Origin of the sequence: Colwellia sp. Arc7-D, from assembly GCF_003061515.1 — a bacterium.
In the GTDB taxonomy this organism is placed as follows: domain Bacteria; phylum Pseudomonadota; class Gammaproteobacteria; order Enterobacterales; family Alteromonadaceae; genus Cognaticolwellia.
Genome location: NZ_CP028924.1, coordinates 1,326,442 through 1,441,784, shown reverse-complemented (window position 1 = coordinate 1,441,784; position 115,343 = coordinate 1,326,442). Strand labels below are relative to the sequence as shown.

At 37.9% G+C, this 115,343-nt stretch carries 95 protein-coding genes, 9 tRNA genes and 5 pseudogenes (2 of these 109 only partly in view); 50 read left to right on the top strand and 59 right to left on the bottom strand.

Features of this window, described 5'->3' with window-relative positions; genetic code table 11:
• The 4 genes from dptF to DBO93_RS06280 all read right to left on the bottom strand — a co-directional run.
• Positions 1-1,574: the 5' portion of a DNA phosphorothioation-dependent restriction protein DptF gene (gene dptF / locus DBO93_RS06295; RefSeq protein ID WP_108455551.1), read on the bottom strand. The gene continues 31 nt to the left of window position 1, outside the view; only the first 1,574 of its 1,605 coding nucleotides appear in the window; it begins with the start codon at positions 1,572-1,574; its stop codon lies off the left edge, out of view.
• A gap of 1,163 nt (positions 1,575-2,737) precedes the next feature.
• Positions 2,738-2,902 (bottom strand): hypothetical protein, encoded by a 165-nt coding sequence (locus tag DBO93_RS18690; protein ID WP_162533735.1) that lies wholly within the window; start codon positions 2,900-2,902, stop codon positions 2,738-2,740.
• 17 nt (positions 2,903-2,919) lie between these two features.
• The gene (locus DBO93_RS06285) at positions 2,920-3,858 is read right to left on the bottom strand and encodes a hypothetical protein (RefSeq protein ID WP_108455550.1); all 939 of its coding nucleotides are present in this window, start codon (positions 3,856-3,858) and stop codon (positions 2,920-2,922) included.
• Position 3,859: 1 nt separating this feature from the next.
• Entirely contained in the window at positions 3,860-4,201 is a 342-nt protein-coding gene (locus DBO93_RS06280; protein ID WP_108455549.1) for a hypothetical protein, read from the bottom strand.
• A 372-nt stretch (positions 4,202-4,573) separates the two neighbouring features.
• Between DBO93_RS06280 and DBO93_RS06275 the strand changes: the two genes are divergently transcribed.
• Both DBO93_RS06275 and sbcB read left to right on the top strand, forming a co-directional pair.
• On the top strand, positions 4,574-5,134 hold the full coding sequence (locus DBO93_RS06275) for a cold shock domain-containing protein (RefSeq protein ID WP_108455548.1): 561 nt from the start codon (positions 4,574-4,576) through the stop codon (positions 5,132-5,134).
• A 136-nt stretch (positions 5,135-5,270) separates the two neighbouring features.
• Positions 5,271-6,736, top strand: a pseudogene (gene sbcB, locus DBO93_RS06270) (exodeoxyribonuclease I).
• A gap of 97 nt (positions 6,737-6,833) precedes the next feature.
• Here the strand turns inward: sbcB and DBO93_RS06265 are convergent.
• Positions 6,834-7,712 carry an NAD(P)-dependent oxidoreductase gene (locus tag DBO93_RS06265; protein WP_343215951.1) on the bottom strand — a complete coding sequence of 293 codons (879 nt, stop codon included), beginning with the start codon at positions 7,710-7,712 and terminating at the stop codon, positions 6,834-6,836.
• A 69-nt stretch (positions 7,713-7,781) separates the two neighbouring features.
• Positions 7,782-8,147 carry a HopJ type III effector protein gene (locus tag DBO93_RS06260; RefSeq protein WP_108455546.1) on the bottom strand — a complete coding sequence of 122 codons (366 nt, stop codon included), beginning with the start codon at positions 8,145-8,147 and terminating at the stop codon, positions 7,782-7,784.
• 530 nt (positions 8,148-8,677) lie between these two features.
• On the opposite strand from DBO93_RS06260, the gene DBO93_RS06255 reads away from it, so the two are divergent.
• Positions 8,678-9,160, top strand: coding sequence for a glutathione peroxidase (locus DBO93_RS06255; RefSeq protein ID WP_108455545.1), 483 nt, complete (start codon positions 8,678-8,680; stop codon positions 9,158-9,160).
• Positions 9,161-9,349: 189 nt separating this feature from the next.
• Here the strand turns inward: DBO93_RS06255 and uvrB are convergent, their stop codons facing one another.
• Both uvrB and DBO93_RS06245 read right to left on the bottom strand, forming a co-directional pair.
• A complete protein-coding gene (uvrB, locus tag DBO93_RS06250) occupies positions 9,350-11,350 on the bottom strand; it encodes an excinuclease ABC subunit UvrB (RefSeq protein ID WP_108455544.1) in 2,001 nt (666 codons plus the stop codon).
• Positions 11,350-12,723, bottom strand: a complete 1,374-nt coding sequence (locus DBO93_RS06245; protein ID WP_108457771.1) for an MATE family efflux transporter — start codon at positions 12,721-12,723, stop codon at positions 11,350-11,352. The genes uvrB and DBO93_RS06245 overlap by 1 nt, the downstream gene beginning before the upstream one ends.
• A 558-nt stretch (positions 12,724-13,281) precedes the next feature.
• Here DBO93_RS06245 and DBO93_RS06240 point away from each other — a divergent pair.
• The 3 genes from DBO93_RS06240 (at position 13,282) to DBO93_RS06230 (ending at position 13,625) form a co-directional block, all read left to right on the top strand.
• Positions 13,282-13,357, top strand: a tRNA-Asn gene (locus DBO93_RS06240).
• 59 nt (positions 13,358-13,416) lie between these two features.
• Positions 13,417-13,492, top strand: a tRNA-Asn gene (locus tag DBO93_RS06235).
• A gap of 57 nt (positions 13,493-13,549) precedes the next feature.
• Positions 13,550-13,625 (top strand) — tRNA-Asn (locus DBO93_RS06230).
• Positions 13,626-13,803: 178 nt separating this feature from the next.
• Here DBO93_RS06230 and DBO93_RS06225 read toward each other — a convergent pair.
• Together DBO93_RS06225 and DBO93_RS06220 are read right to left on the bottom strand one after the other, a co-directional pair.
• Entirely contained in the window at positions 13,804-14,517 is a 714-nt protein-coding gene (locus DBO93_RS06225; RefSeq protein WP_108455543.1) for a transposase, read from the bottom strand.
• A gap of 194 nt (positions 14,518-14,711) precedes the next feature.
• Positions 14,712-16,349 (bottom strand): M28 family metallopeptidase, encoded by a 1,638-nt coding sequence (locus DBO93_RS06220; protein WP_108455542.1) that lies wholly within the window; start codon positions 16,347-16,349, stop codon positions 14,712-14,714.
• Between the two features lie 301 nt (positions 16,350-16,650).
• On the opposite strand from DBO93_RS06220, the gene DBO93_RS06215 reads away from it, so the two are divergent.
• Complete coding sequence (locus DBO93_RS06215; protein ID WP_108455541.1) at positions 16,651-17,766, top strand: DUF3083 family protein; 1,116 nt, start codon at positions 16,651-16,653, stop codon at positions 17,764-17,766.
• A gap of 180 nt (positions 17,767-17,946) precedes the next feature.
• Here the strand turns inward: DBO93_RS06215 and DBO93_RS06210 are convergent, their stop codons facing one another.
• The 3 genes and pseudogenes from DBO93_RS06210 to DBO93_RS06200 form a co-directional block, all read right to left on the bottom strand.
• On the bottom strand, positions 17,947-18,849 hold the full coding sequence (locus DBO93_RS06210) for an FAD:protein FMN transferase (RefSeq protein ID WP_239059130.1): 903 nt from the start codon (positions 18,847-18,849) through the stop codon (positions 17,947-17,949).
• Positions 18,850-18,901: 52 nt separating this feature from the next.
• A complete protein-coding gene (locus tag DBO93_RS06205; RefSeq protein WP_108455540.1) occupies positions 18,902-20,245 on the bottom strand; it encodes a DUF3570 domain-containing protein in 1,344 nt (447 codons plus the stop codon).
• Positions 20,236-20,438 (bottom strand): annotated as a pseudogene (locus DBO93_RS06200) (DUF4266 domain-containing protein). The gene DBO93_RS06205 and the pseudogene DBO93_RS06200 overlap by 10 nt, the downstream one beginning before the upstream one ends.
• A 231-nt stretch (positions 20,439-20,669) precedes the next feature.
• Here DBO93_RS06200 and DBO93_RS06195 point away from each other — a divergent pair.
• The gene (locus DBO93_RS06195; protein ID WP_108455539.1) at positions 20,670-21,290 is read left to right on the top strand and encodes a LysE family translocator; all 621 of its coding nucleotides are present in this window, start codon (positions 20,670-20,672) and stop codon (positions 21,288-21,290) included.
• A 148-nt stretch (positions 21,291-21,438) separates the two neighbouring features.
• Here the strand turns inward: DBO93_RS06195 and DBO93_RS06190 are convergent, their stop codons facing one another.
• A complete protein-coding gene (locus DBO93_RS06190) occupies positions 21,439-22,014 on the bottom strand; it encodes a hypothetical protein (protein WP_108455538.1) in 576 nt (191 codons plus the stop codon).
• A gap of 538 nt (positions 22,015-22,552) precedes the next feature.
• Here DBO93_RS06190 and ccoN point away from each other — a divergent pair.
• The 12 genes from ccoN (at position 22,553) to ttcA (ending at position 33,814) form a co-directional block, all read left to right on the top strand.
• A complete protein-coding gene (gene ccoN, locus DBO93_RS06185) occupies positions 22,553-23,974 on the top strand; it encodes a cytochrome-c oxidase, cbb3-type subunit I (RefSeq protein ID WP_108455537.1) in 1,422 nt (473 codons plus the stop codon).
• Between the two features lie 10 nt (positions 23,975-23,984).
• Positions 23,985-24,629: a cytochrome-c oxidase, cbb3-type subunit II gene (gene ccoO, locus DBO93_RS06180; RefSeq protein ID WP_108455536.1), complete on the top strand. Its 645-nt coding sequence runs from the start codon at positions 23,985-23,987 to the stop codon at positions 24,627-24,629.
• A 4-nt stretch (positions 24,630-24,633) separates the two neighbouring features.
• Entirely contained in the window at positions 24,634-24,828 is a 195-nt protein-coding gene (locus DBO93_RS06175; protein WP_108457769.1) for a cbb3-type cytochrome c oxidase subunit 3, read from the top strand.
• Entirely contained in the window at positions 24,821-25,801 is a 981-nt protein-coding gene (ccoP, locus tag DBO93_RS06170; protein WP_108455535.1) for a cytochrome-c oxidase, cbb3-type subunit III, read from the top strand. The genes DBO93_RS06175 and ccoP overlap by 8 nt, the downstream gene beginning before the upstream one ends.
• 306 nt (positions 25,802-26,107) lie before the next feature.
• On the top strand, positions 26,108-26,608 hold the full coding sequence (locus tag DBO93_RS06165; protein ID WP_108455534.1) for a FixH family protein: 501 nt from the start codon (positions 26,108-26,110) through the stop codon (positions 26,606-26,608).
• A gap of 29 nt (positions 26,609-26,637) precedes the next feature.
• Complete coding sequence (locus DBO93_RS06160; RefSeq protein ID WP_108455533.1) at positions 26,638-29,037, top strand: heavy metal translocating P-type ATPase; 2,400 nt, start codon at positions 26,638-26,640, stop codon at positions 29,035-29,037.
• Positions 29,034-29,282, top strand: a complete 249-nt coding sequence (gene ccoS, locus DBO93_RS06155) for a cbb3-type cytochrome oxidase assembly protein CcoS (protein WP_108455532.1) — start codon at positions 29,034-29,036, stop codon at positions 29,280-29,282. The genes DBO93_RS06160 and ccoS overlap by 4 nt, the downstream gene beginning before the upstream one ends.
• Positions 29,272-29,934, top strand: coding sequence for a sulfite exporter TauE/SafE family protein (locus DBO93_RS06150; RefSeq protein WP_108455531.1), 663 nt, complete (start codon positions 29,272-29,274; stop codon positions 29,932-29,934). The genes ccoS and DBO93_RS06150 overlap by 11 nt, the downstream gene beginning before the upstream one ends.
• Before the next feature lie 44 nt (positions 29,935-29,978).
• The gene (gene fnr, locus DBO93_RS06145) at positions 29,979-30,698 is read left to right on the top strand and encodes a fumarate/nitrate reduction transcriptional regulator Fnr (RefSeq protein WP_108455530.1); all 720 of its coding nucleotides are present in this window, start codon (positions 29,979-29,981) and stop codon (positions 30,696-30,698) included.
• A gap of 203 nt (positions 30,699-30,901) precedes the next feature.
• Complete coding sequence (gene uspE / locus DBO93_RS06140) at positions 30,902-31,834, top strand: universal stress protein UspE (RefSeq protein WP_108455529.1); 933 nt, start codon at positions 30,902-30,904, stop codon at positions 31,832-31,834.
• A gap of 331 nt (positions 31,835-32,165) precedes the next feature.
• A complete protein-coding gene (locus tag DBO93_RS06135; RefSeq protein ID WP_108455528.1) occupies positions 32,166-32,795 on the top strand; it encodes an SGNH/GDSL hydrolase family protein in 630 nt (209 codons plus the stop codon).
• 86 nt (positions 32,796-32,881) lie between these two features.
• Positions 32,882-33,814 carry a tRNA 2-thiocytidine(32) synthetase TtcA gene (gene ttcA, locus DBO93_RS06130; protein ID WP_108455527.1) on the top strand — a complete coding sequence of 311 codons (933 nt, stop codon included), beginning with the start codon at positions 32,882-32,884 and terminating at the stop codon, positions 33,812-33,814.
• A 212-nt stretch (positions 33,815-34,026) separates the two neighbouring features.
• Here ttcA and DBO93_RS06125 read toward each other — a convergent pair whose 3' ends face one another.
• From DBO93_RS06125 to DBO93_RS06110, 4 genes are all read right to left on the bottom strand, one after another.
• Complete coding sequence (locus tag DBO93_RS06125) at positions 34,027-34,875, bottom strand: glucosaminidase domain-containing protein (protein ID WP_239059129.1); 849 nt, start codon at positions 34,873-34,875, stop codon at positions 34,027-34,029.
• A gap of 67 nt (positions 34,876-34,942) precedes the next feature.
• Positions 34,943-35,731: a hypothetical protein gene (locus DBO93_RS06120; RefSeq protein WP_108455525.1), complete on the bottom strand. Its 789-nt coding sequence runs from the start codon at positions 35,729-35,731 to the stop codon at positions 34,943-34,945.
• 124 nt (positions 35,732-35,855) lie between these two features.
• Positions 35,856-36,401: a DUF1415 domain-containing protein gene (locus DBO93_RS06115; protein WP_108455524.1), complete on the bottom strand. Its 546-nt coding sequence runs from the start codon at positions 36,399-36,401 to the stop codon at positions 35,856-35,858.
• Positions 36,402-36,475: 74 nt separating this feature from the next.
• Positions 36,476-38,263: an ABC transporter ATP-binding protein/permease gene (locus tag DBO93_RS06110; protein WP_108455523.1), complete on the bottom strand. Its 1,788-nt coding sequence runs from the start codon at positions 38,261-38,263 to the stop codon at positions 36,476-36,478.
• 182 nt (positions 38,264-38,445) lie between these two features.
• Here DBO93_RS06110 and DBO93_RS06105 point away from each other — a divergent pair, with 182 nt between their 5' ends.
• Positions 38,446-38,970 (top strand): DUF2937 family protein, encoded by a 525-nt coding sequence (locus DBO93_RS06105; protein ID WP_108455522.1) that lies wholly within the window; start codon positions 38,446-38,448, stop codon positions 38,968-38,970.
• Between the two features lie 88 nt (positions 38,971-39,058).
• On the opposite strand, the gene DBO93_RS06100 is transcribed toward DBO93_RS06105, so the two are convergent.
• The 10 genes and pseudogenes from DBO93_RS06100 to thrS form a co-directional block, all read right to left on the bottom strand.
• Positions 39,059-39,352: an integration host factor subunit alpha gene (locus DBO93_RS06100; RefSeq protein ID WP_081149676.1), complete on the bottom strand. Its 294-nt coding sequence runs from the start codon at positions 39,350-39,352 to the stop codon at positions 39,059-39,061.
• 3 nt (positions 39,353-39,355) lie between these two features.
• On the bottom strand, positions 39,356-41,767 hold the full coding sequence (pheT, locus tag DBO93_RS06095) for a phenylalanine--tRNA ligase subunit beta (protein WP_108455521.1): 2,412 nt from the start codon (positions 41,765-41,767) through the stop codon (positions 39,356-39,358).
• Between the two features lie 12 nt (positions 41,768-41,779).
• Positions 41,780-42,760, bottom strand: coding sequence for a phenylalanine--tRNA ligase subunit alpha (pheS, locus tag DBO93_RS06090; RefSeq protein WP_077284683.1), 981 nt, complete (start codon positions 42,758-42,760; stop codon positions 41,780-41,782).
• A gap of 337 nt (positions 42,761-43,097) precedes the next feature.
• Positions 43,098-44,390, bottom strand: coding sequence for an ammonium transporter (locus tag DBO93_RS06085; RefSeq protein WP_108455520.1), 1,293 nt, complete (start codon positions 44,388-44,390; stop codon positions 43,098-43,100).
• An 85-nt stretch (positions 44,391-44,475) separates the two neighbouring features.
• Complete coding sequence (locus DBO93_RS06080) at positions 44,476-44,814, bottom strand: P-II family nitrogen regulator (RefSeq protein ID WP_108455519.1); 339 nt, start codon at positions 44,812-44,814, stop codon at positions 44,476-44,478.
• Between the two features lie 585 nt (positions 44,815-45,399).
• Positions 45,400-46,503: a phosphoribosylaminoimidazolesuccinocarboxamide synthase gene (locus tag DBO93_RS06075; protein WP_108455518.1), complete on the bottom strand. Its 1,104-nt coding sequence runs from the start codon at positions 46,501-46,503 to the stop codon at positions 45,400-45,402.
• Positions 46,504-46,697: 194 nt separating this feature from the next.
• A complete protein-coding gene (gene rplT, locus DBO93_RS06070; RefSeq protein ID WP_077284679.1) occupies positions 46,698-47,054 on the bottom strand; it encodes a 50S ribosomal protein L20 in 357 nt (118 codons plus the stop codon).
• Positions 47,055-47,069: 15 nt separating this feature from the next.
• Positions 47,070-47,264, bottom strand: coding sequence for a 50S ribosomal protein L35 (rpmI, locus tag DBO93_RS06065; protein ID WP_081149668.1), 195 nt, complete (start codon positions 47,262-47,264; stop codon positions 47,070-47,072).
• A 180-nt stretch (positions 47,265-47,444) separates the two neighbouring features.
• Positions 47,445-47,999, bottom strand: a complete 555-nt coding sequence (gene infC / locus DBO93_RS06060) for a translation initiation factor IF-3 (protein WP_108455517.1) — start codon at positions 47,997-47,999, stop codon at positions 47,445-47,447.
• 92 nt (positions 48,000-48,091) lie between these two features.
• Positions 48,092-50,003: pseudogene (gene thrS, locus DBO93_RS06055) on the bottom strand (threonine--tRNA ligase).
• Between the two features lie 297 nt (positions 50,004-50,300).
• Between thrS and DBO93_RS06050 the strand changes: the two are divergent.
• The gene (locus tag DBO93_RS06050) at positions 50,301-50,972 is read left to right on the top strand and encodes an START domain-containing protein (protein WP_204100658.1); all 672 of its coding nucleotides are present in this window, start codon (positions 50,301-50,303) and stop codon (positions 50,970-50,972) included.
• A gap of 111 nt (positions 50,973-51,083) precedes the next feature.
• Here the strand turns inward: DBO93_RS06050 and DBO93_RS06045 are convergent, their stop codons facing one another.
• Positions 51,084-52,730, bottom strand: a complete 1,647-nt coding sequence (locus DBO93_RS06045) for an NAD(P)/FAD-dependent oxidoreductase (RefSeq protein WP_108455515.1) — start codon at positions 52,728-52,730, stop codon at positions 51,084-51,086.
• A gap of 182 nt (positions 52,731-52,912) precedes the next feature.
• Between DBO93_RS06045 and fdxA the strand changes: the two genes are divergently transcribed.
• Both fdxA and DBO93_RS06035 read left to right on the top strand, forming a co-directional pair.
• Positions 52,913-53,245 (top strand): ferredoxin FdxA, encoded by a 333-nt coding sequence (gene fdxA, locus DBO93_RS06040; protein WP_108455514.1) that lies wholly within the window; start codon positions 52,913-52,915, stop codon positions 53,243-53,245.
• 166 nt (positions 53,246-53,411) lie between these two features.
• Positions 53,412-53,618: a CPXCG motif-containing cysteine-rich protein gene (locus DBO93_RS06035; RefSeq protein ID WP_108455513.1), complete on the top strand. Its 207-nt coding sequence runs from the start codon at positions 53,412-53,414 to the stop codon at positions 53,616-53,618.
• Between the two features lie 58 nt (positions 53,619-53,676).
• Here DBO93_RS06035 and DBO93_RS06030 read toward each other — a convergent pair whose 3' ends face one another.
• Positions 53,677-54,303 (bottom strand): riboflavin synthase subunit alpha, encoded by a 627-nt coding sequence (locus tag DBO93_RS06030; RefSeq protein ID WP_108455512.1) that lies wholly within the window; start codon positions 54,301-54,303, stop codon positions 53,677-53,679.
• A gap of 108 nt (positions 54,304-54,411) precedes the next feature.
• On the opposite strand from DBO93_RS06030, the gene DBO93_RS18910 reads away from it, so the two are divergent.
• The 7 genes from DBO93_RS18910 (at position 54,412) to DBO93_RS06000 (ending at position 61,151) form a co-directional block, all read left to right on the top strand.
• Positions 54,412-55,161: an MATE family efflux transporter gene (locus DBO93_RS18910; protein WP_239059128.1), complete on the top strand. Its 750-nt coding sequence runs from the start codon at positions 54,412-54,414 to the stop codon at positions 55,159-55,161.
• Positions 55,092-55,745: an MATE family efflux transporter gene (locus tag DBO93_RS18905; RefSeq protein ID WP_343215950.1), complete on the top strand. Its 654-nt coding sequence runs from the start codon at positions 55,092-55,094 to the stop codon at positions 55,743-55,745. Before DBO93_RS18910 ends, DBO93_RS18905 begins: the two co-directional genes overlap by 70 nt.
• 164 nt (positions 55,746-55,909) lie before the next feature.
• Positions 55,910-55,986, top strand: a tRNA-Val gene (locus DBO93_RS06020).
• A gap of 125 nt (positions 55,987-56,111) precedes the next feature.
• Positions 56,112-57,305, top strand: coding sequence for a leucine-rich repeat-containing protein kinase family protein (locus tag DBO93_RS06015; protein ID WP_108455511.1), 1,194 nt, complete (start codon positions 56,112-56,114; stop codon positions 57,303-57,305).
• A gap of 215 nt (positions 57,306-57,520) precedes the next feature.
• The gene (locus DBO93_RS06010; RefSeq protein WP_108455510.1) at positions 57,521-58,132 is read left to right on the top strand and encodes a glutathione S-transferase family protein; all 612 of its coding nucleotides are present in this window, start codon (positions 57,521-57,523) and stop codon (positions 58,130-58,132) included.
• 420 nt (positions 58,133-58,552) lie between these two features.
• Entirely contained in the window at positions 58,553-60,481 is a 1,929-nt protein-coding gene (locus DBO93_RS06005) for a prolyl oligopeptidase family serine peptidase (RefSeq protein WP_108455509.1), read from the top strand.
• 193 nt (positions 60,482-60,674) lie between these two features.
• Positions 60,675-61,151 carry a DUF2947 family protein gene (locus DBO93_RS06000; RefSeq protein WP_108455508.1) on the top strand — a complete coding sequence of 159 codons (477 nt, stop codon included), beginning with the start codon at positions 60,675-60,677 and terminating at the stop codon, positions 61,149-61,151.
• Positions 61,152-61,311: 160 nt separating this feature from the next.
• On the opposite strand, the pseudogene DBO93_RS05995 reads toward DBO93_RS06000, so the two are convergent.
• The 5 genes and pseudogenes from DBO93_RS05995 to DBO93_RS05975 form a co-directional block, all read right to left on the bottom strand.
• Positions 61,312-62,648: pseudogene (locus DBO93_RS05995) on the bottom strand (Na+/H+ antiporter family protein).
• A gap of 160 nt (positions 62,649-62,808) precedes the next feature.
• Positions 62,809-63,582 carry a 2OG-Fe(II) oxygenase gene (locus tag DBO93_RS05990; protein ID WP_108455507.1) on the bottom strand — a complete coding sequence of 258 codons (774 nt, stop codon included), beginning with the start codon at positions 63,580-63,582 and terminating at the stop codon, positions 62,809-62,811.
• Positions 63,583-63,884: 302 nt separating this feature from the next.
• A complete protein-coding gene (locus tag DBO93_RS05985) occupies positions 63,885-64,919 on the bottom strand; it encodes an AI-2E family transporter (protein WP_108455506.1) in 1,035 nt (344 codons plus the stop codon).
• A 95-nt stretch (positions 64,920-65,014) separates the two neighbouring features.
• The gene (locus DBO93_RS05980; protein WP_239059127.1) at positions 65,015-67,597 is read right to left on the bottom strand and encodes an FtsX-like permease family protein; all 2,583 of its coding nucleotides are present in this window, start codon (positions 67,595-67,597) and stop codon (positions 65,015-65,017) included.
• 2 nt (positions 67,598-67,599) lie between these two features.
• Complete coding sequence (locus DBO93_RS05975) at positions 67,600-68,373, bottom strand: ABC transporter ATP-binding protein (protein WP_108455505.1); 774 nt, start codon at positions 68,371-68,373, stop codon at positions 67,600-67,602.
• Between DBO93_RS05975 and DBO93_RS05970 the strand changes: the two genes are divergently transcribed.
• Positions 68,372-69,046, top strand: a complete 675-nt coding sequence (locus DBO93_RS05970) for an arylesterase (protein ID WP_108455504.1) — start codon at positions 68,372-68,374, stop codon at positions 69,044-69,046. The two genes, DBO93_RS05975 and DBO93_RS05970, sit on opposite strands and share 2 nt — an antisense overlap.
• Before the next feature lie 6 nt (positions 69,047-69,052).
• Positions 69,053-70,621, top strand: coding sequence for a cation:proton antiporter family protein (locus tag DBO93_RS05965; protein WP_108455503.1), 1,569 nt, complete (start codon positions 69,053-69,055; stop codon positions 70,619-70,621).
• Between the two features lie 449 nt (positions 70,622-71,070).
• Here the strand turns inward: DBO93_RS05965 and DBO93_RS05960 are convergent.
• The 5 genes from DBO93_RS05960 to DBO93_RS05940 all read right to left on the bottom strand — a co-directional run bounded on the left by DBO93_RS05960 (position 71,071) and on the right by DBO93_RS05940 (position 71,959).
• Positions 71,071-71,146: transfer RNA gene (locus tag DBO93_RS05960), tRNA-Glu, on the bottom strand.
• Between the two features lie 94 nt (positions 71,147-71,240).
• Positions 71,241-71,315: transfer RNA gene (locus tag DBO93_RS05955), tRNA-Glu, on the bottom strand.
• Positions 71,316-71,451: 136 nt separating this feature from the next.
• A tRNA-Glu gene (locus tag DBO93_RS05950) sits at positions 71,452-71,527 on the bottom strand.
• A 145-nt stretch (positions 71,528-71,672) separates the two neighbouring features.
• A tRNA-Glu gene (locus tag DBO93_RS05945) sits at positions 71,673-71,748 on the bottom strand.
• 135 nt (positions 71,749-71,883) lie between these two features.
• Positions 71,884-71,959: transfer RNA gene (locus DBO93_RS05940), tRNA-Ala, on the bottom strand.
• A gap of 420 nt (positions 71,960-72,379) precedes the next feature.
• Between DBO93_RS05940 and yvcK the strand changes: the two genes are divergently transcribed.
• Complete coding sequence (gene yvcK / locus DBO93_RS05935; protein ID WP_108455502.1) at positions 72,380-73,309, top strand: uridine diphosphate-N-acetylglucosamine-binding protein YvcK; 930 nt, start codon at positions 72,380-72,382, stop codon at positions 73,307-73,309.
• A gap of 78 nt (positions 73,310-73,387) precedes the next feature.
• On the opposite strand, the pseudogene dcd reads toward yvcK, so the two are convergent.
• Together dcd and apbC are read right to left on the bottom strand one after the other, a co-directional pair.
• Positions 73,388-73,980: pseudogene (dcd, locus tag DBO93_RS05930) on the bottom strand (dCTP deaminase).
• Positions 73,981-74,106: 126 nt separating this feature from the next.
• Complete coding sequence (apbC, locus tag DBO93_RS05925; protein WP_108455501.1) at positions 74,107-75,198, bottom strand: iron-sulfur cluster carrier protein ApbC; 1,092 nt, start codon at positions 75,196-75,198, stop codon at positions 74,107-74,109.
• A gap of 120 nt (positions 75,199-75,318) precedes the next feature.
• Here apbC and metG point away from each other — a divergent pair, with 120 nt between their 5' ends.
• From metG to DBO93_RS05900, 5 genes are all read left to right on the top strand, one after another.
• Complete coding sequence (gene metG / locus DBO93_RS05920) at positions 75,319-77,445, top strand: methionine--tRNA ligase (RefSeq protein ID WP_108455500.1); 2,127 nt, start codon at positions 75,319-75,321, stop codon at positions 77,443-77,445.
• Between the two features lie 174 nt (positions 77,446-77,619).
• On the top strand, positions 77,620-79,752 hold the full coding sequence (locus DBO93_RS05915) for a cation:dicarboxylase symporter family transporter (RefSeq protein WP_108455499.1): 2,133 nt from the start codon (positions 77,620-77,622) through the stop codon (positions 79,750-79,752).
• Between the two features lie 56 nt (positions 79,753-79,808).
• Positions 79,809-80,231 carry an Rcs stress response system protein RcsF gene (gene rcsF, locus DBO93_RS05910; RefSeq protein ID WP_108455498.1) on the top strand — a complete coding sequence of 141 codons (423 nt, stop codon included), beginning with the start codon at positions 79,809-79,811 and terminating at the stop codon, positions 80,229-80,231.
• A complete protein-coding gene (tsaA, locus tag DBO93_RS05905; protein WP_108455497.1) occupies positions 80,231-80,989 on the top strand; it encodes a tRNA (N6-threonylcarbamoyladenosine(37)-N6)-methyltransferase TrmO in 759 nt (252 codons plus the stop codon). Before rcsF ends, tsaA begins: the two co-directional genes overlap by 1 nt.
• A 168-nt stretch (positions 80,990-81,157) precedes the next feature.
• Positions 81,158-81,997: a DMT family transporter gene (locus DBO93_RS05900; protein ID WP_108455496.1), complete on the top strand. Its 840-nt coding sequence runs from the start codon at positions 81,158-81,160 to the stop codon at positions 81,995-81,997.
• Between the two features lie 100 nt (positions 81,998-82,097).
• Here the strand turns inward: DBO93_RS05900 and DBO93_RS05895 are convergent, their stop codons facing one another.
• From DBO93_RS05895 to DBO93_RS05880, 4 genes are all read right to left on the bottom strand, one after another.
• Positions 82,098-83,402: an amidohydrolase family protein gene (locus tag DBO93_RS05895; protein ID WP_108455495.1), complete on the bottom strand. Its 1,305-nt coding sequence runs from the start codon at positions 83,400-83,402 to the stop codon at positions 82,098-82,100.
• Between the two features lie 247 nt (positions 83,403-83,649).
• Positions 83,650-85,989, bottom strand: coding sequence for a DUF1566 domain-containing protein (locus DBO93_RS18770; RefSeq protein ID WP_204100657.1), 2,340 nt, complete (start codon positions 85,987-85,989; stop codon positions 83,650-83,652).
• A 415-nt stretch (positions 85,990-86,404) separates the two neighbouring features.
• Positions 86,405-86,899, bottom strand: a complete 495-nt coding sequence (locus tag DBO93_RS05885; protein ID WP_108455494.1) for a peptidylprolyl isomerase — start codon at positions 86,897-86,899, stop codon at positions 86,405-86,407.
• A gap of 257 nt (positions 86,900-87,156) precedes the next feature.
• A complete protein-coding gene (locus DBO93_RS05880) occupies positions 87,157-88,044 on the bottom strand; it encodes a DMT family transporter (RefSeq protein ID WP_108455493.1) in 888 nt (295 codons plus the stop codon).
• Positions 88,045-88,284: 240 nt separating this feature from the next.
• Between DBO93_RS05880 and DBO93_RS05875 the strand changes: the two genes are divergently transcribed.
• Complete coding sequence (locus tag DBO93_RS05875) at positions 88,285-89,034, top strand: MBL fold metallo-hydrolase (protein ID WP_108457766.1); 750 nt, start codon at positions 88,285-88,287, stop codon at positions 89,032-89,034.
• Positions 89,035-89,046: 12 nt separating this feature from the next.
• Here DBO93_RS05875 and DBO93_RS18765 read toward each other — a convergent pair whose 3' ends face one another.
• The gene (locus DBO93_RS18765) at positions 89,047-89,214 is read right to left on the bottom strand and encodes a hypothetical protein (protein ID WP_198946910.1); all 168 of its coding nucleotides are present in this window, start codon (positions 89,212-89,214) and stop codon (positions 89,047-89,049) included.
• 303 nt (positions 89,215-89,517) lie between these two features.
• Positions 89,518-90,357 carry an HDOD domain-containing protein gene (locus DBO93_RS05870; protein WP_108455492.1) on the bottom strand — a complete coding sequence of 280 codons (840 nt, stop codon included), beginning with the start codon at positions 90,355-90,357 and terminating at the stop codon, positions 89,518-89,520.
• 392 nt (positions 90,358-90,749) lie between these two features.
• Here DBO93_RS05870 and DBO93_RS05865 point away from each other — a divergent pair, with 392 nt between their 5' ends.
• A complete protein-coding gene (locus DBO93_RS05865) occupies positions 90,750-91,610 on the top strand; it encodes a transporter substrate-binding domain-containing protein (RefSeq protein ID WP_108455491.1) in 861 nt (286 codons plus the stop codon).
• On the opposite strand, the gene DBO93_RS05860 is transcribed toward DBO93_RS05865, so the two are convergent.
• Together DBO93_RS05860 and sbcD are read right to left on the bottom strand one after the other, a co-directional pair.
• Positions 91,570-95,514, bottom strand: a complete 3,945-nt coding sequence (locus DBO93_RS05860) for an AAA family ATPase (protein ID WP_108455490.1) — start codon at positions 95,512-95,514, stop codon at positions 91,570-91,572. The two genes, DBO93_RS05865 and DBO93_RS05860, sit on opposite strands and share 41 nt — an antisense overlap.
• The gene (sbcD, locus tag DBO93_RS05855; RefSeq protein WP_108455489.1) at positions 95,514-96,863 is read right to left on the bottom strand and encodes an exonuclease subunit SbcD; all 1,350 of its coding nucleotides are present in this window, start codon (positions 96,861-96,863) and stop codon (positions 95,514-95,516) included. The genes DBO93_RS05860 and sbcD overlap by 1 nt, the downstream gene beginning before the upstream one ends.
• A 209-nt stretch (positions 96,864-97,072) precedes the next feature.
• On the opposite strand from sbcD, the gene DBO93_RS05850 reads away from it, so the two are divergent.
• The gene (locus tag DBO93_RS05850) at positions 97,073-97,345 is read left to right on the top strand and encodes a VOC family protein (protein WP_204100656.1); all 273 of its coding nucleotides are present in this window, start codon (positions 97,073-97,075) and stop codon (positions 97,343-97,345) included.
• A gap of 161 nt (positions 97,346-97,506) precedes the next feature.
• Here DBO93_RS05850 and DBO93_RS05845 read toward each other — a convergent pair whose 3' ends face one another.
• Both DBO93_RS05845 and DBO93_RS05840 read right to left on the bottom strand, forming a co-directional pair.
• Positions 97,507-98,427, bottom strand: a complete 921-nt coding sequence (locus tag DBO93_RS05845; protein ID WP_108455488.1) for a pyridoxamine 5'-phosphate oxidase family protein — start codon at positions 98,425-98,427, stop codon at positions 97,507-97,509.
• A 9-nt stretch (positions 98,428-98,436) separates the two neighbouring features.
• Positions 98,437-98,871, bottom strand: a complete 435-nt coding sequence (locus DBO93_RS05840; protein ID WP_108455487.1) for a VOC family protein — start codon at positions 98,869-98,871, stop codon at positions 98,437-98,439.
• 161 nt (positions 98,872-99,032) lie between these two features.
• Between DBO93_RS05840 and DBO93_RS05835 the strand changes: the two genes are divergently transcribed.
• Positions 99,033-99,569 carry a TetR/AcrR family transcriptional regulator gene (locus DBO93_RS05835; RefSeq protein ID WP_162533733.1) on the top strand — a complete coding sequence of 179 codons (537 nt, stop codon included), beginning with the start codon at positions 99,033-99,035 and terminating at the stop codon, positions 99,567-99,569.
• 257 nt (positions 99,570-99,826) lie between these two features.
• Here DBO93_RS05835 and DBO93_RS05830 read toward each other — a convergent pair whose 3' ends face one another.
• The 3 genes from DBO93_RS05830 to DBO93_RS05820 all read right to left on the bottom strand — a co-directional run bounded on the left by DBO93_RS05830 (position 99,827) and on the right by DBO93_RS05820 (position 104,655).
• The gene (locus DBO93_RS05830) at positions 99,827-101,254 is read right to left on the bottom strand and encodes an FGGY-family carbohydrate kinase (protein ID WP_343215946.1); all 1,428 of its coding nucleotides are present in this window, start codon (positions 101,252-101,254) and stop codon (positions 99,827-99,829) included.
• On the bottom strand, positions 101,251-102,996 hold the full coding sequence (locus DBO93_RS05825; protein ID WP_204100655.1) for a glycerol-3-phosphate dehydrogenase/oxidase: 1,746 nt from the start codon (positions 102,994-102,996) through the stop codon (positions 101,251-101,253). The genes DBO93_RS05830 and DBO93_RS05825 overlap by 4 nt, the downstream gene beginning before the upstream one ends.
• Positions 102,997-103,062: 66 nt before the next feature.
• Positions 103,063-104,655 (bottom strand): FAD-binding oxidoreductase, encoded by a 1,593-nt coding sequence (locus DBO93_RS05820; protein ID WP_108455485.1) that lies wholly within the window; start codon positions 104,653-104,655, stop codon positions 103,063-103,065.
• A gap of 118 nt (positions 104,656-104,773) precedes the next feature.
• Here DBO93_RS05820 and DBO93_RS05815 point away from each other — a divergent pair, with 118 nt between their 5' ends.
• The 4 genes from DBO93_RS05815 to DBO93_RS05800 all read left to right on the top strand — a co-directional run bounded on the left by DBO93_RS05815 (position 104,774) and on the right by DBO93_RS05800 (position 107,264).
• A complete protein-coding gene (locus DBO93_RS05815) occupies positions 104,774-105,862 on the top strand; it encodes an AraC family transcriptional regulator (RefSeq protein ID WP_108455484.1) in 1,089 nt (362 codons plus the stop codon).
• A 193-nt stretch (positions 105,863-106,055) separates the two neighbouring features.
• On the top strand, positions 106,056-106,469 hold the full coding sequence (locus tag DBO93_RS05810; protein ID WP_108455483.1) for a hypothetical protein: 414 nt from the start codon (positions 106,056-106,058) through the stop codon (positions 106,467-106,469).
• On the top strand, positions 106,466-106,660 hold the full coding sequence (locus DBO93_RS05805) for a helix-turn-helix transcriptional regulator (protein WP_108455482.1): 195 nt from the start codon (positions 106,466-106,468) through the stop codon (positions 106,658-106,660). Before DBO93_RS05810 ends, DBO93_RS05805 begins: the two co-directional genes overlap by 4 nt.
• Before the next feature lie 184 nt (positions 106,661-106,844).
• The gene (locus tag DBO93_RS05800; protein ID WP_108455481.1) at positions 106,845-107,264 is read left to right on the top strand and encodes a Replicative DNA helicase; all 420 of its coding nucleotides are present in this window, start codon (positions 106,845-106,847) and stop codon (positions 107,262-107,264) included.
• A gap of 132 nt (positions 107,265-107,396) precedes the next feature.
• Here the strand turns inward: DBO93_RS05800 and DBO93_RS05795 are convergent, their stop codons facing one another.
• Both DBO93_RS05795 and DBO93_RS05790 read right to left on the bottom strand, forming a co-directional pair.
• Complete coding sequence (locus tag DBO93_RS05795; protein ID WP_108455480.1) at positions 107,397-107,852, bottom strand: hypothetical protein; 456 nt, start codon at positions 107,850-107,852, stop codon at positions 107,397-107,399.
• Positions 107,853-108,269: 417 nt separating this feature from the next.
• The gene (locus DBO93_RS05790) at positions 108,270-108,833 is read right to left on the bottom strand and encodes a DUF2780 domain-containing protein (RefSeq protein WP_108455479.1); all 564 of its coding nucleotides are present in this window, start codon (positions 108,831-108,833) and stop codon (positions 108,270-108,272) included.
• 176 nt (positions 108,834-109,009) lie between these two features.
• Between DBO93_RS05790 and DBO93_RS05785 the strand changes: the two genes are divergently transcribed.
• Positions 109,010-109,543 carry a VF530 family protein gene (locus DBO93_RS05785; protein WP_108455478.1) on the top strand — a complete coding sequence of 178 codons (534 nt, stop codon included), beginning with the start codon at positions 109,010-109,012 and terminating at the stop codon, positions 109,541-109,543.
• A 113-nt stretch (positions 109,544-109,656) separates the two neighbouring features.
• On the opposite strand, the gene DBO93_RS05780 is transcribed toward DBO93_RS05785, so the two are convergent.
• Complete coding sequence (locus DBO93_RS05780; RefSeq protein WP_108455477.1) at positions 109,657-111,690, bottom strand: methyl-accepting chemotaxis protein; 2,034 nt, start codon at positions 111,688-111,690, stop codon at positions 109,657-109,659.
• 364 nt (positions 111,691-112,054) lie between these two features.
• Between DBO93_RS05780 and DBO93_RS05775 the strand changes: the two genes are divergently transcribed.
• Positions 112,055-113,107, top strand: a complete 1,053-nt coding sequence (locus tag DBO93_RS05775; RefSeq protein WP_108455476.1) for a hypothetical protein — start codon at positions 112,055-112,057, stop codon at positions 113,105-113,107.
• Positions 113,108-113,222: 115 nt separating this feature from the next.
• Entirely contained in the window at positions 113,223-114,278 is a 1,056-nt protein-coding gene (locus DBO93_RS05770) for a hypothetical protein (RefSeq protein ID WP_108455475.1), read from the top strand.
• A gap of 14 nt (positions 114,279-114,292) precedes the next feature.
• Here DBO93_RS05770 and DBO93_RS05765 read toward each other — a convergent pair whose 3' ends face one another.
• A protein-coding gene (locus tag DBO93_RS05765; protein WP_108455474.1) for an MFS transporter crosses the window boundary here: on the bottom strand, positions 114,293-115,343 show its 3' portion. 470 nt of this gene lie beyond the right edge of the window; only the last 1,051 of its 1,521 coding nucleotides appear in the window; the start codon falls outside the window, past its right edge; the stop codon is at positions 114,293-114,295.

The following is a 115,343-nucleotide window of genomic DNA, read 5'->3' as shown; positions in this document are numbered from 1 at the left end:
TCAACGTTTTTGACTGTAATTTGATGGTGTTCTTTGAAGATATGTAAGGTTTTTGAATGATTTGCAACTTGAGCAATATCCTCAAGCAATTCATCTAAAAGCACGACTGTATTTTTATCATGTTTATTTGGTCTGTACCCATCAACGATTTTTGTCATCAAGTTTAATAGGTTGATGTTTATTGGTATTGTCAAACTATGGTCTTCAACTTTTAAACAAGCAGTAAAACTTGAAGATGATTTTGCTGGATAATTTAGAATATTTTTTAAATCCGCTTTGATTTCTAACTTAGCTACTAGCTGAAAACCATTTAACTCTGATATCAAATAATGACTTTTATCTAAATTAGGTGCATTACGGTTGTTATATTTACGAATCGCTGCACGTAATATATTGTTATAAAACTCTTTAATTCGCTTCTTTTGCTCTATGCTATTGTCAAAATCACGATGTAACTGGAAAATATCTACATAACGTTCAATTAGTGATTCATTAAAGTCTTTAACAAATTTTTGGTGATAATTATTAGCAAACTCACCATTTTTAAGAATGTAAAACAATCGCAAGTAGGATTGACTATTTAACTGATTCACAATTCCAATTGATGTTAAATAGCTTTTAAACTCTTGAAAGTCTTCATCAGGAAGTAACAAATCATTAGATAAAATAAAACGATCTATTTTTTTAGTTCTCAAATGTGCTGGATCAAATTCAATGATTTTGTTCGCAAGTTCGTTATCACCACCAGCAAATAAGTTATCAAACAAATAATTAGGCCCCGCAACTAATGTAAGAATAAAGTCTAACAGCGAACGTGCAGTTAAAAATTGATCTCGCATTAAACGAGCTTTGAATAATAGTTCAATAATAGTCTTTTGAACCAAAGGAAGGCATAACAACTCATAATTAGCATGGAGTTTTTTACTTTCTTCATCTAAATTATTTAATTTATCTTTATCATAAATTTGTCTGATCAAATTCCCTGAAACTGCAGTTAGGCGTTCTAAAAGTAATTGAACAAATTCTGATGTGTAACCAACTTCATCAATATCAAACTTCGGATAGTCTTCAAAGTTAATAAATGTCACATTTGCTGTGTCTTCAACATTGTCTAAGTAGTTTTTTATTACCTTTCTGAAAAATTCGTTACTACCTTCTTCCGCATAATTACCTAACATGCCCGTATTAATACCGACAACAAGCGGTCTTGATTGATTTTCAAATTCATTAAAAAGATTATCTAACGTTTGAATTGCATTTTCTTGTGGATCAAAACTATGGGTAGCGTCTAAATGAAAATTAACTCGTTGACCATATTTTACTTTTGCTCTAGTTAATAACTCAGACTTACCGTCTCCGCTGCTCCCACATAAAAATAATACTTTTTTCTCGTTAGCACCAAATGAGGAAATAGTTTCATTTACCGCTGTCTCAATTGGCATTTGAATATAGAGATAAGATTTTATTTCATCAAGTAAGGACTGACTAGTGCTATTCCGCTCTGTCGATACAGCATAAGGAGATGCCTTCGAAAGTACTGAAAGTACTTCTCTTAAGTTTAATGCTTCTTGCATAATTTATTCACCAATGGGTGTTTATTGTATGAAGTTTTTTGCTTAAAAATAAAGATTATTGCCGCAGGTACGACTGACTTGAATGTAATTTTTTTCAGATTTGAAAATATGTACAAGATGTTTTCCTTAACATTGAGCTTATCAGCTCTCTATATTACGAAAACAAAGATGAAGTAGTTGTTACAAAATGTCAACAAATTCTATTAAATCAACACGTTTCTAGTTTAATCTGAATAGTATTTACTCAGAAATCATGTTTTCTGGGTTCTATCGTCGAGTAAACAGAAAAACTGTATATAAACATATATCGATAGTTTTTCTGAACTTGCAATCAGTAAGATAGGTTTTTGAACTCTACGTGAAGGTTTAGCGCTATAAACGCCTTTTTATACTTTCAATGAATTTAAAATGACACTCATTCTAACTAGATATTATTGATATTTAAATATTTGCCTGCTGTTATGAACAAATAACGATATTTGATATCTGTAATAGAAAATCAGCAATTTATCCTCCCAACTTATTATAAAACATAAATTTTATGGCAAGTATTACTCTTAAGCAACGACAGTTATGCTTGTAGATTTTTTGAATAGTAAGTCGTGTGTTTACGCAAAGAGTTCATTGCAGAAGCTTAAGTTTTGACGTCGTTTAAACTGCTGATAAAAGCAGTAATCACTAAGCGCATCTTCACCACATAAAAAGGCGCAACGTACACAACGCGCCACACAATGGTAATACGGGGTTTCTACTAAACTGATTTGTTGTTTCCTTGGCGTAGCCATAACTCACCTGAGATAAAGTAGTGGATTATTTTAGTTTAGTTTAGTGCAGTATTTAAGGTTTTCAATTTGGGAGAGTGTCCATTAAATTCAATTTAAAGATGAAGTAAAAACGCTATCATTTTCGAGGGAGAAACTTCGAATTACTCATTTAGAAACACCTGATAATTATTAAAAAACTACATTATTTTAACTAACATCAACAAAAAATTATATTTTCAATTTTTAAGCTCTTATAAAATATGCTAAAAAAAACACAGTGTTATTATAGAAATTTATTAGCGATAGCTTTCTCTATAATATCTGATTAATAACATCTCTTACCATGATATTGAGACTGTTCAACAATTTGACGTTTAGATTTTATTCCTACCAGCCACTTTAAGCTTTATTTTCATAAAAATTAAACATCCATCCATTCGTATCGCCATCTACTCTAGTTATGTTAATGATTTTTTTATCTCGAACACTTGTTCTTAACAACTCAGATAAACGCCTATTTTTATCTTTGTCGTTTGCATACACTTTATCATCTTCAATAAACATAATTATTCCTTATTGTTTTATTCTGATTCCAAAAGCACATCGTTGTATACATAATTAATCATTTCTAATACATCTCGATTTGAAGAAATTATGTTTGATCCTTTTTCATATTTCCTTGGATATTGCTCAATAGCATCAAGCATAGTTTTTCTAGATGCATCCGTTAATGCAACACCATTATCATCTGTAATTCCTTTTTTTAAGATTGCTTCTTTTACTATTTTAAATGAACTATTTAAACCTTGTAAATAAGTATAAGTATTATCAAAAGAATGTACTCCAGTTTTAACATCCCATTTCCCACTGTATAATATGGTTTTAGCTCCATCAACCCAATAATATTCTATAAACTCATCTTTAAATAAACCTTTGTCAATCTGATCTATATTTACTTTTATTTCCCTTGATCTATCTGTATTTGCCAATGTTAGTAGCTGGTATATACCATCTAGGTGTGCGCTTATTGTATTATTGATCTTGGCATTAATATTCAACTTCTGACTGACGTTATTTTGTGGGTCGCCTGATAGTGCACCTGTAATACCATCAGATGCTGCTAATAATTCAGAAGCCTTCCCTGTAGCAAAAAACTGAGCAGCAGAAGCATCAGTACCTCCTCCAGTTGCCCCGAAGTTCATTTTTGCTAAAACAGAATGAGCTCTAGTTAATGAGCCTTTAGGAATTGCAGTGCCATTGGGGGTTAACACTATATTAGTTCCACCATTTGTCGGCTCTGTAATTCCTGCATTTTTATCTTTAGACATTATATAATCAGGGATTAAAGGATCAATAACACCTTCTTGACGTTTATAACCTAAAATAAATTTGGCAGGAGTACCATTAGCAGGCTCAGAACCAACTTCTAGTCCTATGGTTGTATTAGTAAAAAACACCAAGTGATGATTAGATGCGCAACCAGTTAACATTAAGGTAAAAGTTAATATAAATATTTTCATATCATTTCCCTATATTTGGATCAATTTTATTATCTATATTCGAATCGAGCATAACTTGGACTGTAGCGATATCACTTTCGCAAACTCCTTCATCAATATTAACGTAGAGCTTATTGTGGTTAAAATAACCTAGGCTAAAGGTCAAAAAAGCTAATTTAATTCCAACACCTTCAACAGAAGAAAAAACACATTGTTCAATCGTAACTTTCTTATTTTTAAATCCCCCTAAATACAAACTAGAATCATGTACAACTACAGGCTTTATGCCACATGAAGAAACTGAAAGTATAATTATTGACACATAAGCACATTTTATTAATAAGCTAAAATTATGAAAAAACACATAGCATTCCATTCCCTTTGTATTTTAGGTAAGAGTAGTATTCTATTTTAATAATATCAAACAGGTGATACATCTTTAATATCAATTAATCAAGAATGCTAAAATCAATTTTAATTAAAAAGTCATGTCTCTAAGGTGCTCTGGTGGTTTTAGCGCCCTAAAAGTAATGCGCTAGCTTGTTTTATTTCGATAAATATTAATGTCTGTTTTAGGTGAAAAATGTAAATGTATGGGCGACAATGCTACATAGTAAATTGCATTTAAAAACATAATGACTAATAATATTTTTCAATAAAATCTAGGCATCGGTTCTGATTTAATATTGATTGTTATATGAGAAATTTTTAAAACGACATCGACAATGGAGCTGTCATGCATAAAGGACAATTAACAAGCTGGATTCATGATAAAGGCTTTGGGTTTATTAAATCGGCTGAGCTTAAACAAGATACCTTTATTCATATTTCTGCCTTAAAAGAAATGAGTAGAAATCCCAAGGTGGGTGATTTCATCTATTTTGAGGTAGAGCAACAAGCCAATGGTAAAAGCAGAGCCACTAATTGTCGTATTGAAGGGGTTGCTTCTAAAGCTTTAAAAAACAATAAGCCACGAGTGTCGAGAAATTCTTCAGTACCCAAAAGCAAACTTGTCATATTATTGTCCGTGTTGGCTATTTGCGCTTTTGCTTACCAGCGTTTCACCACAAAACCAGTGCATATTCCTGCACCAAAACTAACGGTTCCAGAGGTGAAATCATTACCCGCTCGCACTGTGATTAAGTCTCTAGAGCACTTTTCCTGTGATGGCCGCCAGCACTGTAGCCAAATGGCATCTTTTGAAGAAGCAGTCTACTTTCTTCAAAATTGCCCCAATACTAAAATGGATGGTGACAGAGACGGTATTCCATGCGAAAGACAATTTAACAGCTTTTAACTACCGCCCTTTTTGTAGGATTTTATCCCTTGCCTGTGCTAAAGTCAGAGCCATAACGTGGCTTAGCATTTTTAGCTTAGCAATAGCTTGAAATCTATAGCGATATTAAAACTACAAGTTGTTTTACATGGATAAAATGAACCAGAACTCTTCATCTCAACACTCTCAAGAACAAGCAACTATTCTCTGGCACGACTACGAGACATGGGAATATCACCAAAGTTCGATAAGCCTTCGCAGTTTGCCGGTATTCGCACTGATCTTGATTTAAACATTATTGGTGAGCCTGAGATGTTTTATTGTCAGCCGCCACAAGATTATTTGCCGCAACCTGAGGCGTGTTTAGTTACCGGTATTACGCCGCAAAAAGCCTTGCGTGAAGGATTAACTGAAGCTGAGTTTGCTGATCGTATTCATGGCTTATTTACCCAACCTAATACTTGTGTTGCAGGTTATAACAGCATTCGATTTGATGATGAAGTGACTCGCTACTTGCTCTATCGTAATTTTTACGACCCTTATGCGCGTGAGTGGCAAAATGGTAATAGTCGTTGGGATATTATTGATATGGTGCGTGCTTGCTATGCCTTGCGCCCTGAAGGTATTGAATGGCCAACGGTTGAGCGCGATGGTGAGCAAGTGGTGAGTTTTCGTTTAGAGTTACTGACACAAGCTAATGGTATTAGTCATGAAGCGGCACATGACGCCATGAGTGATGTTTATGCCACTATCGCGATGGCAAAACTGATTAAAGAAAAGCAGCCTAAGTTATATGAGTTTATTTTTAATTTAAAAAATAAGAAGCAAGTAGCTGAGCTAATTGATGTATATAACATGACGCCTATTGTGCACACCTCTAGCAAGGTGTCTTCAGTTCACGGTTGCACGAGTTGGTTTGCACCCGTTTGTTATCATCCGATTAATAAAAATGCGGTTATCGCTGTCGATTTAGCACGAGATCCATCGCCGTTATTTGAGCTGACTAGCGAAGAGATTAAAGCGCGTTTATATACCCGTTATGATGAATTAGACGAAGGCGAATTACCAATTCCAATTAAGTTAATTCACTTAAATAAGTGCCCTATTGTCGCGCCAGCAAAAACGCTGTTACCTGAAAATGCTGAGCGCTTGGCCATTCCGCGTGACCTCTGTTTAGATAACCTAAAAAGGCTTAAACTATATACTGAACTTAGAGATAAGTTGACGGATGTTTTTGCCAAAAGTGATTTTGGTGATGAACCTGTAGAAGCTGAGTTTGCGCTTTATGGTGGCAAGTTTTTCTCGCATAGTGATAAAGCGCAAATGGATATTTTGCATCAATTATCGCCTGAGCAATTAGGAACGCACCCGTTTCAGTTTCAAGATGAGCGTTTAAGTACCTTGTTATTTAGTTATCGTGCGCGTAATTTTCCTTATACTCTTGACGATGGCGAGCAACAAAAATGGCAAGCGCATTGTCAAAATCGTCTTCAGCATGGTAAAAAAGGCTTATTGAGTCTTGATGAATTTATGATAAAAATTGAAGACTTAGCGCACCAACATGAACAGAATCAAAGTAAAATGTCGGTGCTTAAAGCTTTATACGAGTACGTGCAAAATTAACATAATGCCGACTTATATAAATTAAGTCGGCTACTTTTATCGAAGTAGAATACAGCTATTCAGCTACAAAATAACAAAACAATACATCGTTAATGTTTTACTTTTTAAAGCGACTTATTAAGCTTGAAGTATCCCAGCGGTTGCCACCACTTTCTTGAATTTCTTTATAATAACCATCTAGTTTTTTGGTCACGGTTAAATCTGCACCTAATTTATCAGCCTCTGCAAACGCAATAGCAAGGTCTTTTCTTACCCAGTCAACAGCGAAGCCAAAGTCAAATTCTCGTGCACACATTGTTTTACCGCGGTTATCCATTTGCCAAGAGCCAGCAGCGCCTTTACCAATAGTATCTAGCAGCTTATCAATATTTAACCCGGCTTTTTGGGCGAAGTTTAATCCCTCAGCTAAGCCTTGTACGGTATTTACAAAACAAATTTGGTTTACCATTTTAGCTAATTGCCCTGAGCCAACGGGTCCCATTAATTGACTAAATCTAGCGAAAGCGGCCATCACTGGCTCAGCTTTATTAAAAATAGTTTCGTCACCGCCAATCATTACAGTTAGTACACCATTTTCAGCGCCAGCCTGACCACCTGAAACGGGAGCGTCTAAAAAGTATTGCCCTTGGCTTGCGGCAATACTGGCAAGCTCGACAGCAACTTCTGCCGATGCAGTGGTATGATCAACTAAAATACTGCCCTTTGGCATGCCTGCTAATATGCCGTTTTCGCCTAGTACCACTTGACGAAGATCGTCATCATTACCTACGCAGCAAAACACTATTTCACAATCTTTCGCGGCATTTGCCGGTGTTTTAGCACTAGTACCTGAAAATTCAGCCAGCCATTTATCCGCTTTTGCTTGGCTACGGTTAAAAACACAAACCTCATGACCTGCTTTTTGTAAATGCCCTGCCATGGGATATCCCATAACACCTAAACCAATAAATGCGACTTTCATCGAGCGAATCCTTATGTAATACCAAGTTGATTAATACCTGATATTGAGTTGAAGTTAGTTCAGCATAGCTTGCGCTATTAATACTTATTTTAAAGCTGTTAAAGCCACTGATTTAAAATCAATACCTTGCCAGCCAGTTTGCATAAAATTTCGAATATTTTGGTGATCATCACCCTTAGGGTTAGCTAAAACATCTTCTCGATAATAACGTCCAAAACAAGCCAGTGTTTGTTCAGGACTTAAGTTATTTAGCTGAGCAAAGTAAAATATTTTACAAGAGCCTTCATTTGTTCCGCTTTCATTAACAAGCTCACCATTGGTAAACGTTGTAGGTTGATATTGATAGTTATCGGCAATAACTTTCATGACTTGGGTAAACTCTATCGAGTGCTGTTCTTGTTTAATGCTTGCGAGAAAGTCATCTAAATTACTGTTTTCAATATTGTTCATGTAAATTACACACCTTATTTCAGTTTTGTTTGAACGGTTTTAATTTTGGGAAAGTATACGTTTAATTTTACTATGCTTTTTTAATTTAACTTGCTTGGAATGAGCCTAACTTGAATAATTTAGTTTGGCTTAGTCTAAAGTTGCTCAGAATCACGCGCTAGACCTCTGTATTTTTGACTCTACATACCTGATGAACCAGTGGTAGCCATTGTTATTTTTTTGTTTATAGGCCGTGCGTCAATGAGCTTAATAAATTGTGAAGTCACATTGTTTTATGCGTTCCATATTAATAAAATTAGCCTTATTTTGATAGCTACTATTGTGAAAAATTTGTTTAATACCAAGTCTGTTAAGTAAAATATCACTCAGTGGTAAGAAACTTATTAGAATGGGTATTATTTATTTTTACGAATTTTTTTGAAATTGCTTTTTGCGGATTTATTTTTGCATTTCAGGTAAAAAACACTTACTTTATTTGACATTAAATTGTCGCAAATTTGTGTGCAATTAATATTGCTGTAAGGTTTTTTATGAATAACAACATTTATCAGTTTAGTGCCAATAACAATCTTGGCGAACTTGTGCCGCTATCTACTTATCAAGGTAAGGTAATGCTGTTGGTTAATACCGCTAGTGCTTGTGGTTTCACTCCGCAATATCAAGGTTTACAAGCTTTGTATCAACAGTATCAAGCAAAGGGTTTAGAAATATTAGCCTTTCCTTGTAACCAGTTTGGTAAACAAGAAAAAGGCGACGACAGCGAAATTAAACAATTTTGTGATCTTAACTTTAATATATCGTTCCCGCTTTTTAGTAAAGTTGACGTTAATGGTGAAAATTCCCACCCATTATTTGATTATATGAAGAACGAAGCGCCAGGTTTATTAGGTAGTAAAAGCATTAAGTGGAACTTCACTAAGTTTTTGGTGAATAACCAAGGCAAAGTGGTTAAACGATATAGCCCAACCACCAAGCCAGCAGATATTGCTAGTGATATTGAAGCAATGCTTTAATAAGCTGGGTACTTTAGAGCTTTGATACTTGAAGGGCTAAAGTACAATCTGTATGGCCTATATGTATAGCTTATATTTATAGACCATACATACAAGCCATACTTATAAGCTATAAGCGTCTTTAGCTGGGTATTAAATTTTGCGTGAATGTTGAGGTTACTTTGATTATAAAGTTACTCTATTCACGCTTTAGGTTACTAGCTGTAAATCACGTAATTGTTTGATTTTATCTCGTACTGACGCGGCCAATTCAAACTCTAGATTTTGCGCATGATTAAACATTTGCGTTTCTAGTTCCTGCACTTTCACATCAATCTGTTTAGTGGTTAAGGTTTCATATTCTGACGCTGGCTCTGCCGCTTTTAATGCTGCTGCCGCGCGAGTTTTTCCACCATCAAGATCCATAACATCTGAAATATTACGTCTTACTCCACGTGGAGTTATATTGTTATCAAGGTTGTATTGATGCTGTTTGGCACGGCGTCTGTCAGTTTCGTCAATAGCTTTTCGCATTGAACCAGTAATTTTTGCGGCATATAAAATGGCTCTACCGTTTATATTACGTGCCGCTCGGCCGATGGTTTGTATGAGTGAACGCTCTGAGCGCAAAAAGCCCTCTTTATCAGCATCAAGAATGGCAACAAGCGATACTTCTGGCATGTCTAACCCTTCACGAAGTAAGTTAATACCCACTAAAACGTCAAACTTACCTAAACGAAAATCTCGAATTATTTCTACTCGTTCAACGGTGTCTACATCAGAATGTAAGTAACGCGCCTTTATTTGATGCTCGTCTAAGTAATCGGTTAAATCTTCCGCCATACGTTTAGTTAATGTGGTGGCTAATACCCTTTCATCAATTTTTACGCGTTTGCGAATTTCAGAAAGTAGATCATCAACTTGTGTATCAACGGGGCGCACTTCTATTTGTGGATCAAGTAAGCCCGTTGGGCGCACTACTTGCTCAGCAATTTCACCGGCAGATTTTTCCAGTTCATAATTACTTGGTGTTGCAGAAACATAAATAGTTTGTGGCGATAATGCTTCAAACTCTTCAAATTTCATTGGGCGGTTATCAAGCGCTGAAGGTAATCTGAAACCATATTCAACAAGGTTTTCTTTACGTGAACGGTCACCTTTGTACATAGCGCCAATTTGCGGCACGGTAACATGCGATTCATCAATAATTAATAAGCCATCGCTGGGCAGGTAATCAAATAATGTTGGCGGCGCTTCTCCAGGCCCACGACCAGACAAATAACGAGAATAGTTTTCTATGCCTGAGCAATAGCCAAGCTCTGTCATCATTTCAATATCGAACTGAGTTCGTTGCACTATTCGCTGCTCTTCAACGAGTTTATTGTTTTCTTTTAACTGAGCTGCTCTGTCTTTTAATTCAATTTTGATTTTATCAACAGCGGCTAATATTTTTTCACGTGGGGTAGCATAATGTGTTTTTGGGTAAACGGTAACACGAGCAACGGTACGCTCAACTTCGCCGGTTAGGGGGTCAAATATGCTAATGCGTTCAATTTCTTCATCGAATAACTCAATGCGCAGCGCCATGCGGTCTGACTCAGCAGGAAAAACATCAATTACATCACCACGTACGCGATACGTTGCACGCTGAAACGCTACGTCATTTCGGGTGTATTGCAGCTCAGCTAAGCGTCTTAATATGTCGCGCTGATTAATAATGTCGCCCACACTTACATGCAACATCATTTTTAAATAAGAGTCAGGGTCACCCAAACCATAAATGGCAGACACTGAGGCGATGATAATAACGTCTTTGCGCTCTAACAGTGACTTAGTCGCCGACAAGCGCATTTGCTCGATATGTTCATTTACCGAGGCATCTTTTTCAATAAACGTGTCAGTTGTAGGCACATAGGCTTCTGGCTGATAGTAGTCATAATACGAAACAAAATACTCAACCGCATTATCAGGGAAAAAGTCTTTCATTTCTCCGTATAGTTGCGCTGCTAAGGTTTTGTTTGGTGCTAACATCATGGTTGGACGATTGAGTTTTTCAATTACATTAGCAATGGTATAAGTTTTACCTGAGCCCGTTACGCCCAATAACGTTTGATGCGCTAACCCAGAGTCAATACCATCAAGCAATTTTGCTATCGCCGTTGGTTGGTCGCCGCTAGGGGTATAATCTGAATGTATTTTTAGCGCTTTCATTAAGCAGTAACCTCAACATTTATGCGGTCTTTATCACATTGTTTACTGAACAGGTTATATGAAATAGCCGCCATCACTACGTTGCCGAGTAATGCGCCGATAAAAAAGCCCTCTAAACCAAACCATAAGCTGCCAAGGTATGACAAAGGTACATAGCAAATAAATAAACGAATAACACTTAATACTAATGCAACCATAGGTTTATGTAAGGCATTGAAAGATGAATTTGTTAAAATAATAACGCCCTGTAAACCATAACCTAAGGGTAAAATCCAAATGAATAACTTAATAATATCGGCTACCGCTTGCTCTTTAGAGAACATATCTGCAATTAAGGGAGCAGCTAACACCAGTACAACATAAATGAGCACTTGCCATATAAGCACAAATTTTATCGAGGTTTTATAACCTTCCTCGACACGGCTCATGCTACCGGCACCAAAATTCTGGCTAATAAATGGTGGTAAGGTCATTGAAAGTGCTAAAACGACTAAACAGGCAATAGATTCAATTCTTGAGCCTACGCCAAATGCCGCAACGGCTGATACACCGTATTCAGCCACAATAGCGGTTAACACCGCTGAAGCAATCGGAGTCAACATATTCGCGCCTGCCGCAGGTAAGCCAATACGTAAAATTTCGCGTGACGAGCAAATAAAGTCTTTAAGTGACATTAAATGGCTATGAATTAAGCCACGTTTAGCCGCTAAAATATATAAAACATAACCTAAGCCAAATACCCAAGAGACTAATGTCGCTATTGCGGCGCCTTGAATACCCATGGCAGGTACAGGACCAAAACCAAAAATAAAAATAGGATCTAATACGGCATTTATTAAACCTGCGCTACCCATAATGATACTGGGCGTTTTAGTGTCGCCGTCTGCACGTAAAATAGCGTTACCAATCATCGGGCCAATTAACAAGATACAACCGATAAACCATAAATCCATATATTGATGAATTAAAGGCAAGAGTGCTTCGCTAGCCCCTAAAAGTAAAAATGTTTCATCAATCAGTAAGTAGCCAATTACGGCAAGAATACCGACTATGATTGCTGCTAAGTATAATGAACTGGTGGCTAAACTTTTTGCGGACTCTTTATCGCCTTTGCCTAAAGCTTTGGCAATAACGGCAGACGTACCGATACCCAAACCAATCGTTAAACTAATCACGGTAAAAGTAATAGGAAAAGTAAAGCTAATTGCCGCTAATGGCTGAGTACCTAATAAACCGACAAAAAAGGTATCAACCAAGTTAAAAGTCATCAATAAAATCATGCCGTAAATCATCGGAATGGTCATGGTTTTTAATGTGGGGGCTACGGGATCTTTCAGTAGGTTAATTTGGTGAATATGTTTAGTTTCAGTCATTAATTTTTTCAAAATAAGTGATAGATCGAATGCGTCGACCATTGTAAAAGATCATGATAGGACTCGCTACGTATATATTTTATTTAAGATAGTAATAACAATATTTTCAGAAAAAATAATATCATGGAAATAATTGGCATTACACTATTCTGTAGAGAAATGCACAACAAATGTATAAAAAATAGTGCTTGAACAAAAAACAAACGCACATGGCTATAAAGCCAACATAACGCATGTAACCTATTGTTATAAAACAAAGTAAACTAACAGCGCAATAAAACAACACTTGACTGCAAGCCGCATTCTACCGTTCATATTACGTTAAGTTACACTTTAACTCACATAGTTATCCACAGATTAAGTGGATAACTATATTTTATATTAACAAAATCAACTTCTGATTATTAAATCATCAACAAAAGCAAAAATAAGGCAAACAATGCCTGCTATTTGAGCAAACAACCAATAAAATGATATTTTTGTAATTTTTGTATTGACAGTCTGACATGCGGCCTTTAATATTCCGCCCCGTTAGCCAATAGCGGCTTTCAAAACAATTCCTCAATAGCTCAGTTGGTAGAGCAACGGACTGTTAATCCGTTTGTCCCTGGTTCAAGTCCAGGTTGAGGAGCCAAATTAAAATGTGATGGTTTTTATTTTAAAGTAAAAACGATTATAGTAGTACAGAACAATTCCTCAATAGCTCAGTTGGTAGAGCAACGGACTGTTAATCCGTTTGTCCCTGGTTCAAGTCCAGGTTGAGGAGCCACATTATTAAATAATGGCTTTTAATTTTATTAACAGCGATTATAGTAAAAAGAACAATTCCTCAATAGCTCAGTTGGTAGAGCAACGGACTGTTAATCCGTTTGTCCCTGGTTCAAGTCCAGGTTGAGGAGCCACCTTAAAGAAACCTGCTTATTTAGCAGGTTTTTTTTCGTCTGAAATAAAGCTGGGTCCAAAATAAAGTAGGGTCAGATACACATTTAATAGCCCTGTTGGTACTTTCTAAACGAGCAACATCAAAAAGTATTGAGATCAATATCCTCCTCTTACAATTAGTAAAGCGACTAAAATCAATTAATGTGTATCTGACCCTACTTTTTTACATCTACCTAAAGGTCTGCCTAGTTTCGCTTCTCTGACTCTTCGTCCTGTTGATTGCTCTACTTTAGATTTAAAACATTCGCTGCCCAATGCTAGGCCTTTATTTAATGACGTTCTGATATCTTCAATTAGTAAAGGAGCTATTTGATATTTGAATAAAGACTGATATGTTTTTTGGCGTACAAATGAATCAGCGCCTAGATCCTCGTATGCGGGATGAGGTGTACATAATGGGGATTGTTTTCCTAATGCATTAATTTGATAGCTAGACCAAAGATATTGCGATGGTTCGTCAACCATTCTCGCCCTAACTGGATTTAATTCAATATATTTATATACTTGCAATAAATATGAAACATCTTCTATCAAACAAGATTTGAATCGTCCTTCCCAGAGCGTGCCAGTTCTTCGATATTTATGATTAAAATACTGCACATACCTGCGACCTAAACTTTGCATCAATAAACTAATTGCGTTTGGTATCCGCGGTGTGCAAAGTAAATGTACATGATTGGTCATAAAAACCCACGCGTGTATATCAACACAATATTTAATAGAGTACTCAGTTAGCCAATGAGCGTAAGCAGCAAAATCTTGCTCATCTGTGAAGCAAAAACTGCGATTATTTCCTCGTTGAATAATATGTTGTGGTATGTCTATTAGCTGAATTCTGGGCAGGCGAGCCATAAATAATATCCTTATTATTTAAATTGATCTTAGTATAGAACAAGAATTTTTAAAGTATAATTTGCTCTTTATAATAGAATTGAAAAGATAAATTTTAATGTGTATCTGACCCTACTTTTTTTTAGGTGTTATGTTTCAGAACAAAAAAAGCAGCAATTAACTAATTGCTGCTTTGGTTTTAAGCTATGTGCTTATTAACGTTTAAATTCTGATGTTTTGCTCCACTGCGGCCACACATTTTGATGTGATAATTCATAACCAATTTCAAAGAAAGCTTGGATATCTTCGACAGCACCTGAAAGGTCCCATTGCTCGCTATATTCATCACAAGCATTGTGGTAACACTTGGCTAAAATAGGGTCTAAATGCGCTCGTAGTGCTTTTGTAGCTTCATCAACAGGTTCTTTACCACTCTTAGCATAAAGGGCTGGAATACCAATATTGGCGAATGCAAAGTGATCTGAACGGTAGTAAATACCGGCCGCTGGACGAGGATCGCCTGAAATAACACGATCTTGCTTTTTAGCCGCTACGATTAAGTAATCATCGAGTTCAGATTGCCCTAAACCATAAACTGAAACATCTTTACTGCGACCATTAACATTTAATGCGTCCATATTGATATTAGCCACTGTTTTAGCTGCAGGTATAACAGGGTTTGCCGCATAAAACTTAGAACCCAATAATCCTTGCTCTTCAGCGGTTACTGCCATAATAGTGATTGAACGTTCTGGTGCCACAGGTAGTTTTGAAAATGCTTCTGCTACTTCAATAAGTGCTGCCGTACCTGAGGCATTATCTACCGCGCCATTATAGACTTGGTCGCCCTCTTTACTGGTATCTTTACCTAAATGGTCCCAATGCGCGGTATAAATAATGTGCTCATCTGGTGTTACGCTGCCGGGTAAAGTAGCAATAAAGTTATATGATGTAGACTTTTTAACGGTATTTTTTACCGCAACAGAAGCGGTTAAATCACCCATATCAACATGATAACTGCCCTTAGCAGCTTTTGCTTTTTCTTGCTTAAAGTTTAAACCTGCGTTAGCAAAAAGTTCTTTGGCAACATCACTATTAACCCAACCTTCAACCGCAACACGATCTTTATTTAAATCTTCACGAACAAAACCAAATTGTGGACCTGTCCATGAGTGCTCAACTACTGACCAACCATATGATGCTGGTGCAGTTTCATGAATAATTATTGCGCCTTCAGCACCTTGACGGCTCGCCTCTTCATATTTATATGTCCAACGACCGTAATATGTCATGGCATTACCATTAAATAATGCTGGGTCTTTAGTGGCAAAACCGGGATCGTTGACAAGAATAACAACTGTTTTTCCTTCAACATCAAGCCCTTCGTAATCATTCCATTGGTATTCTGGCGCATTAACACCATAACCAACAAAAACTAGCTCAGAGTCTTTAAGCTGTTCAAAATCACTAATGCGGCTTGAGCCCATAACCATATCATGGCCATATTGATATTCTTTACCACCTATAGATAAAGCCATATCTGATGACGCTTCAATTGATACCATAGGCACAGGTTGTAAAAAGCTATTACCATTACCTGGTTTAAAACCGATAGCGGTGAGTTGCTTGGTTAAGTAATCAAGCGTAAGTTTTTCACCTTTAGTTGATGGTGCACGACCTTCAAATTCATCTGAAGCAAGTGTTTTAATGTGCTCGGTAAGTTGTTCTTTGTTAATACTGTTATAACTTGCGGTTACATCGGCGGCGTTATTAGTTTTTGTAGCAGCATCGCCTGCTCCACAGCCCAAAAATACGGCTGAGGTTAATAAGGTAAAAGCTAAAGATTTTTTCATGTTTTTTATACTTTATTTGAGAAAGACTCTGAGATTATATACAAATCTGCTCTCATTTAGGTAGAGGTAAAGTGCAAAGAAATATTAAAGCCTGCGCTAAATTTTTATGTCTGTATTTATGCTTATATTATAAACAGCTTGAAAGCCCCTATAAACTGAGCCTTCGTCCTTAATATCACTATGTTTACCTACACTTAAAGCGAATCTGTGCAAATAATGATCTGCTCTTTGGTATATATCATATTTGACCACATTTAATGATACTACTATGATGAACTTTTAAATTAATAGGTTAATTGTTATGCCAATCTCTCGTACAAGACGCGTTCAACACAAAGTGCACATTCCTTCCTCTGCACGTGAAAACCAATATTTACTTGCTAAGTTTGCTATTACAGACAGCTTAATCGAGAGAATTTCAGGCCCAGTTGATCACAACAGCGAACAACCATTTTTAGCTTTTTATAAGAAGTTGTCTGAATTATTCTTCAAAATCAACGAAGAATTAGACATTGAAAGTGGCCAATTTGTTGCTAATGACAAATTCACTCGCATTCGATTTAGCCCAGAAAAAATTACCGCTCAAACAGAACAACAAATTCTGTTTTTGTATAACTCACGTTACCACTTCAGTCAGAAGTCCTATTTTGATGCGACAAAGCAAGCCAGTAAAATTCATTTAGTGTTTTTATCTAATGGTGATGAAATACGACATAACTCGGCAATATTTCATCAAAAAGTTGTAAAAGCGATCACCAAATTTACTGAACAAAGTGGTATGGAAACAGAAGAAGTACGCATTTGTGACCACCAGCATCTCACTTATGATTTATTTGCCAAAGATAAAGGCGTACAAGGTAATCAAGTACATAAGTTACGCAGCATCTCAAATCGTTATGCGCCTGATGAGATTTCTATTCCGGCCAATACCGATGAACTAACATATGCCATTGTTGATATGCCAATTAACCGTCGACTAAGCAAACTTGTGAAGCTTGATCATAGCGAAGGTGAAAACTACAACCCACTCTACAATTATATTGCCGATGCGTTTATGAGTGCAGCTAAGAAACACAACTTGAACAATGGTGCACTTATTGCAAATGGATTAGTACCGATTGTACGTCGCAGTGACGATGAAACTACCGTAGCAAAAGGTGAGTTAATGATGATTGGCTATAACCCGAAAAGTGCAAATAGTGGTTATACCTGTAAATGGGCCGCTGAAGAACTTGTTGATAGTGTTCATTTCGTTTTTGTTGCCAGTGAACAAGATAAAACTAGTCATGGTTACGGTAAATTTTTAAATCAAATAGAATCTGTTTTGCATAGCATTGCTCAAAAACTTAAATATAATAATGATAAAGAAGAGTTAATTGTTCGTTTTCATCAACATATTGGTTTTTATCGAGAATAAACTTTTTTCATTTAACCTGCTATCGTTTTAAAATCAGCACATATGCTACTTTTAAAACAACAGATGTTTTGCTGCGTTTGCATGGATGTGAACGCGCAGCCACATTAAACGCCCCTCCTCTTTATATACAAGATTTAAAGCAGAATTAACGCTAAACATACTTAGATATAATTCGAATAATTAACGAATAGCCCAAAACTTAATATTTTGTTCAGTCAAAAAATGTTCGGCTTGTTCGCCCTGCATTAATGCTAATGTCGCTAATATACCGGCCTGAATACACTGTGGAGCCACAACCGTAATAGAACGGGGTGCTTGTACAATTGGCCAGCCAGTTTTCGCATTTAATATGTGACTATAACGAATATTATCTTTTAGTAAGAATCGTTTAGCGTCTCCACTGGTGGCTAGTGCTCCTTGCATTAAGCTGACGACCATTGTTTTATGTTCTACAAACCCTGGGTGTTCAATACCCACCTGCCAAGGCACGTTTATATTACGGGGTTTATTTGCCGCTAAATCACCACCTAAATTGACTAAAACGGGAAGGTTGGTAAATTCGTTAGCAATAATCATCGCTCGATCAACCGCGTATTCTTTGCCAATTCCGCCAAAGTCTACTTCCATATTTGCCGGTAGTGTTATTTGTTGTTCATCGTAGCTCACTTTATCCCAGCCAATATTGACTAAGCTATGTGCTACCTGATCTGAACTTGGGACATTATTACTACCATCGAACTGCCAAACTTGACGTAACACGCCAGAGGTAATATCAAATAAACCTTCGCTGAGCTCATAGCAAGTATCAGCAAAGTTGAGTAATAAGTAGGTTTCTTGATCGATAGCTATAGGGATGCCAATACTATTATTAATAGCTGAGCAAACACTGCTTGGATTATAACGGGAGTATTTATCTTCGATTCGCCATACTTCATTAGCAATACGTTCGCCCAAGTTCAGCGCAAGTTGGTTATCACTATTGGCAATTAGCACTTCACAAGGACTAGCCATAGCGTCAAATGTAACGCTATGACCATCATCAGTTTTCAATAATTGAATACGCCTTTGCGATGATTTGTTCACACTATTTCCTAACGCTTAATCATTTAAAAGTTAACTATACCTACCAAGCACTTTAAAACGAATAGGTTACTTGTGCTATCACCGCATCAACACTTTCATATAAATCAACCTCGGCTAATGCATCGGGCGCTTTATGGCCAGCATCGGTAGGGTCTTGTCGATAATATTCCAACCTAAATGACAAGTCATTTCCGCCATTAAGCTTGGTACCATATTTTAATCCTATGGTGTATGCACTCATTTCGCCGATACGATAATCTGCACTGGCAAATTCAGGTATCGCGTTTGGCTCAATTAAAAACGGTTGGTAAAACTGGGCGGCACTTTGTTGATAAAAACGAAAGTGAGGCTCAATATAGCTAGAGCGAGATAATGGCATGCGAAGTTTTGAATCAATAGTATGCGAGTCAATTTTCCAGTCATCCCACATATAACGATACGACACATCAATAATATTTTTTTCAAAGTGATATTTTGTTTGTGCAAAAAGGCTCTGTTTTAATCGTGAGTCTGGGCGGTTTTCATAAACATAGTCTTGTGCGATGCCTGTATTATCAACCAAACTTAATACTTTAAAAGGGTCGGTTAAGTAGCCGCTAACCTTAGAGTAAGAATAATTAAACTGCGTGATCATTCGACGGTTAATGACTTGTGTAAACCCGATCATAATATCTGCGGTGGTTTTATTGTCGCTATCGGTTCTGCGAGTAAGATCAAAGTCAGCCTTTGTTCCACTATTACTCGCATTTTCGTTATTACCATAAGCCCTTGGCATTGATGCGAATGCTAATGGAATACCGCCCTCGGGCTCAAAAGTATCATGAAAGTAGCTTAATCCAACCGAGAACGTTGAGTTTTTCTGATTAAAGTCATAAGCCAGGTTGCCATTAATACCCAGTGATAAATAATCATACTCTTTCGAAAGGTGAACTCCGGCGCTACCCGTATAATTATCGGCTAAAGGCTGAGTCCATTGGGCATTAAACTGTACACGGGTGTCTTTGAAGGTGTCGTCTAGCGGTGTTTGATTGACTTGTGTTTGATAGCTGCCTTTACCTGATGGTCTAGTAAAAGTTTGAATATTAGGTTGAGCAGCAGCACCATTGGCTGATGCTCCCGTTAACACATCAACGGTAAGTTTAAGATTTAAAATTTCGTCATTTGCAAAGGTTTTTTGACCATTTAAAATAGCTTCGGCTGCTGAAACACGGTCGCTTTCACTATAGATTAAAAGTGCACTTTCAAAATCCCAAGCAGTATCTTGTGATGCTTTTTTGGCTGATGTTGTATTGTCTGCTGCGATAACAGTTTTAGGGATGGTGCCCAACAAAGCCGATGCTGCAAGCGTTAACGCGGCTTTGATATTAATGGGTCGCTTTTTTTTAATTAATTGCATCCACAACCCCCACCACCAAAGCTTTTACCCCACTTGAAGCTTCTTTACTGAAGTAGATATGATCGTCTAAGGCAGAGTCAATCGGTGAAGACGTTAATGCCATTTCACCTTTTGCTAACAAATCGCGTTCCCAAGGCTGTACGCCTAATGACGAGCACCCACTAACTAAAAAAATGTTGACTGCAAAAAGCATACATTTAACAGTATTCGAGGAAAAGCGAGGTAAAGAATCAATATAGCGAGAATTTTTTTCGGTTAGCATATTTATACTCCGACCCAATTAGATCTTAATTTAAGCCCTTTAATCATTATGCGCTTATTCTGAAAAAAACCTATTTTTTTATAAAATTTTATATTTTAATGATTAATCCTCAGCTAAGTTGCGTTATTATCCTTTTCAATCAACCTTCAGGCACTTAATACCTTGATAGATTTCACCTTGCTTAGCATTTTTATTCCTACATTTTTTATCGTGAGTATTACACCAGGTATGTGTATGACTTTAGCTATGAGCTTAGGTATTACTATTGGGGTGAGAAAGACTTTTTGGATGATGTATGGTGAGTTATTGGGTGTAGCAACGGTAGCCATTGCATCTGTTTTAGGTGTGGCAACGATAATGACAGCTGTGCCCCAGTTATTTCAAGGTTTTAAAATTTTAGGAGCGCTATATTTACTCTATGTAGGTATCAATATGTGGCGAGCCAAAGGTAAACTTGCCACTGACCCAAATCAACATCAACAATCAATTAAAAGGCGTAGTTTATTTCAACAAGGTTTTTTAACGGCTATTGCCAACCCTAAAGGTTGGGCGTTTATGATTTCGTTACTTCCCCCTTTTATTAGCCAAACTCTCCCATTAGTTCCCCAGTTGAGTATTTTAGTGGCAGTTATACTGATGTCTGAATTTATTTGTATGACTCTGTATGCCACGGGTGGAAAAACTATCGGCAAAGTATTAACTAAACGTAACAATGTACAATTACTGAATAAAATATCAGGTAGCTTAATGATATTAGTCGCTATTTGGTTAGCCACGAGTTAGTGGGTATTTGCAGTATTCATCAAACTTGAGTCTCGATACCATACCATTTACAAGTAATACTTAATTACCCTGAACAAGATGGTTATATTGATAACTCTACTTAGTAAGTGCGTATATATGATTTCAAATAAGGATGGCCTAAACGGTGTTAAATACGGTAACTCTGCACCGTAAACATTTTAGTTTGCTTTTTGTTTTCTTCAGTAATAAACGTTAACCAAATACGCCACTTCATTTGTGCTGCAGAGCAACTTCCTACCAACACTTCAGTTTGAAAAGCTTGTTTACTATTTTGCTTAATTTTCTCAGGTAACTGTGCTGATTTGCTGATTGCAGAAGTCGAACTTTCAGTTGCTTTATCAGCGATATCATTAGTTGATAACTGAGGTTCAAAAAATAACGGTATTTTCCCCATATACATGTCAACACCTTCAAGGTAGCCAGTAATACTTTTTAACCTGTCTTTGCCTTGATACTTAATCACCATGTTAAATGGCTGCTCCGCGACTATTTTATCAACATCGAATAAAACTTGAGCTTGAGCATCTATTAACTGAAATTCACATTGGCTTTGATCAACAATACATTGGGCAATTTTTGGTGAGGCATTGTCAGCGACTAAATTTGATTTATTCTCAGGACTACAGGCGATAAGTACCAGAGATAAAAATATTGTTATTAGCGTAAATAAAAAACATTGGGGATTTTTTTCAACAATATTCATAGAGGAAATAAAACAAAGGAATTTGTCCGCTATAATACACAATCATAAGGTTTATTTATTCATTTTTTCAGCCGTTGCTTTAGTGATTACAAATTTACGATAATTCTCTTTTGCATTCTTCAGTAACGGGCATTTCGACTAAAAAGCTAGAAACACTTTTAATTCGGTGATTAAAGCAATAACCCTGATGAATTTTGAATATTTATTTAAAAAAAAGTTGTACAAAATTACGCCATGATTTTAACCCGCAATTTCGCTAATTTATGCAAATTTTAACGCTAACCTTTTATAGATACAGCAATTAATCGAAAGTTGGTTTTCAACATACCGAACATTAATAATGAGAATGCAGGTTTTTTGTTGATTTAAATCAAGTTTTACGGTTGATTTATGGCATAGGCGAAAGGTAAAATCACATAGATTCTGAAACAACTCGTTTTTCGAGTGTGACATTTATCATGGCTTCTCAGCATTTTTCGTGAAAAAGACTCTTTTTTATACAAAACTGCAAAATCTAACCTAGTAACGGAACAATAAAATGACAACAACGCTTGATCATCCGTCATATAACTACAATGTGGTGCGTCAATTCACCGTAATGACTGTTATTTGGGGGATCGTTGGTACTCTTGTAGGTGTTCTTATTGCGGCGCAATTAATTTGGCCAGCACTAAATTTTGATACACCTTGGTTAACCTATTCTCGTCTTCGTCCGCTGCATACCAATGCGGTAATTTTTGCTTTTGGTACCAGTGCATTGTTTGCAACTTCGTATTATGTTGTGCAACGTACTTGTAAAACGACGCTTTTTGGTGGCAAATTAGCTGCCTTTACCTTTTGGGGTTGGCAAGCCGTTATTGTACTTGCCGTTATAACTTTACCCATGGGTTATACTTCGAGCAAAGAATACGCTGAATTAGAATGGCCAATTGATATTTTAATCGCCGTGGTCTGGATCTGTTACGCCATTGTGTTTTTTGGTACCTTGATCAAGCGTAAAACCTCTCATATTTATGTGGCAAACTGGTTCTTTGGTGGTTTCATTCTAACCGTTGCGGTATTGCATATTGGCAACAGTATGGTTATTCCAGTGTCTATGATGAAGTCATACTCCATATATCCTGGTGCGATTGATGCCATGATGCAGTGGTGGTATGGACATAATGCCGTAGGCTTTCTATTGACCGCTGGTTTCTTAGGTATGATGTACTATTTCGTACCAAAACAAGCTGAGCGCCCTGTTTACTCTTACCGTTTATCTATTGTTCATTTTTGGGCACTGATTTCATTATACATTTGGGCAGGCCCTCATCACTTACATTACACTGCACTGCCTGATTGGGCACAATCAGTTGGTATGGTTATGTCAATCGTACTATTCTTGCCTTCTTGGGGTGGGATGATCAACGGTATAATGACGCTTTCTGGCGCATGGCATAAGCTGCGTTATGATCCTATTCTTCGTTTCTTAATTGTTTCGTTGTCTTTCTACGGTATGTCGACATTTGAAGGTCCGATGATGGCAATTAAGTCGGTAAATGCTCTTTCGCATTATACTGACTGGACTATTGGTCATGTTCATTCTGGTGCACTAGGTTGGGTTGCTATGGTATCTATTGGTGCTATATACCACTTGATTCCAGTACTCTTTAACCAAGGTCGCATGTTCAGCGTACGTTTAATCAACGTGCATTTCTGGCTACATACATCTGGTGTTGTTTTATATATTGTCGCTATGTGGATTTCTGGCGTAATGCAAGGGTTAATGTGGCGTGCAGTTAATACTGACGGTACGTTAACTTACAGTTTTGTTGAAAGTTTAACGGCTTCTTACCCATTCTACTTTATGCGTTTTGTTGGTGGTGTATTAGTTGTATCAGGCTTCTTACTGATGGCTTACAACATGTTTAAAACAATTTATGCTAAAGACAATAGTCTTGAAGCAGTTAAAGTAGCTTAAGGAGCCAACGATGAAAAATAAACATGAAAAGTTTGAAAAAAATGTTGGCTTGTTTGCAATCTTTACTATCCTCGCCATAAGCGTTGGTGGTTTAGTTGAAATTACGCCACTTTTCTTTCAAAAAGCGACAAATACACCTGTAGATAATCTACGTCCTTATACACCATTAGAAATGGAAGGACGTGATATTTATATCCGTGAAAGTTGTAATGTTTGTCATAGCCAAATGATCCGTCCATTTCGTGCTGAAACAGAACGTTATGGTCATTACTCAGTGGCTGGTGAACAAGTATGGGAACATCCATTTTTATGGGGTTCAAAACGTACTGGCCCTGATTTAGCGCGTGTTGGCGGTCGTTATAGTGATGATTGGCATCGTGCGCATTTACTTGACCCACGTTCAGTGGTGCCAGAGTCAAATATGCCTTCATTTAAGTGGCTAGCTGAAAATACACTTGATGGCGAATTAACCGCTAAAAAGTTATCAACATTCAACTTTTTAACGCGTAATAGAAGCCACAAAGACGAGCAAGGTAATGCTATTCCTCTTTATTCTGAAACTGATATTTCTGGTGCAAAGAAAGCAGTTAAAGGTAAAACAGAAATGGATGCATTAATTGCATATTTACAGTCTCTTGGTCATGCGTTGAAATAATATGATGGATTACGGCACGCTTAGAGGGCTTATTGCCCTATTAATATTGGCATTATTTATAGTTATTGTGGTTTGGTCATATTCAAAAAAACGCAAATCATCTTTTGATGAAGCGGCAAATTCAATTTTTGAAGAAAAAACTGAAACTGAAATAAGCCACACTAACAAAAATAACAAGCAGGAGACTGATAATGTCTAGCTTCTGGACTATTTGGGTATCGGTTCTAACCCTTGGCACATTGATAGGTTGTTACTTACTATTACGCATGTGTTTAAAGAACTTTGCAGATGTTCCTGAAGGTGAGCCTACAGGACATGTTTTCGATGGCATTGAAGAACTAAACAACCCACTACCTAAATGGTGGAGTAATTTCTTTTTGTTAACCATCCTTTGGGGATTTTTCTACATCGCTGTATACGGTTTAGGTGGTTGGAAAGGTTTTTCTGGCTGGGAAAGTTCTAACCAAGGTATTTTGAATTTAGCTGAATCTAAAGAAAAATCGGCTTTAGCTAAAGAAAAAGGCTTGTTAGTACAATACGATCGTGAAGTTGCTGCTGCTGATGAAAAATATGGACCAATTTTTGATGCTTACGCAAAGCGTGAAATAGCCGATTTAGCAACAGCTAACGATGAAGAAGCAACTTCAGCACGTAAAGTTGGGCAACGGTTGTTTATACAAAACTGTTCGCAATGTCATGGCTCTGATGCTCGTGGCGCTACTGGTTTCCCTAACTTAACGGACCAAGACTGGTTATATGGTGGCTCACCAGAAATGATTAAAGCCACACTAATGCACGGTCGTAAAGCTAATGGCATGATGGCTTGGAGCGCAGCATTAGGCGGCGAGCAAGGCGTTAAAGAAGTAGCTGCTTTCGTTTTAAGCTTAAGTGGTCGTGAAGTTGATGCTAAAGCAGCAGAAGCAGGCAAAGTTAAATTTGCTATGTGTGCAGCTTGTCACGGTAGTGAAGGTAAAGGTAGTGATGCAATGGGTATTGCCCTTGGCGCTCCTAACTTAACCGATAATACTTGGCTATATGGCGGTTCTCAGCGTGCTGTTGAATATTCAATAGCTAACGGTCGTGCCGGTATAATGCCAGCGTGGGATAAAATCCTAGGTGAACAAAAAATTCATGTTATCAGTGCCTATGTTTATAGCTTATCGCAAGAGTAGTCGCTAAAAATCTCGTGATACTAAAACCTTGATGTTGCAAAGCACCAAGGTTTTTTTATGTTTATCTTTTCAGGGAAGTTTCTCTAATCACTTGTTATATTTAGAATTATAATTACTAAAAACTGGGTTGTTCCTTTAATAAATGCAATGTAAATAGACTTTGCAAGCTCAAGTTTCCTGCGGGTGAATTAACTTATACTGATGGATATTCATTAAGTTAAAGTTTGTTACATAACAGGTTTTTTAATAGTTACCACATAAGAAAAGTCGTATAATGTTCACTCTTTCAGCAAATAAGAAATTTTCATGAAAACATCTTGGTATCAAGAGCCTTGGGCTTGGTTAGTGTTTATATTACCTTTTACAGCCGTAGTTGCCGGTATTGCGACTTTTATTATAGCTAATAGCGATCCAGACCCTCTGGTTGTTGGCGACTATTATAAAAAAGGTAAAGCGATAAACCTAGAGTTAGGCAAAGTTAGACAAGCACAAAAACTCGGTATGAGTTTTGGTTTGAAACTTGTTGATGACCAATTGACTATTCGCCCGACAGGTATCGAAAAAACATTCCCACTATTGAATGTTAATTTTTATCACCCAACATTAGCCGACCGAGATTTTTATTTAGCATTAACGGCTGATGGCAATGGTGACTTTACGCATTTTTTTGAAGCTGAGCACAATGTTTCTGGTAAATGGCAAGTAACCATTAGTCCTTTTGAGAACCACTGGAAAATTCAAACCGTGCTCACCCTACCTCAATCTGACTTTATTGCGATAAAACCGGACCTGTCAGTAGCAAATTAATTAGCCTGTAGATTAGTGAGCATAAATTAATGAGCAAAGCTTGTTTTCATTGTGACGAACCCGTTCCCAAGGGTATTCATTTAATAACAAACATCGACAACATCGATCAACCTATGTGTTGCATAGGTTGCCAAGCTGTCGCACAAACGATTGTTGATAACAACCTAACCGATTTTTACCGCTTTCGTAGCGCACCAGCGCAAAAAGGTGAAGTATTAATACCTGAAAAACTTCAACGCAATGAAATACTTGACGATGTAAACTTACAAAATGAGTTTACTTATTATCATGATGGCTTCAAAGAAACCATTTTAACCATTGATGGCATAAGCTGCTCGGCTTGTGCATGGTTAATTGAAATGCAAGTGAGCAAGCTCGAAGGCGTTAATAAGATTAATGTGAACGCCACAACGCAACGAGCGACAGTGCAGTGGCAAGAAAGCCAAGTTAAATTAAGCGACATTCTCAGTTTAATCGATAAAATTGGTTATCATGGCTTGCCATTCAAGGCCAGTACCGCTGAAAAATTAAATAACAAACAAGCTAAAAACTTTATCAAACGCTTAGGTATCTCTGGCATTTTAATGATGCAAGTAATGATGATAGCTTTTGGTTTATATTTTGGTGCTTTTTCAGATATGACAGAACACAATGTCATGTATTTGCGTTGGGCAAGCTTTTTCTTAACTCTACCTATTGTCAGCTATGGCGCCTACCCTTTTTATAAAAGCGCATTTTTTGCTTTAAAAGCACGTCAACTCTCAATGGATGTGCCAGTATCTATTGCTATTTTATTGGCCTTTATGGCGAGTTGCTGGGCAACATTTACTCAGCAAGGCGAGGTGTATTTCGAATCTGTTTCTATGTTTACCTTTTTACTGCTTATTGGTAAATTTCTTGAATTTAGAGCCCGTAGTCGCGCCGCTGATGTTTCTGCAAATCTATTAAAATTAATGCCAATGACCGCAACGAAAGTTGAACACGGTATTGAACAATTTATTTCCGCGAATTACTTAAAAGCTGATGACATTATTTTAATAAAGCCAGGGGAAACTATCCCCGCAGATAGTGAAATAATTACCGGAACGAGCCAAATAAACGAAGCAATGTTGTCAGGTGAACAACTGCCCTTACAGAAAAAAGCATTAGACGCTATATTTGCAGGTACCATTAATGGCGATGGAAACCTAACCGCAAAAGTTAAACATAACAACCAAGAGTCTTTTTTAAGCCAATTAATTCGCTTGAGTGAAAATGCTCAAAGCCATAAGCCAAAGTTGGCGAAATTGTCAGATAAAATTGCCCAATACTTTGTTGCACTTATCTTAATGGTTTCAATTGCCACGGCAATATATTGGCTACAACACGCCCCTGAAGAAGCCTTTTGGATTACTTTATCTGTTCTCGTTGTAACTTGCCCTTGCGCATTGGCGTTAGCAACACCAACGGCGCTTACCTGTGCAACAACGAATCTAAATCGTGAAGGTATCATGATTAAATCAGCTCATGTGCTTGAAACCATGCCTGAAGTCGATGCGATATCTTTTGATAAAACAGGCACATTAACTACAGGTGAGTTCACGATTGTTGAAGTAAAAACTTATGGTGATTACTCAACTGATAGTACGTCAGAAGGTAAACAACAGGTGCTTGCTATTGCCGCGGCGCTAGAGGCACACTCAGCTCATCTGTTAGCAAAAGCCTTTAGACCATTTCGTGATTTTAACCAAACAACTACCCAAGTTGTTGTGGCTCCCGGCGCGGGTATCTCAGGTGAAGTAAATCACCAGCACTATCGTATCGGCAAAAGTTCGTGGTTATTAAACGATGACAAACAGGCATGTTTTAGTGCTCAGTGCGTACTAATGCAAGATGAAACATTAATCGCTGAATTTTATTTGCATGATGGCTTACGTGATGACGCGAAGCCTTTAATTGATTTTCTACATCAACAAAGTATTGAAACGAGCATGTTATCCGGCGATCACCTCCAAGGCTGCAATAAATTACAATCAATATTGCAACTAAGTAATGTGCAAGCAAACTTGTCAGCGCAAGATAAAGTTAACGCCATAAAGCATCAACAAGCTTCGAATACTGTTGCTATGGTAGGCGATGGGGTAAACGACAGCCCAGTATTAGGCGCCGCTCATTTATCGATTGCCATGGGCAGTGGTACTGATATTGCTAAAAATGGCGCAGATGTCATATTATTAAACAATAAGCTTAAAGGCGTACAAACATTGCGAGAGGTTGCCATTCGAACAACGCGCGTTATAAAGCAAAATTACCTTTGGGCTTTTGGATACAATGCCGTTGTATTGCCATTAGCCGTAACAGGGCATATAGCGCCTTACATGGCAGTAATTGGCATGTCGGCCAGCTCAATATTAGTCGTAACAAATTCATTAAGGCTGCTAAAAAAATGAGCATAATCTACGTATTAATTCCCATTGCTGTATTACTCACCTCTATTGGCATATATCTGTTTTTTTGGGCAGTAAAAACTGAGCAATTTGATGATTTAGAAAAACAGGGTATGAGCATTTTATTTGATGATGAAAATGACAATATCAGTCGCAATAAAAACAACAATAGTAAATTAAAAGACAGTGAATTAAGCGAAAGCGACGAGCAACCAAAACAAGCAGCAAAATCATCTCATGACGCTTGATTTTTTTTCCGCATTTGTAATTGGTTTACTAGGCTCTGGCCATTGTATTGTAATGTGTGGCGGTATTAGCACCATGTTAACCACGACCATATCTGACCATGCTCGCCATAAAAAAATGGCGATTATATTTGCCTATAATTTTGGCCGAATCGCGTCTTACAGCTTAATTGGCGCCTTGGTAGCATTCACCAGTTCAATGGCGGCTAAAAACATTGGTTTTCCTGTTATTATTTTAAAAACGATTGCAGGTGTGTTTCTAATTCTACTAGGTTTGTATCTAGGACAATGGTTAATGTGGTTAAGCCGCATAGAGTATTTAGGTAAAAACATTTGGCGCTACATCTCACCTTATACTAAAAAATTCATGCCCATTAAAAACATACAGAGTGCATTGGCGTTAGGAGCACTTTGGGGCTGGTTACCCTGTGGCTTAGTTTATTCTACGTTAACGTGGTCATTAGCAAGCGCCGATGTTTTAAATGGCGCTTTGATCATGTTTTTCTTTGGTCTTGGTACTTTACCTGCGCTGCTGTCAGTATCACTCGGCACTTTCAGTGTGAAGTCTTTATTAACTCAGCCCGTTTTTAGAAAACTAGCCGCCATTTTGGTGATTTCATACGGCATTTACTCTATACTAATAGCATATAGCTAACGCATCTAATATGGTGTTCAGCATGGAAGTTTTTATAGGCTGTTATGAATAATAAATCGTGTACCGATCAGCAACATATTCACTGTCAAAACTGTAGCATTAGTGAGTTATGCTTGCCATTTTCGCTTAATAATCAAGAGCTAGAGACTCTAGATAACATTATTGATCGTAAGCTCCCTATTCAAAAAGGAGAGCAGATTTTTAATGATGGTCAGCCTATGCAGGCGCTTTACGCGATTCGTTCAGGCACATTCAAAACCTATACCATCAACAAACAAGGCGAAGAACAAATTACCGGTTTTCATTTAGCAGGTGATTTACTTGGCTTTGATGCCATTGCTAATGCAGAGCACCCAAGTTTTGCTAAAGCATTGGAAACCTCAATGGTTTGTGAAATTCCTTATAATACACTCGATCATTTATCTAACAGCATGCCTAAGTTAAAAAAACAGATTTTGCGCATGATGAGCACTGAAATTCGTGAAGACCATGAAATGCTAATGTTGCTTAATCGTAAAAATGCAGAGCAACGCCTAGCCACGTTTTTTAGTACCTTAAGCAGTCGATATAATGCCCGTGGTTTATCAGCCTCTGAATTTCGCTTATCTATGACGCGCAGCGATATTGGTAACTATATTGGTTTAACGGTTGAAACAATAAGCCGACTCCTTAATCGCTTTGATAAAAATGGTTTAATTGCTGTTAATGGCAAACTGATTACCATTGTAAATATTGAAAAATTAAATGAGTGTGCTGGACTTTAAGATAAATTTTATCAGCCCTTTTTCATACTTTCTTATTCAACAGTTTAACGCTATGATTAATATAAAATAGCTTATATAAAAGATAATAATTTGATTTAAAACAACTATTATTATTACAAAATAAGTTATTGTTATTATATAAAGTAAATAAATTAACTGTTTAGTTTGGCCTAATACCCACAGGCAAAGATAAGGAATTAGCTATGGAAAAGTATCAAAAAATACTCGCTATTGTTGACCCCACAACAGAAGATCAAAAAGCGGTAAAACGAGCATTAGAATTAGCGCGAAAAACTGGCGCAAGTATTACCGCATTTTTGACCATATATGACTTTTCTTATGAGATGACCACTATGCTTTCAGGCGACGAGCGTGAAGCAATGTGTAAATCTGTTATAAATGATCGTACTCAATGGTTGCAGTCTTTACTTGCTGAACTCGATGTAACTGATATCACCATTGATTGTAAAGTTATCTGGCATAATCGTCCTTTCGAGCAAATAATTGCACAAGTTATTGATCATGATTACGACATAGTCATTAAAGGCACACATCAACACGACAAATTTAAATCAGTAATATTTACCCCTACTGATTGGCACATTTTACGCAAATGTCCCTGCCCTGTTTTGCTAGTGAAAGAGCATTTATGGCCAGAAAATGGCAATATTGTTGCTGCATTGAATATTGGCAGCGAAGAAGAAGAGCATAAAGCGCTTAATGATAAAATTACGGCAGAAGCAAAACAGCTAGCTAAAGTTATGAAAGCAAACCTACATTTGGTTAATTCTTTCCCTGGTACGCCGGTAAATATTGCGATAGAAATTCCAGAGTTTGATGCCAATGATTACAACCTCGCCATGTTAAAACATCATGAAGAAGCGATGTTAGAACATGCAACTGCGTTTAATATTACTAAAGAATACACTCATATTAAAGAAGGCTTACCTGAAGATATTATACAAAGTGTCGCCGAAGCCTTAGACGCAGAACTGGTTATTTTAGGCACCATTGGACGTACAGGTTTATCTGCAGCGCTAATTGGCAATACAGCAGAACATGTAATTGATAGACTAAACTGTGATGTACTTGCGTTAAAGCCTGAGGGTTACGTTTCACCCTTGGACGTTAAATAAAATCTTTATTACGTAAAATACAGCTAAAAGAGCGTCACTGATTGATAGAAATATTATTAAGGTGACGCTTTAATAAAACGCTAAAACTTCTCCCTAGCTTAACTACAATAAATTACAGGTAATTACTCAAGCTAATTTCCAACGATCTTCTCTTCACAATTGTTATAAGTTTGTCTTCAAATATTTATTACGCTATACATATCATTTATAGATCATCATCAGGACTTTATCATTGAAGATAAAACAACCGCTTAGACTTATACCTTATTACATTAGCACGGTGATACTCCTGCCCTTATTACTTTTACAAGCGATATGGGTGCGTTTTAGCATGATAAAACTCCCAGAAGCATTAGGTGAACGCTCAGGCTCTACAGGTAATGGCAGTCCAATTAGTTTATTGATAATTGGTGATTCGGCTACAGCAGGTGTTGGTACACACGAACAAAAAAATGCATTGTCAGGCCAGTTATCAAACAACCTTGCTATTAACAATCAAGTAAACTGGCAATTAGTAGCGAGTACGGGCCTAACTTCAACACAGTTAATCAATGAAATTGAAAAGTTAGAAACACAAACGTTTGACTTTATTTTGGTATCTATTGGTGTAAATGATGTAACAGGCCTCACAAAAGAAAGTCTCTGGGTTAGTAATATAGAGGCTATTGTAAGCTTATGTAGCACCAAATTTGGTACTCCAAAAGTGTTGTTGACAGCACTTCCTCCGATGCATTTATTTACCGGCATTATGCAACCATTAAGATGGTGGCTAGGAGTACGCGCAAAAAGACTAAATACCTTAATGATGCAAACCACAGCAAATTATAGCCAATGTTGCGTCCTAACAATTGACATACCTTTTACGTCTGAATATTTAGCTCAAGATGGCTTTCACCCGTCAGCACTTGCTTATGGTGTTTGGGCAGAACAAGCCGCGACGGCATTAAAACTATCAACTTAAAATAGATAAATAAATTCACTAAGTTCAACTTTGTTCATGTAGTTACTTCGGCTATACTACGCGGCAATATTTACTAGGAATTTATTATGAGCGCAGTTTTAAAATCGGCCTTATCTCCAAGCCAAAACACACAATTAGAAAAGCTTGAAAAACGCTTACGACGTCATGTTGGCCAAGCGATTGCCCAATACAATATGATTGAAGACGGCGATAAAATTATGGTGTGTGTTTCTGGTGGCAAAGATAGTTATGCCATGCTCGAAATATTAATGCGCTTAAAAGAATCTGCTCCTATTCACTTTGACTTAATTGCCGTTAACCTTGATCAAAAACAACCCGGTTTTCCAGAGCATATTTTACCAAATTACCTTGAGTCGATAGGTGTCGCTTACCAAATTGTTGAAGAAGACACTTACGCCATTGTTAAAGAAAAAATTCCTGAAGGCAAAACTACATGTAGCTTATGCTCTCGTTTACGCCGAGCATTGTTGTATAAAGCGGCTAAAGCATTAGGAGCAACTAAAGTTGCACTTGGTCATCATCGCGACGACATGGTCGAAACATTGATGCTCAATATGTTTTACGGTGGCAAGCTCAAATCAATGCCCGCAAAACTTGTTTCTGACAATGGCGAGCACGTGGTTATTCGCCCATTAGCATTTTGTAAAGAGCAAGAACTTATTCAGTATGCTGCCCTAAAGCAATTCCCTATTATTCCTTGTAACTTATGTGGTTCACAACCTAACTTACAGCGTCAGAACATTAAGGCAATGCTACAAGATTGGGATAAAAATCACCCAGGGCGTATTGAGTCTATGTTTACGGCGATTAAAAATGTAGTGCCTTCACATTTATGTGACAGCGAACTTTTTGACTTTAAAGGTATTAACGCAAACTCTGGAATTATTGATGGTGGTGATACCGCTTTTGATCAAGAGACATTTGTACAAGCTGCGCCTGAAAGTAACGCTGTTAACATTCATCAAGCCGATTTATTGAAAGTAACAGAGATAAAATAATATTATTGAAATTTTTCAATGAGTAAACTCTATTTAACGTTAGCTTATAAAGTGTAACGTTTTACTGGGCTTATTATTGGCTAGCGGTTCAATGTTGGCGAATTTTTCAGGTTTAGGTTTAGGTTTAGGTTTAGGTTTAGGTTTAGAGTAGATTATTTTGCAGTTTTGCCGTTCAGCCTAGTGTTGACTTAGAACGGCAGAGCCACTAAAGATTATTTATTTGCAAGATCAAAGTATGGTCGATTATGTCTGATCATCTCAGTGAGTTCTAAGACATAATCTGCACCACGTTCAGAGTAAGCGGTTAAGCCTGTCGCTAATATTTCTGGTGCCAAAGGTTGGTTTTGATCCCGTAATTGGCCTCGAATAAGCCTAAATACGTTATAAGCGCGATGCGTATTAATGTTATGTAAATAGCGCTCAACGCCTTGTTTTACAGAACTGTAAGCAGCTACTTCATGATCCGCACCTGAATTACGACTACTTGGCACCATGCCACAGCCCTCGCTATAACACCAAACACCGAAAAAATTCAAACCTATTCGAGCGAACCGAGATGTCCCCCAAGCTGACTCATTTGCCGCTTGCACTAAAACAAGTGCTTGCGGAATAACGTCTACTTTAAGCTGTAATTCATAGAGCTGTTTTAACAGTGAGAATTTTTTACTGACTTTATATTGCGTAATTAACTTTGCAACTAACGCTTCATCTTCGAGACTAAAAGGTTGCTCTAAGGTCAGCTGCTCAATTAAGCGTTCTACTTCAACACGCTTAGCAAGTATCTTTTTATTTTCAGCCGCTACCGCTGGTTTAATAAAAGCAAAAAATTTTCGTTTTTTCTCTTTTACATCTCGAATTTTGGCAAAGTTTGGTAAGTTAACGTCGTGAAGCGGCTGTTCTATCTTTTTAGCCACTTTTTTAAACGTTTTTTTAGATACTGTCTGTTCAACGGTTTCACTAGCTTCTTCTACCTTTAAAAAAGTGAATGGCGCGACTAAACCAATAACTAATAGGGCTAAAAATATAAAGCCGAAAATATTTTGCTTATTAATTTTTCTCAAAATCATGATTCCTTACGCAATATTGATAAGTGCTAAGCATTGTATAAATCTTACCAAACTTTATTCATTAAGCAGAAAATGTGTCATTTATTGTATTACCTTGTTCGGTATTAGCTTGCATTTGCAAACCAAATATTTCCCGATATAAAATTCCTTTTACATTGTAAAAAAGCGGCGCTAAATAAGCCAAACAGAAAAGGAAAAATGCGATTGCAATAAAGCCTAATTCTGAAGCACTAGTAGCGGCAACAGGTAAAGCAGCAACCAAAACTGCTAACGCTAAAATCAAGTAAAGTGAAAATATTTTAAACCATTGAAAGCGAGTAGCTTGAATGCTGACCGAAATCGCTTTTATCGGTGACATTTTCTTTTCTACCACTAAAGGGAGAACTAATGACAGGGCTACAGCTAAAAATATACCCGGTAAATAGAATAATGTTAAACCTATAGTAACTAAAGTCGAGGTAAGCAAAGCACTAACCGCAACCCAGCTACCACGCTTTAAAAAGCCAAAAATCAATTTAGGTTGAGTTTTTAGACCAACTGAATGGAAAACGCCCATCATTTCAACACCGACAATAAAGGGGTATACCACTAGTGTAACGATAATATTAAGTAACGTGGCTGATTGTTGGTCTTGAATGGCTACTTCAATGCCACCAAGCTGGCTGCTGACCAAAATTGAAACGACCATCCCTATGATTAAACAAGTTAATAGCCCTAAATTAATCGACATGCGCGACTTTAAGGTTAATTGCCACCCTTCTTTCAATATAGCCGCTACATCAAGTGAATATTCGCCTTTAACGGCTTCTTCAACACTACCACCAACTTTTACAACAGGAAGTTTTTCCACAAAAAATATACCTAATGAGAAAGCGCATAAAAACGCTTATTTATCTGAATTGCTGCCAGTATATCGTAATTCAAAGCGCTGTGTGAATAAGCAAAGTAAAGTTATTAAAAACTCAGAAGTATTTTTAATCTTGTTTAATTTTTTTTAATAAGCTTTGAAAATAATCAGCGCCTTTTTTTTGCGCTAAGGCGATATTATTATCAGGAATAGCTTCTGGATTTTTATATACACTTAACACTTTTTCCATGCTTTTTTCACGGATTAAATGCAATGTAGGATATGGAGAGCGATTAGTAAAATTGCCTGCATCATCGTATTCAGCGTCAGCAAAGCAATATTCAGGATGAAAAGTCGCTATTTGAAATATGCCTTCAAAACCATGTTCGACAATCAATTCATTGCTATCATCAACCAAATCTAGAAAACGATTGAAATCTCTAAAGCCTTGATTATAAATCAACAAGCTTGTTTCAATTTCAGGGTTATCACTTAAGAAGTGACACTGCGCTAAAAGCTCAACTAAAGCAGGCTTTAACTGAGCTTTATCGCTAGCATGATAATGAATAGTTTGATTAACAAACTCTTTTTTGGCGAATGGGCAGAAATTTAGCCCGATGATCACCTGCTCTAACCATTGCTTGGTTTGTTCAATTTCATCTATCTGGGTCATCGCAATTTACTCTATCTTTTGCTATTTTAATTTTAAGTACAGGAATTAACTGCAAGTTTTGCTATCGAGCATGATCAATGGTTATTACTTTGTTGTAATTGCCACATATTAAAATAATGGCCTTTATTAGCGATTAAAGATTGATGTGTGCCCTGCTCTATAATTTCACCTTGCTGCATCACAATAATATGATTGGCATCAACAATGGTCGATAAACGATGAGCAATGACTAAACTGGTTCTATGCTCGGCGACTTCTTTAATTGCCGTTAATATTGCTTGTTCTGACTGACTATCCAATGATGATGTTGCTTCGTCAAATATTAAAATCTTCGGATTTTTTAAAATAGTACGTGCAATAGCAACCCGTTGTTTTTCACCACCTGAAAGCTTTAAACCGCGTTCTCCGACTATGGTTTCCATGCCATCAGGCAACCTTGAGACAAAATCAGATAAATGTGCCATTTTAAAGGCTTTGTTTACTTTATCTTTGCTGGCTTTTGGTGCTCCGTATTGCACATTTTCAAAAAGCGTATCATTAAACAACACCGTGTCTTGCGGCACTATACCGATATTTTTTCGTAATGAATGTTGTGTAACCTCACGAATATTTTGTGCATCAATGGTTATTTTGCCGCTGTCACAATCGTAAAATCGAAATAATAATTTCACTAATGTCGACTTTCCTGAGCCGCTTTCTCCCACAACCGCCACTTTTTGCCCAGACTTTATCGTGAATGATACATTTTTGATAATAGGTCGCTTAGCGTTATAAGCAAACGAGACATTTTCAAATTTAATTTCTGCTGCAGACAAGTTTAAAATATCGGCATTTTCGCTGTCTTCTACTTTAGGTTTTCTTAGCATCAATTCAAACATTTGTTCAATATTAGCCAATGACCCTTTAATTTCTCGATAGACAAAACCTAAAAAGTTTAGTGGAATAAATAGCTGCATCATAAAGGCATTGATCAAAACGAAATCACCTAAAGTCATTTTCTCATAAGTCACTTGATAAGCCGCTAAAGCTAACATTGCGGTCATAGCGCAAGAAATGATCAGCGCTTGACCACCATTTAAGGCAAATAAAGATAAGCGGTTCTTCATTTTCGCCTGTTCCCAGTCAGCGAGTTGGCTGTCATACGCTTTTGCTTCAAAGTCTTCGTTGGTAAAGTATTTAACGGTCTCATAATTTAATAAGCTGTCGATTGCGCGTGTATTACTTGATGAATCAGCTTTATTTGCTTCTCGTATAAAGCGTGTTCGCCAATCCGTTGCGTAAACAGAGTAAGCGACATAGAGCACAATGGAAGATAACGTGATGAGCGCAAACCAAATGCCGTAGTTGAAGAATAAAATTCCCACCACCATCGTTATTTCGATTAGGGTTGGAATAATATTAAAGATCATAAAACGCATTAAAAAATTAATGCCCGTTGTACCGCGATCAATATCACGTGATAAACCACCCGTTTGGCGATTTAAATGAAAGTCTAAATCTAATTTATGCAGGTGTTGAAACACTTTCAAACCAATTCGTCGAATCGCACGTTCAGTAACGCGACCAAATAAGGTATCGCGGATTTCAGCAAAAAGTACAATCGTTAACCTTACGAGTCCGTATGCTCCAACCAATGCAAAAGGAACGATATAAATACGATTATCTTGCTGTTTATCTAATATATCGACAATATCTTTAAGAATAAAAGGTAGGTAAACACTGGCAACTTTTGTTAATACTAAGCAGGCTAAGGCAAAAAATATACGCGCTTTAAATTCAAATAAATAAGGCAGTAACAATTTAACTACATGCCAATTAAAGGTGGTGACTTCTTGCTCGCTTTGATGAGAGGATCTACGCATTATGTTGGCTAATTTCCAAGTGTACTTAAGTTGAATAAACTGTTTTACATCGCACTATATTAACATCGATAGAGTCGCAATGGTTTAAAACCTGACTGTTGAATTTACATTTTAATAGCAATGAACTTTTTTAGTAGTTGTGCTAACGTGAAGCTATTCTATTAATACGGTAACTCGTCATTATGTTGACTTTAATTAACAATATTATTGATCGTTGCTTTTTTACGGTTACTTTTATTTTGGGCGTACAATTGCCTGAATTTATGCAGCAATACCAACAACGCCTTGGCGGTCATTTAGCAGAAGCTCAGTCACAATTAGCCCAATTTGAGGTAATAGCACAGCAACATTTTGATGGCAGCTTAATCACTATGATTGACCGCTATAAAGAAAATACTGAAGCCTCAATTATCAGTACCGGAGAGTTAATCGAACTGTTATCTTTACGTGTCGATTACTTGGCAAGTCATTTAACGCAAATTTCACAGACCGATTACCTCAACAGTGTATATCAACTTGTTTGGCATTTAGATCAACAAATTGCTTCTGGCACAGCTGAAAACTTTTCAATGGGGATCCCACTTGAATTAAACGCGCTAGCAACCGGAGGAGCGCTTGCTCTAGGTGCATTGTTGCTAAAAGAGTTAACGGTATTTGCCGTTAAACGCCCTTTTAAAGCCAAAAAAATTGACCCTATTCAATCATAATAAGTAATTAACCTTTTCGACCCGCAATAAAAAAGGTTGCCGAAGCAACCTTTATTAAACTCTATCAATGCAAAACTGGCTTGCTAACTTATTCGCTATTACCATCTTCAACGCGACTTTTAAGTTTTTGACCTGGTCGAAAAGTTACTACCTTACGGGCTGAAATTGGAATATCTTCACCTGTTTTAGGGTTACGTCCAGGACGCTCGCTTTTCACGCGTAAGTCAAAATTACCAAATCCAGATAATTTAACTTGCTCGCCTGCTTCTAAAGTTTCACGAACTTCTTCGAAAAACACTTCAACCATATCTTTTGCGTCGCGCTTACTTAGCCCAACTTTTTCAAATAAATGTTCTGCTACTTCTGCTTTTGTTAGCGCCATTATTTAATCCCTCAGAGATGCATTCAGTTCAGTTTTCAATGTATCAACCACTCGGTTAACTACGTCAGTGATATCCTTTTCTTCTAAGGTTTTATTATTATCTTGCAATATCATTGCTATTGCTAAGCTTTTAAAACCAGCTTCAATACCATTACCTTGGTATACATCGAACAAGTTTAGATCAACTAAATAATTTCCGCCAACCTTTTCAATAAGTTGTAGTACTTTATTTGCACTAACTTGTTCATCTACCACTACAGCGATGTCACGTCTGTTTGCCGGAAAGCGAGATATGTCGCGTGCTTGAGGGATATTTTGTGTACAAACTTCGCTCAATAAAAGTTCAAAAACTAATGTGCGACCATTAAGGCCTAATTTCCGTTCTAATTCAGGATGTAAGGCTCCAACATGACCAACCAGTACACCATTTTTATGAATAGCGGCAGTTTGACCAGGATGTAACGCATCAACTTCTGCTTTAGAAAAAACAAATTCACTGACGTTATTTGTTAAACCTAACAAGGCTTCAACATCAGATTTAATATCATAAAAATCGGTTGCTGCTTTTTCGATATCCCAATGTTCTTCACTACGTTGACCACTAAGAACACCTGCGATCATATTGTCTTGGCGAACACCATTTTCCACACTTTCATCAGGAATAAAACGCAAACCAGTTTCAAATAAACGTACACGACCTTGTTGACGGTTTTGATTATAAATTACTGATTGTAATAATCCGGTCCATAAACTTACACGCATCTCTGACATTTCAGATGAAATTGGGTGCGGTAACGTCATGGTTGCTTGACCTGGGTGTAGCTGTATTTGTACTTTCGGGTCAACAAAACTATAAGTGATCGCTTCTTGGTAACCGCGATTAACTAAAACATTACGTAATTTGCTTAACGGTAACTGCGCTTCTTTTTGCTCACGCATTGCCAATGTTGCTTTTGGTGAAACATTTGGAATATTGTTGTAGCCAAAAATTCGTGCAACTTCTTCAATTAAGTCAACTTCAATACTGATATCAAAACGATAAGCAGGAACAACAACTGTCCATACTTTTTCTTCGCTTGTACCATTTTCAGTAACAGCAAAGCCTAAGCGAGTTAATATTTCGCTAACTTTTTCGTCATTGATATGGTGACCAATACGACCATCAAGCTTTGAACGACGCAAGGCTACTGTTTTTTCAGCTGGAATATTTTCTATCGACACAGCTTCAACAATAGGACCTGCCTCACCACCAACGATTTCAAGCAATAATGTTGTCGCTCGTTCCATGGCATCGCGTTGTAGCTGTGGATCAATACCACGCTCATAACGGTGTGATGCATCAGTATGTAAACCGTACTGACGTGCTTTACCTAAAATAGCTAATGGCGCGAAAAAAGCACTTTCTAAAAAGATATCTTTAGATTCAGCAGTAACACCCGACTCTAAACCGCCAAAAATACCAGCCATGGCTAATGCTTTTGCATCGTCGGCAATAACTAAGGTCTGCGTCGAAAGTTTGACTTCATTTTCATCAAGCAATACTAACGTTTCACCTTCATTTGCATAACGTACATTGATAGCACCTTCAATAGCAGCTAAATCAAAAGCATGCATAGGATGACCTTGCTCTAACAGTACATAGTTAGTTACATCGACTACAGGGTCAATTGAACGTGTGCCACAACGACGTAGCTTTTCCACCATCCACAACGGAGTTTGTGCATTGATGTTAATATTTTTAATCACACGCCCTAAATAACGAGGACACGATTTTTCAGCTGATAAGGTAATAGCTACCGTATCGTCAATCGTTGGCGTAACTGCTGTGATAGTTGGCTCTGTAACACTTAAGCTATTAAGTACACCTACTTCACGTGCAAGACCTTTTAAACCAAGACAATCACCACGGTTAGCCGTTAAATCAACGTCGATGGTTACATCATTAAGATCAAGGTATTCTCTTACGCACTTACCAATAGGAGCATCGCTGGCTAATTCCATAATGCCGTCTGAACTATCTGACAAACCGATTTCAGACTCACTACATAACATGCCGTGAGACGGTACGCCGCGTAGTTTGGCTTTTTTAATTTTAAAGTCGCCCGGTAATACCGCACCAACAGTAGCAACGGCAACTTTTAAGCCTAAGCGACAATTTTTAGCACCACAAACAATGTCGACTAACTCGCCGTCATTAAAATCTGGTCCTAAATTGATTTTTGTTACTTGTAATTTGTCTGCATCAGGGTGCGGACCACATTCAACTACTTCACCAATTAATACACCGCTAAACTTTCCTGCAACAGGCTCTACGGCGTCTACTTCAAGACCAGCCATGGTAATTTGATGTGCTAATTCATCTGAAGATATAGCAGGATTAACCCACTCACGTAACCAAGATTCACTAAATTTCATTATATGGCTTTCCTACTTGAACTGTTTTAAGAAGCGAAGATCATTTTCGAAGAATGAACGTAAATCATTTACGCCGTAACGTAACATGGTTAAACGTTCAACCCCCATACCAAAGGCAAAACCGGTATAAACTTCAGGATCAATGCCTACGCTGCGCAATACATTCGGATGCACCATGCCACAACCTAATACTTCTAACCATTTACCGTTTTTACCCATAATGTCGACTTCTGCAGAAGGCTCTGTAAATGGGAAGTATGATGGACGGAAGCGAATTTCTACTTCTTCTTCAAAAAAGTGATGTAAGAAATCATGCAACACACCTTTTAAATGCGTAAAACTAACGTCTTTATCAACCATTAAGCCTTCGACTTGATGGAACATCGGCGTATGAGTTTGATCGTAGTCATTACGATAAACCTTACCCGGAGAGATAATACGTAGCGGTGGTTGCTCTTTTTCCATGGTACGAATTTGTACGCCAGACGTTTGTGTACGTAGTACTAACTTAGGATTAAAGTAAAACGTGTCATGGTCTTGACGTGCTGGGTGATGCTCAGGAATATTTAAGGCATCAAAGTTATGAAAGTCATCTTCAACTTCTGGACCTTGCTTAACTGAAAAGCCTAAATCACCAAAAAAGCTTTCAATACGTTCAATAGTACGTGTTACTGGGTGTAATCCGCCTAGCTCATCACCACGACCTGGCAATGTTACGTCAATAGATTCAGCAGCAAGTTGTTGCTTGATAACTTCGGCGCGTAATAACTCACCACGTTCAGTTAACAGTTTTTGTACCTGCTGTTTAGCGATGTTAATCACTTGACCCGCTTTGGGCTTTTCTTCTTTTGGTAACTTACTTAGGCCTTTCATTTGCTCAGTGAACAAACCTTTTTTGCCTAAAAAGTTAACGCGAACTTGGTCAAGTTCTACAGGATCAGTCGCCGCAGCAATTGCTTGTTCTGCCTGCAATATAATATCGTCTAAATTCATGAGTTCCTCTAAAGCGTGTTTAAAGCGCCCATACTTTTTAATATTTAAATATAGGGCATTAACATCGGCCTAATTTGGCCTTTAGCTAGACTTTTTCGATTAATAAAATGGTGAATGATTTTACACAAAAAATTGTTGTTAGAGTAGAGTAAATCTACGTTTTTCAAGAAAAAAAACACCTAATGGCTGATTACTTTCAAAAACAGAACAAATTATTAACTTAGCTGTCTGCAATTTATCAGCGAACGTAACATAAAAAATAAAACAATGTGTTTATGGACAAAAAAATGGCTTCATAATTTTGAAGCCATTTACGGTTAAACATTAGCGAATAAAATTACATATTATAGCCAACTTCATCGTGTTCAGTTAAATCTAAGCCGGTAGTTTCTTGCTCTTTAGAAACCCTCAAGCCTTTAGTCATCACTGACACTATTTTAAATAGAATGTAAGACACAACAGCCGTATAAAGAATAGTAGAGCCAATACCAATTAGCTGCACTGTTACTTGCCCTAACATGGTAGTAATACCTTCAGCATAACCAAAACCACTAAAGGCTCCAAGCTCAGTTGAGGCGAAGACCCCTGCTAATAAAGTCCCTAATATTCCGCCAATACCATGCACGGGGAAAACATCTAATGAGTCATCAATTTTCAGTTTTTGTTTAATATAAACTGTTGAGTAAAAACAAATAATACCCGCTGAAACGCCAATAATTAATGCGCCACCTGGACCAACAAAACCTGATGCTGGTGTAATAGTACCTAAACCTGCCACCATACCCGTTACCGCACCAAGCACACTTGCCTTACCAAATTTTTTCCACTCGATTGCAGCCCACGTTAATGCTCCTGCTGAGGCTGAAAGATGAGTAACTAACATCGCCATAGCCGCATCTCCATTAGCCGCTAATGCACTACCACCATTAAAGCCAAACCAACCAACCCAAAGCATACCAGCACCTGTAACTGTCATGGTTAAGTTATGAGGTAACATAGGTGTTTTTGGAAAACCATGGCGTGGCCCTAGTACCACTGCAGCAACCAGTGCTGCAACACCCGCGGTAATATGAACAACAATACCACCAGCAAAGTCATAAACGCCCATTTGTGCAAGCCAACCGCCGCCCCAAACCCAATGAGTAACCGGAGCATATACAACTAACAGCCATAAACCTGAGAACAATAATACCGCTGAAAACTTCATTCGTTCAGCATAAGCACCAATAATAAGCGCCGGTGTTATCACAGCAAACGTCATTTGAAATAACATAAACAAGCTTTCAGGAATATCTCCTGCAAGGGTTTCTTTTGTCATGCCAACCATTAACACTTTGCTAAAATCGCCAATCCAAGCATTACCTTCGCCAAAAGCTAAGCTATAACCAACGATAAACCACAAAATAGAAGAAACGCCAGCAATGGCAAAACACTGCATTAAAATTGACAGAATATTTTTTCTGCGCACTAAGCCGCCATAAAACAAGGCTAATCCAGGTAAAGTCATCAATAGCACAAGTGCTGTTGATGTTAAAATCCATGCGGTATTAGCACCATTAAGCGTTGTCTCTGCCGCAAAACTTGGTAGAGAAAAAATTAACATTAGAAGTGTGATTACTATTTTATTCATTTTATACATCCACTATTTAAATCTTGTTTCAGCCCTACTTTGCAGCCGAATTTATTATTACTTTGAGTTACCCGAAAAAGCTCAATTAAATGGCTTCATCGTCTAGTTCACCCGTTCGAATACGAGTAATATTTTCAATATTGGTAACAAATATTTTACCGTCACCAATTTTACCGGTTTGAGCAGAGCTAACGATAGTGTCAATAACACGTTCAGCAAAATCATCTTTAACCGCAATTTCAAACTTAATTTTTGGCAAAAAGTCTACTGAGTACTCAGCACCACGATAAAGTTCGGTATGGCCTTTTTGACGACCAAAGCCTTTTACCTCTGTCACTGTCATACCATCAAGGCCAATTTCGTTTAATGCTTCACGGACATCGTCCATTTTGAAGGGTTTAATAATTGCTGTTATTAATTTCATTCGATCACCTTTAGTGCATTCATAGTCAATTTAAGTTTTCTTATTTGATTACACTAAGCACCATTTGTACCCAAAATGAAAAACATAACTAATACAGACAATTAAATATAAAACTGCACAACAAAGACAACTCACAAGCACCAATATGGTGCACAAATCAAACAAAAAAGAGCATTCTTGGTGCACAGTGATAGCATTGCTTCACAAGTGGGCAAGATCAGTTGAGTTATTGTTATGTGTCGTTATTGAGTTTAAATATGAATATAACGCAGGGGGAAATCGAAGAATAAAAACGCTTATTAAATCTAAATTCACTAAGCTGCTGCAGAATCACTGACTAAGATTCACTGATTAAGGTTCACTGATAATTCAACAGAAAGTTCCACGGAAAAACTGAGCACCGCAGATCTATCACATCGACTACTAGTTATGACACGGTTCTAAGACATTAGAGCAATGCGCGAGGTGTTACATATATGAACTAATACCAAGGTTCTATGTTCATAAGGATGTAAGTCATTAGAGCAATACAGGCGCATAAAAAAGCCCCGCGATTGCGAGGCTGTTTTCAATATTCACTATAACCTAATCAATCAACTGATATTCATCACGTAAAATATCAATAATTTCTTGTTTAGGGTTTTGCGATAGCACGATCTCTTTACCGATAATTTTTTCTGCAATCACAAGGTATGTTGCTGACAAAGTCATTAACACATTAGCAGGTAACTCATTGTCACGAGCAAGCGCTTCACGTTCTGTCATTCGGTCTTTATTCAACAGAATATCAGGATCAGGAAAGTGGTTAAGTAATAATTGACGGAAACCTTCTTTGGAGTTTTCTACAATATTACCTGCGCGATATTGTTCGCCATCCCAAATACGCGATGAATCAGGCGTACCCACTTCATCCATATAAATAAGTTTGTCATTACCGTTACGGTCTTTGACATAACCAAACTCAAACTTTGTATCAACAAAAATTTGATCAATCTTAGCTAATGCCGCTGAAATAACATCAAAGCCTTCCGTTAATAACTTCTCATATAAGGTGATGTCATCAGCAGATTTAAAATTAAAAGCAGCGAAGTTATCTTCAATGTTTTTGCGGGTAATATTGACATCGTCTACGGCAGGCACGCCAGGAATATTTTGCAAAATTCCCTTTGTTGAAGGTGTTTGTAGCAATGTTGGTAATTTACTGTCTTTTTCAAGGTTATCGCTAAGTTCAATACCACAAAACTCTCGTTCGCCTTTAGCATACGAACGCCACATTGAACCGGTAATATACTGTCGACAAATAGCTTCAATCATCACAGGTTTAGCTTTTTGAACAATCCATACAAACGGATGCGGAATATCAAGAATATGACTATCAGCTAAACCTTGTTCTTTAAACAAGTTAAACCAATGATTAGAAATAGCGTTTAAAGCAGCACCTTTACCAGGAACGCCTTTCATACCGCCTTCACCATGCCAAATACAATCAAACGCTGAAATTCGGTCACTGATCACCATAATGGCTAACGGTGTATCTTCGGCAACATCGTAATTTTTCTCTTGAATTAAACGACGACTATCGTCTTCAGTTAACCAATAAACAGAACGCACCTTGCCACTATGAACAGCAACATCAGTACGGATTGGTAAATCGTTATTTACCGATAGAATTTGATCAGCAAGACTCATAATAAGACCTTCACTTCCTATAATTAAATTAAACGTTTAAATAAACAGGCTTGATTATAGATTTGATAAACCAGCTTAGTTAACGGTTCATTTTATATGACTTGGATTATCCTGACTTTTTAGTCAATTTTTCATCTTTTAAAAAAAGAAAAGGACGCCATAGGCGTCCTTATCTCAGAGCTAATATCTCAAACTTATGCTAAAGAAGCTTGCGCTTTTTCAACTAAGAATGTGAAAGCTGCTTTATCGTATACTGCGATGTCAGCTAGGATCTTACGATCGATTTCAATAGAAGCCTTTTTAAGACCATTAATGAAACGGCTGTAAGATAAACCATTTTGACGAGCTGCTGCGTTTATACGAGCAATCCAAAGTTGACGGAATTGACGCTTACGTTGACGACGGTCACGGTATGCGTATTGGCCAGCTTTAGTTACAGCTTGGAAAGCAACGCGATAAACGCGACTACGGGCACCGTAGTAACCTTTAGCTTGCTTTAGAACCTTCTTGTGACGTGCACGTGCTTGTACACCACGTTTTACTCTTGCCATTTTCTATCTCTCCTATTAACCGTGACGTAAAAGTTTTTTAACTGACTTAATGTCAGCTGCGGCGATCATGCATTTAGCACGAAGATGACGCTTAACTTTAGTACGGCGTTTAGTCAAAATATGACGAAGACCGGCTTGTTTAAATTTATAGCCTGTGGCTGTCTGTTTAAAGCGCTTTGCAGCACCTTTATTGGTTTTCATTTTAGGCATGTTAATAACTCCGCATTGTTATGCCAAATATAAAGTAAACGAGGGCGAGAATTTCTCAGCGCTTAACCGTTAAGCTAAGATGTGAATTCTACTTGTAGGCCTTGTCTACCAGCTTAAAGATAATAGCGGTGAGTTAACTATTTCGGAAAATAGTTAACTACTTGTCAAACCGGGTATTATCTATTTTTTAGGGGCTAAGACCATCACCATTTGACGCCCTTCCGCTCTACGAGGGAAAAACTCGACTACGGTCAATTCTTCTAAATCTTTTTTAACACGAGTTAGAATTTCAAGACCGAGTTCTTGGTGGGCCATTTCACGGCCACGGAAACGTAATGTTACCTTGACCTTGTCGCCGCCTTCTAAAAAGCGCTTCAGGTTGCGTAGTTTTACCTGATAATCGCCTTCATCTGTTCCAGGTCGGAATTTAATTTCCTTTACCTGTATTTGTTTCTGGTTTTTACGCTGTTCTTTCTGTTCTTTCGCTTTTTCATAGATAAACTTACCGTAATCCATAACGCGAAGAACAGGAGGTTTTGCTGTTGGGCTGATTTCTACAAGATCGACACCTGCTTCCTCTGCTTGGTCCATAGCTTCATCTAATGTAACTATACCACCTGGTTCGCCGTCATATTTAATTAAACGAACTTCATTGCCCAGAATACCTGTGATTAACTCATTTAAACGATGCGCTGGCTCTTTTTGCCCGCCACGTTGTCCACCTTTAATAGCCATGTTCCTCCAAAGAACGTTGTGACCAAGTAAGCACTATTTTTAGTTTACTTGGGTTAAATAATAATATTACGTGTTTTTTTATTTCAAAGTGCTTATTGACGGTTTTTAACTTCGTCAGATAATTTGGTAATAAAGTCATCTACCGACATTGTACCTAAATCTTCACCACTTCGAGTTCGTACTGCAATTTCGCCAGTTTCCATTTCTTTATCACCGACGACTAACAAATACGGAACACGCTTTAAAGTATGCTCGCGGATTTTAAAGCCTATCTTCTCATTTCTCAAGTCTAGTTTTGCTCTAAATCCACTTTCTTTTAGTTTTTTTACAACTTTTTCACAATATTGACCCTGTTTGTCGGTAATATTCATCACAGTTGCTTGAATTGGCGATAACCAAGTTGGAAATTTGCCAGTGTACTCTTCAATCAAAATTCCGATAAAACGTTCAAGTGAACCTAAAATGGCACGATGGATCATCACCGGAATGTATCTTTCGTTGTCTTCACCAACATAAGTTGCGCCTAAACGCTCTGGTAAAGCAAAATCGAGTTGTACAGTACCACATTGCCAAGCACGTCCCAAACAATCCATTAAAGTGAATTCTATTTTAGGACCGTAAAAAGCGCCTTCGCCAGGTAAGTATTCAAATTTAATATCACTGTCAGTTAACGCTTGAGCTAAGCCGGCTTCCGCTTTATCCCAAATTTCATCACTACCAATGCGATTTTCAGGGCGTGTAGACAATTTAACAACAATATCTTCAAAACCAAATGAGCCATAGACGTCGTATACCATTTCGATACACTTAGTGACTTCGGCTTGCACTTGCGATTCCATACAGAAAATATGTGCGTCATCTTGGGTAAAGCCACGTACGCGCATTAAACCGTGTAAAGACCCAGAAGGTTCATTACGGTGACAACAGCCAAATTCAGCTATACGTAGCGGCAAATCACGGTAAGACTTCAACCCTTGGTTGAATATCTGTACATGACCTGGACAGTTCATTGGTTTTATGGCGTATTCACGCTTTTCAGACTCAGTAGTAAACATGCCATCAGCATATTTGTCCCAGTGACCTGACTTTTCCCAAAGGCTTCTGTCCATCATCATTGGTGCTTTAACTTCGTCGTAATCATATTCGTGTAGTTTTTCACGAATGAATTTTTCTAACTCAGTATAAATAGTCCAACCATCGTTATGCCAAAACACCATTCCAGGTGCTTCTTCTTGCCAATGGAAAAGATCTAACGTTTTACCAATTTTACGGTGATCACGCTTTTCAGCTTCCGCTAATCGTACTATATAAGCTTTTAATTGTTTTTTATCAGCCCATGCTGTGCCGTAAACACGCTGCAGCATTTTGTTGTCTGAATTGCCACGCCAATAAGCGCCAGCAACTTTCATTAGTTTAAAATGATGACAATGACGCATGCTAGGTACATGAGGACCACGACACATATCGATATATTCTTGATGATGATAAAGCGCTGGTGTATCAGACTTATCAATATTTTCATCAAGAATTTGTAATTTATAACTTTCGCCACGTTCAGTAAACGCGTCGTAAGCATCTTGCCATGTACCCGTTTTCTTAACAACTTCATAGCCAGTTCGCGCAAGTTCTGTCATGCGTTTTTCTAGCTTAACTAAATCGTCTTCGGTAATTGACTCTTCTAGGTCAACATCATAATAAAAACCGTTATCGATCGTTGGGGCCAATCGCCATTTTGGTGTTAGGCCATAATTGCTTAATAGCATGACCTAATAGATGCGCACAAGAATGACGAATGATCTCAAGACCTTCGCTATCTTTACTGGTAATAAGTTGCAGAGCCGCATCTTCTTTGATTAATTCACAAGCATCGACCAATTCGCCATTAATTCGACCTGCGATTGTGGCTTTTGCCAAACCAGGGCCGATATCTAAGGCAACGTCCATAACAGAAACTGCTTGTTCAAAAGTGCGTTGACTACCGTCGGGAAGCGTAATTACAGGCATGTATTTTCCTTTGTTCAGTGGCGACACACACTAAGTGCCGCTTGAAATTTATTAATTAATTTTTATAACGTCATTCTCAATGCTTAAGCAATTTAAGGCGCTATATAATGCAAAATTCGATATTATATCGGTGGCTATTAACACGAAGATAGAAATTGCGTTAAAGCGAGCACAGGAATATAGGGTAATTTCCCTTAATTTGCAATGCACAGGACAAGTATATTGAGTAAGCATGTAAATAAATTTATAACATTAAAAGTGCAATTGATTTTCAGTGCTCTACTGAGCTTTTATTCAATGGCAACTTTAGCAGTACAAAACACGGAACTAGAAACCAATATAAACCCTAGTTCAATTCAATCAACACCATGGAAACTATGGCAAGAAGACAATTTTTTCAATGTAAGCTATCGTGTCGATAACAGTACAAATTTAATCGAAATAAGAGCACAAGCTAAGTTTGAGTCTACTCTTGCTGGTTTTCTTTATTTTATTGAAGATTTACCTATGACTCACAATTGGTTAAATAATGCAGAGTCAGCCAAACTTATTAGTACAATATCGCCAAGCGAACATATATTCAAAACTCGTTTTAATGCGATATGGCCGTTTGCAGACCGCGAAGTCATTGTACATTCTCGCTATTGGCAAAATAAAGATTTATCGATTGATATTTTGGTTGAAGATGCAGGTGATACAGTAGCGATTACCGAAGACGTTTTACGTATGCAAGTGATAAGTGCTTTTTGGCAGATAAAGCCAATTCAACCTAAGCAAATCGATGTTACATATCAATTCATGGTTGACCCAAAAGGCAATATTCCAAAGTGGTTGTTAAAACCGATGACACTAAAGGGTATTTGGAATACCCTTCAGAATATGAAAGAGCAGCTTCCTCATAGTAAACACCAACAGCGAACTAAAGAAAATATTCAAGAAATGTTAAACGTTAGCAACGCAAAAATTTGATTAAATCCCCATAGCTGTGATAACGCTCACTTGTTATTTCAAGTTACTACGTTGAGTAACTTGAAATAACTGAAGTTAACTGAAGTTATTATTCAACAGCCTTTAAATCCTTTAAGCGTGATGTTTAAGCATCGAAAGCGCCATCGCTTCAGCCACTTTAATGCCATCAATACCTGCCGATAATATACCTCCGGCATAACCAGCACCTTCACCTGCAGGATATAAACCTTTAGTGTTAACACTTTCAAAACTTTCTTTATCGCGCGTGATGTTAATAGGCGACGAAGTTCGAGTTTCAACTGCGGTTAACGTTGCATCTTTCATAGAGAAGCCTTTAATTTTACGTTCAAAGGCAGGCAATGCTTCACGAATAGCCTCAATCGCATAAGCAGGCAACGTTTCACTTAAGTCACAGTATTTTACCCCCGGCTTATATGAAGGCTCAACAACACCATGTTCACCACTTTTACGCCCGGCCAAAAAGTCTCCAACTAACTGAACAGGCGCATCGTAGTTTTCACCACCGAGTTTAAACGCGATTTCTTCAAGGCGGCGCTGAAATTCAATTCCAGCTAGCACGTTATCTTTACTGCCATTTTCATCATAATCTTCAGGAGATATGCCAACGACTATCGCACTATTCGCGTTTCGTTCATGACGTGAATATTGGCTCATTCCATTAGTCACTAAACGCCCTTCTTCTGATGCTGCCGCTACTACGGTACCACCTGGACACATACAAAAACTGTAAACTGAACGGCCATTTTTACAATGGTGTACAAGTTTATAATCTGCAGCGCCTAAAATAGGGTTACCCGCATTTTCGCCAAAGCGAGCGTCATCAATAACCGATTGTTCATGCTCAATTCTAAAGCCTACTGAAAAAGGCTTAGCTTTAATAAAAACACCTTTTTTATGCAGCATTTCAAAGGTATCACGCGCACTATGCCCAATAGCTAACGCAATATGTTTTGTATGTATGACTTCACCCGTTGCTAATGTTAAGCCTGTAACTTGCATATTGTCGCTGTTATTATCTGCTTTGGTAAAATGAATATCATCAACACGCTGGTCAAAACGTACTTCACCACCAAGGCGATGTATTTCAGCACGCATTTGTTCAACCATAGTCACAAGTTTAAACGTACCGATATGCGGCTTGCTGACAAATAAAATCTCACTGGGCGCGCCAGCATCTACAAACTCATGCAACACTTTACGACTATAATGTTTTGGATCTTTAACTTGGCTGTAGAGTTTACCGTCTGAAAACGTACCCGCACCGCCTTCACCAAACTGAACATTCGATTCCGTATTAAGAATTTTTTTCCGCCAAAAGCCAAAGGTATCTTTAGTGCGCTGTCGTACTTCTTTACCCCGTTCTAAAATAATAGGGTTAAAGCCCATTTGTGCTAGCAGCAAACCTGCGAATAAGCCACACGGTCCCATACCGATAACGACTGGGCGTTCAGTTAAACCTTTAGGTGCTTGACCAACAAATTTGTAACTGGTATCTGGGCTACTTTTAATGTTTTGATTTTTTTCGTGCTTTAGCAACAATTGTTCATTAATTGTTGTGGTCACGTCTAACGTATACATCAAAATGATATTGCTTTTTTTACGAGCGTCGTAACCACGTTTAAAAACAGAAAAATCGGTAAGCTGTTCAGCTGAAATATCTAAAATAGAAAGAATAGCTTGCTCTAACTCTTCAGGTTGATGATTAAGTGGTAATTTGACGTTAGTTAAACGCAACATATTGGATTTCCAAAGCGAGACTAGGGTAAAAATTGGCGCTATTTTACCTGATACTCTTAGCGATACCAAATACAAAGCTAAAACAATAATTGAATTTGTTCGCTAGCAAGGTATGATCCGCATATAAATCGCAGAGATGCAGTAGATTTTAACATCTAACATAATAATTTAAGCAGAGTAAAATGGCGTTTGTAGTAACTGATAACTGTATTCAATGTAAGTACACAGATTGTGTCGCTGTTTGCCCTGCCGACGCGTTTCATCAAGGTCCTAATTTTTTAGTGATTAATCCTGACTCATGTATTGATTGCGATTTATGCCCAGTTGAATGCCCCGCCGATGCTATTTATCAAGAAGATGAAGTGCCTGAAGATCAAAAAGACTTTATCGAACTTAACGCTGAGCTAGCTAAAACATGGCCTGTTATCACAGAGATTATTCCAGCACCTGCTGATGCAGAACAATGGAATGGCGTCAGCAATAAAATAGAAAACTTAATCATCGATATTGATTAATTACTCTGAGCGTAACTAAACCTAAAATCTCCCTTCATTAACTTTGTTAATATTATCGTTATTGGCTTTTCTATAGTTAACTTTTTGGCATGACAAAACTCGCGCTTTCACTAAAAGTGACCATACTTAATAAGAAGGTTCATAAAGTTAACATCGAGGAGGCCTTATGCCCCATGATATTAAAGTGCAACGTATTGAGTGTCCACATTGTGGACATCACATTCGGGTTTCGTTAGACGCCAGTGAAGGTGACCAAGACTATTATGAAGAGTGTCCGGCTTGTTGTATTGAAATGCACTTGAATTTACATATTGACGAATACTATAAAAAAATTCAATTAGCGGTTGCTAGCGATAACGAACAGTACTTTTAAACAAGTAGCCTAAAGTAGCGTTAAGCTTAAATAGATAAAAGCCTAACTAAATAACTCATTATGAATGTGAGTTAAGCTTCATTCGCTCAATAGTTTGTACAATCGTCATGGTTTGCTGGTCAATTTCAATATTCACTTTATCGCCAACACAAGCATATTGTAAATTTGTTCGCGCTAAAGTTTCAGGTATTAAATGCACCGAAAATGAATCTCCTACCTCAGCGCCCAATGTTAAACTAATACCATTAATACTAATAAAGCCTTTAGCAAAAATGTATTTTTGATACTCAGGCGCTATGGTAAAACTAATTGTACAGTTATCTGGGCTATCAACACGGTTAGTAATAATGGCTTGCGCATGAACATGACCACTGAGCATGTGTCCGCCAATTTCGTCACCAATTTTTAACGAACGTTCTACATTAACCTTTGACCCCAGTTCAATATCAGCAAGGTTAGAGACTCGCAACGTTTCATCAATAACATCAAAAATGATAAAGCTACTGCTTGCAGCCAAGTGGCCAAATTCTACAGCAGTTAAACAAACACCATTAATAGCTACACTCGCTCCAACTTCTAGGTTTTCAATTAACGAGTTTTCTAACGAAACCTTTAATCTTATCGCATTATTTTTACTAATTATCGCAATTACTTCAGCTTGCGATTGCACAATACCAGTAAACATATATCATCCAGATAAATACTCTATTTTTTGCTATCTTAGCAAGAATAACCAAATGATATAATTGCCTTGATGAACATTAATCGCTTTTTCTCTAATAGCAAAAATTTAATGAAATTGGCTTATCCAATTTTAATTGCTCAATTGATCCAAAATTTAATGGGCTTTGCTGACACAGTAATGGCAGGTAGAGTGAGCGCAACTGACATGGCCGCAGTTGCTGTTGCCAGTAGTGTTTGGTTACCATTAATTTTAGCCATATCAGGTTTAATAATGGCACTGGCCAGTATTATTTCGCAATTATCTGGTGCAAATCAGTTCGATAATATAGCAAAAGCCAGTTATCAAACCGCTTGGATAGCTGTTTTCTTCTCGATAATCATCATTATTCTCTATTACATCGCAACACCGCTGTTGATAGACTCGATTGCTATGGAGCCTGAGCTTAAACAACTGATGTTCGACTACTTAGGCTATATTGTTTGGGGCGGTCCGGGTTATTGCCTTTATCTTGTATTACGTAATTATTCAGAAGGACTTTCTTTTAGTCGCCCTACTATGATCATCAGCATTTTAGGCTTATTGATTAACATACCAGCCAACTATATTTTTATTTATGGTGAGTTTGGTATGCCAGCCTTGGGCGGAGCAGGTTGTGGTTTAGCAACAGCCATTGTTTATTGGGTCATGTTTGTTGGTATGCTCGCCTACGCATACTATTCAAAGCACCTAAAGCAAGCGCCACTGTTTACTCAGTTTTATTGGCCACAATGGTCAGAAATTAAAGTCATATTAGGCTTGGGTACCCCATCGCATTTTCGTTACTATTTGAAGTCAGCCTTTTTGCTGCTGTTGCTATAATCCTCATACCCTTTGGCGCAAATGTTGTTGCAAGCCATCAAATAGCAATTAACTTTTCGGGCTTAGTTTTTATGGTCCCCTTGAGTTTAGCCATGGCAGTGACTATAAAAGTAGGTTTTGAGGTAGGTAATAAGAACCTTGAAAAAGCAAAAGAACTCTGTCGTTACTCGGTTATATTAGGACTCATTATTGCCGTAGCTACAGCGGCCGCTACCCTGATATTTAAAACACAAATAGCCGCTATTTATACCTCTGACACAGAAGTACTTGAACTCGCGGCTGGCTTAATGTTTTTAGCGGCTTTATTTCAGTTTTCTGATGCGATTCAAGTTATTTCGGCAGGTGCACTTCGCGGCTACAAAGACACTAAATCGATTTTGTACATCACCTTTTTCTCTTATTGGGTTGTTGGTTTATCTTTCGGTTTAATTTTAGGCTTAACCGATTGGATAGCTCCTGCATCGGGCCCTTATGGCTTTTGGATAGGCTTTATTTCTGGGTTAACTGTTGCGGCAGTATTACTAGCTTGGCGCTTAAAGGTAGTACAAAATCGCTTTGATCAACAAGCGGCATTGACCAGCTAAGCATGTTAATGGCAATAGTTGTCGCTTAAATAAGCAAGGATAATAACAACTGCTGAATTAATCAGCAGTTACATCGAGTTTTAAATAAAACTGCTTGCACTTGCCAAAGCAGATCGCTAACATAGCGCCTCGTTGAGTTACTCAACATTTTACTTGAAAATATTGCTCGCTTAGCTCAGTTGGTTAGAGTACTTGCATGACATGCAAGGTGTCACTGGTTCGAGTCCAGTAGCGAGCACCATATTAGGGTTTATTAAACCCAAAAAAGCCCGAAAGTATTTAATTACACTTTTCGGGTTTTTTTATATCTAAAACTTTATATGGCAGTGTTATTTTCACCTACTAAAATAATATTAGGATGAATCAATGCATACGCTGACTCAGTTAATATCTGGCGAACTCATGGGCATTTCGCGCTTGAAGCTAGCTGAACAATTAACTTCATTCCCAATGGAAATTTTGTCATTAGCCGACAGCTTAGAGATTTTAGATTTATCTGATAACCAACTAACCACTCTTCCTAGCGAGTTAACCCAACTCAAAAAACTTAAAATAATTTTTGCCTCAAATAATATTTTTACTGCTTTGCCTGAAGTTTTAGGTCGTTGTGAAAATTTAGAGATGGTCGGCTTTAAGTCGAACCAAATTAAGCATGTAGCTGCTGATGCTTTACCTGCGAAATTACGATGGTTAATATTAACCGATAACTGCATTGAAACTTTGCCTGACAGCTTAGGTGAACGCCCAAGGCTACAGAAACTGGCCTTGGCAGGTAATAAATTGACAACATTACCGTTAACTTTATCTCAGTCAGTTAATCTTGAGTTAGTCCGCATTTCAGCGAATAACCTCACTGAATGCCCTGAACAATTGTTAGGTTTACCCAAGCTTGCATGGTTTGCCTTCTCAGGTAATCCATTTAGTCGTTCTCAACTTAAGGTAGCAACCGTACCATCACTACCCTCATCAAGTTTTTCTTTGCATAATGTGCTTGGGCAAGGCGCGTCAGGCGTTATTTCAAAAGCTACTTGGACAGATAAGCCATTAAACTTTCCAGATGAAGTTGCTATAAAAGTGTTTAAAGGAAAAGTAACTAGCGATGGTTACCCTGAGGATGAATTACAAGCTTGCTTAAAAGTTGGCAATCATAAAAACCTAGTTCGTTCTTTGGCGCAAGTTAATGAAGATAACTATTTAGCGTTAATCATGAACTTAATCCCAAATAACTTTCAAAATTTAGGTTTACCGCCTAACTTCCAAACTTGTACTCGTGACACATTTCCTAAAGGCTTCACCTTAAGCACCGAGCAAATTGAAAAAATAGTGATACAAATGGAAAACGTGTTTGAGCATTTACACGCGAATAAAGTTTGTCATGGTGATTTATATGCCCATAACACTTTGTTTGATGAACAAGCGAATATCATTTTTGGCGACTTTGGAGCTGCCACTATGTACCACATGCTAACTGTCGAGCAGCAAAAATTAGTCGAAAAAATTGAACGTCGCGCTTTAGCCTATTTTATAGAAGACTTATTGAGTGTTTGTCATCAAGGATGATTAACATAGCCTTGAGTTGAAAGTTATCGAAGGTAAACTCACTAATCTTGTAAAAAATATTCACTGAGTGTTTTAACACCCTTGATGATAAAGTAGCTTTTGAGCAAAAACTAAACTTCTTTTTTATCAAAAACATTTTATCTATAATTTAAATGCTTTTAATTTAGTTATTTATACTATCCAGAACGATCGCTGAGCAATTAAGGATAATAAAAATGAAAATATATGAAACAGCAACCGCGCCAAACGCAAGACGTGTAAGAATATTTCTCCATGAGAAAAGCATTGAAGACATCGAATTTGTTCAAATGGATATTCTACGCGGAGATAACTTAACGGAAGAATTCAAACAAAAAAATCCGCTGGCTAAAATTCCAATTTTAGAATTAGATGACGGTACCATTATTAGTGAAAGTGTAGCTATTTGCCGATATTTTGAAGAAATGAAGCCAGAGCATCCATTAATGGGAGCAAATCCGCTTGAGAAAGCGATAATAGAACAATGGCAAAGACGCTTGGAATTATCTTTGCTGATGCCTACAGGCATGTGCTTCCAGCATACAACGGGTTACTTTAAAGACCGAATGAACGTCATTAAGGACTGGGGGACAGAGTGTGGTGAAAATGTGAAAACGTTTTTTACATTTTTAGATAAGCACTTAGCCTCTTCAGAATACATAGCAGGAGACAGTTTCTCTATTGCGGATATTACAGCCCTCATCACAATAGACTTTAATCGCGTTAATCATATTAAAATATTAGATGAGCAAAGCAACTTAAAACGTTGGTACGCTGCAGTTTCTTCAAGACCATCAGCAAAAGCCTAGTAGTTTCAAAAAGTGCCTTAACAAATAACATTGTTAGATTAAATCATCTTTAGCTACCTAGGCTCTAAATACAGTTCTTAATACCTATATTCACGAATATAGGTAAACCTCTTAAATACCGTTGAATCTATATGGAGAAGGTATAGGTTCTATTGTTAATAAATCAAAAGAACTCATGGGCAAAGCGATATGTACAAATGCAGGTGTTAATAATTATTTTCATTTCAATACTTGTAACATAACTTATCTCTCATAAAATTATTTAAGAAAAGCTGGACCTAAATATTGTCCTTGCAGATCTTAGTACTTTTAAACTTAAAAATGGTAAACAAATGCTCTAACGTATTAATTCACTTAAATATTGCTTATTAATTGTACTTATGTAATATATTTATAACTCTATTTAAAGGATTTTTGTTGATGCTTAGAAAGATTATTATTATCGTTTTCAGCTTTAGTATATGTACATTTTCTAATGCAAAAAATAATTTACCTACACTTGATATCTACGCCAACAATCCTGAAATAAGCTTAATGACGCTTTCTCCTGACGGTTCGAGAATAGCTTATCGAACATTTCAAAATGACCGTGAAGTGTTACTCGTTAAAGAAATTGCGACCGGAAAAACCTTAGGTGGCACAGCATTAAGTGGTATTGATGCAAAGTCAGCTTATTTTATCGATAACTTCAGAGTGATATTAAGAGCGTCAGAATACAAGAAACTTCAAGGGTATAAAGGCATGCATAATATAAGTAGCGCCTTTATTTACAACCTTAAAACAAAAGAAGTTAGACAACTGTTGATCCCAGGCTATGGTATTTATAAAGGTCAAACTAGTCTTGGCAGCATTGTAGGTTTATCGCCAGATAAAGAAACCGCTTATATGCCTGCTTATTATAGTAGTGATACTGGGTATAATGTTTATACTTTAATGAAGGTCAACCTTGAAAAGAAGAAGAAACCTAAACAAATATTTATTGGTACACACGACGCGGTAGATTTTTTTGTTGATGAAAGCGGTAAGCCAATTGCCCGAGAAAGGTTTAATGACAAAAATAACACCCATAGAGTGCAAAGCTATATAGATGGCAATTGGGTCGACATTTTTTCTGAAACCACAGCTTATCGCTATCGTTCATTTTCGGGCTTAACGCCTGATAAAAAATCGCTGGTAATGACCACAACTGGCGAAAACGGGCGTCGACAATATTTCACCATGTCTTTAAAAGATGGAACAATATCTGAGCCTATTTTTAACCGAGACGACGCAGATGTAGAACAAGTGCTAACAGATATTCAGCGTGTTGTTTATGGTGTTAGATATTCAGGCTTTAAACCAAGCTATGCTTTTTTTGATGAACAATTAACTCAAAACTTTAAAGTTATTCAATCAGCTATGCCTGAAAGTAGCTTTAGCTTGGTTGACCACACACCAAATTGGTCAAAAATGATTTTTAAATTAGAAGGTGGTGAGCAAGCAGGTGAGTACATAATGTTTGCTAATAATAGCTTCAGTTTTTTAGCAGCAAGTCGCCCGCAAGTTTCCGCTGACATCGTGAATCCTGTGTCTGAGTATAGTTATAAAGCCCGTGACGGTTTAAACATTCCAACATTGTTAACCTACCCCAAAGGCAAAGCTAAGCAAAAACTACCCGCGGTTGTTATGCCACATGGAGGTCCTGAATCTTATGACAGAATACAATTTGATTGGCTTGCGCAATACTTAGCTAGCCGAGGTGTTTTAGTTATTCAACCTCAGTTTAGAGGCTCAAAAGGGTTTGGAATTGATCATTTAGCCAAAGGTCGAGGCGAGTGGGGTAAAAAAATTCAAAACGATATAACAGATGCAGTAACAACGCTTAGTAAAGAAAATATCATTGATCCCAAACGCGTATGTATTTTTGGCTGGAGCTACGGTGGATATGCCGCCTTAGCCGGTGCAACCTTTACGCCTGACTTATATCAATGTGCTATTTCAATCAACGGCATCAGTGATGTAGAAACAATGTTAGACTTTGAAAAACGTGAACATGGCAAACACAGTGAGACATACAGTTACTGGCAAGAAGTGATCAATAAAAATGGTAAAGATGCTGATTTTATTAAAAATATTTCACCAATAAATTATGTTGATAACGTCCAAATCCCAATTCTTCTGATTCATGGTCAACGAGACAAAGTGGTTGATTTTGAACAATCTGATGACTTTTATGACGCCTTAGAAGATGCAGATAAAGATGTAAAATTAATAGAGTTGAAAGGTGAAGGCCATTATTTATTGAAAAATGAATCAAGAATAAAAGCCTTAACGGCGATTGATACATTTTTAACTAAACACCTGTTATAAATATAGATGTATTTACAGATACACCTAAAACGTTAATAAACAGCTGCTAATTTGTACAGATATAGTGCTATAAAATTTATAAAGGCAGATATTTTATCTGCCTTTTTTACTTTATAACCTGCAATTTCAACCGAATTAATGAGATACTAGCTGCCCTTGTTATACTAAAACTAAAGCCATCAATATAACCTTTATGAATTACACCTCAATTGAAGAATTAAAAAATGCTTGGATTTTTAAGCACGCTAGCCTACCAATTAGCGATAGCGACAAAAGCAAAATAAAGCCTATGGTCAGTAATCGTGCCAAAGTACTTTGGGATGGAGCTATTAGTAAACAAGTTGATCATCCTGACTTTTTCAAAAAAGGTGATTGGCCTGAAAATGCTTCATCGTGGTTGGATAATGGTAAATGGGAAACGGTTTGGGAAAGTGAAGAGAGTTTATTACCCGAGATGATTTTAACACATCTAAAGTGGGATAATAATACTGTGGTGTATTATTGCAGCTCGCGAGACAATGTTATTGAAACCACATGGGCAGTATTTCAACGCTGTTGGAAAAACTTTTTGTTTATGGATGATGGTGCTATTTTAATTGGCAAAAAACGAAATGAAGCGGTGCAGTTTCTCTCTACTGGTTATTTTAAGATTGGTCAAAAGCCAAGTTAAGTTAAGTTAAGCCAAAACTCTTCAAGTTGCTTTATAGCGTCTCACATTTAAAGCCCTGCTTATTTTCTCCCTGTGAATTATTTTATTATTCTAGCAGGGAGGAAAATAACGTTAAAAGAAGCTTAAAAGAAATTTAAAGCTCTGTTCAAGTCATTATTTCTTATAAAACCATCGCCGCGATCCAACCAAAAGCTATTAACGGTAAGTTATAGTGAATGAACGTAGGCACTACGCTATCCCAAATATGGTCATGTTGTCCGTCTATATTTAAACCTGCTGTTGGTCCTAATGTTGAGTCAGAGGCTGGTGAACCTGCATCACCAAGGGCTGCCGCGGTACCAACCAAGGCAACAATAGCCAAAGGTGAAAAGTTTAATTGCAACGCAAGCGGAACATAAATAGCAGCAATAATTGGGATGGTAGAGAATGAAGAACCAATACCAATGGTGATAAAAAGCCCGACCAATAACATTAAAATAGCAGCTATCGCTTTACTGTCACCCATGATATCGGCCGATGCGGCAACCAATGAGTTAATATCGCCTGTTGAGCGCAATACTTCTGCAAAACCACCCGCAGCTATCATAATAAAGCCAATCATTGCCATCATACGCATGCCTTGAGTAAAAACATCGTCTGAATCTTGCCACTTTAATGAACCTGACAGTAAGAACATTAGAAAACCTGCCACACCACCATAAATCATCGAATGTGTCAGTATTTGAATAGTAAAGGCTAAGACAATAGCGAATACAGCTATGGCAACTGTTCTGCCGCAATAAGGTGTTTCATGGCCTTCTTCAATGCCCTCAACTTTTTCCAACTTTTCAAGGTCATATTCACGTTTGTTACGATAACTATAAAAAACCGCAATCAGTAAACCCACTAACATCCCAGATGCGGGTATCAACATAGCTACAGCGGCATTAATTCCGTCAGTTTGCATGCCGCTTTGTTGAATATTGGCCAGTAAAATATCATTCAAAAAAATAGCACCAAAACCAACGGGGAAAAACATATAAGGGCTAACTAAACCAAAAGTTAAAATACAAGCGATCAATCTGCGGTCAATGCCCATTTTAGTCATCATAAACAACAATGGAGGTACAAGAATAGGAATAAAAGCAATATGAATTGGGATAATATTTTGTGATGAAAAAGCGGCTAACATTAGAAAGCTTAACACCAAATATTTAATTTTTCGGGTTTGGTTTTCAGTGGAAACGCCATTAAGCTTTTTAGAAATTTTACTGGCAAACATCGCCGGTAAACCTGACTTAGATATAGTGGCAGCAAAAGCCCCAAGTAAAGCATAACTTAATGCGGTTCTCCCCCGGAGCCAATACCTGTGTTAAAAGCTTCTATGGTTTCGGTGATATTAAGACCACCTATAACGCCAGCAAAAATTGCAGACAGCAACAGCGACACCACAACATTTAACCTGAGTAAACTTAAGCTTAACATCAACAAAATAGAGACCAGTACAGCATTAACCATAGCAGAGCCTGAATGCATTGATTCATAAATCATATATGCCGTAGCTATTGATAATATCGAGATAACAACTTTAATCTCTGAACCCATATAATTAGGGCTTTGACGCTTAATTTTTTCCATAGTAATACCTTTAGCTAACGGCCAAGTGACATTTTAATTATTATTTTCCGTAAAAGGTTTTACGTGCTGATGCAGACAATGCAACACCAGGTTTATTGTTATAAGCAAGCACGACCATCATTCGGGTAATATCACCTATGGTTGGTGTGACTCGGTGAATAGCATTGCGGCCTCTAAATAATACTAAGGCGCCTGGTTCAATTGCTAGCATATCGGGTTTAATCTCGCCGGCAAGCACTTTCTCGGCCTCAGAAAAGTTCATTTCACCTTTGTCTGCATCTCTAACATCCCTCACATACTGGAATTCCCCACCCGCCTCAGGTTTTTGTATCATTAAGGTAGTCGCAAAAGAAGAGTTATCAAAATGCCAACCTAGCTCTTGGCCTTCGCTAGCATAATGAAGATTAATTGAAGAGCAATCATCATCATAAGCATAAAGCGCTTGTTCGTTTAAGACTTCTTTTAAAAATGAGCGAAAAGTGTCACTGTCATATAGCGTTCTAAGTACAGACTCTTCAGATATTTGATCATCAGTAATGCAACCTTTACTCGATATTACTCGCTTATTTCTAATATGATCTTCAGAGTAACTTGGGTCAGTATCACTAATATAAATGTTATGCTGTTGATTAGTAAAAAAAGCCAGATGTTTCTTAGCAGCACCTTCAAGCCTAATTTGCTCTAATGCTTGGTCAGTAATAAAATTATTAATAACAATGGCACCATCGCGCTCAAGCGTTGCTTTACATTGCTGTATGTAAGTTGGGTCAGTGACCTGATTCGACATAAGGTTTATAACGTTTTCAAACTTCATTACATTCTCCAAATAAGCGGCTTAAACTCAACACTGAATAGGCTACTGTTTTTGCATACAACTTAAATTGCTTGTTACACCATTATCTGGACTTATTGGTTAAGCACAATACTAGATTATTGTAATTCACTTTTACTGCTCAGTAATAATAGGCGACTAACGAGGTTTATTTAAAAACAGTAATTACATAATGTAGAGTCAGTTTTTATTGCTATATTTTATCGTCAAAAAAAGGGAATTTAATTCCCTTTTTTAATGTTTAACTATCGCCGGCTATCATGCATTTTCTTCATTAGTCCGGGCTAATCTGCACTTTCACTGGATAGTAATACCGCAAACCAACTCCCTTCTGAAGAGTTTTCTAACGCTATTTTTATGATCATGGTTAAAGGAACTGATAACAACATACCAACGGTGCCCAGTAACCAACCCCAAAAAATTAAAGAAATAAACACAACCAAAGTAGATAAGCCAAGTCCTCGGCCTAAATATCGCGGCTCAACCACGTTGCCCATAACGGTATTTATGGTTAAGTAACCTAAACCGATAAAACCTGCAGCCGCTGGCCCTAGTTGTAATACAGCCAACGACATCGCTGGTACGGCTGCGATAATTGAACCAATATTTGGAATGTAGTTAAGTAAAAATGCTAACACGCCCCACAGTAAGAAAAAGTCTAAACCAAATGCCCATAACATAATTGAAACGGTTACACCGGTGGCAATACTCACTAAAGTTTTAATCGCTAAGTAGTTATTTACTGACGCCAAAAACTGATCGATTTGTTTTAAACGGGCTTGTGGATCATCAAGTGCTAAATGTAATTTATGTGGTATTGATGATGCCTCAAACAACATAAAAATTACCGTGATAATAATCAAAAACAAATTCGCCATAACACCGCCCAAACCACTGAGCATTTTTGCAGCTAATCCCATGGCGGCAGCTGGGTCGAAGTATTCAATTAATAACTCTGACGATATTATAATGTTGTAATTGTTTAGCTGTTGCGTAAGCCAAATAAACTGCTCTTGCAGTTGCTCACGATATACCGGAATAAGTTGTGATAACTCGTTTAATGAATTACCGACAAGACCGGCGAGTGAAAGCGCAATAGAGACAAAAATGCCTATGACAAAAATAACCGCTACCGGTTTGGGTATTTTATAACGCGCAGCCATGACCACGAGAGGGTTACAAATAATAGCGATAAATGCCGATAATAAAAATGGCACTAATAAAGTCGCCGCCGTTTTTACCCCTGCAAGCACCACAAACAACGCAGCAGTAACCAGTAAAAATTTCACTGCGCCTTCAGACTTTCCTTGTAAACCCATTTTTTTAACCCATAACTATAAGTACTTAAAACTATACGCGATTTTATACCGAACCCGCTAGTATTAAAGGCAATATAGTTTTATAAAGTGAAAAATCACATCGTGCGTCGAATTAACGTAACGCTCGATAATTTAAGCAAGCGCCAACAACTAAGCATACCAATAGTACCAACAAAAAAAGCGCCAGCGCCAATACCCACTAACCAGTATTGAAAATGAAAACTACCCGTCATGTTAAATACTTGGCTTTGCAAAATATAAACCGCTATTTCCATACCAATACTTGCCATTAAACCTGCAATTGCGCCTAATGCGACAAATTCATACAAAACACTATTACGCAATAAACTGCCTTTAGCGCCAAGGGTTCTTAATATTGCCAGTTCGCGTTCACGTTCTTCCATACTGGCTTGCACTTGTGCAATTAACACTAAGCTACCGGCCAAAACGACTAGAATTAATATCAGTTGGATAGCGACAGTGACTTGCTCAATAATACTATTGAGTTGCGCCATAATAGCGGCAAAATCCATCACAGTAATCGTTGGAAAGTTTGCCAAAAAGCGGTACACAAGATCACGGTCTTTATCTAAAATTGACCAAGCAGAAATTGATGTTGTTGGAAAGTTCTCGAGCACACTTTCATTAAACACCATGATGAAATTTAACTGACGGCTTTGCCAATTAACCTTACGAATACTGGTTACTGGCACCGTAAATTCATCAGAGCCTAGGGTAAAGGTTAATTCATCACCTAAGTTAATTTCTAAGCGTTCGGCTATATTACTTTCAACGGAGACTTGGGGCTTTTCATCACCTACTTGCCACCATTGACCCGAAATAATGTCATTTTCCTCGGGTATTTCATCGCGCCAAGTTAAACCAAGCTCACGCCCCATGCCTTGTCTACTTTCTTGCTGCTTCGGTTTATCAGATTTTTGTTTCTTATCGCTAACCGCTTTTTCATTATTTAGCGCTTGTCTTTCTTCTTTATCTTCATCAACAGTTTTTATACCGTTAATCGCTGACAAACGTCCGCGGTAAACGTGGTAGAACCCTTGGTTAGCGATATTGTTATCTTCAACAAAGGCTTTTAAAGGATCTATTTGATTTTGCGTAATATTGATTAAATAATGATTCGGCGTATCTTCAGGAAATTGCTGTTCCCATTCTGATAATATTGAGCTTTTCATTACCGTTATCAATAACAACAGCTTTATTGCGATAGTAAAGCTGACTAGCTGTACACTGTTTTCGCTGGCTCGACGCTTTAAGTTTGCTAATGCTAAATGCCAAGACTTTCCAGCTTTAGTGCCAACACTGCGCCCTGCACTCATTAATCCACGGCCAAATAACAATAGAATGAACGAGACAACAACACCACCTAATAACAAGGCAGCACTCATCACTATATCTTGGCTGAAAATAAACAGTAATATAAATAAGGCTAATAAAGGTGGTAACTGATGCCAGCCAAAACGTGCAACTTTGTCTTGGCTAAAACCACGAATAACATTTAATGGAGAGCTTTTTACTAGGCTCATAATCGGATGAATAGCAAACGCAATAGCACACAATAATCCGGTAAATATCGCGGTTAAAAAGGGTTCAAAGGTTACCGGTGAATCTGCTAACGATAAATAGCTCGCAATGGCATTAACGCCAAGCAACATCAAACCATAGCCAACCAATAAACCTGTTGCGATACTTAAACAACTGAGTAAAGTCCAGTGCAAACAATAGAGCTTTCTGACATGAGAAATTGACGCACCCAAGGCTTTAAAAATTGAAACGGTTGACTGATGGCGCTGTCCATAACGACGACTAGCGACCGCAACAGCGACCGCGGCTAATACAATACCTAACATGCTGGCCAGTGAAAGAAACTTCTCTGCGGTGTCTAGTATTCTTGATAAACGATTTTGTGCCGCCTTAGCGTCATACCAACGTTGAGATTCATTAATTTGTGGCTTTATCCAAGCTTCAAATGTTTCAATAGCATCGGTTTCACCGGCAAACAAATATTTATATGTTATCCTACTTCCTGGCTGAATTAGCTCAGTTTTTGGCATGTCGGCAATATTTAAGATTACCGTTGGACCTGCAATAAATGCACGATATGAACGATCGGGTATGTCAGTAACGATACCGGCAATGATCAGTGGCGCAACACCTATTTCAATGACGTCGCCAATATTTACATCCAAACGACTTAATACACTTGGCTCAACCCAAACGCTACCGGGTTCGGGAGCATTTACAATCTTACTTTCAACTTGTGTTAGCGAAGTTTTAATACGCAATTCGCCGCGTAATGGATAACTATCAGATACCGCATCAAGCTCGCTCAGTAACATATTGTCGCCAGCAAATGCCATTGACTCAGTTTCAATTTTTCGAGCAGATTTTAACGCAAGTGATTGGCTTTTCTCTATAATACTCAGATCAACTTCTGACGACATACGCAGAACACGATCGGCGCCTATGGTATTGGTACTATTTGAGACAATGGCGTGTTTAATTTGGCCAGAAAAACCGGTGAGTGAAAATACAGTAGCAACGGCAAGCACAATAGCGAGAAATATAATCGTTAACTCACCACGGCGTAGCTCATGATGCAACAAGCGTAACGATTGAGAGAGCCACATGGTTGAGGCTGTAGATTTAGCACTACTCATGACTAACCTTCTTGCGAAACTGAAATTTTCGTTTCAATCTCGATTTCATTTATATTGTTGCTGATCGTTTGGCTTTTGTCTGAAGCTTCAAATGTTGGTTCAGTTAAAACACCACTGTCCATTTCAACTTGTCGCTGACATCTTGCTGCTAACTTAGCATCATGAGTTACCAGTACTAATGTCGTACCTTCTTTAGCGTTGAGATCAAAGATTAGATCAGTAATATGTTTCCCTGTTTTACTGTCAAGATTGCCCGTAGGTTCATCCGCAAATAAAATATCAGGCTTAGCAATAAAAGCGCGAGCAATGGCAACGCGCTGTTGTTCGCCACCAGAAAGCTGAGATGGGTAATGATCAAGCCTGTCTGCCAAACCTACTTGTGCCAGTAAAGCTTCACCCCGTGCTTGGGCGTCAGGCATGTTAGCCAATTCAGCAGGTAACATGACATTTTCCAATGCCGTTAAACTATTAATTAATAAAAACTGTTGAAAAATAAAGCCAACATGTTGTGCTCTAACTTGACTACGCTGCTCTTCATTAAACTGGTGTAATGGCTGGTTTTTAAGATACACTTGTCCGGTACTTGGTAAATCTAATCCAGCTAAAATTGATAATAACGTCGTTTTACCTGAACCAGATGAACCAACAATGGCAATTGACTCGCCCGCCGCTACGGTTAAATTGAGCGGTTGAAGTAAAACTAAGGTTTTATCTTCAACTTGTACTGATTTAGTTAGGTCTTTAACGCTTAGAATACTCTCGGAATTTACATGCATGAAAAATTATCCACTTTATATATTATTTATTAGCTTATTTTTTATCACTACAACGAACGTGACTGCACAAGACAAACAGACCAATACGGTTGATAACAGCATTAGTATCACACCAGTCAGCAATATTTTACTCTTAGGTGATAGTATCAGCGCTAGTTATGGGATGAAACCCACACAAGGCTGGGTACATTTACTCAATAACAAACTTAGTGAGCAAAACCAACCTTACACAATAATAAATGCCAGTGTTAGTGGTGAAACGACGAGTGGCGGATTATCTCGGCTAGCAGGCATTTTATCGAATACAAAAGTTGACCATTTACTGATTGAGCTGGGTGGAAACGATGGTTTAAGAGGCTATTCGCCAAAGCTAATAAAAAATAATTTGTTACAAATGGTTAAAATTGCACAAGATAAAAATATAAAAGTCTCAATGATCAAGATTAAAATCACGCCTAATTACGGCCCAAGATACAATAAAATGTTCGAGCAAGTTTTTGAAGATGTAGCAAAAGAAAGCAATATAACTTTATTACCTTTTTTCATGGAAGCTGTTGCCACCGACAAATCGCTTATGCAAGCTGACGGAATTCATCCAAACGCAGAGGCTCAACCAATTATCGCAGACTATGTTGAGTTACAACTTAACAACTTAATGACTACGGAGCCGTAATTAACCATGGAATTTATTTGGATTGGTTTTGCCTTTATTTGTGGGTTATTAACAAAATTGGTGGCTTTACCGCCGTCAATTGGTTATTTGGCCGCAGGGTTCATTTTACTATTTCTCGGTTACGAAGCAGATAGCATGATCCATGTTTTGGCTGACATTGGTATCACCTTGATGCTTTTTACCATTGGGTTAAAACTGAATGTAAAAGATTTACTCAAAGCTGAAGTTTGGTTGGGTAGCTTAAGCCACAGTGTTATATGGTTACTTTTTGGCCTTGTTATCTTCAAAGGCATCGCATTAATTACTATTCCATTTGTCAGTGATTTAAGCATCACCACATCAGCATTAATCGTATTTGCGCTAAGTTTTAGTAGTACAGTTTGTGTTGTAAAGCTGATGGAAGAGCACGGCGAAATGCGAACACGCCATGGTAAACTCGCCATTGGCATATTGGTTATGCAAGACGTTATCGCCGTTATATTTTTAGTCATAGCTACTGGTAAAGTACCTACCCCTTGGGCTGGCTTATTATTACTTTTTATTCCTTTAAAGCCTATGATTAGTAAAGCTATTAATAAAGCAGGTCATGGTGAGTTAATCCCATTAATGGGGTTTTTTATTGCCTTTGGCGCATACGAGTTATTCGAACTAGTGCATATTAAAGGTGATTTAGGTGCACTCTTAGCTGGTATGTACTTAGCCTCTCATAGCAAAGCGAGTGAAATAACAAAATCTTTATTGAGCTTTAAAGACTTATTTTTGATTGGATTTTTCTTATCCATTGGCTTTACCGCCCTGCCCACTTTAGAAATGCTAGTTATAGCCTCAGTACTTACTTTGTTACTGCCACTTAAGTTTATGTTGTTTTTCTTTATTTTAGTTAAGCTTAAACTTCGTGGAAGAACCGCATTTTTATCCGCCTTAGCCTTAAGTAACTTTAGTGAGTTTGGGTTAATTATTGCTGCATTAAGCACGAAAGAAGGATGGCTGTCTTCTGAGTGGTTGGTCATATTATCATTAGCGGTTGCCCTATCATTTATCATCACGAATGTGCTTTATAACTTTGCCCATGACTACTTTGCAAATCATAAAGAAAAATTTAAACGTTTTGAAAGTCAAAATCGTTTAACAGAAGACAGTTTTGTTCAGCCTTGTGATGCCCCTATTGTTGTAATTGGTATGGGTCGTGTTGGTATCGGTGCTTATAATGCATTGAATGCTCAGGTGGGAGAACAAGTTTGGGGTTTAGACACTGATAAAGCCAAAGTAGAATGGTTAAATGAACAAGGTATTCAAACCTACTTTGGTGATGCTGAAGATGCTGACTTTTGGGAAAGTATAGATCTTAGTAAAATCGAACTCACGCTATTAGCCTTGCCGTCAGTACTCGACATGAAAAATATAACGAGACAAATAAGGCGTACTAATTACCAAGGTAAAATAGCCGCTATTGCTCGTTATGATGATGAACATGTAACGTTAGAAAGCTTCGGTGTAGATAAAGTGTTTAACTTCTATAACGAAGCTGGTGTGGGTTTTGCTGAAGAAAGCATGAGCTTATTGAAGAAGGTATAAACATTCAATATCTGCGGTAATTGCGGGGAATACATATAATTGGGCAGTATAGCTGCTTGCGGTTAATCTCAATTACATTGGTTATTCCCTGCCATTTTCTTCAACTTCCCTTGTGAATAATATTCTTATTTTGGACAAGGAAGAAAGCGCGAGTAAGCAGGCATATGTCGTAATTAACAGCTTGTTTTGATAACGAGTCGAGTAAGCGTTCAATTAACTTAACTTAAACCAAGTTGATTAAATAACGATGATTTATTAACGATAAACAATGACAAGATCAACGATTAACCTTCCTCATAAAACTCTTCATGTACTTAGCACTTAAATCGTAGTACCAGCACCTGTAAGTTCAATGTTCAATAAATTTCAGGCATAAAAAAACCGACATAAGTCGGTTTTTTTATTTCACTTTTAAGCACTGCTTAAATTACTAAAAGTAAAATAATAAGTGGCATCCCTAAGGGGATTCGAACCCCTGTTACCGCCGTGAAAGGGCGGTGTCCTAGGCCTCTAGACGATAGGGACACTAAAACAATATGAATATAGTTAATTAACTACTTCATGTTTTGTATCTAATTGCTAAATATTATAAATAACATTTATCAATCTAAGTTAATGGTGGCATCCCTAAGGGATTCGAACCCCTGTTACCGCCGTGAAAGGGCGGTGTCCTAGGCCTCTAGACGATAGGGACACATTAATACCAATAGAAAACTGAACACATTGTTATCGTAAAAAGCTCTAGCCTAGTGAACTTATAATAACATTGTATATTCTATAGTATGTGTCAAAAAACACTTACCAATAAACTTATCTAACTAAAAAACGAGTGGCATCCCTAAGGGGATTCGAACCCCTGTTACCGCCGTGAAAGGGCGGTGTCCTAGGCCTCTAGACGATAGGGACACATTATAAACTCAAAATACTTAGCATAATAAAATCGTAAAAAGCTCTAGCCTAGTGAACTTATGATTTACATTATATATTTCTTGTTTGTGTCATAAAACACGAACTCATTTTCATTTTACTTCCGAAGAAGCTTCCGAAGAAGTGGCATCCCTAAGGGGATTCGAACCCCTGTTACCGCCGTGAAAGGGCGGTGTCCTAGGCCTCTAGACGATAGGGACACTAAAACGATAAACATCACTATAAAGTGTTGTTTTAGCTACCCGATTTACCGTGCTAAATTAGCTTGGTTTATCCAGTTGCTATTATCTTTTTAACTATCTTTCACTCATGATATCAACACGAGTGAATAATATTGGTGGAGCTATGCGGGATCGAACCGCAGACCTCTTCACTGCCAGCGAAGCGCTCTCCCAGCTGAGCTATAGCCCCACATAGAAATAAAATAAGTGGCCTAATACTTACCTTAATCCTCTCCCAACAAATAATCGAGTTACTCGTTGAAAGCGAGGCGCATTCTAAGCAGCGACCAAGATACTGTCAACCCTTATTTTAGATATTAGGCCATTTTTTTGAAAGATTTTAGTTAACTGATTACTTATAGTACAAGTTGTTTAAATTTTATCTTATTACCGTAAATGTTCAGTTAAAAACGTATGGTCAATCACAGTTAAAACAATCAGGAATAATGCGGATTAAAATTACCGTTTCATTATTGCCTATACCTTAGTCTAAGATTATGTAGTTATTGTTGTTTAATCCGCTTACGTCACCATAAACTGTAGACAGTTACTTTATTTATTAATAATAAAACGGTATGGTTGAGATTCAATTGAAAAAACTAATAGTTATATGCAGCTAAAAGAGCTCAATGTTGTTGCCATTGGTGGTGGTCACGGTCTAGGACGTGTACTTTCTACCCTCTCCTTTTTAGGCAACCAACTTACTGGTATTGTTACCACAACAGATAATGGTGGTTCTACGGGGCGTTTAAGAAAACGAAGTAGTTCAATTGCTTGGGGTGACTTACGAAATTGTCTTACACAGCTAGTAGATGATAAATCAGTCGGTAGTCAACTATTCGACTTTCGCTTCGATGGCGAAGATGAGCTTGGTGGTCATAACCTTGGTAATTTGATTTTATACGGACTCGGAGAAATACATTCTCGCCCGCTTGATTCAATAAAACTTGTTCGTCGCTTATTACGAGTTAAAACGCCAGTATTACCTATGTCTGAAACGCCAACCGATTTAATGGCTTTTTACCCTGAAGGCCTGTGCCGTGTTGGTGAGATATCTGTTGATAAAATGTCGATGATGCCAAAAAGCTTAATGTTAGCGCCTTTGGTCAAAACATTGCCAAGTTGCGTAGAGGCCATTTTAAAAGCCGATTTAATTATTTTAGGTCCTGGTAGCTTCTTAACAAGTGTTGTTCCTCCTTTGCTTGTGCGTGATATTAGCAATGCGTTGAACCAAACTAACGCTCATCGTGTGTTTATTGATAATATAGTGGCTGAAGATAGCCCCGCGGCTGCATTAACGTTGGATGAAAAATTAGCTTGGATTGAAGAAAACGTAGGATGCTTGCCAATTGATAGCGCAATTTGCCATGACTCAAGCGTTACTTCTTCGCGTATCGATATTTGTCATCATGAATTACACAGTGATACCGTTAAGCATTATCACAGTCGTGATAAATTAATTGCCGCTTTAAATATTTGCATTTCAAAAGCGAGTAACCACATTAAAATAGCCCAATCAGCGGCCGTTCATGCTGACTAAGTTTTACTTTAGCATGAACTAAAAACCAAAAAGCCAACGATTATATCGTTGGCTTTTTGTTAATATCACTTTTATTTGCTAATCGTGATTTTCATCTTGGCTTATGCGACTCGCAACTGCGCCCATTTGGCCTTTATACTTAGCGTCTTCACGCTTATTGTAAGGACGTGCGGCACTTGACGACATAGTTTCAAAGTTTAGCGCAGCAATTTTCATTTTTGGACGTAATGCCAATGGTAATTTGCCGCTATTATAAAACTCTAAAACTATTTGTCCTGACCAACCGGGGTCAATTCTATGTGCGGTAACGTGCACCATTAAACCTAAACGCGCTAACGAAGAACGACCATCTAACCAACCCACGATATTATCGGGTAAGGTAACTGACTCATACGTTACCGCTAGTGCTAATTCACCAGGATGAAGAAAAAAAGCTTCACCGTCAGGGATATAAATTTCATCACTCATGACAGAGTTCATGGCTTTTTGCATTTCGACTTTAGGGCCGCTTAAGTCGATATAAGGTGCGGTATGATCTTGAAATACACGAAACTCATTACCTAAGCGAATATCAACACTTACCCTGATATCATACTACTGTCAGGCTCGGGTGAAATTGCTATCTGCCCTTTGCGAAGGCATTCTTCTATATCTATGTCACTTAATCTCATGATTATTCTTCTTAGGCTCAGTTGTTATTGCACTTAAACTCATGGCTGAAATAATTGTCACTGTATTGACCAAAAACTTTAGGGTGTTTTTCGCCTTAACTTTATAATGGCACTAAACTATTTTAGTTATTTAAGCACCAATTCAGCCGTTGTAGGGCTGCGCATATCTAGCTGGTAATATAATTGTGCTGCTACATTACGCGCTATAGTACGATACAGCAGCGCAACTTCTCCAGTGCTATTTTCATTAATTGCTAAACTTCCGCTATCTGCATCTTCTCGAATACGAATATCCAAGGGTAATTGTCCAAGTAATTGGGTATTTGCGTCTTTAGCTATTCGTGTACCACCGCCTTCACCAAACAAATGCGAATGATGTCCACAATTTTCACACTGGTGATAACTCATATTTTCAATAATACCCAGTACTGGCAGTTTAACTTGTTCAAACATAGCCATGCCTTTAATGGCATCGATTAAGGCAATATCTTGTGGTGTGGTGATCACTACTGCGCCTGCAACGGGAACTTGCTGAGCTAAAGTTAACTGAATGTCGCCCGTACCTGGTGGCATATCAATAATTAAGTAATCTAATTCTGGCCAGTCTGTTTCATTGAGTAATTGTGAAAATGCACGACTTGCCATAGGTCCACGCCAAACGGTTGCATCAGCATCATCAACTAAAAAGCCAATCGACATGGCACTTAAACCATTTGCTTCAAGTGGCGTGATCAATTTGCCATCATTGGAGCTTGGTTTTGCACCTTTTAAACCCAGCATAGTAGGTACTGATGGGCCATAAATATCAGCATCTAATATGCCAACATTACAACCTTCGGCAATTAAGCCATAGGCTAGATTAACTGCTGTAGTAGATTTACCAACGCCACCTTTACCTGAAGCTACTGCAATAATATTTTTTATGCCCTTAATATTATGCTGCCTTACAGCTTTTATATTATATTCAACTTCAAAATTTACTGGTTGCTGCATTACTTCTGATAACTGCTCAGCAATATCATGCAAATGCCCGTCACAGGGAAACGGAAGTACCATTTTGATCTGTATTATTTTTTTTGCCATGCGCATCGTTAACGATTGTGCAATAACTTGTATCCCTTGAGGGAATATATCGGAGCGATAAGCATCTAAAAAAGCATTAATAGCTTTTTGACTATCGGCACTGACTTCATTTTTAGAAAAGAAATTTGATAACATGATTTAAACGCGCTTTTATCTCGGCTTTATTGACATAAAGACGATAATTCTTAATGAAAAGTAACAACAAATTCTGTACCATTCCCTACATAATTACCACCAATAATATGTAAACTTTATATGTCTTTATCAAAGTCTTCTGTGCAATCTGCAGATAAGCGTAAAATTTTAGTTACTTGTGCCCTTCCTTATGCCAACGGTTCTATTCATTTAGGCCATTTATTAGAGCATATTCAAACTGATATTTGGGTTCGTTTCCAACGTATGCGTGGTCATGAAACTTATTTTGTTTGTGCCGATGATGCACATGGCACACCTATCATGCTTAAAGCACAAGAGCTTGGCATAACACCAGAAGAAATGATCAAAGGTGTGCGTGAAGAGCGTATTAAAGAATTTAGTGACTTCCACATTAGCTTTGATAATTACCACACAACGCATAGCGATGAGAACAAAGAGTACTCTGAAAGAATTTACAACAGTTTGTATGCGAAAGGTCATATTAAAACCCGCACTATTTCTCAGTTATATGACCCTGAAAAAGGCATGTTCTTAGCTGACCGATTTGTAAAAGGTACTTGTCCGAAGTGTAAAAGTGAAGACGAAAATGGTGATAGCTGTGACAACTGTGGTGCAACTTATTCACCAACAGAAGTACTTAATCCACGTTCAGCTATTTCTGGTGCTACACCCGTATTAAAAGATTCTGAGCATTACTTCTTTGACTTACCTGCTTTTGAATCTATGTTAGCAGACTGGATACGCAGTGGCACATTGCAAGAAGAAGTTGCGAATAAACTTACTGAATGGTTCGAACAAGGTTTAAAACAGTGGGATATTAGCCGTGACGCACCTTATTTTGGTTTTGAAATACCGAATGCGCCAGGTAAATTTTTCTATGTTTGGCTAGACGCGCCTATTGGCTACATGGGCAGTTTTAAAAACCTATGTGATAGAGACTCAAGTATCGATTTTGACAGCTTCTGGAATAAAAATTCAGACGCTGAGTTATATCACTTTATCGGTAAGGACATAATTAACTTTCACAGCCTATTTTGGCCAGCCATGTTAGAAGGCGCTGGTTTCCGCAAACCTACGGCTGTTTTCGCTCATGGCTTTGTTACCGTGAACGGTGAAAAAATGTCTAAATCTAAAGGCACGTTTGTGAAAGCAAGTACCTATTTAGCGCATTTAAACCCAGAATATTTACGTTACTACTACGCCACTAAATTAACCCACAAAATTGATGATTTAGATTTAAATCTTGAAGATTTCGTACAGCGTGTTAATTCTGACTTAGTCGGTAAAGTGGTTAATATCGCTTCTCGTTGTGCAAGTTTTATCACTAAACGCTTTGACGGCATGCTTTCAACAAATATTGACAACCAAGCCCTAGCGGATGAAGTGATGGCTGCAGGCGATAGCATTGCTGCTCATTACGAAGCACGTGATTTCGGTCGCGGTATGCGCGAAATAATGGCACTTGCTGATAAAGTAAATGAATACATCGCGATTAAAGAACCATGGCAGTTAGTTAAAGACGAAACCAAACAACAAGAAGTACAAGATATCTGTTCATTGGGTATCAATATGTTCCGTACCTTGATGATTTACTTAAAACCTGTACTACCCGTTTTAGCTGACAGCACCGCTGAATTTTTAAATGACGAATTAGTATGGGAAGGTCACAAAACCTTACTAACCGATCATAAAATCAATAAATTTAAAGCATTATTACAACGTGTTGATATGGATAAAGTCAATGCGATGACTGACGCTTCAAAAGAGAATTTATTGGTAAAAGCAGATGACGAAAAACCAGCTAAAGCAAAGAAGAAAGCTAAGCCTGAAAAAGTTATTGATAACTCAGAAGCACTGGCCGATCCATTAGCTGCCGATCCTATTTCAGAAGAAATACAATTTGATGACTTTGCTAAAATAGATTTGCGTATTGTGAAAATTGTTAACGCTGAACATGTAGAAAAAGCAGATAAGTTACTACGATTAACCTTAGCGTTAGATGACAACGAAAATGGTGAAACGCGCCAAGTATTTGCCGGAATAAAATCTGCGTATCAACCTGAAGATTTAATTGGTAAGCACACGGTGATGGTGGCGAATTTAGCCCCTAGAAAAATGCGTTTTGGTATGTCAGAAGGTATGGTTTTAGCCGCAGGTCCTGGCGGTAAAGACTTGTGGATACTTAATCCAGATGATGGCGCACAAGCAGGTATGCGTGTTAAATAAGTATTTATGTAAAGTAACGTACTAAAGACTCAAGTTAAGGCAAACCTTCATCATTATTAGGGTTTGCCTTTTTAATATTACATGTCGTAACTCATTAACTTGCTTTACTTTTATTAACTCGCTTTATTATTGTATGTGAAATAATAAGGCATCAAAATAATTACTTTATTCACTATGACAAAATTTAAGTTCAGCAATATCCCAACATCTACCCGAATAATTGTCGCGATGACCATGGGGTTAATCATCGGCAGTTTCAGCGTAACCTTATATTCTACGGTTAATCATCTTGCTGATGCCTTTGTTATGTTATTGCAAATGACCGCCCTGCCTTATATTTCACTTTCTTTGATGGTAGGTATTGGCGGATTGTCTGCCAGTAAAGCTAAATCTGCACTTAAAAGCACTATAATATTAGTTATATTGCTGATCGCCTTAATGTTGTGTTTTATCTTAATGGCACCGTTATCATTTCCCAGTTGGCAAACGGCAGAGTTTTATAGCGCTAATACCGTTAAAGTTAGCCAAGAATTTAACATCGTTGAATTATTTATACCGTCGAACCCCTTTAATGCTTTTGCAAATGCGGTGATCCCTTCCGTAGTATTTTTTAGTGTTTTTATTGGTGTTGGGTTAATACCCATTAAAAATAAACGTCAGACATTAGCTGTGTTGGGTAACTTAAAGCAATCGGTTAGTAACATAAGTCATCTAGTCATGCGCTTTGCCCCCATAGGTGTGTTTTGTATCGGTTGGCGAGCAGCAGCAACGCTTGACGCTTCTCAACTTGATGGCTTAATGATTTATGTCGCTAGTGCATTGGTATTAACAGCTTTACTGACTTTTCTTGTTTTTCCTGCGCTTTTAGCAACCATTACACCATTTGGTTACCGTGCAATTATAAAGGCTTCAAGAGAAGCTATGATCACAGCCTTCGCTACAGGCAGCTTTTTTGTAGTCATTCCAATCATTGTGGAAAAAACAAAACAGCTAATTACTACACAATACCCAGATACTGACAATGTTGATAAAGTGTCAGATGTTATCGTACCTATAAGTTACAGTTTGCCCGTTGGTGGTAAGCTATTATCTCTGCTTTTTGTTTTGTTTGCTGCTTGGTTCTCTGGTGCTTATATAAGCTTTGAAGATTACGTACAACTGGTTGTGATGGGCATTCCGCAATTATTTGGTACTAGTACCTTAGCTATGCAAAATCTGTTAGAGATATTTAACGTTTCGCATAGCATGTTTGACTTTTTTCTAGTGTCAGAAAACTTAGTAGTCGGTCGTTTATCTGCCTTACTTTCAGTTACTTTTGCCAGTTGTTTACCTATTCTTGTTGCAACCAGCATGGCTAAAGCTTTCACCCTTAAGAAAAAATCGCTGATAAAATACTTAATTATTATTCCTGCTATTTCTGTACTTTCCTTTATTAGTTTAAAGTATGCCTTTAGCTCTATCAGCTACCAGTATGAGGGCTACGTTAAATTTATAGAACGTGACTTTTTAATGGAAAGTGTAAAAAGTACGCATGTTGATAATGCACAAAATAATAGTGCCAACCTTCAGCCAAATGTTGGTGTGCTAAGCCGTATAAAGCAGCGAGGTTTTATACGCGTAGGTTATTATCGCGACGATTTACCTTATTCTTTTCACAATAATAAAGGTAAATTGGTCGGTTTTGATATTGAGATCATGAATCAATTAGCTTTAGATCTTAATGTTGACATTGAATTTGTTAAAGTATTTCGTAACCAAGCACAAACGCTTCTCACATCGGGCTATTTAGACATCACAACAGGTGTCCCAGTTATTCCTGATAATATGTTCAAATACACACTAACCATGCCTTATAGCTCACAAAGCTTGGCAATTATTGTAAAAGATAAGAGGCGTGAAGAGTTCACCAACTGGGACAACATATTACAACGAGATGATCTGATTTTAGGTATTCCTGAAAGCTTTTACTATGAAAAAGCCATTGCTCGAACCTTTACTCATGGCAAGGCTTGGGAAATATCGACCCCTAGATTATTCTTTAAACCTGAATTTTCACATATTGACGCCATGCTGTTTGGCGCAGCAGCTTCATCAGCATGGACATTGCTGAATCCAAGTTACACCGTTGTAGTGCCAAAACCTGAATTAGCGCCATTGTTTATGGCCTTCCCTATTAATAAAAATGATCACAGTTTTGAACTATTTATGCGTAATTGGATCACAATGAAACAACAGAGTAAAACACTGGATAAACTATTCGATTATTGGATAAAGGGTAATAGTAACCTAGCTAATAAAAAGCAATAAACTGCGTTAACTAAAGTTGTACTAAAGACAAACTAATTATAAATTTAAAGGCAAAAATGAAAAACTCTACTGTGATATTTTTATCAACTAAGCGCAATGTAGCAATATGCTTTCTTGCAGCCTTATTCGTCACTGGCTGCGCAAAAATAAATGATATTTCGACAAACTTAGATGCCGAAAATTTCAAAAATTATTTTTCACCAACTAAAGTTAAAATTGTCGACAGTGAAAAAGACCTTGTCGGTAAATATAAGCTTCTAGGTTTGGTTGAAGGCGAGTCTTGCCAAGAAAAAGCGCACCATGCTGCGCCAAATGAAATTGATGCTCGCACCGAAGCTAGAGGCAAAGCCTACAAGCTAGGCGCCAATGCCATTATTTTTAGCCAATGTGTCATGATAGAAGATGATAAAGCCGCAAAATATTGTCTAGCATCGACCGTTTGTTATGGTCGAGCTTATCAGGTTGAACAAATAAAATAATGACAGAAAGTGTTAACTTCAATGTTATTGGTACTATTGACTCGCCTTACAAAGAGAAATTTGCCATTCCTAGGCAACCGGGTATTGTTACGGCGGCACAAGGACAACTGCGCCTCACAGGCTTAGCCAATAACGACGAGTTAGTTCGAGGCTTAGAGCAGTTTAGCCATATTTGGTTGTTGTTTGTTTTTCATGGTACGCAATCGCAAGGCTGGAAACCTCTCGTTCGACCGCCACGTTTAGGTGGTAATAAAAAGCTTGGGGTATTTGCTACGCGTTCAACGTTTAGGCCTAATCCTATCGGTATGTCGGTGGTAAAACTAGACCGAATTGAGCAATGCTCTGCAGGGCAAAACAACGTAGGTCAAAAAACTTCACAGGTTATTTTGCATATCAGTGAATTAGATTTACTTGATGGCACACCGATTATCGATATTAAGCCTTATGTTCCCTATGCCGATATTATTGAAAATGCACATGGAGGTTATGCTCAAAATCAACCGAGCAATAATATAACAATCATATTTTCTAAAGCAGCATTGCAAACTTTAGCTGACAATATAACCCTTTATCCATCTCTGCAAAGCCTGATAGAACAAGTGCTAAAGCAAGATCCCCGCCCTGCCTATAAACAGAATAAAACTGACGATAAAATTTACGGTATGAGCCTGTATCACTTTAATATTAAATGGCAGATGAGTGATCTATCAACATTACAAGTCATGACAATCGAAGCAACCACAAACCACACGGTTTAATACCTAAATTTCGATGAACTGTCCGATTATCGCGACTATCCATCAAGTAACTATTTATACTAAAGATAACAATAATAACTAAGGATTTTCGTTGAAATCACCTATTAGCCCAAATTATCAAGCCTATAGCGAACTACTGTTACTCGCCGCGATTTGGGGGCATCGTTTATGTTTATGCGCGTTGGTGCTCCAGAATTCGGCCCCATCGTATTTGCTACGCTTCGCACGGGTATAGCGGCTATTTTCTTGATTGTCTGTTTAGTATTATTCAAACAAACCAAAGCACTAAAAGGCTATTGGTTAAAAATCTTTGTGGTTGGCGCATTAAATACCGCACTCCCATTTGCCTTATTCAGTTTTGCCACATTAACACTAACAGCTGGAACCGCCTCAGTGTTGAATGCAACCGCCCCAATGTTCGGGGCAATAGTGGCTTATTTTTGGTTGAAAGATAAGTTAACCCCAAGCGCAGCGGTTGGCTTAATTATTGGCTTTATTGGTGTTTACTTATTAGTATCTGACAACATCCACTTCTCTACGACACCCACAACACAAGCACTTGAAAACAATGCGTTACTGCCAACATTAGCCGCTATGCTAGCTGCACTTTGTTATGGTATTTCAGCCAATTATACCAAAAAATATTTAAGCGCTATAAAACCGTTAGCTTTAGCTGCTGGCAGCCAAATCGCCGCTACCACTATGTTGGTGCCGTTAAGTCTATTTTTTATACCTGAAACACTTCCTAGCGCTAACGCAATTGGGGCTGTTATTTTAATTGGCGTTATCTGTACAGGCCTTGCTTATATTTTATTTTTTCGACTTATTGCACAACTAGGTCCAGCAAAAGCAATATCCGTGACTTATTTGATCCCGGCTTTTGGTATTTTTTGGGGCGCATTATTTTTAGGTGAGACCATTAGCTTAATGATGCTGATAGGTGGTAGCGTAACATTAATTGGCGTGGCATTAACAACGGGGTTATTACGAAGAAGAAAAGTAATATAGTTACGCTTAATCGACAATAAATTAAACTTAACGCTGATAAAAAGTAAAAACAAACTGCTTTAAAAACAGTTTGTTTTTATCAAAATATAATCTAGCTTGCCTATTTTTGTTTAACAACTTTACCAGTTTTCATCACAAAATCTACATCTAGCAATTCATCAATATTATTGAGTGGGCTAGCATGCATGGCAATAATATCCGCCACTTTCCCTACTTCTAATGTGCCTAACGTTTTTGACTGACCAATTAAGTCAGCGCCATTGATTGTCGCAGAAACTAAGATATCTTGTGCTGACATGCCGGCCTCAAACATTAATTGTGCTTCACGGGCATTGTAGCCATGTTTTGATACACCACTGTCAGTGCCATAAGCTATTTTCACACCCGCTTTGTATGAACGTTTGAAATTTTCAATCATATCACCGCCAACACGTATTGCTTTAGCGCGAATAGCCGGAGACATAAAGTCAGTAGTTTTTGCCATGTTAACCACCGTATCACCGGCCATTAATGTTGGCACTAAGTAGGCACCACCTTTTTTAAACAATTTAATACTTTCTTTGTCGGCGTAACTACCATGTTCAATGCTATCAACGCCTGCGCGTAATGCAGCGTTAATGCCGGCAGCAGCATGTGCATGACTCGCCACTTTTCGCCCTAGTGAATGTGCCGTTTCAACCACTTCTTTTAATTCATCATCAGCCATTTGTTGGCCTGTGCCAGTATCGGTATCAGATAAAACACCACCAGTAGATGTGATTTTAATAACATCGGCACCAAACTTGATCGCGTGACGTGTAGCTCTTCGACAGTCGTAAGGCCCATCACAAATCGTTTTTGCGGTGTGAAGCTCCATTAAATCTGGTGCCATACCGTCTACATCACCGTGTCCGCCAGTGACTGCAACACTGCTGCCTGCAGCAATAATCGTTGGGCCAGTTATCCAACCACGCTTCACGCCATCGCGTAAGGCAAATATTTGTTCAGCACTACTGCCTAAGTCACGCACAGTAGTAAAACCCGCCATTAAGGTTTTATTCGCAAAATAGGCACTTTTCATTAAGGTGTCGGCATCAGATAAATTAATCATTTCACTATCATTGTTCGGGCCCAACTCACCTTGCAAATGTACATGCATATCCATAAGTCCCGACATAACAAAACTTGAGGAAAGATCAATAAGTTTGGCATCTCCTCCAAAGCTATTAACGTCAACAAAACCGGACTTAAGTTCAGTGATTTTACCGTCAGTAATCACTAACGTTTGTTTTTTAAGTGGAGCCTTACCGGCAGTTACTAATAATTCGCCAGCATGAATAACGGTTGTTGCCGCCAAAGCTGAATGAGACAACGCGACACTAACGACTAACGCTATGCTTTTTATTGATGATTTCAATGTGAACATGTACTGAGCCTTATTGTTATTTTATTATTTGCCTATAGTTATAGCAGCATGACAAAAGAATAAAAAATGAATTCGATAAATGGGCAGTTTATTCCGTTCAACAACGGTGGGGCTATTTGAATACTAAAATTTGTAACCGTATTGTCAATGATGGCAATATGGCCACATATTTTGAAAATTCAAAGATTTATTCTTCTGTAAATGGCCATTGATAGTGGAATAAATTATAAGCCCTCTCACATTATATTTAACGCGATTTTTTAGGAGGGCCACTCGGCGCTTCATCAGGGCTGATGTAACCGTCGTTATTTTTATCAAAATGGCTAAAGCGCTGTTTGCCAGCCTTAAATTCTGACAATTCAACTTTACCATCGCTATTTTTATCGAAGCGGTTAATAAACTTATTGCTCGTACTTTTCGCCTCAAAGGCATTTATTTCAGGTGAATTTTTTTGCACTAAACTGATCTCGCCATACTCACTTCTTAGTTCTGTGAGTTCACCGGTCGCGATATTAACATTACCCCCTCTAACCAAACGTACATAGTTTTCTACTCTGATCATGTCACCCTGCGGGCCTCTAGACATTGGCTCTCCGGTTTTAGGATCACTTCGCTGAGCGCCAGCACCGTGCACGTCCATGGTTTTACCTCGCATTTCACCTAAGGCTTTGCCAAAAGCAATATAAACAGCACCTGCTTCTGGGACTGGTCCATCAAGGTGAGTAGTCGAACTCCAATAGTATGGATAATCCTGTTCACCGCCTTCATTCTCAATTAATGAGACTTTAAAAATAGGATCAATCGCTGCGGAATTTGATGTTTCAGGTGATCGTGTATAGTCAACAATGCTTTGTAGCTCTTTCGCGTTAGGTAAGCGCCAGTCATTGTAACCACCTAATGTCGACTGCTGTGCGTGTTGCAACGCCGCTTGCCAATTTAACCCATTATTACTATCTACTTGTTGCCACATTAATTCGGTTGCGCGATCTGAGACAGTTCCATCGCCATTATCTACAAAATTATTTTTACCGTAGTCGGTGTTGCCTCTTACTAACCTAAAATACATTTTATTAGCGTCATTCGTACGCGGGTTATATTTTGGATACCCCTTAATACGACCATCAACAAAATTCACACCAAAAACCGTATCGTCATTGCTCATGGTTTTACCGACATATTCAGTACTCGACCAAGTTTGCGCGTCAATTTCTCGCTCTCCAGAGTGAGTATCACCAATAGGTTGGTTAAAGTAGGTGGTATCAATAAACGGATAAAGGGCTTTGTCTCCTTTCACACTACCTGAAAATTGAATTAACGAATAAAGCTCTTTAATTGTTGGTAAACGCCAGTCGCTATAACCTGCTAACCTTATCTCCTGAACTTGTTTTTTTGCCGCTTCAAAAGTTAACTTATCACCCATCTCTTTTTGCCAAGTCAAGCCAGTAATGTTATCGGTAATAGTGCCATCACGATTGTCGGTATAAGACGGCGCATTAATAATAAAACTAGCATCTTGTCCGAAAAACTTTTCGCTAGCAGTGGGTAATGAAATAACATCATTGTTGCTATAAGCTAGCCTCTGTCCTGTATCAACAATGGCATAACTGCTAGTGACATTGTGCGTTATTGAAGTTAAGTTCGAGTTCGAAGCAATAGCTTTTGTGAGCACCATTAAGTCTTCAGAAAAAATAACATTACCGCGGTAATTCTTTTTAATTTCTTCCAAACTGGCAACAGTATCAACGGTAGTCGAATTAAAGTGTGTATAAACTAAATTTTTTACGTTAGCTTTGTCAGCCATACGGCTAGAATCTGCTAAGTTAAGGTGCGCATGACCTTTCGACACCCTGCTTTTGTTATTGCTACCATTTTTAGTCGCTTTACTGCCTTTTTTGTTTTTATTGTTACTCTTGCGACGCCCATCTTTCATAATCATGCCACCCGAATCAATAATCATAAAGTCGGCATTTTTAGCAAGCATTGGTAACTCATCGGAATAAGTAAGATCACCTGTAATAACAACAGATTGATCATGATAGTCAAAGCGATAAGCAAGGGTATAAATGGTATGTGGTACCTTCAAGGTGGTGACAATAATATCGCCAATCTTAAATGACTCTCCACCGGTTAAATCTTTTACTTCAAAGGCTTTTTGCCTTTCAGCAACCGTGCGTTGAGTTTTGCTTAAGCGATATGAAATATCTTCGTCATACAATGTTAAATTTGCTTCAGTAAACTTAACGGTATTAGGAGGTCCAATAATAGAAAAGGTACCCCGCCCTAACAGCGAACGAATAAACATAGGTACAAACTCTTCGTTATGATCAAGGTGATGATGAGTAAAAACTAATGCTGTTAAGTTCCGAGGGTCAACCCCTAATTTATTCAAATTAGCCTGTGTACCATTACCCATATCAACTAAAATATGTGTATTACCTGCTGAAATTAAGGTGCTAGCACTGGCACGTTTTTCATTATAAATAGGCGAGCCAGAGCCAATAATGGTTGCAGTAAGTTGATCAGCAGCGTTAGCCACTTGTAGAAAAGTAAAACCTGATAACACTAACGCGATGATAACTTTTATCATAGTAAACCTAACCTTCATTGAAAGAATAATGTTGAATATCGAGGTCACTATACAAATCAATTTGTGTACTTTCAGGTAATTTACAAAACTTTACGCCTGTGAAAGCCGCTAATGTACGCAAAAGTTGAAGTGAAAAAAGTGTTCGAAAGGTGGTTAACTAGCTGTAGCGATATTAAAGAATTAAGTAGCCACTAACATTTTAGTGTCTGGCACCTGCACCAAAGCGGTCATTGAAGTTTTAGATCGAAACGGAAGCTTTAAGCAAGCATACTCCACATCAATATCATCGTTTATCTATACACTTCAAATTAAAATGCCAATAGTGCCGACTTTAGAGCACAAGTATAATTTTAACTTTACGCATAAAATAACCGACTTAAAGCCGGTTTATTTTATGTTTTCACTCATTATCTAATTAGTGCTGATGTCCGCCTGCACCATGTGCATGACCATGTTCAACTTCTTCAGACGTTGCTTCACGTACATCTGCAACTTCTAAATCAAAAGTTAACACTTTACCTGCTAGTGGTGGGTTAATATCAACAGTCACCATAAATTTACCCGCTTTAACAACAGTTACTTGGCGTTGACCGCCATCTGTATTTACCACAGCTGTCATACCTGCTTTCCATTTAGCACTTGGCGTAGGTAAGCCTTGCATATGCTTTACCGGCACACGTTGAATGGCATCTTCTTGGCGTTCGCCGTATGCTTCTTCAGGTTGTAAAGTTACTGAAAACTTATCGCCAGTTTCTTTGCCTACTAATGCATTTTCTACACCCACTAACATATTTTTGTAACCGTGAAGGTAGGCTAAAGGGTTACCTTCATAAGAGTTTTCTATTTCAACACCGGCTTCATCTTTAAGTACGTAATGAAACTGAACAACGGTTTTATCGGTAATTTTCATTTTATTTCCAAGCTAGTAATTAGTGTTAATGTGCCAAATTTATATGGCGAAAATGGTGCATGAGTCTTTGCGCGAGAGTTTAACAAAATAGTGATACCAATTGAATTAAGAATTATCCTCTTGATGAATTTAATTAAGCCTGAACGAAAAATCCAAGCCTTATATCCCTCCAGTTATGTATTAGATTAGACGCAAATCTATGCTCAAACCTATGGCCAAAGTTATATTTAAAGTTATGCGCAAAGTTATGCTTAAAGCTATGCCCACAGCAATAGCACCAAAACACTTATCACGATTAACAACATACCTAAGTATTCAGTGGCCGATATTTTTTCTTTGAAAATACGGTATGTTATAAACAAGGTAATAAAAAACTCGACTTGACCTAACGCCTTAACATAAGCCGCCTGTTGAAAACTCATAGCAGTAAACCAACCTATCGAGCCAATAACACTAGTTAAACCAACAAATAAACATAAACGCCATTGGTTAAACATATTCGTAATCTGTTGCTTATCTTGGCAATAAACGTAGATGATGGAAATGAAAGACTGCACAGTGATCATAAAAGTTAAGGTAACAGCAGCGCTCAATAATAAGTCGCTATTTAATGCCAAGCTAGACTCTCGCACAAGCAGTGTTGTAATAGCTAAACCCAAACCTGACGCTAAACCAAAACCTGCTCCGGGGTTTTGCAGTACATCTTTAAAAGTAAACTTTACTTTCGAGACTAACAAAATACCAACCACACCAATAATGACTGAAAACCAGCCCATATAACTTAAACTAGCTGAAAATAGTAAAGCACCAACAACAGCGACCTGAATAGCTTCAGTTTTAGCCAAGCTCGTTGCTACCGCAAAATTTCGATACTTAAATGCTGCCACTAAACATACCGTTCCAATAATTTGCATAACACAGGCAATTAGTGCGTATTGTAAGAATTGTGTGTTTAAAGAAGGTATCTCTAGTGCACGATAATCTGCAACCCACCACAAATATAGCCATGCAAAAGGCAGAGCGTAAATGTACCTCACCCCTGTTGTTGCCATAGCATTGAGGTGTTGGGTAAGTTGCTTTTGTCCTGCTGTTCGTATTGCCTGCATGAAAGCAGCAAGTAAAGTGAAGTAAATCCAAAGTTCCAAGAAAAATCCCAATAACAATAGTTTAGAAGCATTATTGTATGATTTGCTAAGGCTAAAAACTATGAATGATATGGACTATTTAATGGCTAGATGAACTATTGCAATATAAAACTTAACAATTGGCTTATTGACAGCGTGAATAACGACATCGCATATCAGCTAACTCTGGTCTTACCTGTTGAGGTTTTAACAATAACAAGGTATTTTAATCATTACTCACTCGTTAAAGTACCTTTTATGATTAAACTGCATTGCTTAAATGGATATATTCAAAATTTTTATCTAGCTGAGTACGCTGATAAACTTTTATTACTTGATGGTTGCTGCCGTGCTGACATTGCCATTATAGAAGATTTTGTAAACAATACCCTTAATCGACCTATGTCAGATATTGCCTTAATTGTAGTCACACACATGCACCCTGATCATGCTGGTGCTGCGAATTTGTTACGTAAAAAATATGGCAGTAAGGTAGCAGCAGCCAATGTGCCTGGGCAGTGGTATTCAGGTGTTGACGGTAAACTAATGCACTTAACCGACATTCTATTAACGTTATGGGTAGCGGGTCGCCAGAAAAAAGCTAAAAAACACCTCTATTACTCAAGCAAGCTAACGCCTGACTTTTATCTTAGTGATCAATCAGTTTTACCTGGATTTGAAGATTGGCAGGTACATTTCACTCAAGGCCATACTGACAGAGATATATCATTACACCATAAAGCAAGTAATCAAATTTATGTTGCCGACTTAATGGTAAAAGTGCGCGGAGCTTTTATTCCACCCTACCCAGTTTTTTATCCTAAACGATACCTTCAATCTTTACTAAAGATTAGAGCATTAAATATAGAATCTGTACTTTTGGCACATGGAGGAAAGGTTCAATTAACTGAACAACAATGGCAGCATTTGATAGCGTTGGCGCCAACCAAGCCTGTTACACATTGGCGTTCAGTTAAAACAAAGCTTAAACGGGTATTATTTAACCGCTAAAGTAGGTGTTTCTTAGCTTTGGTAAACCCAAGCTAAGAATGATTTTGACTCATTTACATTAGTAAATGAAATTAGTTTTGTACCGTTTTTATCCGTAACTGCAACATTATTTTTGTTAACAGAAATAGATTGAATCGGTGATGCGATCGAATAGATCGTACCTTGGTATGTATAAGACATAATAAACTCTTTTAATGTGCGCTAAAGCGCATGAACAAAAGCTATATTATTGTGTAGTGGAACTTTTTTATTTGAAAAATAACAACTTTTTAACGAGATACACTCGAAAAATCAGACAATAATTTAAGCTTAATAAATTAGGTGATGACTAACTGTGAAAAGGAAAGGCAAACACGATTTTATAAATAATCGGTTAAATAGACTAGATGGGAATAATTAACGCCTGCACTATATCGTTAACAATTAATAAAGTAAACTTTTTATTTTATTAATTGTTAACTAATTATCGCACTATCTTAGCAACTACGCTTTTAATGATAACGCTGACAAAATTGACATACCCTCAATATTACAAAAATTTACCGCTTCATCTAAGTCATCAAAAGTAATGCCTAAATCGTCCATAATATGTTGACCAACAAATGATTTTTTTGAATACATACCAGGGTGTGAATTTAATAAAGCCAATCGAGTACAGATATAGAGCAATGAAATAGCTTCATCTTTATCTTCACTATACGCTTGATGATACTGTTCAATGGGAGAGATTATGCTTTGAGGTAATTGCCATAAGTTTAATAATTCAGCACTACAATCAGCATAAGTAAAACCAAAAACATCTTGTTGTCGCTGCCATGGCGTTTCATTTTTATCATAATCTTGACAATATTGCGCTTTCTTTGGATCCGTTTGCATAACGACTAGTTCGCCAATGTTATGTAACAGTCCAGAAACAAATAAACCTTTCGCATTTTTAATGTTTTTTTTCTGGGCTAAGTATTTACACAATAAAGCACAATCGACACTCACTTCCCAAAACCTGTCCATATCAATAATACTGGTATCAATCGTTGCAAAAGCGGAAGTAACACCATAAGTATTAATTAAATTGCGTACTTCATTTATCCCCAAAACAGCTAGTGCTTTTGAAATAGTGCCTATTTCACGCGGAAAATTGAATAACGCGCTATTAGCGACTTTTAGCAACTTAGATGTTAAAGCAGGATCTAACGCTATAATTCCAGCGATATCGGCTAAAGTAGATTGCTCGTCATCCATCATCTCTTGCAATCGTAAATAAACATCAGGTAAAACACAGAGTTTTTCAGCTTTTTCTGCATACTGTAGTGCTGTCGTTAGCATTTTGTGCTCCTTTTGAAGTATTTAAGCTTAAAAATAAACGGTTTGTCTCTGCCACTTAATGTACTTATAAAATGTACTGAACACAATATTTGCCAAAAACTATATCTAGTGCCAAAATAGTTTTGTTACTGAACTTTGTTTGATGAGTATTATTTTTATAAATTATTAACCACTAGTTCGAAGCGATATTTTTAACGCTGCTCCCAGTTAAAAAGTTAGCCTATAAACATTAGCTGCGAAAACTGTAAATTATGTATATCTAGCGTGTACGGTAATTTTTATATTTCAATTACATTAGCAGTTATCTAGCAACTAAATTTATCACTCAAAACTCACAGTAAAAAATTAAGCAGTATGATTGAAAGAACATCACTATTTGAGGATAGGGATATATGAAGTACCTAAACATAAAGATTTTTTTCAACTCTGTTGTTGTCTTTATGATGATATTGACTTCCTTGCCTACATTAGCAGGAGAAAAGTTAGTCTTTGCTACACATACTCCGCCTCCTTTAAGCTTATATTTACATGAATTGATTCAAGAAGCGCTAAAGCCTTACTCAATTAAAGTGCAAACCATTCAAATACCAGGTAATAGAGTTATCTCGCAAGTCAATAGTGGTCGTATTGATGGCGATCTTTCTCGTGTGATAAACTTTAAAGAGATCTCAGATATTGATAGCTCAAATTATTTACTGGTTAATGAGCCTCTGGTATTAACAGAAATTGTCATGATTACCTTAGCGAATAAAAACATCGATCAGCCGATTACATGGACAACAGTCAACCAAGGAAGTGTTGCCTTTTTACGCGGCTCAAAAACGGTTAGAAAGCATCTTAATCCAGAAAATCGTATTGCAGTTTCTTCCAATACTAATGTATTAAAAATGGTCGCGAACAAACGAGTAAATTCTGCCATTATGTTTTCCTCTGTGGCAAATAGCCTGTTAGACCAATCACCAGAATTACGCAGTAAATTAATGATACATAAACCGGCGGTAGATTCATTTCATCTTTTTACTTACCTGAATAAAAAACACGCCGAGTTAATCCCGAAACTTGAACTTTCACTGAAGCAGCTTAAAAACAACGGTTTTATGGAAAATACAGCAAAAAAATATCAAATAACAACAGAAAATATCGAGTCCTTATCAACTGTAAACTTAGAATCGAAATTTATGCCGACAAAGCGCGGCGATACAACCCATAAACTTAATTGTCGAGATAGCGATAACAATCAGCTAATTCACTGACCCCTAAACCACTGTGTTTTTTCACTTCAATTTGCACATCAATACGCTTTTTCAAGGCATCAACATGACTGATCACGCCAATCATTTTGCCACTAGCATTTAATGAATCAAGGGCTGATAAGGCAATTTCTAGGGTGTCGTTATCTAAAGTGCCAAAACCTTCATCCAAAAATAGTGAATCAATACTGGTTTTAGCACTGACTAAATCAGATAACGCTAAAGCGAGCGCTAAACTGACTAAAAAGCTTTCACCACCTGATAAGGTTTTAGTGTCTCGCACACTATCCGCTTGCCAAGTATCAAGTACTTCTAACGCTAAATTATCTGACTGTTGACGCTGTAATTGATAGCGGCCGTGTAAACGATTAAGTTGTTGGTTGGCTAGATAGACTAAATGCGACAACGTTAAGCCTTGCGCGAAGCGTCTAAACTTAGCTCCATCTTTAGCGCCAATTAAGCCATTAAGATGCGAAAGATCGTCTAGTTCAGCTTGTTGATTAACAATGTTTGCGAGTACGCTTTTTTGCTCTTCACGTTGCTGTTTATCTTGGCTTACTTGCTGACTTAACTGCCCTTGACGAACTTGTAATTGTTTTAATATTTGTGCACAAATCACAGCTTTATTATCAAAAGTGGCAATATCTAGCTGATCATTTATCTCAACTCGCTGTGTGAACAATAAATCTTTCAGTATTTCATCATGACTCTCTGCTGCACTGCTCTCATTACTTTGCAACGCATCAACCAATTGATGACTTTGTTCTTGCAGCAGCGCTTTATCTTGCTCAAGTTGTAATAATTGTTGTTGTGCTTGCTGCAATTGCGCCTTGGCTTGCTGTACTTGCTGTTCAATTGTTTGTTGTATTTCTTTTAAAGCTTTACGTTGCTCTAAGGTCAATAGCGCGGCTTTAAAATCAGCTTCGGTTGCGAACTCACTGTCAGCGAGCTGCGTTTGCCAAACTTGATTAGCTGACTGTTGCTGCGGCGTTAAGCGATTGATCGCCTCAACATTGCCATGTAATTTACCCGCGACATTTTGTTGTAAGTTTTTCTGCTCGTTAAGTACATTTTGATGCCCAAGCAATGCTTGTTCTTGCGCTTGTTGCTGTTGCTTTAATTGTTGACGCACTTGCTGAGTATTTTGTTCACCAAATAAGCTATGACGTTTAATTTTTTCTTCAGTAAGTTGCTGTTCTAACGCATTCAACTCTGTTTTTAAGCTTTGCTCAGAAGTATTTAACTGCTCAACGTTGTTATCGACTATTGCCCGTTGTTGCTGCAATTGTTGTAGTTGTTCGTTATCAATGCTAACGGCGCTTAATGCCGTTTGATAAGCGCTACTTTGCTGCTCAAGTTCATTTATCCATGCTTGCTGCAGTTGTACTAAAGCATTAAATTTATCTTGTGCAGCATCAGTTTGTGTCGCATCTATATCTACTTGATTAAAAACAGTAAAACAATCAGGCAGAGTCAGGTGACTCGCTTGCATAAACGTGCTTAACTTTTGCCACTCTTGCGATATTTGCGTTAATTTAAGCATCAGGCTTTGCTTGTTTTGCTCAGCTTGTTGTCTAAATTGCTTAAGTTGTAACGTTTGATTTTGGCTCTGATTAGACAAAGTTAACAGCTGTTTTTCTTGCCCGGTCAGTAATGTTACTTGCTGTTGCTGAGCCTGCTTTAATTGCTGTAGTTGGCTATTGGCATTATTGAGTTGCTCAAAATGTTGTTGACGAGCCTGAATATTTGCTTCTATTTGCGCAAATTCAGATAGCTCAACATCAAGCGCTAATAACGTGCGTTGTGTAAGCCATTGCTGCGCTAAATATTGTTGTTCTTGTTGTTTTACGGCTTGGTTTTCGCCAACAAAATTAAGCTTTTCTTTTAATCGGTCTTGCGCAGACGACAAGGTTTTCCCTTGCTGTTCAAGCTGATCTAAAGCCAAGGTTAATTGCTTTAATCGGCTTTGTTGCTCATTTTCATCACCGTTGTTAGCACTAAGCGCCTGATAATCACCAATAGCAGGATGTTGCTGTGAGCCGCATAACGGACAAGCTTGGTCCGTTTTTAAGTTTGCTCGATGTTCACTTAACGACATAATCGTTTTTTGTTGTTCAACAATTAATTGCACATCAGTCAATTGCACTTTTTGCTGTTTATATTGTGATCTTAATGGCTGTAATTGCTCGACTATACTAGCTAATTGCTGATTATCGTCATTCAGCGTTTTATCAATATCTTTTAATTCTGTTGCTAACGTTTGGTAACGTCTGGCATTTTGCATAACTTGCGCTTGTTCAGTAACCATCGACTGCATATTATGCAACTGCTGACTAAGCGCCTGTTCACTTTCACATTGGTGTTGTGCTAATAACTCACTTATCGCACTTTCTTTCGAAGCGAGCAGTACTTGCTGCTGCTTAAATTCAGTATCAAGCGTGGCAAATTTTTGTTCATCTTCAGCCATCGTATGAGTTAATGCTTCAGCTTGCTTTTGTAGCGTTACATCTTGCGCCAGTAACTCAAAACTCAATTGTTTCTCATTAACCATTTGCGCATGCATATTGCGCCATAATGGTAAATGCTCAGGCAATGGTGCCAAGTGCTCTTGCTGCCCGATAAATGCTTTGGCTTGCTCTATTTTCTCTTGCTGAATTTGCTGTTGGCTCAACAGTTGCTCGGCTTCTTTTTTTGCTTGTTGCGCTACTTCACTCGCGCTTGTTAAGCGACTAACCTGTTGACTTTGTTGCTCCGTGAGCTGAGAGATTTTGCTATCTAATGGCAGTACTTGTTCAACAATTAATTGTTCTGTCGCTTGTTGCTCTTTGACAAACCCATCATGGGCTAATGAAAACTCGGCTAGTGCTTGCTCTGCGACACCAACTTGATCTGCACTTTGTTTCGCATCTTGCTCAAGAACTTTAGCCTGCTCATTAAGCTCAGTAAGTTGTTGATTCACATGATTGAGTTGCTGATATTCAGCGCGTAAGTTTTCCGCAGGCTCTGACAATGCTAAAGCGCGTAATTGAGTCTCATGCTCGCTATGCTTTTGCTGCGCGCTTTGTTCTTGTTGCTCGGCGTGTAATTTTTGCTTATTGGCTTGCTGAACATTCACTAACCAATGTCGAATATGCTGCCAATGCGTTATCTGCGCTTCAAATGGTTGTTGTTGTGCGCTAACTTTTTCTAGTTCGTTATCAATAACTTGTTGCTGCTCAGGCGTTAATAACTGCAGGCCTGAGTTTTTCGCTTGTAGTAGCTTTAATTCATTACTCGCGTCTTTGTGCTGTTCAAACACCGCTTTAGAAATGTCACCATAAATTTCACTACCGGTCAGCTCTTCTAATAAATCGGCGCGTTCATTCGCCGGAGCATTTAAAAAAGCGGCAAACTCCCCTTGCGATAACATCATCGACTTTCTAAAACGAGAAAAGTCTAAGCCAGTGATGCGAGCAATTTCATTTCGAATATCTGAAACTTTAGTAGCAATAACGTCCGCTTCTCCTGCGGATTTTTCATCAGTATCGTCAAGGTTAACGTCACCGTTTGGCGTTATTTTCGCTAATTCTGCGGTCGGTTTTTGTAAGTTACCTTCAACACTGTTTTTAGCTCGACGTTGACTCCAAAAAGCACGATACGCTTGACCTTTCACCTCAAATTCAACTTCAGCCAAACAGCTCGTAGTATGGCGGGTCATTAATTGGTTTTGCTTGTCTGATATCGTTAAGCGTGGTGTTTGATGGTAGAGCGCCAAACACATGGCGTCGAGTATTGTCGTTTTACCCGCACCGGTCGGGCCAACAATGGCAAACAAAGCACTGGTGTCGAAAGGCGATTGGGTAAAATCTATTTTCCAATGACCTTTTAGGGAATTAATGTTTTCAAAGCGTAGTGATAATATTTTCATTATTTCTGCTCCGCTTTAGTATCAGAGCTATTATCTATGGTGCTATTTTTATCTAGAGAAGGCTTTGCAGCGCTGGCAAGTTGGGTTTGCTCTGCTATTTCGAGGTACAAACTATTTAATCGCACTTTACGTGCTTGCTGCTCATTAGTTTCCCAAGGCTCTATCTCCATGCGTGCATCGAAAACGTCTTGCACACTAAGCTCGCTTAAGGTTATTTTTTTCTCATGACTGGGCATTTGCTGACGGGATTTTTTACTGCGCCTAACGAGTAGCACTTCCACGGGTAACTCAGCGACTATTTGCTCAATACGTGCGGTTAAATCTTGTAAGTATTCCACGCTTTCAATTTCGATATCGAGCCAGATTTTTTCTGCAATATCTGCCGTGTTACTTGCATCTTTGGCGTTCACTGGTTCAGTACTTTGTGTTTTAGCAACGCCAGCAATATCTTCCGATAATGTATCTAGCTGAGTTTTTACCATCGCCAAAGGTTGAAAGCATGGCACATGAGTTAACTCTACATCGCTGAGTTTGCCATCTTTAAATTCGGCAATAACAATACTTTTTTGTGTATTCGCTTCATCAAAACTTAATGCGATAGGTGAGCCACTATAGCGAATATGCTCACTTTTAGTGACTTTTTGTGGGCGATGAATATGGCCTAAAGCGATATAGTCGGCTGCGGGAAATTCGCTGGCAGGGAAGGCTTCTAAAGTACCAATATAAATATCACGTACTGACTCGCTAACCGATGCACCAATCGTGGTTAAGTGTCCGGTGGCAATAATGGGTAAGCGAGTATCTGTAGCTTGATTTTCAACTGACAAGGTCTGTGCATGGGCAAATAAGCTTTGATAATGGCTCGTTATGGCTTGTTGTAACGAACGTTGTTTCTCACTGGCCGATTGCCCAGCATAGCTTTTGACAATATCGCGTGCCCTAATAAAAGGAATAGCGCAGATCACCGCTTGTTGATCAGTTTTTAGGCTTTCAAGAACAAATACTTGCTCTGCGATATTATCGCTTACCGCAGAAATAACCCTTGTTGATAATTGCTGCAGTAATTTTTGTGATTCACCCAGCATAGCAACCGAGTCATGATTCCCTGCTAGCACCACTAATTGACAGCATGTTTGGTGCAGCTTAGCAATAAAATCAAAGTACATTTCGCGGGCATAACTTGGCGGTGTGCCGGTATCAAAAATATCACCTGCAACAATAATGGCATCAATCTGTTGTACTTGAGATTGCTCGATTAACCAATTCAAGAATTGTTGATGTTCACGTGCTCGACTTTTGCCGTAAAAATGTTGGCCTAAATGCCAGTCGGATGTGTGAATAATTCGCATAATGTACGTGCACGCCAAAGTCATAAAAATCAAAGTAATTATTCTACCGACTCTATGGCTAGCTTACTACTGGGCAATTGATAAAGCTGAGAAATATAGTTATCTAAAATCATCAACTATACTGCCAATATATAAAAAATTTATTTTGGAGCACACATTAAGCTTATCAAGTGTTTAGGTTATGTAAATTAACAACAGAGGAAAGCCATATGGAAAATCAAATTGTTTGGGTGGATATTCCCGTCATAGATTTAACCCGCGCCATTGAGTTTTATAGCGCTTTACTTAACGGTGAAGTTAAAAAAGAAGAGTTTGAGCACTTTACCTTTGGCATATTACCGCATGCAGATACCAATGTTTCTGGTTGTTTAGTGCCCTCGCCTCCAGAGCAAATATTTACTTCAGGTCCGCTAATTTATTTTAATGTCAATGGCCGACTCGATGATGCTATCAAGCAATCAGAAATGCACGGGGTCGGCTAGTAGAAGATAAAATATCCATGGGTGGCCATGGTTTTCGCGCTATTATTCATGACTCGGAAGGCAACCGTATTGCACTGCATAGTAATACGCCATAGCGAAAACATTAGTATTTTTATAAAGAGTACGCTGATAACAAAGCCATGTAATCATGCTGAATGGCTTTAAATTATCTCATCTTCTTTTTGTCGTTGAGCTAATGCATTCATCAATAAAGTGACTTTTATCGGTGTAAAGCACAAAGTGCGTTCAGCGCCTGTTGTCCCTTCGTCTTCGTTATCAGCATTCCATATAGTTTCGCTCGTAACATTTATTTGTATGGCATGGCCTCGATGCCAATCGCAAAATAATAAACAAGCGCTAGGGTTATTAAACAAATTTCCTAAGGTATTAAAAAAGCCATTACCACGATAATCATCAACCAATAATTGTCCTTGTGCATTAATGGTCACAAAACCACTATCGCCACCGCGATGAGAAATATCGATACCACGGTTATTCAAGTTTTGGCCGTCATTAAAGCTACTCGCAATAAAAAAGGTATCAGCATTTGATATTATGGCTCGGTGCGTATCATTAAGTTGTGTTGCTATCGTTGAGGTAAACTCACCGTAGTCAACATTGCCTATAAATGTTTTGGTTTGGATATATTTGGGGCAATTTCCATAGCTTTGTAATACCTTAATTCTGATGCTCTTTTGGCTAATATCCGTAATAATACCGTTAATACGATTACGCCTTTTGGTATTAAATTCAATACCAAGTAAGCCAACGCTGTCACCAATATTAAGATCTTCCTTGCTCATATTACCGAGCGAATATTGCGTATTGATCACCAATTCGCTTGCACTTGGTGACTGAATAAAGTTTAAGGCGCCGAAAAATATCCCAGCATTAATACCAGAATAATAATCACTATAGCCAATAAAAATCATCGACAAAGATTGAAAAAATTCTCGATGTTGTAGAGGCATAAATTCACGAATGAACTTACCACCTATTTCAGCCATACGCTTATCTGTACCAGCCTTTTGTTGGACGGCTAACTCTCCTTGATGCCAAATATTTAACAGATCATTAGCCATTGTCTTTCCTTAGGCAGTAATTAATTCAAGTCGAATGCCGCCTGGGATCAGGCACATCATATGATGAATTGGTAGTTCACCTAATGGCTCGGGAGCAAATTCAATCTCGACACTGTCAAGCTGAGACAATTTTTCAAACAGCTGCTGTAATTGTTCTAAATTAGCTACCTTAAGCGCGAAATGATGTAAACCGATATTGTTTTTACGATCAAAGGTTATCATCTTGCTTACATCGTTAACCTGCCAGAGCGTTAACATAACCGTACCGTCTGAAACAAAAATTGCTGGATAATCTGGCTTTTCGCCCACAACATTAAAATCTAATTGTTCAATAAAAAAAGCCGCAGTTTCTTTGATATTCGGCACGCTAAGCCCGAGGTGATGAATGCCTAAAGTCGTGATAGCTGTTGTTTCAGAGCCGAGATTATTTTCTGTATTGCACATGGTAAGTAACCTTATTTGCTTTTTAAAGCATGTATGAAAATTAAAATGAACATCTGCCAAATACAGGTGAACAAGTCTGTCTACCCACTATAGGTGAACAGAACTGTTTACGTCAAGTTTAAAATTGTTATAATTTAACAAAAGCACTAATGGCAAATTATATGCAACCAAGAAAACAACATTTGATCGACACCGCATTAGCATTGTTTAATCAACATGGATATCACGCCACCGGTATCGATTTAATTCTGGCGCAATCTAAAGTATCAAAAGCGACTTTGTATAAACATTTTCGCAGCAAAGATGATTTGATTTTAGCGGCATTGCAACAGCGTCATGAGCAAGTACTCACTGCATTGAACACGAAAATAGTTCAGGCAAATACGAAGGGAACTTCGGGAGCATTAGCCGTGTTTGACAGCTTAGATGAATGGTTTAATAGCACAGCATTTTTTGGTTGTAATTTTATTAACGCCAGTGCTGAGTATACTGATGTTAATGATCCAATTAATAAGTATACCGCTTTTCATAAACAAACTGTCGTTGATTTAATTGCAACACAATTACCTGAAAAGAATACTGAAATAGCAAATCAAATAGGCTTATTAGTTGAAGGAGCAATAGTGATGGCGCATACCCGAGGTATGAAACAATCCGCGTTAATGGCTAAAAAAATGGCGCAACATTTTATTCATTAAAGTGAATGAATTCTCGATAAATAAAGCGATGAATAAAGCGTCAAATTAAACGTAAAACCAACCTGGATGTTTTATTATTCTGGATAACCGGTTATTTTTTTAATACTTTGGTAAATGGGTTTCAGTTGTCGATACATTTTTCGATAAACTTGTTGATACAATTTGTTATACAGCTGAACATTGGCTTGATTGGGTAAAAAAGTTTGCTCGATACGTGTCATTGCCGTTGTAGCTTGTTGATAATTGGCAAAATAGCCCTATCCGACCGCTGCATTAATAGCAGCCCCTAAACCTGAGGTTTCAAAAGTATGCGGACGATGTGCAGGTAAATTAAAAATGTCAGCGGTCAACTGTAAAGCGGCATCAGACTGCGAGCCACCGCCGGACACAATTAAGCGCTTAATTTTGCATTTTTGCCGTTTTTCTAAATTCTCTTTACCTTCTCGTAAGGCATACGCTAGCCCTTCTAAAATTGAGCGGTAAATATGAGCACGAGTATGTACGTCACCAAAGCCGATAATCGCGCCTTTTGCTTCAAGGTTTTTTAGCCCTGGTGACCAATAAGGTTGTAACATTAATCCCATTGAGCCTGGTGGCACTTGCGCAACTAGCTGATCAAATAAACTCTCCGCACTAACACCTAAGGTTTGTGCTTTATCAATTTCATTTTGACCAAATTCTTGCTTAAACCAATTGACCATCCAAAAACCGCGATAGATCATCACCTCACTATTAAAATGATCAGGAATGGCTGAAGGATAAGCCGGAATAAAGGCTTGGGGTTCTACATACTTAACGTTATTGGTATTAATGGTTGCTGTTGTGCCATAACTTAAACTTGCCATTTCTGGGCTAATACAACCTGAGCCCAGCACTTCACACGCCTTATCAGACGCTGAGGCAATTAATGCTGTCCCCACTTTTAACCCCGTATGGGCGGCGGCATCACGAGTGATTGCCCCCAGTACTTCACCCGGCTTTACCAAACTTGGTAGCATTGAACGTTTTACGGGTAAAGCATGCCACTTCCAGTCCCATGTTTTGGCCCAATTTTGTTTTCTATAATCAAAGGGAAAATAGCCAACAATACTGCCCACTGAGTCTTTAAACTGCCCGGTTAACCGATGGGTTAAAAACCCCGAGAGTAGTAAGAACTTGTCTGTATTTTTCCAGACATCGGGTTCATGTTGTTCAAGCCAATTCGCTTGTGATTTACGACGAAAATAATCGACAACTTTGCTTTGACCTATCAGGAAAAATGCCAAGCGCCAATACCAAGGCATGGCTTGATTATCTTGACATAAGCGTTGGTCAAGCCAAAGTATAGCTGGCCTTAAGGCTTGGCCATTTTTGTCTAAGTTAATTACCGTGCCACGCTGAGTGGTGACTGTAACGGCAGTTACCCTTTCACGATAACCATTTTCAATAACCTCATTTTGCTGCCAGAGTTGCTGGCAACACTGGCCTAACATTTGCCAAAAATAATCGGCATTTTGTTCAGCCCATCCCGGATTTTTAGAAAAATAAGCGTCAAGTTCAATACGGCTTTTAGCCAACAAATTACCTTTGAGATCAAAAAGCAAAGCACGAACACTCTGCGTGCCGTTATCTATGGTCAAGATCAAATCACTGTTGTGCTTTTCTGTGTTTTTTGTCTCGCTACTTTCGTTCATATCTTTACTCATATTGATGAAGTTTCACCTTGCGGCAAACTGTACGAACATTGCCACAGAGCTAAATACCGTCTAATTTCTTCTTGCCACTTCTTTTCGCTCCACGTTAAGTAGGGAGAGCAGAGTGCTTTAACTTGAGGTATTAAGTCACGAGCGCCCTCTGGCAATACGTTGCCTAATCGAGTGCGGCGCAATAATAAATCATCCAAATGTTGTACTTGTTCAAATTTCACCGACCAAACTAACTCTGCCCATAAATGCCGACTATAGCGTATTGGCTGACAGTCAGTTTTTTCACTGGCATGAACAAACGCAGCACTTAACTCACCATAGCAAGCCAGTATCTGCTGCTCAATATCATGACTAAAAGCTAATGATTCAGCGCCTGTGTATTGCGATAAAATAGGTTGCTGACTCGCAATATTGAGTGCGTCAGTTAACACTAATGCGTTTGTTTTGTCGTTAACAGTTAACTGCTGACAAACCATGGTCAGCACTTGTTGTGCAATCAATCTAAACGTGGTTAGTTTGCCGCCAGTAACCGTGAAAACCCCTTGATGCTTTGCAATATGGTGATCACGTTTCTCTTTCGATGGCGCTAATGAATCATTTGTTGTGGTAACAGGTCGAACGCCTGCGAAGGTAGAAATAATATCGTCTTTGGTGATCTGCGTGTGCGGAAATTGTTGCTCTATAGTCGCTAATAAATAATCAAATTCTGACTGACTTATTTTAGCTTCTAAAGCCATATCATCATGATGCTCAACATCGGTCGTGCCCACTATGGTGACATTTTGCCATGGATATATTTGTACTGGTCGCTTATCTTGAGCATGTTGAACAGAAATAACACTGGCAACTGGTAAACGCCAGTTGGCTATGACTAAGTGACTACCGCGTAATGGCCGCATATTTACCGGTGGTTTTTTACTAATGTTAGCTTGCTTATCCTGATTAATCTGTAACAAGTTAGTCCAAGCGCCACAAGCATTCACCACCACTTTGGCATTAATGATTAATCGCTGCTTTTGGTCTTCAAGTAAAACTAATAATTGATTGTCTTCCGCGTTGATATCAAGTGTTGATACTTGGGCATAATTTAGTGCCTGTCCACCAAGTTGCAATGACTCTTGTATCAAGCGTTGCACCAACCGAGCGTCTTCGGTTAGTGCATCAAAAAACTGCGTTCCACCGAGTAAATCATGTTCGGCGACCTGTGGCGCCAAGGATAAATAAGAGGACTTGGGCCAAAACTTATGCTGCTTCTCGCCAGCGATAAAATCATAACAAGACAATAAGCGATTAAATAACCACGGGCCTGGAAAAGCTTTTTTATAATGGCTTAATACAAAACTTTGTTTAGTGACTAAAGGCTGACCTTCTTTTAATAACCGTTGGCGCTCAAAAACTGACTCTCGAGTTAATGCCACTTGTCCTTGTGCCATATAACGTAAACCGCCATGGACCATTTTAGAGGAACGACTTGAACTGCCCCAAGCGAAGTCTTTTTGCTCTAACAACAACACCTTCAGTCCCATTTGACAGGCTAGTTTTAAAATACCCGCGCCGGTAATACCGCCGCCAATAATTACCATATCCCAAGCTGTAACATCGGCAATATCGGCGATACGTTCTTTACGCGTCATCAAAACATGGCTGTTGAGCTTAGCAATAGTCAATTTAAGATCATCGTTATTGTCATGGTTATTAATCTCTCTTTTAAACGTTTCATTAAGCTTAATTACCTTACTCATATCGGTAATTACTTGCATTAAAGCTAAACGGGGAGCAAACGGGCAATTTCTGCCCCTAGTTGATCCTTATTCCAATAACGTGCCGGGATTTAGTTGCTGTTCAGCATCAAAATGTTCAGCAAGGTTTACTAATACTTTCATACCCAGTTCACCTTTTTCTACCGACAAATATGGCGCATGATCTTTGCCAACACCATGTTGGTGACTAATCGTGCCGCCATTATTCACTATGCTCAGACTTGCCTGATGCTTGAGTTTTTTCCAACGCGCAAGTGTCGCTGAATAACTATTAGCATTTCGATAAACATAGGTGGTGTATAAACTACAACCTTGACTGTAAACATGAGAAAGGTGAGTAAATACATGTACTTTTTCATTTTCTGCTTTTAAACCGTCGCGCATTGTTGATTCAACTTTCGCCATTAAGTTATCAACATTACCCCAGTCAGTTGCCGTTTCAAAAGTGTCAACCACATAGCCCTGAAGCCATAACGCCTCACGCAAGTATGGCGAGCGAAAACGATTTGCTTGCCATTTCTTACCTAATACCTCGCCAGTACTAACGCCGTTGAATTTTTTAATCACACGATTTAATTGTTTTTTACTCGCTGAAATTTGCTGTTTAGTGCCCGTTAATCCAAAAGTCAGCATGCACTTTTCGTCTGCACAACCACGCAACGACAAATAGCGCTCTAACCATTTTATCGCGCTTTCGTGACCAGCAAGCTTCAATTGCGTTTGCGTTTCAACCGCGTTACTCACTCGTAACATAGACAAGGCAATGCGTGACTGAACGGCTGTTTGACAAAATTGACTTGCCGATTGCCAATTTTTAAAGAAGATCACCGAGAACTTCTCAGCATCAGCGACTTTACTCACCCGTACTTTTATTTCGGTTAAAATACCAAAGCGCCCTTCCGATCCTAACAATATCTCTCGTAAATCAGGCCCTGCTGAAGATGCTGGAAATGTTGGTACATCAAGCGAGCCGTCAAATGTTTCCATATTGCCGCCAGCGAATAATTGCTCTATCCGGCCATAACGTAATGACTGCTGACCACTTGAACGACTTGCAACCCAACCTCCTAGCGTTGACAGTTCAAACGATTGCGGGAAATGCCCTAAGGTATAACCACGAGCCAATAACTGAGCTTCAACCATAGGGCCAGGAGTACCAGCACCAAAAGTGGCAATTTGGCTTTGTTCATCTAAATGCAGTAATTGATTCATCCGGCCCATATTCACCGTCAGAACGGGCCGTTGAGATTGTTTTGGATTGATATGCCCGGCAACACTTGTACCGCCGCCGTAGGGAATTAATTCAACTTTATGTGCTTTCGCATAGGTGAGAATATCTTTAACATCTTGTTTATTTTCAGGAAAACAAACGCCATCTGGAAAACAGTTAATTTCCCCGCTATGCATGGCTAACCAATCAGGCAACGACTGTCCTTTAGCATGGCGTACACGTTGTTCAGCATTAACAGAAACTAATGCGTGCTCGGGTAAACGAGATGCCGGTACTGTGTTTATCACCTCAGCTAAATCAATGTCATTAAGACGATGTCCTGCCCCGATAACTTTGCTTAAAAACTCTCCTGCCGATTGTGGTAAATCCATTGAGGTATTTTCATCCCCCCAGCCATTCCAACGTCTCATTTTATAGCCCTTTTATATTTTATTACGCATTATAATAAACCAAGTGTATAGTGATGAAATGTCCTAAAAAGACAGTCAAGGTGACATATTTGGACAAAACTATAGACAGTAGGCATCAATGAGCAATTTTAGTCACTTATCAGTCAATAACAAGCTACCAGAAAAGCAAGTTGATGCAGGCTTAGATAACGATCTCGGCCAAGCATCTGTGGCTGCCATCAATCAGTATTTACAATTAGCTGTCGAGCAAAAACTAGATATTGACACTATTTGCCAAACTATAAAATTAGATAAAAAGCTTTTATCTGATAACAGTCAGCATATTAGTGGACAACTTTTTCAACAGCTGATCGCGGCATTACTTATACAATCTAATGATGACTTATTTGGTTTACATACTGCAAAATATGTACAGCCAGGCTCATACAGTGTCTTAGGCTATATATCGATGAACTGTGAAAACTTAGGGCAAGTTATCAGCAAAATCCAGCCTTTTGAAAAGTTAGTTGGCGATATGGGCATTACCACCTTTTCGCCATTGGGCGAGCAAGTAAAAATCAGTTGGCATTGCCAATTCACCGACCCGAATGTTAAGCGTCATATGGTCGACAATTGTCTTGCTTCTTGGTTAACCTTTGCTCGTTATTTAGTGAGTCATGACAGTAATCCCAGTGAACTACGCTTAAGTCGACACCAACCATCACTTAGTCAGCAACAAGAATATCAAGCGGTTTTTAAATGCTTGATCCGCTACGGACAAAGTGAAAATGCCATTATATTTGATAAAACCCTATTGTCAGTGCCGTTAAACAAAGGTGACCAACAATTATTAACTACCCTTGAAAGCCATGCGCAGTCACTAGTTTCTAACCTAACAACAGAAGTAGATATTACGACTCAGTTAAAAATGGAGCTAGAAAAAGCGCTAAGAACCGGTACATTCCATCAACAAGATATGGCAGAAAAACTTGGTATAAGCGCAAAAACATTACAACGTCGTTTAGCCGTATTAGGTTTGAAATTTCAAAGCATACTCGATGAAACTCGACTTGATATGGCGAAAAAATATCTCGCCAACAATGTTTTGAATTTAAATCAAATCAGTATCGAGTTAGGCTTTACCGAACCAAGGTCATTCTATCGTTGGTTTAATAAAATCACCCAGCAAACACCCGGTGATTATAGAAAAAAATTCTTAATTAATTAAACAATTTTTAAATTTTAAAACAGCCTCAAGCCTGAAGAATAAGACTTAACATCCCCCAGTAAGTGAAACAAAAAATAAAAACCACCAGAGAATAAGTAAAGCAAGCTTGACATTAAATAAAGCTTACCCTACATTAATGAATGTAAAGTAAGCTTGACTTAAAGTAATGTAAACACGACATGGAGCTAAAGTAATGACCAGCAATAAAACATCGTGGCAACAAAAGAATAAAAGTAATACTACAAAGCTAAGCTTTTGGACAGCTATGTGGGTTTTGACTATGGCACTAACAAATTTCGGGCCTAGCTTTATTTGGGATTTCAATATTCCCTTATCGATTCTAGCTGTAACGTTAAACTTAGCCTTAGGTTTTAAAATGGTTTTAGCCAATATAAAGCATCTAAAAGGCTTAGATGAAATGCAGCAGCGAATTCAACTCAATGCTATGGGGATAACCTTAGGTTTGAGTTTAATCGTCGGACTAACTTACTCTAATTTAGACGTATTAAACTTAATAAGTTACCACGCAGAAATTTCGCATTTAGTTATTTTTATGGGCATAACTTATTTAGTGGCAACCTTTGTTGGTCAGAGTAAATACCGATGAAAAATAGACTGAAAGTATTGCGCGCAGACAAAAATTGGACACAAGCGCAACTTGCCGAGGCATTAGAGGTTTCGCGACAAACCATTAATGCTATTGAAAAAGGTAAGTTTGATCCTAGTTTGCCATTAGCTTTTAAAGCGGCCAGGTTATTTAAATTAACCATAGAAGATATCTTTCAAGATGAAGCATAGTGGTTAAAGCACTTAATGATGCAGTTAACGTGCTTTGATTGACAACAATTAACAGCAAAACAGATAAAACCGAATCAATTGATTCGGTTTTGCTCTACTTAACTGACTATTATCTGTTTAGTTTTGTTAAAAGCTCTATAATCTATTTTATGTTTTTATGAAAAATAGTAAGTAAGGTAAATCAATGAATACAAAAATTTACAAACACGTGCATACGTTGGCAAAAGATTTATTACAAGCATCAGTGAGAAAGAATCAAGTTAAATTCGATGAATATTACCTTGAATTAAAACAAGTCTGTGAAGATAACGAGAACAGCGATAAAGACCATCCTGTACAGTGGGAAACTCTGGCTGACTTTACCGATGACTTAGCACTAGCCATTACACTTTATGAAAAAGCACTCGTAAAGGCACAAGCGATAAATTCCAAAGACTTTCTGTCATCTATAGCTTTTGCCATCGCTTCACTGCAAGTAGAATTAGGTGACAAAACAAGTGCAATTTTGCATTTAGAAAGCGCTAAAATCAACAGTAACAAAATTGCAGATAAAGAATTAAAAGCCGAAATTAGTGAGCTATTAGAAGAGTTACAAAGTACTTAGCGGTCTGCTCGCTTTAACGCTAAGAATAATATCCTTGTTATATCTTAACTATAGCTTGTTAAAAGCATAGTTAAGATATTAACCCAATGAGCTAGTAATAACGTTGAAAGTGTTTATATAAAAATATTAAGTCTAAAACTTATAGCCAATACTCAAAGTAAAACTAGCCTTTATCTCTTCTTTTCGTCGCTCATTTCTTGTATTTTGAATAAGCCCATCATCAAAAATATCAAACGCTCCTTCTCCTCGTGTGAAACCAAAGCCCGTCCCTACAACAAACCCTGGGTTAGAGAATCCACTAAAATGATAATCGTATGTTGCGAAGACAAATCCATGATCACTTTCCCATGCTTCTATTCCGGCAACAACACCATAGGCATGGTTTGAATTTTCACTCAATGTAGTTTGAAACCCAACAGCAAAACCGACATAGCCTAATGAAGCATAATACTTAGTAAGTTCTGTTTTATAGCCAAATTGTGCACCTAAAATACTGCCGTATTGATGCCCTAAGCCAACAGCTGTTTCAAACTCACCCGACGAACTAACCAAAGAAACAAACGATAAAGCGATTATATATTTTTTCATAAAATTCAATTATATATTGTTATTATTAATGGCTTAACTTAACAATAGGTCGAAATCAGTTCAACTCCAGATTAACGCGATTGAAACATTAAATGATGATTAAATAATAATGAAAAGATAATGAAAGTATTGAACAGATTAAACGATGGATTTGGATGAATTTTCGTCTGGTAACATTAGGTTATTATGACAGTTAGGTGCCATAAAGTAGTATACAAATTATATATTGAAAGATCTTTTATTGTATCTTAAACAAGGAAGGTTTTAACGATAAGCAATAGGTTATGGCCACAAAATAAAAAGCACTATCAAGTAAAATTAATAACTCGATAGTGCTCAACATGCTGAAAAAGATATCATTCACTACTTAATTTAAATAAGTAGTCATAGCTTTAACCTATAAGTTTAATCTATAGATTAACCAATAAATTTACTTAAGCCATCAGTTAATATTTGTTTCGCTTGCTGACCTTGCTCTGTATCTAAATAACTTTGTGCAGTAGAAATAAAGCTTGTGATCATTTCAGGTTTTAATCCTAATGCTTCAAATTGCTTTTTAATGTCGTTTACAGACTTTAAAGAATCGCTATATTGTGAAGCTTTATCAAGTAATCCACCAAAACCTTCGCTAGAACCAGAGTTGAGTTGACTGATATCCGGCATTTGACCAACTAGACCCTCTACGCCAGGAATAGACTTGGCAAGTGTACTAAATTGCTCGGCTGAAACATTCTCTTTAACATAGTTAAAAATAGACCCCATGCCGCCAGCAGCTTGATCAGCATTAACATCTAATGAGCTTGTTAACATATCAACTAAACCTGCTGTGTTTTGTTGAGTTGGTGCAGGAGCATCTACTGTTTGTTCTGTAGTTTCACCTAAACCGACAAGACTTTTTAAGCTATCAAACCAGCTTGTTTCTTCAGCTATAGCCGAAGTGCTTAAAGTAGAAATAGTTAAAAGCACGATCAATTTTTTCATTTGGAACATCCGTTATTATCAAATAGTTTCTATGTATTGCGGCAATTATACAGCATTTAACTTCTGGATATGTACTGCTAAATTTAGCTGCACGTTGTGATTGCACAAAATCAACGCTTATAACCCAAGCATTTAGGTGTATAATATCAAGTAATGTCAGTCAAAATAAGTCAACCATGAGCCAAGAAAACGAACAATTAAATAACCCTTTACACGGTTTAAAATTAGACACGCTATTAAACGAGTTAGTGACTCATTATGGCTTTGATATTTTGGCTGAGTACACACGAATTAATTGCTTTAAAAGTAATCCAAGCCTGACTTCTAGCTTAAAATTTCTGCGTAAAACTGAATGGGCAAGAGAAAAGTTGGAGCGTTTTTATTTATACGATTATAAAAACCTACCTGAGCCCGGTGATGACGAATTCGAAATACCCCCTAGAAAACGAGTAGTTACCTTAAATTCAAAGCCGAAAAAGCCAAAAGTATTAGTGCGTGGCGAAGCTATTATTCCTTTAAGTAAAGACAGTTTTAAAGAAACTCATCGTTCTAAACCTGAACATAAAAAGGCTTATAAACCTGAGCATAGTCGCAGTAATAGTAGTAATGCTAGCACAAGTGGTAATGATGAGCGCAGTGCAAAAAGTAGCTCAAAAAGTAGCTCAAATGAAAACAAACCATTTGACCCATATGCTGACGCTCCTCGATAAGCTTAATGACTAATTAATTTTAGCTTCTCTTAACTTTTCATAACTAAAAACCCTAAAGTGCTTGCGCAATTTAGGGTTTTTTAGTCTCAATCTATGTTCAATTTAATGTCTAATTAAAGTTTAAATCGTGCAACAGAATCAGTTAACGAGTGTGCAAGTTTATTCACTTCATCACTGCGATTTGATAAATCTTGTGACTCGGCTGCGTTATGTGTCGCGGCTTCTGCGGCCTCATTCATCGTAACTTCAATATCTTGACTAAAACCTAGCTGTTCATTCGAAGCAACACTAATACTTTTACTCATTTCATCAATAGTGTGCAATGCGCTTTCAATTTGCTTAATCGCATTATTCAATTCTTTGCTTTGAGATACACACTCACCCGCTTTATTCTGTCCTTGAGAAATAGCAACTTCTGCGGTTTGAGTTTCTTTTTGCAGAGAATTAATCATTTGTTGAATTTCAGCAGTTGACGCTTGGGTACGTGAAGCAAGCGATCTAACTTCATCAGCTACAACGGCAAAACCGCGGCCATGCTCACCTGCTCTTGCTGCTTCAATGGCGGCATTTAATGCTAATAAGTTGGTTTGGTCAGCAATACTACCGATAGTATCTAAAATGCCACCAATACTGTCACTGTGCTTACTCAATCTCGCCATTACTTCAACTGAATCACTTAAACTAGTCGATAATGACTCAATTCGATTACTGTTATCGTCAGCGATAGTGCGTATTTCAAAACTATGCTTTGAAGCTTCTGAAACATTGTTAGCGGTTAAGTTTGCTTCATCTGTAACACTTGATGAACTGATAAACATCTTTTCTGCAATTTTTTTAGCATTATTTACCCGCGTAATTTGAGCTGATGTAGATTGAGCAATTCGATGGCTTTGTTCGCTAGTGACCTTCGATGACTCATCTAAAGAATATGCATTTTGGCTTATGTTTTTAAGTAATAACGTTAAGTCATCACTCAGTTTGTTAATGTTATTAAATAAATCACCAAACTCATCTTTATTGGTAATTGTAAGCCGCTGGGTTAAGTCTCCTTGCGCAATCAACGCGAGTGATTTATTGGCCGACGCTAAAGGTCCTAACATTATCCGCGTAGTTACCACGGCAATGAATGTTGCTAATGCAACAAAAATAAACGCCATATAAATCGCTAAATTAACCCCCGTAGCCACTTTAGATTTAGTTGCTGATTGTAGTTCATCAAACCGAGCTTCAGCTAACGATAACAACAAGGTTAATTGCTGATAACTATCATTAAAACTTTCTACAGAAAGATTATAAGCCAAGTTTGCATTGGTAAAGTCGTCAAGGGCTTGTTGTTTGTTTTGGTATAATTCAGCGGGCTCTACCAATAAGTTACTTAAAGTCGCAAACTCAGCAGCAAACTCTTCAAGTAACGACTTATCGTTAACGCTAGTAAATAACCGCTGCATAAATTCGTAGTTATTGTTGATATTAGCAATTAAAAAACTGACATCATCCTTATGCTGTACTAAAACATCAAGCTCAGTAACCTGCTTTAAACCTGACATAGTACTTTGCAGCGTAAATAACATATCGTCTATTCTTGCGCCGTTACCAATAATATCTTCTAATAAACGACCATCGCCAGGCAATACAAGCAACTCTAAATCGAGCATTTTATTACTTGCTCGATCACGGCTTGTTAGAAATTTTTGATAGTTAATTTCAAAGGCTTCATTTGCTGTCGCAACATTTTTTTTCGAAAAGTAAAACTTCTCACTTTGGCTAACGTAAGATTGATAGTATCCCTGAGCTTGCTTGAGTGTTTGCAACATTTTGGGTTGGTCAACTAACTTACCTCTTAGCACGGTAACCGCGGATTGAAATTCCTGATTCAATTCGGCATATTCTTGCTCACTCTTAATCAAATTTTCAGTCTTTGTTTGTGTGAAGCCCAAAGCCCCCACTTTCATCATATTAAGTAATTTGATCTGCAAAGCGTTACTTTGCTTTTGAACAGGAACAGCCAATAACTCAACGTTACTGTTTGCTTGACTGATTTGGTTTAATGAATTGTAAAAAAATATGCTTCCTGCAACTAATAAAATTCCTATTGTGCTAAACCCCATTATTATTTTTTGTTTTATTGTTAATGGTAGCTTGTACATAGACACCTCTAAATAAACTTTCTTATGTATGTATTGAAAAATCAATCATGATGATTGGGCACGATTATAGGTTGAACAAAAGAAATGTAAACAGTACTAAAAACAAACACCCTAACGATCAAAATAAAAAACAGTTCAATTCCTTGTTTAATATTATGGTTGGTAAACATGCTTTTTAGCAATCTTTACAGTAAATAAGTTAATTTTAAACCTTAGGTTTATAACCGACGTTTTTAAAATTTGAGCTGGATTATAATTAAACTCTCCTCTATTATCACTTAACTGGTCGAACGTCCGATCAGTTAAGTAACTATAATAAAAATATGACGTAATTAAAATAACTATAAAAATAATGGGGAAATATATGAATGCAATCAAGCATGTAGCAGCTATTGCTGCGCTCGGTTTAACACTTTGTTCAACAGCAGCACTCAGTAAAGAACACAAAATAGTACTGATACACGGCCTTCAACCACTACAACTAATATCTGATGGTGACGTAACAGCAAGCGGTCAAGACTACTGGAAAGGCTATTGGGATAATCTAAGTGACGCCCGTATTGATTGGCCGTCATACGAGAGAATCGAAGGTAAAATAGCTACTGATTATCTTTGGCCAAAGTTAAAATCTTTTTCTCAAAGCAATTTTTGTGATCCTGGTTGTATATTTGTAACGCACTCTACTGGTGATTTAGTTGCACGTTATATTATCGATAACCAAGAAACTTGGTTAGAAAATGCTGGTTTAGCACCGCTTAATATTGTTGCAACATTCGATATTGCAGGTGCTGGCGGTGGTAGTGAACTTGCCGATCTAGCGGTAAGTGTTGCTCAAGGCACTGAAACCTGGACCTTCGTTATTGAAGCCGCTTTAGAAGCTTGGCTTGGAGGCGACTTAGGTGATGAAATGGGTGTATTACACGACTTAAAAGTGAATAACGCTCGACAACTTGCGCCGCTACCTGATGCACGTATTCCGCGTTTACGTTTTGTTGGCGATGCTACAGAGTATTTAGGTGTTACAAGCCCGTTTATTAAAGGTAATGATGATGGCGTTGTAGGTACTCATTCTTCATGTGGTGGTAATCGTCAAGCACGTTTTGGCAGCTGTAGTTCACAAATAGCGTTTAATGGAAAAATAGCAAACCAAAACAATGCGGTTTCAGGTTTTATGCCTTACCACTACCCGATGTTAATGGGCGAAAAGTATAGCCACGGCTCACTACTTGAACCAAGACAAGCAGGTAAAGTAACCGCAGCCAGTAATCAACAAAACACCTTATCTGGAGAAAGTATCCATTTTGACACCTACACTAAAACGTCTGGTTGGTGGATTTGGAAAAGTAATTATCTTTATGTAGAAAATTCAGCTTCAGACAGCATGTCAACGTTGATATATGACGCTATACCTAACTAAAGTTAGTGATTTTTTATAAATAATAAGCAGGGCTGGGTATCTAATAGTATTAATAACGACAGATACACAGCCTTATTAGCGATAGAAATAAATATTAAAAGATAGAAACTTTGCTATGAAAAACAAAGCCGTTTTAAAGCGATTAATGGTGTTAAGCGTTATAGTTTTTTCTGCTTGGTTGTTTTGGCCTGCAACACCAGTACAAAAAACAACGATGAACACACCTTCGATAAGTAAACCGATAATAAAGCCAGTAAGCTCAGCACAAATAGCTATCAGTAAAAAAGCTGAAACAGTTACCGCTCTATCTGAGAAAATCACCTCTAACGATTCAGCGACTCTAGTGGCAAAAGCCTACGCCAGCGAACTCAGTTTTCCGCCTTACTCACAGCCATTAACTCAAAATGATTTTGACCGTTTAGAACCCAATCATTTTAACCCACAATCTATTCCGGTTGACGACCTTGGTAACTCTGTATCCGCATCATTATCAAAATATCGCTATACCTATCCAGAGCCGGTATTTGCAACCCTCTCAGGTGAGAATATTGCTAATGCTTCATTGATACTTACCGATATAACTAGCGGTAAAATACTATTAACTCGTAAATTTGAGCAAGATAACAATATCTGGCATGCTCAATTTGATGGCGAGCGTAACTTGCCAAATCAACTTCAAGCAACAGTTAAAGCAAATATTAAAGGTAAGATCATTAGTATTGCTTTAGCCCTGAAATATGTTGACTCAGTTGCCACACTAGAAAGTTTTGACTCTGCAACTAGCCAAGATGCAGATATGGTAATAACAGCGAATTTAACCACCCGAGAGCAAGGGCTTTATCGTGTGCGCGCTAACTTATTTGATGCTAATAACCAACCTATCGCCCACTTAGTTAGTAAGGAAAAACTTAATAAAGGTAACGCTAGTTTAGAGTTAAAGGCTCATCAAAGCGTGTTACAAGGTAGACAGGCGCCATTTTATTTATCGACCTTCTCCATTGAGTTAATGTCGCCAGCACCTGGGACGCCAACTAAATATGGCGATAGCGCCTTAACTCAATTTGAGATAAAAGACTTTGCTACTTCAAGCCTCAGTAACTTACCTTATCAACCTAGTCAGCAGGAAAAACAACGATTACAACTGTTGCAAAATATGGCGCAAGGAAGATAAATAAATTCAATGTATTATGATAAATTCGTCGGTGTTACTTTCGCTAACTCATCTGCAAGTTCAGGTTTAACTGACACTAAAGCGGCTTTTAATTTTACTGAATGTTCAGGTAAAGCGTTACTGAGTGTTTGGTATAAGTTTACCGCATTAATATTAGGTAATACCACGAGTGCTTTTGCCACTGCTAACCCACGCCCTAATTTAATTTTTGCTAACGCTACACACAAATCGATGGCAAGTTCAGGGTCAGCTTCTGCCACCATAAGTGATGTTTTTACTACAGCACGAGGTAAATGTTGAGGTTCGTGATACTCAGTACGGGGATCAAGTTCAACAGCAGAAGTAATAACCGAACCTTGCATAACAAATTGCTCTTGCTCATCTATCGGCAATGACGAGCGAACTGTCATTCTATAGATAACAAAACAAGCTAATGACAACTGAATAAAGGCCAAGAAATAAAACAAAGCCGAACCACCAAACTTATCCATCATCAAAGATGCTGAATATGGCCCTAGAATACCGCCTACTGCAAACGCTAAAATCATTGATGACATAGCAGAAACCATCTCGCTTTGTCGTAATCTATCTAGCGCTTCAGAAATACTTAACGGATAAGTACAAGCAATAATGCCACACGTAATAGCTGTGGCTAAAAATACCGCCCATATAATTCCCAAAGACGCTAATATTGTTATGCTAATGCCAGCACTCGCCGATATTATCAACATAACAAGTAACACAGTTCGACGATCGAAACGATCAGACAAATACCCAACAGGAAACTGTAAAATAAACGCACCAAATATAGCTGCGCCCATGTAAAGTGAGAGTTGAAAGCCCGTAATATCGACCCCTCTTGCAAACACAGGCAATAAATTGAAAATGGCAGAATAAAGCATGCCGGAGATCAAACAACTCACAACGCCAAGAGGCGAGCGTTTATATAACAAACGCAACGACATCGAACTAAACTCTTCGAGTATCGGACCCGCATGACGACTCATTACAACCGGAATAACCGCGATACACATTAATATGCCTGCAATAACAAAAAGCATATTA

Excerpts from the sequence above, each read along its gene's own strand:
- DBO93_RS18690 (WP_162533735.1), bottom strand. The coding sequence starts at position 2,902 with ATGTTTATTGAAGATGATAAAGTGTATGCAAACGACAAAGATAAAAAT.
- DBO93_RS06285 (WP_108455550.1), bottom strand. The coding sequence starts at position 3,858 with ATGAAAATATTTATATTAACTTTTACCTTAATGTTAACTGGTTGCGCA.
- DBO93_RS06275 (WP_108455548.1), top strand. The coding sequence starts at position 4,574 with ATGCATAAAGGACAATTAACAAGCTGGATTCATGATAAAGGCTTTGGG.
- DBO93_RS06260 (WP_108455546.1), bottom strand. The coding sequence starts at position 8,147 with ATGAACAATATTGAAAACAGTAATTTAGATGACTTTCTCGCAAGCATT.
- DBO93_RS06255 (WP_108455545.1), top strand. The coding sequence starts at position 8,678 with ATGAATAACAACATTTATCAGTTTAGTGCCAATAACAATCTTGGCGAA.
- uvrB (WP_108455544.1), bottom strand. The coding sequence starts at position 11,350 with ATGAAAGCGCTAAAAATACATTCAGATTATACCCCTAGCGGCGACCAA.
- DBO93_RS06245 (WP_108457771.1), bottom strand. The coding sequence starts at position 12,723 with ATGACTGAAACTAAACATATTCACCAAATTAACCTACTGAAAGATCCC.
- DBO93_RS06225 (WP_108455543.1), bottom strand. The coding sequence starts at position 14,517 with ATGGCTCGCCTGCCCAGAATTCAGCTAATAGACATACCACAACATATT.
- DBO93_RS06220 (WP_108455542.1), bottom strand. The coding sequence starts at position 16,349 with ATGAAAAAATCTTTAGCTTTTACCTTATTAACCTCAGCCGTATTTTTG.
- DBO93_RS06215 (WP_108455541.1), top strand. The coding sequence starts at position 16,651 with ATGCCAATCTCTCGTACAAGACGCGTTCAACACAAAGTGCACATTCCT.
- DBO93_RS06205 (WP_108455540.1), bottom strand. The coding sequence starts at position 20,245 with ATGCAATTAATTAAAAAAAAGCGACCCATTAATATCAAAGCCGCGTTA.
- DBO93_RS06190 (WP_108455538.1), bottom strand. The coding sequence starts at position 22,014 with ATGAATATTGTTGAAAAAAATCCCCAATGTTTTTTATTTACGCTAATA.
- ccoN (WP_108455537.1), top strand. The coding sequence starts at position 22,553 with ATGACAACAACGCTTGATCATCCGTCATATAACTACAATGTGGTGCGT.
- ccoO (WP_108455536.1), top strand. The coding sequence starts at position 23,985 with ATGAAAAATAAACATGAAAAGTTTGAAAAAAATGTTGGCTTGTTTGCA.
- DBO93_RS06175 (WP_108457769.1), top strand. The coding sequence starts at position 24,634 with ATGGATTACGGCACGCTTAGAGGGCTTATTGCCCTATTAATATTGGCA.
- ccoP (WP_108455535.1), top strand. The coding sequence starts at position 24,821 with ATGTCTAGCTTCTGGACTATTTGGGTATCGGTTCTAACCCTTGGCACA.
- DBO93_RS06165 (WP_108455534.1), top strand. The coding sequence starts at position 26,108 with ATGAAAACATCTTGGTATCAAGAGCCTTGGGCTTGGTTAGTGTTTATA.
- DBO93_RS06160 (WP_108455533.1), top strand. The coding sequence starts at position 26,638 with ATGAGCAAAGCTTGTTTTCATTGTGACGAACCCGTTCCCAAGGGTATT.
- ccoS (WP_108455532.1), top strand. The coding sequence starts at position 29,034 with ATGAGCATAATCTACGTATTAATTCCCATTGCTGTATTACTCACCTCT.
- DBO93_RS06150 (WP_108455531.1), top strand. The coding sequence starts at position 29,272 with ATGACGCTTGATTTTTTTTCCGCATTTGTAATTGGTTTACTAGGCTCT.
- fnr (WP_108455530.1), top strand. The coding sequence starts at position 29,979 with ATGAATAATAAATCGTGTACCGATCAGCAACATATTCACTGTCAAAAC.
- uspE (WP_108455529.1), top strand. The coding sequence starts at position 30,902 with ATGGAAAAGTATCAAAAAATACTCGCTATTGTTGACCCCACAACAGAA.
- DBO93_RS06135 (WP_108455528.1), top strand. The coding sequence starts at position 32,166 with ATGATAAAACTCCCAGAAGCATTAGGTGAACGCTCAGGCTCTACAGGT.
- ttcA (WP_108455527.1), top strand. The coding sequence starts at position 32,882 with ATGAGCGCAGTTTTAAAATCGGCCTTATCTCCAAGCCAAAACACACAA.
- DBO93_RS06115 (WP_108455524.1), bottom strand. The coding sequence starts at position 36,401 with ATGACCCAGATAGATGAAATTGAACAAACCAAGCAATGGTTAGAGCAG.
- DBO93_RS06110 (WP_108455523.1), bottom strand. The coding sequence starts at position 38,263 with ATGCGTAGATCCTCTCATCAAAGCGAGCAAGAAGTCACCACCTTTAAT.
- DBO93_RS06105 (WP_108455522.1), top strand. The coding sequence starts at position 38,446 with ATGTTGACTTTAATTAACAATATTATTGATCGTTGCTTTTTTACGGTT.
- DBO93_RS06100 (WP_081149676.1), bottom strand. The coding sequence starts at position 39,352 with ATGGCGCTAACAAAAGCAGAAGTAGCAGAACATTTATTTGAAAAAGTT.
- pheT (WP_108455521.1), bottom strand. The coding sequence starts at position 41,767 with ATGAAATTTAGTGAATCTTGGTTACGTGAGTGGGTTAATCCTGCTATA.
- pheS (WP_077284683.1), bottom strand. The coding sequence starts at position 42,760 with ATGAATTTAGACGATATTATATTGCAGGCAGAACAAGCAATTGCTGCG.
- DBO93_RS06085 (WP_108455520.1), bottom strand. The coding sequence starts at position 44,390 with ATGAATAAAATAGTAATCACACTTCTAATGTTAATTTTTTCTCTACCA.
- DBO93_RS06080 (WP_108455519.1), bottom strand. The coding sequence starts at position 44,814 with ATGAAATTAATAACAGCAATTATTAAACCCTTCAAAATGGACGATGTC.
- DBO93_RS06075 (WP_108455518.1), bottom strand. The coding sequence starts at position 46,503 with ATGAGTCTTGCTGATCAAATTCTATCGGTAAATAACGATTTACCAATC.
- rplT (WP_077284679.1), bottom strand. The coding sequence starts at position 47,054 with ATGGCAAGAGTAAAACGTGGTGTACAAGCACGTGCACGTCACAAGAAG.
- rpmI (WP_081149668.1), bottom strand. The coding sequence starts at position 47,264 with ATGCCTAAAATGAAAACCAATAAAGGTGCTGCAAAGCGCTTTAAACAG.
- infC (WP_108455517.1), bottom strand. The coding sequence starts at position 47,999 with ATGGCTATTAAAGGTGGACAACGTGGCGGGCAAAAAGAGCCAGCGCAT.
- DBO93_RS06050 (WP_204100658.1), top strand. The coding sequence starts at position 50,301 with ATGGCAACTTTAGCAGTACAAAACACGGAACTAGAAACCAATATAAAC.
- DBO93_RS06045 (WP_108455515.1), bottom strand. The coding sequence starts at position 52,730 with ATGTTGCGTTTAACTAACGTCAAATTACCACTTAATCATCAACCTGAA.
- fdxA (WP_108455514.1), top strand. The coding sequence starts at position 52,913 with ATGGCGTTTGTAGTAACTGATAACTGTATTCAATGTAAGTACACAGAT.
- DBO93_RS06035 (WP_108455513.1), top strand. The coding sequence starts at position 53,412 with ATGCCCCATGATATTAAAGTGCAACGTATTGAGTGTCCACATTGTGGA.
- DBO93_RS06030 (WP_108455512.1), bottom strand. The coding sequence starts at position 54,303 with ATGTTTACTGGTATTGTGCAATCGCAAGCTGAAGTAATTGCGATAATT.
- DBO93_RS18910 (WP_239059128.1), top strand. The coding sequence starts at position 54,412 with ATGAAATTGGCTTATCCAATTTTAATTGCTCAATTGATCCAAAATTTA.
- DBO93_RS06015 (WP_108455511.1), top strand. The coding sequence starts at position 56,112 with ATGCATACGCTGACTCAGTTAATATCTGGCGAACTCATGGGCATTTCG.
- DBO93_RS06010 (WP_108455510.1), top strand. The coding sequence starts at position 57,521 with ATGAAAATATATGAAACAGCAACCGCGCCAAACGCAAGACGTGTAAGA.
- DBO93_RS06005 (WP_108455509.1), top strand. The coding sequence starts at position 58,553 with ATGCTTAGAAAGATTATTATTATCGTTTTCAGCTTTAGTATATGTACA.
- DBO93_RS06000 (WP_108455508.1), top strand. The coding sequence starts at position 60,675 with ATGAATTACACCTCAATTGAAGAATTAAAAAATGCTTGGATTTTTAAG.
- DBO93_RS05990 (WP_108455507.1), bottom strand. The coding sequence starts at position 63,582 with ATGAAGTTTGAAAACGTTATAAACCTTATGTCGAATCAGGTCACTGAC.
- DBO93_RS05985 (WP_108455506.1), bottom strand. The coding sequence starts at position 64,919 with ATGGGTTTACAAGGAAAGTCTGAAGGCGCAGTGAAATTTTTACTGGTT.
- DBO93_RS05980 (WP_239059127.1), bottom strand. The coding sequence starts at position 67,597 with ATGAGTAGTGCTAAATCTACAGCCTCAACCATGTGGCTCTCTCAATCG.
- DBO93_RS05970 (WP_108455504.1), top strand. The coding sequence starts at position 68,372 with ATGAAAAATTATCCACTTTATATATTATTTATTAGCTTATTTTTTATC.
- DBO93_RS05975 (WP_108455505.1), bottom strand. The coding sequence starts at position 68,373 with ATGCATGTAAATTCCGAGAGTATTCTAAGCGTTAAAGACCTAACTAAA.
- DBO93_RS05965 (WP_108455503.1), top strand. The coding sequence starts at position 69,053 with ATGGAATTTATTTGGATTGGTTTTGCCTTTATTTGTGGGTTATTAACA.
- yvcK (WP_108455502.1), top strand. The coding sequence starts at position 72,380 with ATGCAGCTAAAAGAGCTCAATGTTGTTGCCATTGGTGGTGGTCACGGT.
- apbC (WP_108455501.1), bottom strand. The coding sequence starts at position 75,198 with ATGTTATCAAATTTCTTTTCTAAAAATGAAGTCAGTGCCGATAGTCAA.
- metG (WP_108455500.1), top strand. The coding sequence starts at position 75,319 with ATGTCTTTATCAAAGTCTTCTGTGCAATCTGCAGATAAGCGTAAAATT.
- DBO93_RS05915 (WP_108455499.1), top strand. The coding sequence starts at position 77,620 with ATGACAAAATTTAAGTTCAGCAATATCCCAACATCTACCCGAATAATT.
- rcsF (WP_108455498.1), top strand. The coding sequence starts at position 79,809 with ATGAAAAACTCTACTGTGATATTTTTATCAACTAAGCGCAATGTAGCA.
- tsaA (WP_108455497.1), top strand. The coding sequence starts at position 80,231 with ATGACAGAAAGTGTTAACTTCAATGTTATTGGTACTATTGACTCGCCT.
- DBO93_RS05900 (WP_108455496.1), top strand. The coding sequence starts at position 81,158 with ATGTTTATGCGCGTTGGTGCTCCAGAATTCGGCCCCATCGTATTTGCT.
- DBO93_RS05895 (WP_108455495.1), bottom strand. The coding sequence starts at position 83,402 with ATGTTCACATTGAAATCATCAATAAAAAGCATAGCGTTAGTCGTTAGT.
- DBO93_RS18770 (WP_204100657.1), bottom strand. The coding sequence starts at position 85,989 with ATGATAAAAGTTATCATCGCGTTAGTGTTATCAGGTTTTACTTTTCTA.
- DBO93_RS05885 (WP_108455494.1), bottom strand. The coding sequence starts at position 86,899 with ATGAAAATTACCGATAAAACCGTTGTTCAGTTTCATTACGTACTTAAA.
- DBO93_RS18765 (WP_198946910.1), bottom strand. The coding sequence starts at position 89,214 with ATGTCTTATACATACCAAGGTACGATCTATTCGATCGCATCACCGATT.
- DBO93_RS05870 (WP_108455492.1), bottom strand. The coding sequence starts at position 90,357 with ATGCTAACGACAGCACTACAGTATGCAGAAAAAGCTGAAAAACTCTGT.
- DBO93_RS05865 (WP_108455491.1), top strand. The coding sequence starts at position 90,750 with ATGAAGTACCTAAACATAAAGATTTTTTTCAACTCTGTTGTTGTCTTT.
- DBO93_RS05860 (WP_108455490.1), bottom strand. The coding sequence starts at position 95,514 with ATGAAAATATTATCACTACGCTTTGAAAACATTAATTCCCTAAAAGGT.
- sbcD (WP_108455489.1), bottom strand. The coding sequence starts at position 96,863 with ATGCGAATTATTCACACATCCGACTGGCATTTAGGCCAACATTTTTAC.
- DBO93_RS05850 (WP_204100656.1), top strand. The coding sequence starts at position 97,073 with ATGGAAAATCAAATTGTTTGGGTGGATATTCCCGTCATAGATTTAACC.
- DBO93_RS05845 (WP_108455488.1), bottom strand. The coding sequence starts at position 98,427 with ATGGCTAATGATCTGTTAAATATTTGGCATCAAGGAGAGTTAGCCGTC.
- DBO93_RS05840 (WP_108455487.1), bottom strand. The coding sequence starts at position 98,871 with ATGTGCAATACAGAAAATAATCTCGGCTCTGAAACAACAGCTATCACG.
- DBO93_RS05835 (WP_162533733.1), top strand. The coding sequence starts at position 99,033 with ATGCAACCAAGAAAACAACATTTGATCGACACCGCATTAGCATTGTTT.
- DBO93_RS05830 (WP_343215946.1), bottom strand. The coding sequence starts at position 101,254 with ATGAGTAAAGATATGAACGAAAGTAGCGAGACAAAAAACACAGAAAAG.
- DBO93_RS05825 (WP_204100655.1), bottom strand. The coding sequence starts at position 102,996 with ATGAGTAAGGTAATTAAGCTTAATGAAACGTTTAAAAGAGAGATTAAT.
- DBO93_RS05820 (WP_108455485.1), bottom strand. The coding sequence starts at position 104,655 with ATGAGACGTTGGAATGGCTGGGGGGATGAAAATACCTCAATGGATTTA.
- DBO93_RS05815 (WP_108455484.1), top strand. The coding sequence starts at position 104,774 with ATGAGCAATTTTAGTCACTTATCAGTCAATAACAAGCTACCAGAAAAG.
- DBO93_RS05810 (WP_108455483.1), top strand. The coding sequence starts at position 106,056 with ATGACCAGCAATAAAACATCGTGGCAACAAAAGAATAAAAGTAATACT.
- DBO93_RS05805 (WP_108455482.1), top strand. The coding sequence starts at position 106,466 with ATGAAAAATAGACTGAAAGTATTGCGCGCAGACAAAAATTGGACACAA.
- DBO93_RS05800 (WP_108455481.1), top strand. The coding sequence starts at position 106,845 with ATGAATACAAAAATTTACAAACACGTGCATACGTTGGCAAAAGATTTA.
- DBO93_RS05795 (WP_108455480.1), bottom strand. The coding sequence starts at position 107,852 with ATGAAAAAATATATAATCGCTTTATCGTTTGTTTCTTTGGTTAGTTCG.
- DBO93_RS05790 (WP_108455479.1), bottom strand. The coding sequence starts at position 108,833 with ATGAAAAAATTGATCGTGCTTTTAACTATTTCTACTTTAAGCACTTCG.
- DBO93_RS05785 (WP_108455478.1), top strand. The coding sequence starts at position 109,010 with ATGAGCCAAGAAAACGAACAATTAAATAACCCTTTACACGGTTTAAAA.
- DBO93_RS05780 (WP_108455477.1), bottom strand. The coding sequence starts at position 111,690 with ATGTACAAGCTACCATTAACAATAAAACAAAAAATAATAATGGGGTTT.
- DBO93_RS05775 (WP_108455476.1), top strand. The coding sequence starts at position 112,055 with ATGAATGCAATCAAGCATGTAGCAGCTATTGCTGCGCTCGGTTTAACA.
- DBO93_RS05770 (WP_108455475.1), top strand. The coding sequence starts at position 113,223 with ATGAAAAACAAAGCCGTTTTAAAGCGATTAATGGTGTTAAGCGTTATA.